The organism is Flavobacterium sp. MFBS3-15 (assembly GCF_026107645.2).
In the GTDB taxonomy this organism is placed as follows: Bacteria; Bacteroidota; Bacteroidia; order Flavobacteriales; family Flavobacteriaceae; genus Flavobacterium.
In genome coordinates this window covers 1-115,343 of sequence record NZ_JAPCHV010000013.1, presented here as the reverse complement: position 1 = coordinate 115,343, position 115,343 = coordinate 1, and the positions used below count along the sequence as shown (strand labels likewise).

The following is a 115,343-nucleotide window of genomic DNA, read 5'->3' as shown; positions in this document are numbered from 1 at the left end:
GGTCCTGCGCATTTAAGAGGCTAATAAGCGGATGTTGCGGTGCCGGCAGCCCGAGTGCCCTGTGAATGGCGGTAATCGATTCGAAATCTTCGCTGTTGCGGTCTTCTTTTTTCATAATAAGGGTAATTAAGAATACTGTATCCCCAGCATTAGAACAAAGATAAATACATAGCAATCAATGTCCTTAACCTAAATGAGCATTATGCTAACCTAAATAAAGAATACCCAACTTTAAAGTCGGTAATTGTACAGATAAATAATTGTGGCACAATCATGGCACAAAGGTTAATTAAAAATTTGAAGGCCTGTAAGTCAGTGAGATAAAATTTATGTTCGACTACCTTCCCCTCCCGAATTCTATCATTAGTGCAATATCATATAGCTACTTTTTCAATTAAATTTCAAATGTGTATAATATTTTTATACTTTTACCGAATGGGCAAAACGCGGCACATCCTGACCATGCTGTTCTCAGTATACTTACTGGGCCTTATGGTATTGCCATGCAGCGAATCCCACGCGCAGGAAACATCATTCCAAAGGACAGTCTCTCAGGAACATGATGAACATGATCACAGCATGGAGATCTGCACGCCGTTTTGCGTTTGCGGTAGTTGCGTAGCCGCAATTGTGCTCCATTCCCCAATTGATTATAATTTGCTTAATCTCGATAGTGAGATAAGCAGGAATATTTCAAACTTTTACCAATCGGTAAAATCAGACTTCCATGGCTCCATCTGGCAGCCACCCCAGTTAGCATAATGATTTGCCGGCGATGAGCCGGTCCATGCTGCACGCAAACGTGTGGCGAGTACTATATAAATCATTAGACTAATGCATCATCAATGTTAGATAAGATCATTCATTTTAGCATCAACAATAAATTTATTGTTGGCTTGTTCACTTTGGTATTGGTAGCGGTGGGGTCAATATCCCTTTATAACCTCCCTATCGATGCCCTGCCTGACATCACGAACAATCAGGTGCAAATTATTACCAGTTCACCCACTCTTGCGACCCAGGAGGTAGAACAGCTCATATCGTATCCAATCGAGCAGTCAGTAAAATCAATACCCAAAGTTGTAGAGCTTCGCTCTATAAGCCGTTTTGGGCTCAGCGTAGTGACAGTCGTTTTTGAGGACGATGTTGATGTTTATTGGGCACGGGCACAAATCTCAGAACGGATAAAAGAGGCTGAAGATGTCATTCCCAAAAGCCTCGGCACACCTGAAATGTCCCCTATAAGTACCGGTCTTGGGGAAATTTACCAATACGTGGTTTTCCCTGAAAAAGGATATGAAGATAAGTTCGACGCTACAGAACTGCGGACCATTCAGGACTGGATCATTAAGCCCCAATTGACAGGGACCAAAGGTGTTGCTGAAGTAAACACGCTTGGGGGCCTGCTAAAGCAATATGAGATTGCGGTGCAGCCCGACCGCCTGAGGAGCATGAACACAACAGTATCCGAAATTTTCGAGGCTCTGGAGGCCAATAATGAAAACACCGGCGGAGCCTATATTGATAAAAAGCCCTATGCGTATTTCATCAGGGGCATTGGTATGGTAAGCAGTATTGATGATATAAATAAAATCGTTATCAAGAATGTCAATGGCATCCCCATACTGGTCAGGGACGTTGCTAAGGTACAGATAGGGAGCAGCATCCGCTACGGGGCAGTAACCAAAGATGGCACAGGCGAAGAAGTAAGCGGATTCGTCATGATGCTCAAAGGTGAAAATAGCGGACAGGTTGTAGAGCGGGTAAAGGAAAAGATGGAGCAGATCAAAAAATCCCTTCCGGAGGGTGTTGCCATCGAGCCGTTCATCGACCGGACAAAAATGGTGGACAATGCAATAGGCACTGTACAGCGAAACCTTATTGAGGGTGCACTTATCGTAGTCTTTATACTGGTCTTACTGCTAGGCAACTGGCGTGCCGGTTTAGTAGTTGCCTCGGTAATCCCGCTCGCCCTGCTCTTCGCCATTTCGATGATGAAGCTTTTTGGTGTCAGCGGTAACCTGATGAGCCTTGGCGCTATTGATTTTGGGATTATTGTCGATGGTGCTGTTATTATCGTAGAGGCCATAATCCACCGGCTTGAGGTGAGTAAGAAACGGAAGCTCTCTGCCGCGGAGATGAATGAAGAAGTATATGGTGCAGCCTCAAAGATCAGGAGCAGTGCGGCGTTTGGCGAGATTATCATACTTATCGTGTACTTACCCATCCTGGCACTGGTAGGTGTGGAAGGGAAGATGTTCGGGCCTATGGCACAGACCGTATCCTTTGCGATACTGGGCGCATTCATTCTTTCCCTTACTTATGTACCGATGATGAGCGCTTGGGTGCTTAAGAAAGAGACAGGGCATACGCCGAATTATAGCGACAAGATCATATCTTCAATCTATAATCTCTACCGTCCGCTACTTGAAAGGGCACTCAAGGCAAAGAGTTTAATCATCGGCGCATCCCTGGCCTTGTTCGCGATGGCACTATTGGTCTTTAACTCGCTTGGAGGTGAATTCATTCCGACAATTGATGAGGGTGACGTGGCCACACACCTTATTATAGCTTCAGGAAGTTCGCTCTCCCAGGAAATTGAAGCTACTACCAAGGCAGAAAAGCTTTTGCGTGATAAGTTCCCTGAAATTAAGATGATTGTCACCAAGATTGGAAGCGCTGAAATACCGACGGACCCTATGCCTATAGAAGCGGGTGATATGATTATCATACTAAAAGATAAAGACGAGTGGACATCCGCGGAAACAAAGGAAGAGCTGATGGAGAAGATGGAGGAAGTGCTTGAGGAGATTCCCGGCGCAACGACTGAATTCTCACAGCCTGTACAGATGCGTATGAATGAGCTTATGACTGGGGTGCGCAGCGATGTTGCCATAAAGATTTTTGGTGAGGACATCGATATGCTGGTCAGCAAAGGTGAGGAAGTTACCCAGATGATAAAGGGTATATCAGGTGTTGCCGATGCCAAGGCAGAGCGCGTTACAGGCCTGCCACAAATAACTATACGCTATAACAAGGACAAACTCGCACTTTACGGCCTCAATGTGGGAGACCTTAACAGGGTAATCCGCATGGGCTTTGCGGGTGAAGCTGCGGGGGTTGTCTATGAAGGAGAAAAGCGTTTTGACATGGTGGTGCGTCTTGAAGAAGACAGCCGCCAGGACATCAGCAACCTTAAGTCGCTCTATGTTACGCTTCCTTCGGAGAGCCAAATCCCATTGGACCAGGTCGCCGATATTAAATATGAGGACGGCCCGATGCAGATCAGCAGGGAAGACGGGCGGAGGAGAATCGTAATCGGGTTCAACGTCCGCGGGGCGGATGTAGAATCGGTCGTCAACAAAATACAGGAAAAGCTCGATGAGAGCCTTAAGCTTCCCTCTGGCTATTATATCACCTACGGAGGCCAGTTTGAGAACCTTGTCGAAGCCAACAAGCGCCTTATGGTTGCTGTCCCAGTAGCACTGGCATTGATATTCGTACTGCTTTATTTCACATTCAAATCCATAAAGCAATCCCTGCTCATCTTTACCGCTATCCCGCTTTCCGCTATCGGGGGTGTTTTTGCCCTATGGCTGCGCGATATGCCTTTCAGCATCTCTGCCGGCGTGGGCTTCATAGCCTTATTCGGCGTGGCTGTGCTCAACGGTATCGTATTAATCGCTTATTTCAACCAGTTAAAATCCGAAGGTATGAATGATATTTACAAACGTATCCATGATGGGACAAAGGCGAGGCTAAGGCCGGTAATCCTGACTGCCGCAGTAGCTTCACTGGGATTCCTTCCGATGGCGTTGAGTTCCGGGGCGGGAGCCGAGGTGCAGAAGCCTTTGGCGACCGTAGTAATTGGCGGGCTAATTACAGCGACATTGCTGACACTGATCGTGCTTCCGATATTGTATTATTATTTTGAGAAAGGGTTCGGCCAAAACCCCAAAGTAAAAGGTATTGCCGTTATAGCTTTTTTCCTGTCAATAGGAAGTGCCAATGCCCAAACCCAAAAATCACTGGACGTGAATTCCGCCATATCCATGGCAGTTCAGAATAACAGGGGCGTGCAGGCATCGGTACTTGAAAGCCGTATGCAGTCGCAGCTCAAAGGCACAGTATTTGACTTGCCCAAGACCGAAGTAATGGGGACTTTCGGCCAGGTAAACACTGCCGCGCAGGATAAATACTTTAGCATTTCACAGACTTTTAACCCGTTCCAGTTCGGGGCGCGGAGAAAGTTGCTCAATGCAACGGCGACAGCGGCAGAATTGCGCCTGGAAGTTACCAAACAGGAACTGACCTATAGGGTACGCCAGTCATGGAACGCCATCCTGTTTTATAATGAACTCAATAAAATCCTCCAGGAACAGAATGGCTATATGCAGAAATTTGTCCGTGCGGCTGACCTGAAATTTAAAACCGGGGAAACCGGCTCCCTGGAAAATACGACCGCAATTGCCAAGCAGCAGGAACTCCTTCAGCAGATAAAGCAAAATGAAGCGATGATAAAAGTGGAGCGTTCCAAGATGCGGATACTGCTGAACCTTACAAATGACTTTACGGTGGCCGATACCACATTTATTGCGCTCCCTGCCATGGCGGTGAGAGACTCCGCAATGATAAAGCAAAATGCAAACGTGAAGCTTTCCCAGCAGGAACTTGAGGTTGCCAAGGCGGGAATAAAAGTGGAGCGGTCTGCCCTGATGCCGGATTTTACGGCAGGCTATTTCATACAGTCGATGCGCGGCATGCAGGATGTGAACGGTGCGCCTGTAAATTATGACAGTTCCTTACAGTTTCAGGGATTTTCCGTAGGGATCGGCATTCCGATTTTTGCCGGAAGCGGGTCGTCGAGGATAAAAGCTTCCAAAACCAATGTGGAAGCGCAACAAATGAGTGCTGACTATCTTCAGGCCCAATTGCAGGGGGAATTCCAGCAACAGCTGGAGCAGCTGAATACTTATGAGTCCCTGGTGAGTTACTACACTACAACAGCGCTGCCTAATGCCAAGATCATCGTCAATAATTCCACTAAGGCGTATATGAACGGCGATATATCCTACGTGGAATACATGCAAGGCCTTGAGACAGCCCTTGACATAAGGACCAATTACATTAATGCTGTAAACAACCATAACCAGGCTGTAATCAACCTGCAATTCCTGTTGAACCAATAATTCTAAATGATAATGAAAAATATAAAGCTAAAACATATAGTATATATAATCCTCGGGCTTGCTGCGGTTTTTGCGTTTGACTATTTCCTGTTGCGAAATACGGTGGAAAGCGACCCCCACAATCATGAACATGAGCAGGGAGAAAAAAAGGCGCAGGAGGCAGCAGGTGAAGCTCCAGCGATTAAGGAAGTGGAGCTCAACGAAGCGCAGTTCAAGGCATCTTCTATTGAGTTGGGAACTTTTAGTATGAAAAACCTGAGCGAGGTCGTGAATGCCAATGGCTACACCAAGCTTCCGCCCCAAAACCAGGCTGACGTTTCGGTCCATATGACCGGGATCGTAAAGTCCATCGATGTGATCGAGGGACAGTTCGTGAAGAAAGGGCAGGTACTGGCTACTTTGGAAAGCCCTGAATTTGCCCAATTGCAGGAAGCCTACCTGACCTCCAAAAGCAACCTTGAGTTCCTGAAACTTGAGTATGAAAGGCAAAAGATTCTAAGTGATGAGAATGTGAATTCCAAGAAGGTATTCCAGCGTACAAAATCCGATTATGATATTGAAAAATCGAGGCTCGCTTCCCTGGACAGGCAGCTGTCGGTGCTCAATCTTAGCAAGAAGTCAGCAACTTCTGTAATGGCGCTGACATCGCCGTTGACAGGCTATGTTACAGAGGTTAATGTAAAGCTTGCCAGCAATGCTGAAGTCGGCAAACCGCTGTTCACTGTTGTTGACAATTCTAAGCTCCACGTCGACCTGTTGGTCTACGAGAAAGACCTTCAAAAGGTAAAGGAGGGGCAGAATATCCGGTTTGTACTGACCAATCAGGACAATACCGAAATTACAGGCAAAGTATTCAACGTAAGCAAGTCTTTTGAAAATGACACCAAGTCGGTAGCAGTGCATGCAGAAATACTTAACCCTACCAAATCGCTGATACCCGGGATGTATGTCAATGCCCTGATTGATGTCGGCACCCGTCAGGTACAGGCATTGCCAGCTGATGCAGTAATAAGGGCAGATGGCAGGGAATATATCTTTGTGCTGGAGGAAGGGCATGACGAGCCTGCTCATCATGAGCAGGAAGGCCATGGCCACGAGGACGGGCATGACCATGAGCATGACCACGACGCTTCGGAGGGACATTCGCATGATGATGGCGATGTGCATACAGAGCCGGAAAGCGTTGCCTACCATTTCCAGCGTATTGAAGTGAAGACCGGGACAAGCCAGTTAGGCTATGTGCAGGTTACCTTATTACAGGAAATAGCCAAGGATGCGAAAATTGTACTGAAAGGAGCCTACTACATCCAAAGCCACCTGCTGAAAAGTGAAGGCGGAGGAGGCCACGAACATTAATCCACTAAACAATAATTATGGAAAACGATACAATGCACGCAAAGCCATCGGTCCCGGCAAAGGTTACTGATGAGGGCGAAAGCTGGTTCGCCCATTGGCCGCTGCTTCTGGCTATTGCAATGCTCTTCGCGATGCTTACCCTGGAATACGGATATGATTATATACCGGCGTTTCCCTACAGCTTAGCAGTCTATGCAATCGCTTATCTCCTGTCAGGGTATAATGTACTGTATATGGCATGGCAAAAAGCACTAAGGGTGGATTTCTTCAATGAATTTTTCCTGATGAGTGTAGCAACAATTGGCGCCTTTGCCATAGGGTCGTACAGCGAGGGTGTTGCAGTAATTGCCTTCTACTCAATTGGGGAATGGTTTCAGGACAGTGCTGTCAACCGTGCAAAAAGAAGCATCAAGGCACTGCTGGATGTGAGGCCGGAAGAGGTAACTGTCATTCGCAGCAGCAATACGGTCACAGTCCACCCTACTGAAGTAGGAATTGATGAAGTTATTCAGGTCAAGCCGGGTGAAAAAGTTGCACTCGACGGCGAATTGGTTTCTGGTAAAGCCTCCTTCAATACGGCAGCACTTACAGGCGAAAGCAAGCCTGATACCAAAGAAAAGGGCGAAAAGATTTACGCAGGAATGATAAACCTAAATACGGTGGCGGAAGTCAGGGTTACCTCGTTGTTTCAGGACAGCAAGCTTAGCAAGATACTGGAAATGGTACAGGATGCGACATCCCGAAAATCCCAGACGCAGCTTTTCATCAGCCGCTTTGCAAAGGTCTATACCCCAATTGTTTTTGCGTTAGCATTGGCAGTATGCCTCGTGCCTTCTCTTTTTGTCGAGGAGTATATCTTCAGGGTATGGTTTTACAGGGCGCTGGTATTCCTTGTGATAAGCTGTCCCTGCGCTCTTGTGGTTTCTATACCGTTAGGCTATTTTGGAGGCATTGGCCTTGCTTCCCGCAAAGGCATACTTTTCAAAGGGTCTAATTTTCTCGATGTGATGACAGCGGTAAATGTTGTTGTGATGGATAAGACCGGAACACTCACCGAAGGCATCTTCAAGGTGCAGGAAGTGGTGGCAGATGGACTGTCTGATGAAGAGCTGCTTACAACAACTGCAGCTCTGGAAAGCCACTCAACACATCCCATTGGGCTCGCTATTGTTGAGCATACAGGTAAAGAAAAACTGAACGGCTTTGCAATCTCTAATGTGGAAGAAATTTCAGGGCATGGGCTAAAAGGTACCATCAACGGGAAGCAAGTCCTGGCAGGAAATACAAAACTTATGAAGAAATTCAATATTGAGTATCCCCAAGCCATTGACGCAATCGTCTATACAATTGTCGTAGTTGCTGTAGAAAATAAATACAGCGGACATATTATGATCGCTGATAAAATCAAGGAAGATGCACCTCAAGCGATAAGAGAACTGAATAGTCTAGGAATCCAGACCGTGATGCTATCGGGAGATAAGCAGGCTGTAGTCGAGCAGGTCGCAAGGGAACTTGGAATTGATAATGCGTACGGTGACCTGCTACCTGAAGGTAAGGTCGAAAAAGTGCAGGCTCTCAAGGATCAGGGTAAACGTATAGCTTTTGTAGGCGATGGGGTTAATGATGCGCCGGTGGTTGCACTTGCCGACGCAGGTATTGCCATGGGTGGGCTTGGCAGCGATGCGACCATTGAGACCGCAGACATTGTCATACAAAACGACCAGCCGTCCAAGATCGTTACCGCCATCCGCGTTGGAAAGCTAACCAAGCGAATCGTCTGGCAGAATATTATTTTGGCGATGACTGTAAAGATTATAGTCCTTGCGCTGGGGGCTGGCGGTATAGCCAACCTGTGGGAGGCTGTTATTGCCGATGTAGGGGTTGCCCTTTTGGCAATTCTGAATGCAGTGCGCATCCAGAAGTCAAACATTTAAAACTAGTACTATATTTGCCGTAACAATTAAAAATTACAACATGAAATCAATCTTTAAAGTTTTATCCATAGCATTTTTTTATTAGCCTTGTCCAACACGGCATCAGCACAGGAGAAAAAGACGATCCTGACCGCAACTATAAAAACCGCAATCTATTGTGACCATTGCAAAGCTTGTGAAACATGTGGCCCGAAATTTAATCAGGCTTTATTAAAAGAAAAAGGTGTTCAGATGGTGGTCCTTGATGACAAGGCAATGACTATCAAAGTGACCTATAATTCTAAGAAAACTAGCCTTGATAAAATTAAAGCCGCAATTAGCAAACTAGGATACGATGCTGATGAGGTTAAAGCAGATCCTGTAGCCTATGAAGGTCTTGATGGCTGCTGCAAGAAAGCATAATTATCTGTAATATAATAATGAAAAACCCTCAATTGAGGGTTTTTCATTATTAAATCCTTTCCGCTCTAAAGCCTGCCGCGCTTACGGCAGCGATAATTTTGTCCTGGTCGACACCCTCGCCGGATACTGTCAGCACTTTATCGGGATTATCGGTATCCACTGGTTTTCGTGTGCACGCTAGCGCCCGCGCATCCAAAAATTATATACATCAAATCCAAAATTCTATAAGTCCCATGTGGATGCAAACCCTACCTTTGTATAAAATTGCAACCAGACCAGAAAAGGCAGAACGACATATAACATGATTTTAACAGTTGTGCCGTTCGCATAATGTATTTTTTTCTAAATTTGTAATTCAAATATTTTCATCTTGAGGAAGTTTCATTTCATACTGCTGATGACCCTGGGCCTGTTACTGAGCCCATCGCTGTCTTTTGCCTGCGGCAAGAAGGCGGACGGCCATCATAAGGAAACTTCCGCCAAGTCCTGCAAAAAGGAATGCTGCAAGGAAAAGAAACAATCTTCGCCCTGCGGCGAGAATCATAAGGATTGCGACGGAAAATGCGGCCATTCCTCATGCAACTGCCCTTCCTTTTCGGCGTATGCATTTGCAACCATCCCAATGATAGACTATAAACCCCGGTTTATAGAAAATGCGGGTGAAAATGTACCATTCGGGTATACCGAAGCATTTTTCCAATCCGCAATAGATTCGTTGCGGCTTCCTCCAAAGATAGGCTAGATCCCCAACGGTAACAGCCAGAAGTGCGTCCTGTCGGGACAGCTGAGTATTCCTTATTGCGGTCTGCCGCTATAACGGCGATGCTGCACATATTCCAATATCTATAACATATTTACGTCATGAGTTTACTTCAAAAGCTTATGGTGCCGGCACTTATCCTGGCATCATCATTCCCTGTGCATGCACAGATAAAAAATGCGCAAACTGTCTCTGCGAAGGTTTCCGGCAATTGCGGCATGTGCGAGACCACAATTGAGAAAGCCGGCAACATCAGAAAAGAGGCCCAGGTGGACTGGGATAAGGATAAGCAGGTTGCCACCATCACCTATGATTCCGAAAAAACCAGCCCTGACCAGATCCTTAAGCGTATCGCCCTTGCCGGATACGATAACGAAAAATACCTTGCCCCGCAAGAAGCCTATAACAATCTTCATGGCTGCTGCCAGTATGAGCGTACGGGCGTTACTGCCCAGGCGGGCAATGAAGGGAGCCACAGCGGACATGCTGCGGGTGCACCTGCAGGTGAAGGCCAAACCGGTACAGCTGCACACACCGCGCAGTCTGATGCGCTTGCCCCGGTATTCTCAGGTTACTTCATCCTCCAGGAGGCCTTAGTAAAATCAGACGGCAAGCAGGCCGCTGCCGCTGCGGGTGAACTCCAGAAAACTATCGGCACTGTGGCTATGGCCTCATTAAAAGAAAAAGAGCATACGGCGTGGATGCAGGTGACAGGCAAGCTGTCGGCTGCGATAAAAGGCATTGCCGGCACTTCCGACCTTAAGAAGCAAAGGGCACTCTTTGCAGACCTCTCTGAAAATATGCACACCCTGGCAAAAGCAGCCAGCCTTTCAAAGCCGGTCTATTACAACAACTGCCCGATGTTCAACGACGGCAAGGGAGCCAACTGGCTAAGCGCAGAGAAGGCGATTAAAAACCCATACTATGGCTCGCAGATGCTGAGTTGTGGGAAAACTGTGGAAACAATAGAGTAAAATGAAAAAGACTCTGATACTTGCAGTTTTAGTTTGCCTGCTTTCGCTTTCATTAACGGCGCAGATCAGGCCCGGCGATGCCCTGCCGAACCTGAATCTCAACAACAGCTCGGGACAGCCTCTCAACATGAGCTCTTTCAAGGGGAAAGTGGTCCTGGTCGATTTTTGGGCCTCATGGTGCGGGCCCTGCCGTCTCGCCAACAAAAAGCTGGTGAAGCTCTATGGCAAATACCGCCCTCAGGATTTTGAGATAGTCGGCATCTCGCTGGATAAGGACAAATCGAAATGGCTTGGTGCTGTTAAGAAGGATAAGGTCACCTATACCCAGGCCAATGACCCCGGTGGCTTTGAGGCGAAGTCGGCTCTCGCTTTCGGCGTTGAGGAAATGCCAGCGAGCTTCCTATTCGACACCTCGGGAAGGCTTGTTGCCGTCAACCCCACTGAGGAGCAGATCATAAATGAAATCAACAAAAAGAAGTAAGATGAAAATCCAGATAAATAAATTTTTAATTCTCAGCCTGCTTACCCTTATGTCAATAGCTACAGGGTACGGCCAGTTAAAAAAAGCCGAGATCCTGGCGACGGGGCTTACCTGCTCCATGTGTTCCAATGCCATTAATAAGCAGCTTAAAGCCCTTGATGGGGTGGAGAGCGTCGAGACCGACCTCAACACCAATACCTTTACGGTATCCTTCAGGGATGGCAACGCCATTACACCTGCAACGCTGAAAAGCAGTGTGGAGAAAGCCGGCTTTTTTGTCGGATCAATGGTAGTGACCCTTGAACTCAGCAATGTGCTGCCCAAGGATAATACTACGTTACAGGCCGGAGATGCGACCTTTGTTTTCATTGATTCAAAGGAAAAAGCCCTTAATGGGGAGACCAAGCTAAAGATTCAGGACAAAGGATACATCACCCAAAAAGAATATAAGAAACTGCAGAAATCGTATTCCAAATATCCGACCTACAGCGCGGAAAATGAAAATGATTTCCATGTCAAGGTGGTGATATGAGGAAGTTAACGGCAATAGTTTTCCTTACAGCGACCCTCAACGCAGGCGCCCAGGAATTGTTCGTGATGACAGAGCCTGCCAGTAACGTGCCGACAGGGTCGGTAAGCGCGCGGCTGGGGCAGTCCCTGATGAAAGAGGAGTATGATTCAGGGTACAACCACCATATGATGCCTGAGGTTACCTGGGGCATAAATAAGGACTGGATGGTGAGGGCAACAGCCTACATCAGCAACAGGAATACCGATCTTGTCACCGAAGGTGGTGGCTTTTACGCAAAATACAGGTTCCTTTCGGTGGACGACCTCCACAGCCACTTCAGGATGGCGGCATTCGGCAGGTACAGCTTTAACAATGCTGATATCCACCAGGAAGAGATCGAGACAATGGGGCACAATACAGGATTTGAGGCAGGGCTGGTGGCGACCAAGCTGGTCAATAAGACGGCCATCAGCTCTTCGGTAAGCTACGAGAAGGCAATGGATAACAAGCCGGACTATGATTTCCCGGAGGGACAGGCCAGCACTGCCATGAATTATACGCTGTCTTTGGGACGGCTTATGTATCCTAAGACTTATACCAGCTACAAGCAGACAAACATCAACCTGATGGTCGAGCTGCTTGGGCAGACCCTGGCCGAGAATGGCAAATCGTACCTGGATGTAGTGCCTTCGGTGCAGTTCATCATTAACAGCCAGGCGCGGATTGACCTGGCCTACCGGCAGGAACTCTACAGTTCGATGGTGCGCTCGGCGCCCAACGGCGTATACCTTAAACTGGAATACACATTTTTTAACCTAACAAATTAGGCTCGGGAGAGCCGATACAATTATGACAACAATGAAAAATTTAATGATTACCCTGTTGGCGGCAGCATCCCTTGCGGTTGCCTGCGGCAAGAAAGAAAGCAATACCGATCAAACCGGTACTGATACCGCCATAATGCCAAGCGACACTACCAGGCAAACCACCGCCGGTCAGGACGGCTCAGCTGCCGGGACTCAAGAAAACGCTACAGCGCAAACAGGCTTCTCAACCGAGGGGATTATCACGGCCTACCTGAAGCTTCAGGAAGCCCTTGCAAAGGACGATGCGAAAGCCGCTGCGCAGGCAGGAAAAGCGCTGCAGGGCGAATTTGAGAAGGTTGACGCCACTGCCATACCGAAGGAGAAGCGCGCCGATTACGCCGATATCGCGGCGGATGCAAAACAACACGCGGAGCATATCAGCCAAAATGGCTCTGATATTGCCCACCAGCGGGAGCACCTGTCAGTGCTTAGCCAGGATATGAACGACCTCATAGCCCGCTTCGGCACGGACAGGAAGCTTTACCTTGACCACTGCCCAATGTACAATGACGGCAAGGGGGCGACATGGATAAGCGCGACAAAGGAGATAAAGAATCCTTATTACGGAAAAGAGATGCTCTCCTGCGGCGCATTAAAGAAAGAGCTATAGTATGCGACGGGCGAGGGGGAGGTTAGCCATTGCCACCCTGCTGGTATTTGCCGCAATGCAGCTCTACCAGCCAAAGCAGGGTGACGCCTATCGGCCAAAGGACGAGGCACACCTCGAGAATGTAAGCACGATACCCGCGCCAGTGGCATTAGTGTTGCAGCGCGCCTGTTATGACTGCCACAGCAATGCAACGGATTATCCCTTGTACGCCTACGTGCAGCCTGTAGGCTGGTGGCTCGAAGGGCATATCACCCGCGGCAGGGAAGAACTGGATTTCAGGCCAGTAAGATGGGTGCCATCGCAGGGCAGGTAAAATCGGGGGCGATGCCTCCGGAGGCCTATAGCCTTCTGCATCGGGAGGCTAGGCTCACCCCAACAGAGGCGAAGGTATTGGCGGAATGGGCAGAGGCCTTGCAAGACAGTTTATCGAGATAAGTAGCAACAACCAAAATCAATTGTTATGAAGCACACGTATCAAATCCAGGGCATGAGCTGCGATGGCTGCCGCAAGGCGGTAGAGCAGGCGCTCAACAGCATTGAGGGAATTTCCGCGCAGGTAAGCCTTGACCCACCTGCTGCCGTCATCAGCATGACGGAGCACATACCCACAGCAACCCTGCAGGAAGCGGTAAGCCGTGCAGGCAACTATCAAATTACGATGCAGGGGCACGGAGAAACGCCTCACCATCACCATCCTGACCCGCACCCTATGCACACCCGTACGCCAAAACATGCTAAAGGCGACCAATATTACTGCCCGATGCATTGCGAAGGCGACAAGACCTACGACAAGCCGGGCAGCTGCCCCGTATGCGGCATGAACCTTGAAAAGGTACCGCAGCTCCAGGCAGCCGCTTCGCAGTATACCTGCCCGATGCACCCTGAGATCATAAAGGATGCGCCGGGCGCCTGCCCCATCTGCGGGATGGACCTTGTTCCGTTGGCGCCGGTGGACCAGGAAGACCAGACGTATAAGGCGCTGCGCCGGAAATTCTGGATAGCGGTAGGTTTTACCGTGCCCATATTTTTGCTGGCAATGGGCGAAATGATCCCGGGCAACCCTGTCGGCAGCGCCTTAGGGCAGGATACCTCCAACTGGCTGCAGTTCATTTTCTCCCTTCCCGTGGTCTTCTACTCGACATGGATGTTCTTCCAGAGGGCCTGGACATCGTTTACTACCTTCAGGCTGAACATGTTCAGCCTGATTGGGCTCGGGGGAGCTGCAGCATTCCTCTTCAGCATTGTCGGGCTGCTATTTCCCTCAGTATTCCCCCAGGAGTTCCGTGGGCACCATGGCAGCGTACACCTGTATTTTGAAGCCGTTACAGTCATACTTACCCTTGTACTGCTGGGGCAGCTGCTTGAGGCCAAAGCCCATAGCCGAACCAGCGGCGCGATAAGGGAACTGCTCAAGCTCTCGCCCACCGATGCGACACTGGTGAAAGACGGCAATGAAACGCAAATCCATATCAATGACATACAAAAAGGCGACATCCTGCGGGTAAAGCCCGGGGAAAAGATCCCTGTCGACGGCAGCATAACTGAAGGTTCCGCAAGCATCGATGAGTCCATGATCACCGGTGAGCCAATACCGGTTACAAAAGCAGCAGGCGATAAGGTAAGTGCCGGCACGATCAACGGGACAAAGACGTTCCTGATGTCAGCCGAAAAGGTTGGCGGGGAGACCCTGCTGGCCCAGATCATCGAGATGGTCAATACTGCCAGCCGCTCCCGGGCCCCAATCCAGAAGCTGGCTGATAAGGTTTCCAGGTACTTTGTGCCTGCCGTAATAGCGATAGCCCTGGTCACGTTCGTGGTATGGGCGGCTTACGGCCCCAGCCCGGCGTATGTCTTTGCCTTTGCCAATGCGCTGGCGGTGCTGATCATCGCCTGCCCGTGTGCCCTTGGATTGGCTACCCCGATGTCCATCATGGTCGGTGTGGGAAGCGGCGCGAGGCAAGGCGTGCTCATCAAGAACGCTGAAGCCCTGGAAAAGATGGCCGAGATGCAGGTCCTTATCATCGACAAGACCGGAACCATCACCGAGGGCAAGCCATCGGTAGAGCGTGTCGTGCCTATCGAGGGCGTGGCTGAAGATGAAATCCTGCGCCTCATCAGTTCGCTGAACCAGCACAGCGAACATCCCCTGGCAACCGCCGTAATGCAGTATGCCCGAAATAAAGGGATCACCCCGGAAAAGGCGGCGGACTTTGATGCGGTAACCGGCAAAGGCGTGACCGGAACGCTGGGGCAGCAGCGTGCAGGGGTGGGCAATCGCAGCCTGATGGAGGCCGTCGGGGCGCCAATCCCGGGCCAGCTGGCTGAAGAAGCGGCGCGCGAACAGGCGAAAGGCAAGACGGTATCCTATGTCAGCCTCGGCAGTTCCGTGAAAGGCCTTATCACCATTGCCGATGCGATCAAGCCGAGCAGCGCGGCAGCCATTAAATCCTTACGCCAAAAAGGCATCGATGTCATCATGCTGACCGGTGACAATGCGGCCACCGCCAAGGCGGTAGCCCAGCAGATGGGACTGGAGCATTTCAGGGCTGAGGCGCTCCCGCAGGACAAGCTTGAGGAGATCAGGAGGCTGCAGGGTGAGGGAAAAGTTGTGGCTATGGCAGGGGACGGCATTAACGATGCGCCCGCCCTGGCTCAGGCCGACATCGGCATCGCGATGGGCACCGGGACTGATGTCGCCATAGAAAGCGCCGGGGTAACCCTGCTCCGGGGAGACCTGCAGGGCATCGTAACGGCACAGGAGCTGAGCCATAAGGTGATGAAGAACATACGCCAGAACCTTTTCCTGGCCTTTGTCTACAATGTCATTGGAATTCCGGTCGCGGCAGGGGTGCTCTATCCTTCGCTGGGCATCCTGCTTTCACCCATGATAGCTGCTGCAGCGATGAGCCTGAGTTCGGTCTCTGTCATACTCAATTCGCTGCGGCTAAGGAAGTGATCCGTATAACTTAAAAAATATTCATCATGAAACACAGCAATCACAGACATGCAGGGGCGGAAGACAAGCCTATGCACCATTACAGGAAGCTTATGCTAATGACGGCACTCTCATTTATTGCCATGTATATACTTATGTATGCGATGGTAGATGTCTTTGCCAATGTCGTGCACAATGTCAACCAAATCTATATGGCCGGGCTGATGGCAACACCGATGGTAATCATCGAGCTCCTGGTGATGGGGGGCATGTACAACAATAAGAAGCGCAACGCCATCATCATCGCGGTGAGTGCCCTGGCACTGGCGGGTTTCTTCCTGCTCATACGCCAGCAGGGCGGGGTCTCAGACAGGCAATTCCTAAAGTCCATGATACCCCATCATGCCTCAGCGATATTGATGTCGGAAGAGGCAGACCTGAACGATCCGGAGGTGCGTGCGCTTGCCAGGCAGATCATCGAAAGCCAGCAGGAAGAAATAAGGCAGATGAAGGCCAAACTGGAAGCCATGGATGCAGACAGCAAAAAATAGAATCATAACAGCGCGTGGCCTATCGGTACCCGCTATAATTTAACACCACATGAAAAATATCCTCAGGCCATTTTACACCAGACCAGGATTTACATTGCTGGCCTTATTGCTCATGCTTGTAATGGCTGCTCCTGTACAGGCGCAAGCCGGTAAAGAGCAGGTGTCCTACACCTGCAGCATGCATCCCGAGGTACATTCGCCAAAGCCGGGCAAGTGCCCCAAATGCGGCATGGCGCTGGTAAAGGAGAAGCCCAAGGCAGCAGCCAGGGCGGAGCCGAAAAAGAAAGCGGTACAAGCCAAAGCGCCGACGACCAAGAAAGAGCATGCCGGCCATGATGGCCGCAGCACGAAAGCGCCTGAACAGGAACCAGTGCCGGCGGCACCGAAAAGGACAATTGCCGATGCACCGGCCAGGGTAGTCCGCTATGACCTGTATGTGAGGGATACGATAGTGAACTTTTCCGGCAAGCCCAAGCGGGCGATTGCCGTTAATGGGCAGATACCCATGCCGACACTGACCTTCACCGAAGGCGATACCGCCGAAATCTATGTCCACAACGAACTCGACGAGGAAACATCGCTTCACTGGCACGGGCTGTTTTTGCCCAATAAGGAAGATGGGGTCCCCAACCTGACACAGATGCCTATCAAGCCCCATACGACCTATAAGTACACTTTTCCAATCATCCAGCACGGAACGCATTGGTACCATAGCCATTCCGGGCTTCAGGAGCAGATTGGTATGTACGGTTCCTTTGTGATGAACAAACGGAATTCGGACCCGACTTTCAGGGAGGGCATTGATGACCTGCCTACCGTACCTGTCCTGCTGAGCGAATGGACCGACCTGAATCCTGAAAACGTGCACCGGATGCTTCATAATGCCTCGGATTGGTTCGCGATCAGGAAAGGAACCACCCAGAGCTACGGCGAGGCGATCAGGCAGGGATATTTCACCACCAAGCTCGCCAATGAATGGAAGCGCATGAATGCCATGGATGTGAGTGACGTCTATTATGAGAAGTTCCTGATCAACGGCAGCAATGAAAGCCAGCTCACGCAGTTCAAGGCAGGGCAGAAGGTGCGGCTGCGCGTTTCCAACGGCGGGGCTTCGAGCAATTTCTGGCTGACGTATGCGGGCGGGAAAATCACGGTAGTGGCAAGTGATGGCAACGATGTAGAGCCTGTAGTGGTGGACCGGCTGCTGATCGCCGTATCGGAGACCTATGACCTTGTGGTGACCATTCCCGGGGAAGGTATCGCCTATGAGTTCCTTGCCACCCCTGAAGACCGTACTAAATCCGCCTCGCTTTATCTAGGAGCGGGTGTCAGGCAGCTGATCACGCCGCTTCCAAAGCTGAAATACTTCGAAGGTATGAAGATGATGAACGATATGATGAAAATGAACGGTGACCTGGATGATATGGGGATGCAGATGTCCCTGAACCAAATGGACATGAACGCGGTCATGTATCCTGAAATCACGGGAATGCAGGAAGACCGGCCCATGGAAATGCCGACCGAGGGGGACAGTCACGAAACCGAAAACGCCCCTGACGGGCATGGAACGCACAGCATGGAGAACCGGTACAACCCTAATGCGCTTGCCGATATCGTGACCTTAAACTATGCGATGCTGAAATCCCCGACAAACACGGCATTATCTAAGGACGCCCCTGTAAGGGAACTTAAGTTCGAGCTTACCGGAAATATGAACCGTTACGTCTGGAGCCTGGACAACAAGGTCGTCTCGGAAACAGATAAGATACTCATCAGGAAAGGGGAGATACTGCGCATCGTCCTGCACAACAACTCCATGATGCGCCACCCCATGCATCTGCACGGCCACGATTTCAGGGTAATAAACGGGCATGGCGATTATGCACCGATGAAAAATATCATTGACATCATGCCTATGGAGACCGACACCATTGAGTTTGCCGCCAGCGAGGACGGCGGCGACTGGTTTTTCCACTGCCACATCCTCTACCACATGATGAGCGGCATGGGGCGGGTCTTCAGTTATGAGAATTCCCCGCCGAACCCCGAAATACCGGACCCCAAGCTTGCCCAAAGAAGGCTCTTTGCCGATGACAGGGAGTTCCATTTTATGGCGGAGAACGATTTCGCGACCAATGGCAACGACGGCGAGGCGATGCTTGCTAATACGCGCTGGAGCATTAATGCCGAGTGGAGGCTGGGGTATAATGACCACCATGGCTATGAGACAGAGCTCCACGTTGGGCGTTATGTGGATAAGATGCAATGGCTGTTCCCGTTCATAGGATTCGACTGGCGCTACAGGAAGCAGGACATGGGTGAGACGGAGGAAAACATTTTCGGCCAGGGGAATACTAAAGACAAAAGGGCGGTCTTAAGCGCCGGGGTCAGTTATATCCTGCCCATGCTGGTTACAGCACAGGCTGAGGTATTCAGCGACGGGAACCTCAGGCTGCAGCTCGAAAGGAAGGACATACCGCTGGGCAGGCGCCTTCGCATGAACCTGATGGTGAATACCGATAAGGAGTACATGGGCGGCCTGCGCTATATCATTACGCGCTGGGGCTCTCTATCGGCACACTACGACAGCGATATGGGAGCTGGCTTTGGTGTTATGCTGAATTATTAATTACAAACCAATAACTATTTTAAATTATGAAAAAAACAATCCTGATGGCAGTGCTTGCTGCCATGAACTTAATGGTCTCATGCTCGGATGATGACAGCGCAAAAAACGGCGTGCAGCTGCAGGCGCATGATGAGAACAAGATGATGAATAAAATGCATACCATGATGGATGCGATGGCAGCCATGGAAATGACCCATGACCCTGATGTCGATTTTGCCGCGATGATGGTCATGCACCACGAGGGCGCCATTGCCATGGCAGGCCTGGAGCTGCAGGAAGGCAGCGATACGGAGATGAAAGCTGTGGCGCAGGCCATAGTCACTGCACAGCAGCAGGAGATACAGGAATTGGAAACTATCCTCGCCGCTATCAATGCCGATGAGATGGACATGGATTTTATGGCAGAACAGATGACTGGGATGGACAAGATGGATGCGATGGCTGACCAGCAAATGATTACAGGCGATATTGACAACGACTTTGCCAGCCTGATGATAATCCATCACCAGGCCGCCATAGACAGCGCCTCCACTTACCTCCATCATGGCAGCAATCCCGAACTCATCGCGATGGCCAATATGATTATTGAGGCACAAAGCAACGAAATTATTGCACTTAGCAACTGGCTGGCTCAAAACCGCCGTTAACCGTACCAACATGAAAAGAACCACTACATTGCCGGGACTATTGGCGGCGTGCCTGCTGGCTGCCTATGGCTGCAGCGAAAATGACCCGGCTCAGGCAGGCGGGCATGAAGACCTTGCCGCAGTGCAGGGGATGGCCGGAGCCCTGCACCATATGGAACGTTACAATGATTCCATAGCCCATCACACAGGGGCGGCAGTCCACCATTACGACAGCCTGTACCATCATCACGATTCCCTTTTCGTGCACCATCACCAGGACTATCATCATGGCGATACGATCCATCATCACTCGGGAACGCACCACGATGCGGCCCAGCACCATGAATACGATTCGATAGCACAGGCGCACCACCATCTTGCGCATTAAGGACTGCCATTAGTAATTACCTGTTGATAATTCTGACAGCCGTTGCCTTTGGGTAGCGGCTGTCCTGTTAATGCCTATTTGCAGGAACTAATGGAGTACCATTTTCTTTGGCCTGCAGGCTAAGTTGTACTGGTCTTGGCAGTATTGATTTAATAACTCCTTAGTGCGCATTGCGGCAGTAGCGGAGATGCCTTTACTGATAAATAGAATTTCTGAATTGTCGTACCAAACTCCCATAGCACAGTATAATTTACTATATTTGCATAGAATCATATCGTTCTTTAAATCAAATAGTTAAACAGGTTAAAATTGTGGCAAAATCATGTCACAATGGTAAATTACAAATTTGAAGGCTTGTAAGCCAGCGAAATACAGTGTACTTTGGCATTGAAAGAAGCATTAAAAGAAATCTATAAGTTGTAACAGCCCATACGACCTCATTAATGGTAAAATCTTACACGACCACACTCAGCATTTGCCGGGTGTGGTCGTGTATTTTAGACTGTTTTTTTTTAGTTTTGCATATATAATTCATCTGACCGATTGATTAAGATTATCCAATATTTCTTCCCAGGTCAGATGCACATAAAAACGATGCAAGATTTTGAGTACATTAAATTTGTTCCTGACGAACGGCGCTCCGGTTTTGTGAAGAGTTTCCTGCTATGTGCCAATCATACCGATGAAGATAAAGAAGTCATTATTTTTCCCGATGGAAGAGTGGACATTATGTTTAGCTGTACAGATCAGGAACCATTGGTAGCCGAATTAATTAATCTGAATAAAAAAGCATGGCGGTATATTTTCAAAAAGCAAAAAAAGCTTTTTATGGTATGTCTTACCTTGCTCGGTGCCGAATACCTGCTCGGATACAACGGGACAGATTTTGGAAAAGATGAGATTCGGCTTCCCGCAGGTTTTTGGGATATTTCTAAAGAAGACCTTACAAGCTTAGATAGCTTTGCAGAAAAGGTTTCGGAAAAACTTTTGGAAATATTCCCGAAAATGATGGATGAAAGAAAGCAACAGCTTTTTGAGCTTATCTATTCGACAGGTGGTAAGGCGTTATCAAGTACCCTCCTTACAGCAAGAAAAAACTCAAATGGCTAAAATCGCTTTTGGAACGAATTTCTTATGACACAACCAAAGAACACTCCGTAAAAAATCAATTTAATTTTGACAATGGACATTACAAACCTTCCCGAAGATCTATGGGAACATAACGAAACTCATACTTCGGATTTGCAAATTTTCAATTACGAAGTGTATAAGAACGGTTCCAGAAACAAGATTGGCCTGAATAAAAATGTATTCAGTTTCTTATTGGATGGTCAAAAAAACATTCACTTTTCTAATGATATCATTTCAATCAATGAAACACAATCGCTACTTATCACATCTAATAATGTTTTGGTTACCGAACTGGTAGGTGTAAGTTCATACCGTTGTTTACTCTTCTTCTTTTCTCACAAAAACATCACCGATTTTTTATTGAAACATTCCCATTCTTTCAGTCAGAATGCCTCAGATAAAAAGATAACGGATATACCTTATTTCCTTTTAGAAAAAGACAATTTTATCATCCATTATATTCATTCGCTCCAACAGATTTTTGGTTTGCAACAATCTATCTCTCAAAAGATTTTGGAACTGAAATTTGAAGAAATAATGCTTTATCTGGCGGATAAATATGGGACGGTATTTTTAGATTACTTACATTATTTACTAATCAATGAAAGAGAATTATCATTTAAAATGGTAATTGAAAAGAACCTTTATACGAACTTGAATATTGACGAAATAGCCTTTCTGTGCAATATGAGTGCCTCTACTTTTAAGAGAAAATTTATAAGTATATACCAGAAATCTCCAGGGAAATGGTTTCAGCAAAAACGGCTTAACAAAGCCAAAGAATTGTTACATAATAACCAAGTTACACCTTCCGAAATTTTTATGGACTTTGGCTATGGCAGCTTGTCAAATTTTAGTGCAGCCTTTAAAAATGAATTTGGGTATAGCCCCAACCACATCCACTCAAATTGACCTCTTTTCATAACTTATTGAACCAAACTAAAAAACGAAGCAGCGCTGGTTTTTTCTAATTTTGTCTGATTGAAGAATAGTTTAACTAAAAAATAAAAACAATGAAAAAATTAGGATTGTTAGTTCGGTTGGAAGCAAAGGCCGGCCAAGAAAAAAACGTTGAAGATTTTATTACAGGAGCATTACCGCTTGCTCTTGAAGAAGCCGGTACCGTTACGTGGTATGCATTCCGTATTGATGCTTCTACCTTCGGTATTTACGATACTTTTTCAAACGAAGAAGGTAGAGAGGCACACCTTGGCGGTAAGATCGCAAAAGCATTAATGGAAAATGCACCAGACCTATTGGCAACACCTCCTTCTATTGAAAAATTGGATATTTTAGCTGCCAAATAGCCTAAGATAATACCATTATATTTAAGGGAGGATTTGCAAAAACTCAGCAAAATCCTCCCTTAATTGTTCAAAAAAATATCTTCTCTTCCTCATTTTTTTAGATATCTAAAAAATCAACCTAAAAAAGCTTACGTCCTTTGCATTATCAAATTTTAATGAGATGCAAAATGTAAAAGAAACCACGGATAAACACATTCTTTCTGACGAAGGCATTGCGATGGTAGGATACAAAGTAGGCGATATTATTCAATGGCCATCGAAAAAAGGCAATTTAAAACTCGAAATACTTAAGGTTGAAGAAGTGGAAGATGTAATGTAGCTTATTTTAAACAAAACATCCCTGATATTATTCCAGGGATGTTTTTTTATAAGCAGTTAGAGACGTATTAAAGTTATCAGTTACTTAACAGGTTGCTGCAGCATGACTGATTTTATATATAACTTTTTAAGCCCTCCGGGCAACAGCCATTCAACAGTCATCCCTTTACGATGCCCAATTAATGCGACGGCTAGAGGAGAAAAAACCGATATTTTTTTTTCCTTAAAGTTAGCAAGATGTGGCGGTGTAATAGAAAGGCTAAATATCTTCTTCGATTCCACGTCTTCCACGTCAAATTTGGAGAATAATTGTATAATATCTGCTTTAATATCCTCATCGGCCACAATATCAGCTTTTTTAAGTTCTTCTAATATAAGATCAACTTCTCTGGTTTTCTGATAATACGACAGGTTATTTATTAAATTAGTTATAATTGTATAATCAGTTTGTTTTAGAATAGGTGTCATAGTAATTTAGTTTAAATTATTAGTAGTATACAGAATATCATTTTGTGATTTCTGCTTAAAATAGATATCACGGAAACTTTCATTTTTATTATGCGAGGTACGCCTGTAAAATGATTCCGGAGCTATCTGCGCCAGATTCTCAACGCCACACGCTCCTATAAACTCTGCAAGTGCCTTGATTGTATTTCTATGGAAGCTTGCGACCCTATGGCTCTTATCCTGAACATCAATTCCCCTATATAGTGATTTTTCCTGCGTCGCAATTCCTACAGGGCATTTTCCGCTGTCGCATTGCAATGCCTGTATGCACCCCAGGGAGAACATCATCCCTCTAGCACTGTATATAAGGTCGGCGCCCAGCGCTATGTTTTTCGCCATATCAAATGCTGTGATGGCTTTACCCGAAGCGATAATCCTAATATGCCTGCGGATACCAAACTCTCGCAAAGTTATATTTGCAAATGCAAGCGCGTCGGCCAGAGCCATACCCATATAATCTATAAATTCCAGCGGGGCGGCGCCGGTACCCCCTTCGGCACCGTCAATGGTTATAAAATCAGGGTATATCTCCGTAAAAGCCATTTGCCTGACAATTTCCCTGAACTCTTCTTTCTGCCCAATGCACAATTTAAACCCTACAGGTTTTCCATTAGATAATTCACGCAAACGCTGCAGAAACAACAGCAGCTCATACTCATTTGTAAATGCTGTATGTGCAGATGGAGAGTGAACAGTAGTGTAAGGCTCTATGTTCCTGATGCGTGCAATTTCAGGAGTGTTTTTATGAGAGGGTAATAAACCGCCATGTCCTGGCTTAGCCCCTTGGGATAGCTTAACCTCTATCATCTTCACCTGCGCAATATTAGCTTTTTCGCTAAACAACTTAGCAGAAAAGTAACCATTATTATCCCTGCAGCCAAAGTAGCCGGTACCTATTTGCCAAATTAGGTCACCACCTTGCAGGTGGTAGTCGCTAATCCCGCCCTCGCCGGTGTTGTGGGCAAATTTTCCCAAATGAGCGCCCTTGTTTAATGCAGTAATGGCAGTTTTGCTCAATGCCCCATAGCTCATTGCCCCTATATTAAGGACGCTGGCACTATACGGCTGAAGGCAGGCCTCATTGCCTATCGCTATACGGAAATTGTCAGGATCGGCAGCCTTAGGGTAAATACTATGAGCCGCCCATTCATATCCAATTCTGTTCGGGTCATCCTGCATCCCGAATGAAATAGTCTGCTTTTGGTTTTTCGCCCGTTGATACACTATTGAACGCTGCCTTCTGCTGAAAGGCTTGCCATCAAGTTCACCTTCAAAAAAGTACTGCCTGAATTCCGGCCTAAGCGACTCAAAGAAATAGCGCAGTCGGCCTATAAGTGGATAGTTTCGCCTAATCGCATGCTTGTTCTGAAAAGTGTCGTAAGTTACAACTGCCAGGACAGCTATAGGTAAAAATAACCATGCGCGCGCCAATAAGTGTGAAATAACGAGAAGGCTTGCTACGGACAAAAGTCCGATACTAAAAAGCCACACGAGCAAAAATGGTGTGGACGGAAGATTAAATACGTTCTTCATCTCAATATTAAATAGTGATTATTGTTTCTTATGAATCAAACGAAAAGAGCCACCTCCATTTTCCGAAGCGGAAATGGAGGTTTAGGCAGAAAAGGCTTTGCCGGGATAAGTAAATAACAATTTTATCGGCAGTAGGGTTACGCCGGGTAGAAAATTAAAAGCTTTCAGACTATTGGTCACCATAAATATTTTAAGTTATAGTTGATTATGTACTTAGGTAGTTGATCTTATTATCGATTCGCTTGCATGTAACTAGTAGCCTGTTATATTTCCTTAAGAGGTTTCGGAAGCAGTGAATAATAGCCGGCTCAAGGCTTTTATAATGTGATTCGTGAGAGGAAGCCAGGTAATTTAGCTGCTTTACATCGGATGACATATCATAAATTAAAAGCATAATGGTGTTAAATTTTATAATTAGTTCACTATCTCCATAGGTAAATATGTCGTCTTCAATCTTTTTTGAAAATACAGCTATAATACTCAGCTTATGTTGGAATATTGAGATATTTATAGCGTCTTTTAATGCATTGGGTTTAGAATATTGTTTCTGCTGCTGAAGTAATTTTTCAGGAGGCATTGATTCTTCTACAAGTTTTATAAAATTTTTGAACTTTCTCCTGTTCCTCTCGTGTATAGCATTTGCGTATATACGCCGCGCCACAAAATTTCCGCTCAAGAAGTAAAGAATAAGTGTTACTATAGTCAAATGCTCTGTCATGTCATTTTATTTTATTCATTACGATTTGTCTACCTTTTCGTTAGTTTAGTGCGCGATTGTATTGCGCCCCATAGCTAAAATTATTGACTGTACCAGTGTTGCAACTATAGTCACTAACACTAATTCCATTTTCTTCTTTTTAATGAAAGCATCCAATTGGCCTATTGCCTGTTCAGATTTCTCACGAGCCTTAAAATTTTCCTTTTCGAAAAACGAAAGAAGATAAGCGTTGGCTTGCGAAGCGACAGCTTGCAGGCCCTGCATATCCTTCTTGCTTATACGCTCCTTAATCATTGTATTAAAATTGCGAAGCATCTGCAGATTATCACTTTTCTTTTCTGACTTTGTTACTGTTGACATTCTTTCGGTCGTTGCAATTAGCTGTCCCGCCAATTTATTCAGATGATATATGTTCTGCCGATGCTCGGTTAAAACATCGTTAGTATTTATACTAATATCGTTTAAGATCTGGCTATACCTGAATAAATTGGACTGCTGAGTGTAACTATAATGAAAGGCTTCAGTTACATATTGTTTTGTGGAGCTCGCGGTTTCTGTTTGTCTCAAATTATACCCTATCACTAAAGCAACAACAGCGCCATGCAGTAAGGTTGCGATTGCTTTAGCCTTTCTATTAATATTCATTATTATTACTTTACATTAACAACATTGATTTATCACATTTTACCTCATAGAGATTCAATCCAGATCGTAAGACTTTATGATTTGGATTGCTGTGAATATCTAAAAATTATTGCAAGGGTTAAGGCTCTCCAAGTTATTATTGCCAGGAGAGCTTAAGTAATAAAGGCCCTGTTCTGAACATGGCGAAGCATTTCAGGCGGCCCTGAATGCACGCTAATAAACATGATATGTCGGTCAGGGTAGTTCATCATTTTGAAAAAAGAAACAGCGCAAAACTTTAATCGATAAATAATTGAAATATTATTAATTGTGAAGGGTAGATAGTAATAAGCCGGGAACAGATATTAACCTTTAGGGCATAGTTCGCCTATCATTATTTTCTTCAACGACTGAACGTCTGCCAAATAGCTTTCCACCTTCTGTTTAAGCTCAATGTATTCTTCAAGAAAATGTGCTTCGCATTGAAGATCGTCACATTCCCTGATTCCTTCCCATTTATTATCTGATATTGTTACCAAACTGCTTAGGTTTTCATTAGTCTTCATGAGATCCTCTAATCTCTCGAATAGCTGATCGAAATTCACGTATTGACTCTTCGATCTCTCAGCCATTTGATTCGCAAGCAGCGCGGTGTAAATCTTAAATTCGTAGCTTAAAATCTTAAATTCCTCTTTCCAATATAATACCTCTGTAAACATTCTTTGGGGGTCGTCATATATTTTATACATCCTAAATAATTTATAAGCGCCAGAAGGCAAACAACATGCCATCAAATTGGATTTTTTTTAAGGTATTAACAGTCAGGCAATTATTGTCTTTAATATTAATTAAAAATCGAGTTGGAGCGTAAATAATAACCACGCCGGGTAATATTTACCCGCGTTATGTTCAAAATGACAACGTATATTGAGTTGTGCAGACTGCTTGAGTAATCCATGGTCGCATCTTATTAATCGTTGTTCATATTTAATAGTAACTTTGTAATATATGGATAAAATGCAGAAATCTTCAGTGGAGCATAAGCTAAGGGAAAGGGTGAAAGAGCTGACCTGCCTCTATGATGTAACAAGCGCCGTCCTCCAACACGACGGAACAATTGATGTAACGCTTGATCGTATTTGCAATATTGTAAAAGCTGCCTATCAATACCCTAATGATGCTGTAATAGAACTTTGGCTTGAATCACACTACATCTTGACAGCCGCGATTCCCCTTAGTTCGGTTACTCAGGTTAGTGCCATCAATGTATTTGATGAAGATCTTGGGTTTATAAAGGTGCATTACAATATGGAACTTTACAGTTCCGCCCACTTTCTTGATGAAGAACAGTTACTCCTTGACAAAGTAGCCCATGAAATTGGCAATTTTTTTGAGAAGTTGATTATCATGGAAAGGGAAAAGCTTTTCCAGAGTAATATTGCACAAGCGGATCGCCGGGCAGTATTGCATGAGATTACTGCCGGCATTGCACATGAGCTTAACACTCCTTTAGCAAATATATTAGGGTTTGCAGAATTAATTAAAGAGAATGATCTCAGCGTCCAAATCAATGAAGATGTTTCCAAAATCATAAAGTCCGCCATATATTCACGTGAGATAGTGAAGAAGTTACTGTTGTTTTCAGGTGAAATGCCGTCTAATCCGGAGGTTATTGATGTAAAGGAATCAATTTTGCAGTGCTTATCGATACTATCGCCTAATTTTCGAAAAAAAAACCTGGATTTTATATTCATATGCGATGATCAATCTTATATAATGTTTTTTGACAATATTCAGCTAACGCAGATAATTTTTAATCTCGCACTCAATGCAATTTATGCCTCTCCTGATGGGGGTATCATTAAAGTTAGATTATATAAGGAAAAGCGAGTGATGGTGATTGAAATGGAAGATGAAGGAGAAGGCGTCCCGGAAAAACTGATGAGTAAGGTATTTGAGCCTTTCTTTACTACCAAGCCAGTTGGCGTAGGTACAGGTTTAGGCCTGAGTGTGGTTCAGGGAATAGTTAAAACCAATGGGGGCACTATACAAATACTTGCCAACAAGCCATTGGGTGCAGTATTCAAAATACGATTACCAATAATAAAAAAATATGGAATTGAAGAAAGAAAATCTTTTGATAGTTGATGATAATTTTGATATGCTGGAAGTGTTGCATCGCAACTTGAAAGCAATGAATTTTCACGCATTTAAAGCTTCCACTGTTACTGAAGCCTTAAATATTTTACTTTATACTCCGATTGATCTTATCATCACCGATTTGCAGATGCCTGGTGGAAGCGGCTTAGAGCTGTTGGATTATGTCAATAAAAATAATCCTGGCCTGCCAAGCCTTATCATTACCGGCTTTCCTTCAATAGAGAGCGCGATGCAGGCGTCAAGGCTTGGAGCGCAGGATTATCTTACAAAGCCATTTACAAATCAAGAATTAAAAAAAGCGGTTTCCAATATATTAGCCAGACAACATAAAAGTCCTAAAGAAAAGGTGTCCAAGGTCTCAAAAGTTAATTCTTATGCGGGCATGGTGGGAAATTCTAAAGCTTTTGAAAATCTCATCGATATGATTGAGCGTGTTAAAAATAACCGGGCCACTGTTCTTATTACAGGTGAAAGCGGTACAGGCAAGGAACTTGTTGCCAGGGCTATTCATTATTCGGGTGCTTTTGCGGCCGATCCCTTCGTCGCTGTCAATTGTGCAGCAATACCCGAAAGCTTAATAGAATCTGAGCTCTTTGGGTATGTAAAGGGCGCTTTCTCAGGAGCTGACCAAACACGCAAAGGCTTATTTGAATCTGCCAATGGCGGCACAATCTTCCTTGATGAAATCGGTACGATGCCCCATAATGTGCAAAGCAGGCTATTGCGTGTCCTTCAGGAAAAAGAGATCAGAAAAATAGGAGCGCAAAACTCTGACAAAATTAACTTACGAATCATAGCCGCAACAAATGAAAATTTGCCGATGTTGATAACGCAACAAAAATTCAGGGAAGATCTTTACTACAGGCTTAATGTGGTTGCATTGCAAACAGTTCCGCTCAGGCATCGAAAAGTTGACATTCCCTTATTGGTAAATGCTTTTCTTAAGAAGTATGGAAAAGAATATGGCAAGCCACACATAGCCATTGGCGAGGAAGCTCTAGATTTGCTGGTAAGCTACTCGTGGCCGGGCAACGTTCGCGAACTTGAAAATGCCGTGCAGCGTATGATAATAATGGGCAACGATGCTATTGGAGTCAATGAAGTAAATTTCTTACAGGATAATATTAGACACGATAGTATTGAAAATGACCTTTTGCCCTTGCAGGATGTCGAAAGGGAATATATTTTGAAGGTCCTGGCTGCTGTGGGTAATAATAAAACAAAGGCTGCAGAAATCCTCCAGATCAACAGGAAGACTCTTGCAGCAAAGTTGGGGCAAAAGCTGTAAGGGGGTCTTTTCCACTTCACGCTACAACTTTAATAATCATGACGCGGTGCGGCAAAAACTACTATTATATTGGGTAATTTTTACCCAGTCTCACTTCTTAATTAGTAATGTTGCCTTTGTAATGTGTTGATTTTAAGCTGCATATTTGTTAGTAACTATACTTGGCACACACTTTGGTTAATAGTGTAATTCAAAACAAATTATACTATGAGTTTAGAAATGTTATATTCGGACACCCTTAACAAACGCAAGCTAGATCAGATACCAGTTATGCATAGGGACAGTCCCTTGTCGGAGAATACGCTTTGCGGATATTGCAACAATTTGCTGCAATGCACCTGGGCATCTACTCACAAACAATTTTGCGAACATTATGAATAAGCTCATTACTTCATCACCCCCTGCAACAAGTATGTATGATACGGTTGTTAATCAGTTAAGCCAGACGATGGAATCTCTCGGTATGGCTCCCGATATGCGTCGCATCCTTGCTGTGACAAATAATGAGATAATTGTACATTTCCCTGTCAAAATGGATGACGGAAGAATCGAGATTTTCAAAGGATATCGTGTGCAACACAATAATATTTTAGGCCCATATAAGGGTGGCTTAAGGTATCATCCTACACTGGAGATTAATGATGCGAAAGCCCTTGCAATGTGGATGACCTGGAAAACTTCTCTTGCCGGCTTGCCCTACGGTGGCGCAAAGGGTGGCATACAGATTGATCCTAGAAAATATTCAATCGGTGAACTTGAGCGGATAACAAGGCGGTACACATTTGCTTTAGGAGATAACATTGGGCCGGATCTCGACATTCCTGCGCCTGATGTTAATACCAATGAACAGACGATGGCATGGATAGCAGACACGTACATGTCAACTAAATCTCCGTTAGAGCGTTCTAATTTTAAGCATGTTGTAACAGGAAAGCCAGTGGGTTGCGGAGGCCTTGCAGGGAGGGACAGGGCGACTGGATTTGGTGTATACCTATGTCTTAAATTGCTGTTTAAAAGTTGGGGCGAAGAACTGGCAGGGAAGCGATTTATCGTACAGGGATTTGGTAATGTAGGTTATTGGGCGTCGCATTTTCTGATACGCGACGGAGCGCGGCTTGTAGGTGTGCAGGATGCGCACGCAACCTTAGTAAATGAGCAGGGAATCGAAGTTGAAGATTTACTTGAACATTCAAAGCCCAGGTTAAATTCAATTAAGGGATTTGAAGGCGCTCAGGAAATAGATTCTGAAAATTTCTTTTCCCTGGACTGTGACATATTGATTCCTGCAGCGCTTGGTAATCAAATAACGGCAGCAAATGCTTCTTCAATTAAGGCAAATATTATTGCCGAAGGAGCAAACGGGCCGACTGACAAGGAGGGTGAAAAGCTGTTATTGGCGCGCAATGCAGTCATTATACCAGATATATTATGCAATTCCGGCGGTGTGATCGGCAGCTATTTTGAATGGTTGCAAAACCGGAATGGGGAAATATGGTCAATAGATGAAGTAATGCAAAAAATAGAAAAGAAAATAAGCACGGCGTTTACTGATGTGCAAGGGGTTGCGAAGGAAAAAAACATAGATTACAGAACAGCAGCATACTTTTTGGCTTTAACTCGAATAGAAACTGCATATAAACATCGCGGTATATTCCCATAATTTATTTTATATGAAATACGGAAAATTACTAATATCAAAAAAAGAATTACCAATAATACGCGAACTGCTGGCAAAGCCTATCGCAATGCGAGACGTTCATTATGCCAAATCCCTGACGAAGCTTTCGCACGAACTGGAACAGGCCGATGCATTGGAGGAGGAAATGATGCCACTGAATATTATACGCCTAAACTCAATCGTTACCATCTCAACGTCACAGAGCGCAAACAAAACATTTCAGCTTGTCATGCCGGGTAAAAGTGATATTGGACAAAATATGCTTTCTATATTAACCCCTATGGGACTGGCATTGTATGGCTATGCAGAAGGGGATCAGGTTATATGGGAATTTCCCTCAGGTATAAATACTATTAAAATTATTAAGGTTGAGCAAGTTCAATTGGTAAATGAATTTATGGAGAATAGTAGTATATAGGTCGCTTAATCAGCATTGTTCTTGATGTTGAATTACTTAGAATATGAGATTGCCTGCTCTTAAATACCGGGGCAATGAGCTGGTTTGCCATGGAGTTACATATAATTATTTAGCTCTGCCGTATCCCCCAAAAGTGACACCGCCAGCTCAGCTCCGGATAGAGGAATATATACCTCACTTGTAAAGGAACGGTGAATTTTCTAGGCACCTCTTCCTTTTTAAACGCTCTTGTATCCTTAATTTGATGTCGTGCTTTTGGCAGAATTATGGACGGGTTTTGGAAAAAGCGGTATCATCCTGCTGCGTGATATGCTTGAATTGGTTCTATTTACTTTGGCATAGGCCGCAAAACCCGTGCTATTGTCAATTAAAACCTCTGGATCAACGAAGGATCAAAACTATTGGTGTTTATACTTCCTAAACGTCCGATCTAAAATCCAGATTAAAAATGCGAGATATTAAAGAGCCGAGCAGCAAAAGGATTTACAATTTAATTCTGTATGTTTGCGTTACATCTAATAGATATAATTGTGAAGACATTATTTAAAACTTTTTTGATATCTGCGTTTTTTTTACTGACTGCTAACTCTACTTTCGGACAGGAAAAGAAAACGATACAGACTGCTACAATTAAGACTGCAATATATTGTGACCATTGCAAAGTATGTGAAACCTGTGGGCCTAAATTTAATCAGGCACTGCTAAAGGAAAAAGGAGTGCAGATGGTTGTGCTTGATGATAAAGCGATGACTATTAAGGTTACATACAACTCAAAAAAAACCAATCTTGAGAAAATTAAGACGGCTATAAGCAAACTGGGCTATGATGCCGACGAAATAAAGGCAGATCTTGTCGCATACGAGGGCCTTGACGGGTGTTGTAAAAAAGCATAGCTTCTACATAGAAATTGTGAGTCTCCACCACCACCAACTAAACTTTTTTGTATCTTTGTGGGGAAATTATAACGCTCTTTAAATCAAGATAATAATAAAAAAAGATTTGTGGCAAATTCGTGGCAAATCAGTCCCACAATATTTGAAACCTAGCTTTTATGCGGGTTTTACGGATGGGGTTCGACTCCCATCTTCTCCACATAAAAAATAAATAAAGCTACCAGAAAATGGTGGCTTTATTTATTTTTCAGCATTTTCAGTACGATAATTATCAGTGTTATTTTACCTTTTTATTGTCATCGCTAATCTATATCTTGCAATTTTATGTTTCCAGATAATGAATAGGATTTTATATTATATTTTATTACTTGCGAGTACCCAATGTATTGCTCAGGCTAAATGTGATTGTTCCCGTATTATGAAAACTGTACAGGAAAACATCGAAAAAAACTCGGCATCATATCAGCATCAGGTAATTGAAAAAAAGAAACCAAACGAATATAACCTCTTTAAAGAAGAAATAAATCGTCTGTCCGAAATAGTAAAAACACAAAAAGAATGTATAGGATTAGTGTCATATTATTTATCATTCATAAAAGATTCGCATCAATGGATCGCTGTTACAGATGAATATTATCCATTCAGCACTTTTGCAGATTCGACGGCTGTTAAAAAATTCATTTTAGAAAATGTAGAAAATATTTCTCCGACCCGAGATATGCCTGCGCAAGATGAAATAGAAGGACAGTGGTATTATAAAGGCGGTATGCTTGAAATCCGCATTCAGAAGAATAATGATAAAGGCAGAAAATATGTTGGGCTTGTAACAAAGCCTATCCAATATTATGCTAAAAAAGGTGACCTTAAAATCGAATTTTATTTGCACGGAAATCAGTTATATGCTGTGTTTTGGAATTTTGGTCAAAGACCAAAAACATATCCGGTATATTTAAAAGATAATACACTAATGATCGGTCATGATTATGTTTTCATAAGACATAAAGACATTGTGGCTTCGAATGATTTTCAATTGAAAGACAGCACTTATTTTGAAGCATTAAATGACAGGACAGCTTATCTAAGAATATATTCGTTCAGTTATGATGAGCTTAATAATATCGATTCTATATTAGAGGCAAATCATAATATCATAATTTCCAAGAGAAACTTAATAATTGATATACGAAATAATTCCGGAGGCAGCGATTTAAGCTATCATCCAATTTTGCCGTATATTATGAAAAAGAGAAAATATACGATGCCTATTAAATCAGACATATGGATTAGTGAGGATAATTTACGGAATTTTGATTCTAAAAAGTACTTATATGGTGTTGTCAGCAAAAAAGATAGTATTAATGCTGAAAAACGAATAAGGATACTTGCAAAACATGTGGGAGAATTCAGCACCTCAAATTTTAATATTGTAAAATTACCAATTACATATAAGTACCCTGAAAACGTCTTTATCATTACGAATAAACAGGTTGCAAGTAGTGCCGAAGGATTTGTTTTGACTGCTAAACAGAGTAGTAAGGTTAAAGTCGTAGGTAAAAATACTGCAGGAGTTATTTCTTATGGAGATTGGAGAAAAGTTGAACTGCCTGATTTTCCTGCCTGGATTAGTATTACTCAAAAGAAAATGACCTTTCATAAGTATACTGATTTAGAAATGGAGGGAATACAACCCGATATAATTTTAAAGCGCAATGAGGCTTACTGGAAAGAAATAGCCTTAGATTTAATTGAAAAAATTAATTAAATCATTTAAATAGGTAAATCTACTGTCAGGTGTTCTGTTCAATAAAAGTACAGGCACTCCGAAGATAAATTTACCTTATCTTGGATTGTTAGATGTTTACAGTAAAATATGTTTGGATTATAGGCTATCAATTCTTCAGAGCCAATAAACTTTGTGTAGTTTCAGAATAAATTTCTCCTGAATAAATTCACTTGCGAATTAAACTGATGCATTAACATCTGCATAATACGTATTTCGCTTTATAAATTTGTTAACGAAAACGTTTCCTTTCGACTTAACATTACCACATCAAAACCGCTTTTCTTATAGTGAGCCTATAGACAAACAAATACCAATAGGCTGATATTCAGGTTTAAATTAAAAATGTATAGTTTTTATAATTTAAAAGTTAAATATTTGTAAAAAAGGAGGGTTATTTTTATAATCCGCTAATTGCATTATTATGAAAAGAAGATTACACCTTATTTTAACTAAAGCCTGCCTGCTTGCCACTTTGATTTTAGGCAGCAGTGAACTGAATGCCCAAATATTAACCAATGGCGACTTTGAAAGCGGTGGGAGTGGCAACGGCTTTTTCGTGCACGATTATACGCTCATAAACCCGGTAAACGGTACGAGCAATCCCGGCTTTTATGCCAGGACGACCAATCCGCAACTAATGAATTCCAATTATATTCCGGGAGGAGACCATACCACGGGTACAGGCAATATGCTCGTTTTTGACGGCTCTACGCTTGCCAACCGTTTTTTTTGGACTACGGGCAGTACCGGGGGAGCCATAAACGGGTTCACTGCCGGGACTACATATACATTCAGCTTTTGGATAAAGTCGGTTTCCAATGAAGTCACTGCCGACGAATCCACCAGGGCCAGCATTGGCGTTTTCTTTGTCAATGCCAGCAATGTCAACCCTGCTAACCTCAACTTCCTGGCCCCGCTTCCGTCTGAAGGATGGGTAAAAGTGGAGTACTCCTTTGTGGCTACCGCCAACAATGCCATGGTGCGCCTCAAGACCAATAATGCCGGGCCAATAGGGAATGACTTTGCTGTAGACGATTTTTCGATTGTGGAGGGCGGCCTTCCGTTTGTGGCCGATTATGCGTTTACTAACCCGACCTGTCCCGACAGTAATGATGGCACCATAACCGTTGGTGTCACAGGTGGGACATTGCCTTACACGGCTTATGTATTATCCGGAAGTGCCAGCCAAAGCAACAGCACCGGGATATTTACCGGGCTTGATGAGGGAACATATAATGTAACCGTTTCCGATTCTGATGGCGAGACATTCACCCAGACCGGAATTGTCCTGGAAGCACCCAACCAGCTTGTGGTGAGTGCACCGGTGTCTATATGCCCCGGAGAGCCTGCACAGCTCTCGGCTACAGGAGGCATTGGTACATATAACTGGACTGCAAGCCCCGCCGACCCGTCGTTAACCGATCCGGACAGCGCTACGCCAACCGTAAGTCCGGCAGTGACTACAACCTATACGGTTACTTCAGGGTCCGTTTCTAACCCGGCAAACCTTATTGAGAATGGCGATTTCTCACAGGGAAATACCTTATTTACTACAGGATATACACAGGTTGCAAATCCAAACCCGTTTGGGGTACAGTCATCGTATGACATAGTTACCAACCCGAATGCATGGTTTACGGCTTTCTCTTCCTGTGGCGACAATACGACAGGAAGCGGCAATCTTATGGTTTTTGACGGGGCTACCGACCCATCGGGCAATGTTATTGTGTGGAGCAACCAAAACCCTGTAACCGTATTGCCGAATACCGATTATACTTTTTCCTATTATGTAGCGTCTGTGTCTCCGGATAGCCCGGCAAGGCTTGAGGTAACCATCAACGGCGTTTCCCAGGGGCTTCCGGTTACTGCTCCGGGCGCTACCTGCCTTTGGACGCAGGTTTCCTATAACTGGAATTCAGGTGCCAATACAACGGCAAATTTTGTTATTTATGACAGGAATATAAACAGTGGGGGCAATGACTTTGCCCTGGACGACATCAGCTTTAAGGAAATGATTACGTGCTTCTACCAGGAGACGGTAACAGTGACCGTAACACCGGGTACGGTGCCTGCATTTAATCCGGTAGCGTCAATATGCGCAGGTGACGCCCTTACGGCTTTGCCAACCACTTCAACCAATGGCATTACCGGAACATGGTCGCCGGCATTGGACAATACTGCCACTACGGTATATACTTTTACACCTGACGCAGGCCAGTGCGCCTCGGACACCACACTTACCATTATTGTAAACCAGGCAGTTACTACACCAACATTTGCTGCGGTTGCGCCTATATGTTCAGGAGATGCTTTGGCGGCGTTGCCAACGACATCGATAGAAGGTATTGTAGGTTCATGGTCGCCGGCACTTAATAATACCTCCACGACTACCTACACATTTACGCCATCGGGCGGACAGTGTGCTTCACCTGCAACACTCACCATTACTGTAAATTCATCTGTAACGCCAACCTTTGCACCGGTTGATCCCATATGTTTCGGTGATGTGCTGGACCCATTGCCTGTTTCTTCAAATGAGGGAATTGCCGGCACATGGTCGCCCGCACTCGATAACACGGAAACTAAAACATATACCTTCACGCCTGCCGCAGGGCAATGCGCAATGCAGGCTACAATGACCATAACGGTAAACCAGCCTGTAACGCCGGTTTTTGCACAGGTGGATCCTATATGTTCTGGAGAGGCAATCAATGCCCTGCCGTCAGTCTCCAATGAGGGGATTTCAGGTACGTGGTCACCGGCGTTGGACAATACGGCCACTACTACATATACCTTTACACCTTCAGCAGGGCAGTGTGCAACCACAGCTACTATGACCATTACGGTAAATGAACTTCCTGATTTTACTATCTCGGAAGGGTGTGTCGGGGGCGATTATACACTGACAGCAGTACAGGCAGATGGTTCCAATTCCCTCTATGCATGGTTTAGCCCGGCAGGCACACAGATAGGCTCAGGGGATAGCGTGGTAATTACGGCTCCGGGAACCTATGAATTGGTAACTACACAGGGCGGCTGCAGCAATACCGAACCCATTACGGTGGTTTCTGCCTCATGCGGGGGATTGATACAACGAGGTATTTCGCCGAACAACGACGGCAAAAATGACTTTTTTGATCTTGAGGGTTATAATGTAGCCCAACTTGAAATATTCAACCGCTACGGTATGAGCGTTTATAAAAAGGCCAATTACCAAAACGAATGGTACGGCCAGAGTGACAAAGGCGACGACCTGCCTGACGGAACGTATTTCTATGTTATCAATTTTGACGACGCGCAAACCAAAACAGGCTGGATATACAGTATAAGGGAACGATAGTAGTTTTTTATTTTTTAGCATGTAGCAGGACCGCGGCAGAAATGTCGCGGTTTTTTCATGTTTTTGTAACCGACCTTAAATCTCTACGTGAAAATTACATTGTTTTTGCGGGCCCTCTTTTTCTTTAAAAGCTCTTCCGAAAAAAGAAGCTTGCTGTCATAAAAAGTTACATCTCCAAAAGCCCAAATCTTTTGAAGATGTATGCCTTGCTGCCTCACGGAAAATTACCCCGGAAACAAAAACGGATGTATATCTGGCGAACAGGCTTGCTGAAGCTGCCATTACCCGTCCATCGGGAGGATTTAGTCGTATTGTTAAATGGAAGGAACCCTGTTTTACCTCAATACAAAATATGGTAAATAATATAGAAATGAAAAAACCGCAACATTACATTGCGGTTCTTTTGATCTAAAGCAGGTTTTTATTTTTTCTCGTGAAGGTCTATGATGTCCTGCGTATCATTGTTCAGTACCTTAGCGCTATACGTAGACTGGATTACGGCACCAAAACTATTAGTGCCTTTTGCTGTAAGGTGCGCCCTGTAATAGGCTACGGCATTATCATCAGTCCCCGCTTTTACAAAGTCATATTCTTTTTGGAACATTGCCTTTTCTTCGCCTTCCGAAACGTCTATTACGGCCTGGGTTACCGGAAGGCCTTCCTTAGCTTCTTTAAATGTTACCTCTTTTGTCTCGAAGCTTACAAATTCATAGCTGTCCGGATTTTTCATTCGGCTCTTGATCTCTTTTTCCATTTTGTCCTGGATTGCTGCGTCTTTTCCGCAGGACATAAGCATTGTTGTGGCTGCGAATAATAATAAAATTTTTTTCATGGTTTGTAAATATTTAATTAATATATTTTCAAATATAAAAATTTTTGCAAATCAAATATCGAAATGTAAAAAAATTGCGATAAAAAATTTGCGCAACCAAATAATTGCGTATATATTTGCAACTGAATGATTGCATAACATATGAGAAGAGATATTTTCCAGGCGATTGCCGATCCCACCCGCAGGGCGATATTAACCCTGATTGCCGCACAGGCCATGACACCCAATGCGCTGGCCGAACATTTTGACACCTCCCGGCAGGCAGTATCAAAACACCTGAAGATATTGGATGAATGCGGCCTGCTACAACAGGAGCAGCGCGGCCGGGAAATTTACTACCAACTCGAAATTGACAAAATGAAGGAAATTGACAAATGGCTGGAGCAGTTCCGTAAGATTTGGGAGGCCAGGTTCAGCCAGCTTGATGATTTATTAGACAAACTAAAAAACAATAAGCCATGAAAAATTTGAATTTTGAATTTACCGTAAACAAGGAGACGAATACGGTTCATGTGACAAGAGATTTTAACGCCGATGCTGCTTTGGTGTGGGATGTTTTTACCAGGCCGGAACTGCTCGACCAGTGGTGGGCACCGCAGCCCTGGAAGTCGGAAACCAAATCGATGGACTTTACCGAGGGTGGACGCAGGCTGTATGCCATGGTGGGCCCGGAAGGGGAGAGGCACTGGGCCATTGCCGATTTCACCTCGATCACTCTAAAGACCAACTTCAAATACCTCGATGCCTTTACTGATGAGGAGGGCAACCTGAAAGATGAAATGCCGCGCTCCGACTGGAACCTGGATTTCATTGATAAAGGCGATACTACTACGGTTGACATCAGTATTAAGCACAAAACACTGGCTGATCTCGAAATGATCATACAAATGGGCTTTAAGGAAGGATTCAGCATGACGCTCAACAGTCTTGATGAACTGTTTGAAAAAATTAAAAAATAACCGGCCATGACAAATTTGAATTTTGATTTTACCGTAAATAAGGAGGCAAATACGGTACATATAACAAGGGATTTTAACGCTGATGCGGCTTTGGTATGGGATGTATTCACCAAACCGGAACTGCTGGACATTTGGTGGGCGCCGCAACCGTATAAATCGGAAACGAAATCGATGGACTTTAAAGTGGGGGGAAGAAGGCTGTATGCGATGGTAAGCCCCGAGGGGCAGAAGCATTGGGGCGTGCAGGATTATACCTCCATTACGCCGAAAACCAACTTTAAGCAGGTGAATGCCTTTAGCGATGAAGAAGGCAATGTGGGTGAGGATATGCCAAAGTCGGATTGGAACCTGGATTTCATTGAAAAAGGTGAAATGACCACGGTTGACATCCGGATCAGTCATGAAACCCTGGCCAATCTGGAAATGATGCTCCAGATGGGCTTTAAGGAAGGCTTTACCATGACCCTCAACAGCCTTGATGATTTGTTCAATAAGCTAAAAAAGTAACAATTGGCTAAAAATCCCCCTCGGGTTGGCTTTAGCCCACCCTCTTGCTTTATAATGTTTGACCGAAATTTGTACCATCAACAACTAGAAACAATAAACTATGGGAAAGATAACCGTACAGGCCACTGTGGCCGCTGACAGGGAAAAAGTTTGGGACTTTTACACCAATCCTGAGCATATCGTTAACTGGAACTTCGCATCGCCCGACTGGCATTGCCCAAGCGCTGTGAACGACATGCGCGTAGGCGGCACCTACAACGCACGAATGGAGGCGAAGGATGGCAGCTTTGGCTTTGATTTTGAGGCCGTGTATGATGAAGTGGTTCCGAATGAGAAATTTACGTATTCATTCGGAGGCAGGTCATGCACTGTAACTTTTGAGGATGCCAGTGACAAAACATTGATAACTGTTGTTTTTGATGCTGAAAATGAACATCCGGAGGAATTTCAGAAACAGGGGTGGCAGGCCATATTGGATAATTTTAAAAATTATACCGAAAGCCATTGATACTGTCGGCAAAAAACAAAAACCGCAACTGATTCAGCTGCGGTTTTTTTATTTATGGTTGGTTGGTATTGTTTATCGCTTAATGACTTTCACTTTTTTAAAACCTTTATCGGTACCGATTTTCACAATGTAATTTCCGGCAGGGAAGGTACCCATATCTATTTGGCCCTTATCGCTGTTGATGGTTTTGGAAAGTACAAGCTGCCCGAGCATATTATGCACTTCAACAGATTTTATGATGTCGCCCCCGCTGATGTTCAGCATGTCAGTTACAGGGTTAGGATAGGCATTTAGGTTAGAGATGGCAAAGCTGCCTGTGCCCAGGTTGCCCGTAATGGTTATCGTGATCTCATCGAAAATGGTTGGGTCGCTTACAGATGTTGCGCGCACCACTACTGTGCCATCACCGGTTGCGGTTACCAGTCCGTCAGGCCCCAGGGTAGCAAAATCAGACCCGCTCACGATTGTCCATACTACCTCCTGGTCGGCACCGGAAGGATTCACAACAGCCTCAAGCTGTAATGTTCCGCCTTCAGTAGTAATGGCCGCCGGTACACCGCCTTCGGTAGTTACATCGACGCTTTCCGCCGGAATTATAAAATCAATCAATACATCAATGATGTCGGTTTTCGTAGGGTCGGCTACTGATGCGGCCTGAATGGTCACGATTCCGTTAGCTGTGGCTGTAACCACGCCTGTAGCGCTTACCGATGCAAATGCCGAACCGGCAACAACAGACCATGTAACTTCCTGGCTCGCTCCCGAAGGGTTTACTGTAGCTACCAGCTGCAGTGTGCCGCCCTGTGTGGTAATCTCGGCAGGAACATTGCCCTGTGTGGAGATCACTACATCAGTAACAGGTATTACGATGGCAATCGTAATCACGATCTCATCAAATTTTGTAGGGTCGGACACAGAAGTAGCCCTTATGGTAACGGTACCGTTACTGGTTGCTGTAACCACGCCGGAAGCGCTTACGGTTGCAGGCCCGCTCACTACCGACCATATTACGGCCTGGTTGGCGCCTGCCGGGTTTACTGTAGCTGTCAGTGGCAGTGTGCCGCCTTCGGTTGTTATGGTTGCGGGTACGCCGCCCTGTGTAGCAACATCTACACTTACAACAGCCACCGGTACATTAACCACTATGTCTAAGATGTCAAATTTCGTAGGATCTGCTACCGAAGTGGCCTGCACGGTAAGGATGCCGTTTGCGGTGGCAGTTACCACCCCTGTTGCGCTTACCGAACCGAAATTGCTGCCGGCAACTACCGACCATGTAACGGCCTGGTTGGCTCCTGCCGGATTTACTGTTGCTACCAGTGGCAATGTGCCGCCTGCTGTAGTGATTTCCGCTGGCACGTTGCCCTGGGTAGTAATCACCACATCGGTTACAGCCACTGCTGCATTAACGGTAATTACTATGTCGTCAAATTTAGTCGGGTCTTCTACAGAGGTTGCCCTTACGGTAACGGTGCCGTTCCCTGTGGCTGTCACCACACCCGAAGCGCTTACGGTGGCCGGGCCGCTTACAACAGACCATGTAACGGACTGGTTTGCGCCTGCCGGGTTTACCGTTGCTACCAGCGGCAGTGTGCCGCCCGCAGTCGTAATTTCGGCAGGAACGCCGCCCTGTGTGGCCACATCTACGCTGGCAACGGTAACGGCTCCCGGTGTGCCGTTTATTACAACCTGGTCAACAAGGGTAGAGTAGCCGTAGTCGGTTTTACATTCAATGGCTATTTGGTACGTAGCCGTTGGGTTGGGCAGAGTGATGTTGCCCGACGGCGTCCATGTGGTGATGTTGGAGTGGTATTCCTGTAGCTGCACCCATGGATCTGTAGCCGATATGCGGTAATAAATGGTCAGCCAGTTTTGGTCGGGGCTCCAAAATGGGTTAACGTACACAAAGTTGAGGGTTACATTGCTCATTCCTGCCAGGTTGAGTAGCGGGCTCACAAGCTTGGTCGTGTCAAATTCATGCGAAGTTGCCGGGTAATTGGCAAAGTTGCCGTCATAAGGGTCAAGGTCATAGCTCCCGGTAGAGGCGTCGTCGGTAAATGTCCAGGACATGTTGTTGATCTCATACACCTGCGTCCAGTATTGCAGGGTAGGTGAGTTGGAATTGAAAGTTTCCGTAAACGGGAAACTATTGATTATTTGCGCCCTAAGACCTGTGCCTGAAAACAGCAGCAGCATCACAATGGCAATACTTTTCGCTAAAGCCGATGCAGGGCTGAATTGTAAAGGTTTTTTCATTTAAGTAATGTGTTTTAGTGGTTGGATAAAATGTTTTTAACAAAATGAATTAAATATCGATTGATATTTAACAAAAGGATATAACAGGTTAAAAAATCAATACCCTACCTCATAAACAATCTTTTTGCAGGGCAATTCTGTTAAAATTTCATATAACTATCCTGTGTTTCAAATTCTCGCCCAAAACATTCAAATTCTAAATAGAAAATCCCATCTGCCCATATTTCCTGTTTCAATGTAAACTGTTAAATATTTTTGTCTCAGAATTATCATCCGAAAACCAAAATGAGCAAGAAGGGAATACTGATAATAGTTGGCATCCTGGTTTTGGCCGGAGCCGTGTTTTATAAAGGCTACCTGTACAGGCCTGTAAGGGATATAGGGGCCGAAACCGCCGCGCTTACGGTCAGCTCTTCAGAGCTGGCTGCCGACTATGAGAAGGATGCTACAGCGGCCGATGCAAAATACCTCAATAAGACCATTGAGGTTACAGGTGCAGTAACACAGGCTGCCGATTCGCTCATTACAGTCGATTCGCTGGTGGTATGCAGTTTCGACAAGTTGCCTCCAAACAAGGCAAGAGGCAATGTAGCCATAAAAGGCAGGTGCATAGGGTATGACGAAATTTTTGGCGAGGTGAAGCTGGATCAATGCACAATAAAGGAATAACACACTCAAAACGATAAATGAAGAGATTTTTACTTGCTGCAAGCTTGTTTTGCCTGATGGGGGCCAATGCCCAGGACGACCTGCTTACCGAACTGGATTCGACAGTAGTAGAGGACAATTATGCTACCGCAGTTTTCAAAGGCCTGCAGGTGGTGACGCTGCAAACCACCAAGATGCCTGCCAAAAAGGAGTTCTACTTTGTAGTGTCGCACCGGTTTGGGTCGGTGAAAGACGGGATATCCGAATTTTTCGGGTTCGACATGGCAACGACGAAGATTGGCGGAATTTATGGCGTGACCGACTGGCTTGCCGTAAGCGCATCGAGGCATACAATGCTGAAGGTGTACGAAACAAGCCTCAAGTACAGGCTGGCAAGGCAGGGAGATGCCTTTCCGGTAGATGTGGTTGGGTACAACACGGTAGACATCAACACCTTCCTTGACGATAAGGATTACCCGAAGCTGGAATTTGCCGACAGGTTATCCTATATCAGCCAGCTGATCGTTTCGAGGAAATTTTCCGACAGGTTTTCTATGGAATTGGTGCCGTCGTTCATTCACAGAAACCTGTATGACCCGGTTGCTGAGAATGATAACCAGTTTTCGATCGGTTCGGGGGGAAGGATGAAGCTGACCAAAAGGTTGGCGCTTAACCTGGAATATGCCTACAATTTCGATAAGCCGGATTTTTATAAGAACCCGCTGTCAGTGGGGCTTGATGTGGAGACCGGCGGACATATCTTCCAGCTGTTGTTCACCAACTCGCAGTCCATGACCGAGGCCGGTTATCTTACCCATGCATCGGGTGACTGGGGCGATGGCGATTTCTTTTTCGGGTTTAACTTATACAGGGTTTTTTAAATATGAGAGCGATACGATACATATTCCCGATAATGGCAGTAACATTGTTTAGCTGCGAATCGAATACTTATGAAGACCTGGAAGAGGATATTTTGTTCGAAGGGCCGATAACGTATAATGGACAAATAAAATCCATCATCAGCGCCAATTGCCTCAGTTGCCATGGCAGCGATGGTATATCGTCATTCAGGCCGTTGGGAACCTATGCCGAACTGAAGGATGCAGTGCAAAATACCGACCTCCTGGACCGCATACAGCGCCGGGACGGGGAGCAGGGCATCATGCCGCAAACAGGAAGGATGCCGCAGGGCAGCATCGACCTGATACTGCAATGGAATACAGATGGATTACAAGAGAATTGAAACATATAAGCTGGATGCTAACCTGTGGGGTTTTTGATAACCCTGCAGGTTTAAACAAAAAACAGATGGATAAACTGAAATACATAGCCGTTCTTCTATTGCTGGCGCCAACACTTTTTTACGGGCAAAAATACAGCACGCGTGCCGGATTGGTAAAGTTCGAAGCATCGGTGCAGTCGTACGAGGAAGTGGCGGCAGAGAATAAAACGGCTTCGGCGAAACTGGATGCCGCTACAGGTGAAATTGCTGTATTGGTGCCTATGAAAGCTTTCAGGTTCAAAGTTGCGCTCATGGAAGAACACTTCAATGAGAGCTATGCCGAAACCGGTAAGTACCCTAAGGCTACCTTTACAGGAAAGATAGATGGCTTTGATGCAGGTAAGCTTACAGCAACCCCGCAGGCATTTACCATATCCGGCGACCTGACCATACACGGTAAAACTAAGAAGATAAACGACACAGCCAAAATATCGAAGTCGGGCGACAAAATTATTGTAACCGGCGATTTTGTTATAAAACCCGGCGACTTTGACATAGAAATACCCAAGGTAATAAGCAAAAAGATTGCCGATACAGTATCGATTGCATACAGCCTTTCACTAAATAAATGATGATATGAAAAAATTGCTGCTCCTTTTGACCGTACTCGCTCCGCTATTCTGCAATGCGCAGGCCAAAGATGTTTTTGATACCGCGCGCCGCGGTACCGTAGACGAGATGAAGGCGCTCATGGCAATCAATAAAGACACTATAAATGCGGTGAACAGCATGGGTTTTACCCCGCTCATACTGGCCTGCTACCGTGGCAATAACGAGGTGGCGGAATTCCTCATTAAAAATGTAAAGAATGTGGATTATGACAGTTCGAGCGGCACGGCACTGGCATCGGTGGCGGTAAAGGGCAACAACAGGCTGGCAAAGGCCCTGCTGGAAAAAGGAGCCAACCCCAACATTGCCGATGCTACGGGCATTACCCCGCTCATTTATGCCACACAGTTTGAGAATATCGAGCTCATGAAATTGCTCATTAGCTACAAAGCCAATAAAAAACAGACGGACAAAGAGGGCAAGACCCCTTATGATTATGCAGTTTTTACCAGGAACCAGGACGTAATAAACCTCTTAAAAAATTGATATGAAAAAACTATTACTCATTGCTTCATTACTACTTTCTGTAGCCGGACTGCATGCACAGAGCAAGACTACCGGAGTGGTAAACCTTATGTCGGGCATGACAGCCAAGCTCGACCTTGACAACGCAAATAGTACAGCCACGCTTACGCTCACAGGCCCCTCAGACAGGTGGTTTGCATTGCAATTCGGCTCTTTTGCCAGTGGCGGCGGCATGGGTGACGGCCAGGACCTGGTATACTATAACGGTACTACGCTTGTTGATGCGGTGCACAATGGCATTGGCGTTACGCCATCAGCAGACGGTACTAACAACTGGACAGTTACGTCCAATACTGTTTCGGGCACTACCCGTACCATTGTGGCCACAAGGCCTTTTAATACGGGATCAGCCGGGGACTATACCTTTGTGTACAGCAACGCCGATATTGATTTTGCCTACGCAAAAGGCGCTTCGGCATCATTTACCCTCGCCAACCATGGCGGTTCCAACAGGGGTTACGCTTTGAACAGGACATTTACTTGTATTCCGCCATCCAATCCAACTGCTTCGGCTCAGGGCTTTTGCGCCGGGGCAACAATTGCCAATCTTACTGCAACCGGTGCGGGAGGTGCTACTTTTAACTGGTATGCAAACTCAACCGGGGGTTCTGCCCTTGCAGGCACAACGGTGCTCAACAATGCTACCTATTACGTTTCGCAAACCGTTGGGGGGTGCGAGAGTGCCCGGGTACCGGTTGCCGTAACTATAACTACCGTAGCCCAGCCAACAGCAAATGCCACACAGCAATTCTGCTCAGAAGCTACTGTGGCCAACCTTACGGCTACAGGTGCCGGAACCATCAACTGGTATAATGTCGCTGCGGGAGGTTCGCCACTGGCAGGCAACACCGTATTGGTTGCAGGCAATTATTACGTTTCGCAGACTGTAGGCACTTGTGAAAGCACAAGGTTTACGGTAGCTGTAAGCTATACAACATTGGCGACGCCAACGACAGCTGACAACACGCAGGACTTTTGTTCGGGGGCTACGGTAGCAGATATCCAGGCTACCGCAATGGCCGGAGCACAGCTGCATTGGTATGCTGTTGCCGCAGGCGGCACTGAGCTTTCTTTGACAGACGGCCTGGCTTCAACAACTTACTATGTAAGCCAGACTTTAGGGAGCTGCGTGAGCGAAAGGCTTGCAATTACGGTAACTGTAACACCCGTTGCGGGGCCTACGACAAATAATGAAACACAGGCTTTCTGCGATGGGGCAACCGTTTCGGAACTTAGTGTTAACAGCACGCCGGGAGCTATGCTAAAATATTATGTGGCCAACGATGCTACAGCATTGCCGGGCACGACAGTGATGGCCGACGGGACTACGTATGCCGTTACGCAAACTATTGGCAGCTGCGAAAGCCCTGCACAAAACATAATGGTCATAGTAAACCCAATCCCTGCCATGCCGGGTGGGGGCGATACGCAGCAGTTTACTGCGGGAGAAACCATAGCCGACCTTGAGATTACAATACTTATCGGAGCCACGATTACATGGTATGTGGATGATAATGGAAACATGGCCGAAGTGCCTGTGACCACAGCCCTTGCAGACGGCATGACCTACTATGTGACCCAAACGCTTAACGGATGCGAGAGCGCTGCGAAGGCCATCTTAGTGGATGAAGCATTGAGTACTGAAGGGTTTGAGCTGAAAAGCCTGATGGCATTCCCTAATCCGGTGAGTGATGTGCTTACCATAAGCAACAACACAGCGCTGGATAACATTGCAATATACAACCTGCTCGGCCAGAAAGTCCTTTCGCAAAAAGCAGGAGCAAACACTACAGAAATAAACGTATCCGGGCTTCCTGCAGGAAGCTATACGGTAAAAGCAATTACTACGAGTGGCGCATCAGCCTCGCTGAAGGTCATGAAGCAGTAATTTAGATAACTAGTTGGTTTTTTTAGGAAAGGGGTTAGCTTCGCCGTGAAGCGCCCCTTTCTGCTTTTATTCTGTGCAGTATTTCTGAATCGCAGTAAGGCTTTTAGTGTCGCCCAATGCATAGGCTTTTTGGAGGTCTTCACAACCTTCTTTCCTGCGTTTCAATAGTATTTTGCTTGCACCGCGATTATTGTATGCTTCGGCATTTTCGGGATTGATTTTTATCGCTTTATTGTAATCCTCTATTGACGCTTTATATCTTTTTTGCATGTATTTGCAAATTCCCCTATTGTTGTATGCATAGTCGTGTCCAGGATCTAATTCAATGGCCTTCGTAAAATCCTTTATCGCATCATGCAGCCAATTAAGGTCCATCTTTGCAAGGCCACGGTTATAATAGGCCTTGAAATTATCGGGGTTAAAGGAAATATGCTTGTCGTAGTCTGAAATCGCACCCTCAAAATCCAGGTAATCCTGCCTGATGCCACCCCGCTTATAGTAAAATTCAGCAACTGCAGAGTCATTAGCTTTGTTGAATTCTTCAATAGCTACTTTATATTTTTCAGCAATATTTTTATCCGGCTGCAGTTGGCAATATGCATTTTTCGCAAACAGCAGAAGGACAAGGAAACAGAAAGTTTTTTTCATATTGATATTGGTTTGGCTTAAAAATAATGATTTTGAGCATATGTTTTAACCTGCTCTTTAACAATTGTTCATGCTGTATATTTTATTATTAAACTGTAGGTTTGCATTTTAAACCCTTGCAGATGAAGTTTTTGTCGTATTTGATTGTGCTGTTTTTTGCCAACCCCAAATCTGAGCTCATTTCTGTCCGCCAGCAGTATATCGATGCTGCCACGTCAGAAAGCAGTGCCAACGAGTTTCATGACGGGCTTAAAGACCTCAAAGCCAATGGCAACAACCATACCCTTATGGCCTATAAAGCGGCTTCGATAGTCCTCCTTGCCAAATACGAAAGCGGGCTCATCACCAAGACAAAGCTCTTTAACCGCGGAACTGATCTTTTGGAAGAAATTATTGAAAAGGATCCCAATAATTATGAGGCCCGCCTGATACGCCTCAACATCCAGGACAACGTGCCGTGGATAACCGGCTATACTTCCGAACTTAAAAAAGACAAGGCTTTCCTGATAAAGAACTACGCGAAACAGGACGCTTCCCTGCGTGATTTTGCTAAAAAATACGCACTGCAATCCGATGCTTTTTCAAAAAAAGAAAAAGCGATGTTTGAGTAACGTGAACATGATTCAATAACGTTGTCACTTAGAGCGCAGTCGAGAAGCAAAAATGCCGCATCTCGACTGCGCTCGATATGACATTTTTGCTTTAAGTATCAAAAATAAGCCCTCAGCTGCACATTCCCCGTATGTATCGCCTTGCTGGTCTCGCTTTTGCGTCCCTGGTAGTTGACGTTGATGTCGAGAAACTGGGTGAGGTTCTTTTGCAGGAGCAGGCGCCAGGTTAGGTTTTGTCCCGGCAATAAGCCTTCGAGCATATTGTAGGCGGCAGGGGAGAGCTGGTTGCCCGTAAAGTCGTTTTTGTACAGCGAGAACTCACCGCTGGCTGTAAACTGCTTATCGGAAGCATAGTTGAAAGAGGTGCCCAAACGCTGCTGGTACAATGTTTCAAGGTCACCTATTTGGTTCTCTTTACTCCGGTACTCATAAAAAAGATCCCAGCTGGCATTGCGCGAAAAAATGTACGACACTTTCGGCCCTGCCAGATAGCCTTCGATCTCAAAATTCTTGCTGCCGTAATTTTCTGAATAGGTATTGCTCTTTATGGTTTGCCCGTTAAAGTTGAGCAGCCATGTTTTTTGTATGAGGTGCGCATATTGCAGCTGGTGGGAGTTGTTGCTGTTTTCCTGCGAGCCTACCGTGAGCAGTGTTTTCGCACGGTTGCTGATGTAGGTGTACGTAACCGAATGGTCCTGCTTGCCGCGGTTGTAGAAGAGGCTGTTCCTGATGCTTGATGACAGTCCCAGCAAATTCTGTTCGCTTGAAGAGAACGGGTTGAGGTCGAAGTTATCGGTATTGCGCTCTATCTTCCTGTCGATGAGGTAAGAAGTTTGATTATAGAAGTAAGAAAGCAGTTTCCGGAAGCCTTTTTCGTTTTGCCACTGTATCGGGTTCAGTGTAACCGACTGCGAAAATTTGTTTTGGTGGGTGCGCACGAATACCTGGTTGGGCAGGAACACCCGTACAAATGTCGCCTGGTCGGGGAAGGGCGCAACTTCAAACTCCTGCAATTCCTGTATGCCATTGCCGTTGTAGTCGTTCCACGTATACACCCCCTGCCCGGGTTCGACTTCCAGATAGGTAAATTCCTGCTGGGCAATGGTGCCCGACGTGGTTTCGTAGGCGGTGGTTACCTGCACCAGCTGGTCCCAGTAGCGGTCGTTGTACAGCAGGCGCGAGTTGAGCGACGGCTCATCCTTAAACGCCGGGTCTTCAAAAGTCAGGCGGCGGTAGTTGGCAAACAGGGTAAGGTCGCTTTTTTCGGTTTGCAGCAGCCGCGATTTCAGGTAGTAGGAGTTAGAAGTGTTTACCTTTTGCAGCACGCCGTTCACAAGGCTGTCATTCACGCGGCGCAGGTAGCCCAGTTCCACATACACTTTGGTGCTGTCGCCACGTCCCACAAAGGCCCCCACCTCGCTGAACCTTTGGCTGAGCGCCGTATACTGCCCTGTCGCTTTTATCTTCTCCCGGTTGTCTTCAAGGCGTACGCTCCCGCCAACCCAGTTTTTCGAAAAATGGTATTTGGCCAAAGCCTCATTGCGGATGAACGTTGAGGTAGCGTAATCACTGTCGCTGTCAAGGATGCTACCGCGGTTCAGCACCATAAGCTTGTTGAATTTGAACTGCCCGTCGACCACATGGCGCGTACCGGTAAAAAGCCCGGAAAAATCGAGCTTTTCCAGCTGGTAATTCACCTGCCCTTTTTGCGGGATGCGGAACGTAGTGCCGGTAACCAGGTAGCTTTGGTTGGAGTTGGTGGTAATAATGTTGGCAAGGTTCCAGTCGCGCCCAAACTCGATATTGAACAGGCGTTCTATCGTCCTGAAATCTTTTTGTATGAACTGGTAATTGGCAAAGGCGTCCACTTCAAATTTGCCTGTGTACAGCCGCTGCTTTGCATCGATCTTTCCGGCAAGCCCCTGGTTGTTGCCATCGTCTATGGGAGAGTAGAGGTTGAGGTCGTTGTTGCTGATGCCCGCCTCAAAATCGACCACTGTTTTTTCGGACGGATTGTATTTCCCCAGCACTGTGGCGATCTGTATCTTGCTCGGCGGTGTTATGCGGATGATGGGTTCGTAATTCCCCTGCGGGATGCCGTTTACCGGGGCAACATATTCGTAAATGCGGCCCACTGCGGCGGCATTAGCCAAAATGTAATTGCCCAGGTTGTTGCCCAGCAGGCTGAAGCGTACGTTGTATAATGTCTCCTCAGGGTTGTTGGAATATTCGAATACCTCCACGCCGTTGACCATCGTTTTGCGATACAATATCTTGTTCTCCGAATAGGTATCCACATAGGCTGAAGGTGCGGTCATGAGGTTGGTGTTGTCCCCGGCCTGTTGCAGGGTAGCCACCTGCTCTTCGGTAAGGTTTTGCTGCAGCGGCTGGTTCTTTACGTCATTTTCCGAATATACATATCCGCCAATGCTCCAGTCCTCCTGTTCGTGGGTCACGCCGCCATAGGTCACAAAGCGGGTATAGCTGCGCTCGGAATACTGGTACTCCACGTTGATGCGCATCTCCGAAGTGATGGGAAACAAAGAGGTAAAAATGATTTCTCCCGCATTATAGTCGATGATGTAGTCGTTGTTCTCGCCGCGCTCCATCAGGATGCCGTTCACGAATACCCGTTCCGAACCTGAGATGACAAGCACGTAAAGCTCATCGTTCGGGCCGCGCAGCTTGTAGGGACCCTGGTTGCCTTCCTGCCCCGTGAAGGTGCTGCGTGCATACTGGCCGCGAACCAATGCCGCCGCTGTGAATATCGAGGTTTTTGCACCTTCCTTGCCAAACGTGAATGCTGTGGAAAGCCCCTGTACCTTCTTGCTGAAATTAAGGAAGCGCGACTGCCGGTTTTCAAGGAACAGGTCGCCTGCGCGGATGTTCCAGGTATCGCTGAACATTTCGATGAATATCTGGTCGAACTCATCCAGCTTTTGCGAATAACCACCCTCCTGCAACGGGATGTTGGTGTCCTGTATCGAGGCGCGTAGGCTCACTTTGTCGGATAATTTACCCGTAATCTGCAAATCGAGGTTGGAGTTCACCACCGCGCTCTGGTTGTTCCCCACGGTAATGCCCCGCGTTATGCTCCCCGATGTGTTTAGCCCTTCAAACGGCTTAAAGGTATTGAGCGGGTCGCGGGTCACTTTGTAACGGTTTTCGGTGCCGGCATCGTTGGCTACCACACGGCTCTCGTCGTAAATGCTGTATTTTTTGGTCAGGTAGTCCGGGTAGCTGAGGTAGCGCAGGGTGAGGGTGTCGGCCGTGCGGAAGCCGTTTTTGAAAACCAGCCGTGCGGTGCGGAAATCCACACTGTAGTTGCTGGTATCGACGTCTTTCCCGGCGGCATCCTGCAACTTAAAAAACGCCTTGTTGATGCTTACGCTGTCGATGGCAATGGTATCCCGGTCGGCAGTTATCCTGCGGTTTTTATAAGGCGTAGTTGTTTCCTGCCCGTAAAGCGCGGAAACACAACATAACAATACCAGTAAAAACCTCTTTTTCAGCATCACTACAGTATAACTCCAAAATGGCAAAAGTAGTGTATTCCTTTTTAAAAGTTGATTAGTCCGGGGTTTAGGATTTAGGGTTGCCTGTGGGACGTGTTACTGTTTGATCGCTTACTGCATCGTCATCGCGAGGAGGAACGACGAAGCGATCTTTCAGAGGATATATACTAACTATAAAAAACCTTTTAGGGCTATGTCTAACAAATTTTCCTTTTCAGCTCCTCGTGCTGCTTTTACCTTATTCAGTTTGTAGGCCGCATTTCGTTCATAGTACGCAAAGCCCAGTCCGGGTATGAAGCAAAGGCTTTCGTTCTTGCCGTTGTCTATCCAGTCCAGCTCTATCGCATCAGATATTTTCGATTTAAACTCGTAATCGCCATTGGGAGTGAATGTTATCCAATTGTTTTTTAGCGGTACAACATGGATTATCAGGTTGCCCGAAGCAATATCAAAGAAGCTGATGCCTGCATTGGAAGTAACACACAGCAGTTTTTCATTTATTTGCTTAAATGCTCCAATATGCCCGGCATAAACAGAGAAGTTCTTAATAAGGTTGCCTGTCGCCCTGTCCCACAGCTTAAGGGTTTTATTCTTGTAGGCATTGCTGAAAAGCAGCTTGTCATCGTCACTGAAGGCCATCATTACAACCTGCCCCGCACCGCTGATAACGGTTTCCGGGTCTTTTTTCCATAATGCATCAATCACGGCCTGATTGGCAGTGTCCACTTCTTTTGCGCTGAATATCTTCAGCTGTTTTTTATCTGTCCAATGGGCCACGGCCATCCATTTGCCACTGCCGGATACCTTATGGCTTATCTTGATGAAGGGCGGGTATTCAGGGCTCACTTTTGTTTTTTGTTCGGCCTGGTGCAGGGTGAGGTCATTCAGGTCGATGGCCAAAGGATAATAATCTGTTGTGGTGCGGCTAAAATAAAGGATATTGCCTTTTTGCTGTATAGAATTATACAAAGCCTCCATATTGCTGGTGAGTCCTCGTACCCTGAAGCTCTCAAATGCCGGGTCGTCTATGAAAAGACCCGATTGCATGTCTTTGGCCCTGCTTCCGGTATGGTCGGCAATTTGCTGTACATAGTTGTAATACACATCCGGATCACCTTTTTTGAGATAGTCATACGGGATATGGAAACTGATATGGTTTACCTGGCCTTTCGTTTCACCGCGTTCGTATTCTTCATTTTCATTTACGAATTCAAGGTCGATCTCCATATAGTGCGTAGTGCCCTTTACCATCCTGAGGTCAGGTTGCATATCGGGAAGTTCCTGTATGAAGTTTTTCAGCTGAGAGTGATCTGCAGGCTTTATCGAAATGGAAAGGTCGTAGCTCATGTGGGTTGGTTAATGGGCTACTAATATATAAATTTAAGAATGTCTTACAGGAATTAGGTTAAAATATTTCCTACATTAGCTTATGCACCACTTCTCTGCCAAAATATACAAAACCGGCATCAACGCCGCTGTAGATGTCCCGAAGGAAATTACCGATGCCCTGCAGCCGGTAAAAGGCTACATCCGCATTTCAGGCACCATCAACGGTCACACCTTCCGGCAGACGCTTGTCCCGGTAAAGGGCGCTCCCTACCGCCTGTTCGTCAACATCCCGATGCTCAAAGGAGCGGGGGCAGACTTAGGCGATACCGCAAAATTTACTATTGAGCAGGATTTTACGCCGGTTGAAAATGATTATGAAATGAATGATGTGCTTTTGGCAGCATTGAAAAAGCACAAACTGGAAGCTGCCTTTGAAGCCCTTACGCCTTCACGCCGCAAAGACATCCTTAAATACCTCGCCTACCTGAAGACGGAGGAGACGGTAAGGAAGAATGTGGAGAAGGTAATCGGGCAGTTGAAAGAGAAAATTACAGATACACGGATACCCTAAAAACTATGAAAAAAACAGAATTGACGTTATGCATCCTCAGTGCCATTGGCATAATCCTTTACCTTTTACCTGTCCCGGGCGGCAGTATGCTAACAGTGCTGGCATTGACCCTTTTATCGCTGCTGTATTTCTTCTTTGGTTTTGCGCTGTTCAATGGAATCCGGGGGAGAGACCTTTTTAAAGGTACAGCTTATACAGGCATTTCCGCACTGAAAATAGTTGGGGGAGTAGGAGTTGGTATGTCACTATCTACCGTTATAATAGGCATATTGTTCAGGGTGATGATGTGGCCGGGCGGGTCATTTATGATTCTTATCGGATGTGCTCCTGTCATTATTGTCTGCATCATAGCCTGGGTGAGAGCGTCATCTTCAAATTCGCCTTTTGCAAAAAGGGTGCTTGCCAGGGCTGCAGTTTTTGGTGGCCTTGGTGTTTTATGCTTTATGGTTTCTTCGATAACTATAATCAAAGTGAAATACAGGGACTATCCTGAATACGTCAGGGCTGTTGAACAGGTTGATGCCGATCCCGAAAATGAAGCTTTGCAGCAAAAGGCACAGGAAGAATACGATAAGATGCAAGCCGCTGAAGAATAGTATCTAAACAAAAAAGCCAAAGCTTTTAAGAGGCTTTGGATTTTTTGTTTACCCCGCAAGAGTATAGCTGCCCCCTCTCCTTTGGAGAGGGCCGGGGGTGAGGACTTTAAAATTACTTCTTCTCCAGTACGGCCTTCACCATGTTATCTTCTTTCAGCAGTAGCGAATAGTAATCCTTATCGCCCGACAGCTGCCGTGCAAACTCTGCGGCGAGGTAACGTTTTACCCTGTCCTTTTGCTTTGACAAATTAAAGACCAGCCCATTTTTCCTCAGATAAGCATCATAAGCGTTGAAATATTTATCTGTAGCATTAACTTTCGCGGTAATTTCATTAGTAGTAAGGCCTTTATACTGTGTCCTTTCCTTATCCAGTTGCTCAAAGACAAAGTAGCCCACAATGCCGCTCTGCATCAGCAGGGCCAGCTGCTCGTCGCCATGCCTGCCCTCCTGTGCCACGAAAAGGTCGGGGATGATGCCGCCACCGCCATATACAATGCGCCCCTTAAGGGTTTTGAACTTTAGCGTGTCGGCCACCTTGATGCTGTCGGCGCTGTAGAGCTCGCCGCTTTCAAAGCGTTTTTCAAAATCGCTGAAGTACTTCTCACCGCCTTCGGCATAGCTGCGCTGTATGGAGCGGCCCGACGGGGTATAGTATCGCGCCACTGTAAGGCGTACGGCACTGCCATCGCCTAAAGGCATTTCGCGCTGCACGAGGCCTTTCCCAAAAGAACGCCTGCCCACAATGGTGCCACGGTCGTTATCCTGTATGGCGCCTGCCAAAATTTCGCTGGCGGAAGCGCTGTTCTCGTTGATGAGTATGTAGAGCGGGCCGTTCTCAAACAATCCGCCCGATGTTGCTTTAGTGATGTCTTCGCGGTTCTTTTTGTTCCGGGTCTTTACGATGACACGCCCGTCCGGCAGGAGGTCGTCGGCAATTTCCACGGCTTTCTCAAGGTAGCCGCCGCCGTTGTCGCGCAGGTCGATGATCAGCGATTTGGCGCCCTGTTTTTTCAGGGTGGCCAGGCCTGCCTTAAATTCGTCATAGGTTGTCTCCGCGAAGCGGTTGATCTTGATATATCCCGCAGTCGGGCTTACCATCACGGCGGCATCCACACTTTTTATGGGTACTACATCGCGGGTCACGCTCACGTTGAACTTCTTATTCTCACTCTTCCTGAAAATGGTGAGGTCTACTGTCGAGCCTTCCTTTCCTTTCAGCTTGGAGAATAGCGTGTCATTTTGCAGCTTGCGCCCAAACAGCTTGTCTTTGCCGGCAAAAAGGATACGGTCGCCCGCCAGGATGCCTGCCTTTTCTGACGGGCCGCCCGGTATGGGCTTTATTACGGCTACCGAATCTTTATACATGTAAAAATTCACGCCTATGCCCACAAAGTCGCCCTTCATGCTTTCGGCCACCTGCTCCATTTCGTTTTTGGCGATGTACACCGAATGCGGGTCGAGCTTTTCGAGTATGCTGTTTACCGTCAGGTCGACAATCGAATCGGTATCTACCGGATCAACATATTCACCCTCGATGAAGTCGATGAGCTTGTTGAGCTTGCTTTTGTTGGAACCGGAGATCATCCCGCGCTTTTCGGCCGGGAAATTAAGGAAACTGCCCAGCAGCAGCCCAATGGCCAGCGTGAGCGACAGGAGTATGGGGAGGTATATTTTCTTTACGTTCATGGTATGTGCTCAAGGTCTGCAAGGTGTGCCACCTCTACGCCCGCCTTTTCAAGGAATTCGATGCCCGAATTGTCCTTGTAGGCCTCCTGGTACACCACGCGCTTTATGCCCGACTGGTGTATCAGCTTGCTGCAGTCTTTGCAGGGCGACATAGTGATGTAGAGTGTTGCGCCTTCGCAGGATTGTGTTGAACGGGCCACTTTCAGTATCGCATTGGCTTCGGCGTGCAGCACGTACCATTTGGTAAGTCCCGCATCGTCTTCGCAGCAATTCTCAAACCCCGATGGTGTCCCGTTATAGCCGTCGGAGATGATCATCCTGTCTTTTACAATAATTGCGCCAACTTTCCTTCGCTGGCAGTAAGAGAGCTGCCCCCACTCGCGGGCTATCCGCAAATAGGCCCTGTCGTATTTGTTTTGTTTCTTTTCTTTCATCTGTAACTTCCGCCTAAAACAAAAAGCGTGTCATGTCTAACATTAAATTTCTACCATATTTCGCTGCCTGCAATCATCGGCACCACCACCCCGGCCACAAAGGCTGAAATGATGAGGATCCAGTCGCGTTTGGCAAACCTCAGGAATTCCTGCACTACAAATGCCAGCACCAGCATGGCAATGACCACGATGAGCTGCGCGGCCTCAATGCCCAATGCAAATTCCAGCACCGGCAGCAGCTTATCATCTGCTGTGGGCGGCAATACCACCTTGAAGTAGTTGGAAAAGCCAAGCCCGTGGATGATGCCGAAAAACAGCGTTGTCACCGAAATGAAGGTAAGGCTGTCATTTTTTCCGCCCGACTTGCGTGCCCATTTAAAAATGTTGTACAGCGCGGTTATGAGTATCGTTATGGGAATCAGGAATTCGATCACCACGCTATCCACTTTTACTACACCGAATACCGAGAGTATGAGTGACAGCGTGTGCCCGATGGTAAAGAGGGTAACCAGCACAAGCACCTTTTTCCAGTCCCTGAACGTATAGGGAAGGGAAAGCGCCATGAGGAACAGCACATGGTCGTAGGCGTTGATGTCGAGCACGTGTTTCAGGCCTATGTTGAAGTACAGCCAAAAATCAGACATGGTTATAATTTTCGTTTAAAATGTAAACTTACGTCATTTTTATGAACTATCTTTAGGGTAATCTTTCTATAACGCGGGATGCGTCAAAAATCTTATAAAAAATTATATCAGGCTGAAATATAGAAGTATATTTGCACAAAATTTTAACAGATACTATATGTCAATTTCAGATCTATTTGATAGCGGCTTTAAAGACAGGAACAAAGGGCACTTTTCTGCTATCGTAAGGGTTGCCATGGAGAACGGGCACCTTAGCACTGAAGAAAGGCTGTTCCTTGACAAGCTTGCCAAACAGCTGGAAATTACGCCTGATGAATATGCGGAAATACTGGAAAACCCGATGAGGTACCCCATCAACCCGCCACACCTTCACGTGCAGAGGCTGGAGCGCCTGTACGACCTTTCGAGGATGGTATATGCCGACCACGTACTTGGGCCAAAACAAAAAGAGATCCTTACACGCTTTGCCCTTGCCCTTGGCTTTACGCCGGGCAACGTAAACTATATCGTTGACAAGGCGCTGTCACTGCTTGTAATGAATGTTGACGGCGATACTTTCGTGTACGAGATGCAGCACATGAACAAGTAATACGATACTTTTACAAATACGAAAGTCCCATGTTCGCGCATGGGACTTTTTTATTCAGACCTCACCCCCAACCCCTCTCCAAAGGAGAAGGGAGCAGGAACGGTGACTTTAAAATTCATTGATTTTATATCGTAGCTAAAATCCGGCAACTGAAGCCGTATGAGTGAAGCTCCTCCCTCTCCCTTGGAGAGGGCTGGGGTGAGGCCTTTCAGCCCCGAGCCCCAAACACGGAACTCTGATCCCGAAACCTATCTCGGGTATTTACTCATGAACTCCTCCGCTTTTTCCACCATGTTGTAGCTTCCGCAGAAGAACGGCACGCGCTGGTGCAGCTCGGTAGGCTGTATCTCCATGATGCGCCCGAAACCGTCCGATGCCTTTCCGCCTGCCTGTTCGGCAAGGAACGCCATAGGGTTGCATTCGTACAGCAGCCTCAGCTTACCATTGGGCGCTTTGGAGCTGGTTGGGTAAATATAGATGCCGCCCTTGATCATGTTGCGGTGGATGTCGCTTACAAGGCTGCCGATGTAGCGTGAGGTGTAGGGCCTGTCGCCTTCCTCAAGCTGGCAGTATTTGATATAGTCCTTAACGCCCTGCGGGAAATGCACGTAGTTGCCCTCGTTAATGGAGTAGATATTGCCGTCTTTCGGGAAGGTAAGGTTAGGGTGCGAAAGGTAGAACGTGCCTATGGCGGGGTTCAGCGTAAAGCCGTTCACGCCATTGCCTGTGGTATACACGATCATGGTCGATGTGCCGTAGATAACATATCCGGCAGCGACCTGGTTGACGCCCGGCTGCAGGAAATCTTCGAGCGTCACGGGTGTTCCCACCGGCGTTACCCTGCGGTAAATGGAGAAGATAGTACCTACGGAAACATTCACATCAATGTTGGAAGAACCGTCAAGCGGGTCTATGAGCACCACATATTTGTTGTTATGGCAGCCGTCCTGTCCCTGTATGGTGATGAAATCGTCGTTCTCTTCAGAAGCGATGCCGCATACGATCTCGCGGTTGATGAGCGTTTGCATGAAGATCTCGTTGGCATATACATCAAGCTTCTGCTGGTCCTCTCCCTGTACGTTCTGCTCGCCGAACTTGCCTATGATGTCTACCAGGCCGGCTTTGTTCACTTTGTAGTTAACCACTTTGGCGGCAAGCCTTATGGAGTTGATGAGCCTTGAGAGTTCGCCCGATGAATATTTGAAGTCTTCCTGCTTCTCGATGATGAACTCACCGAGCGTTTTATTTCTTTCTTCCATTCCGAAAACGTTATAGTTGTGTTGAGGGCACAAATATCGAAATTTTTGTGATATGAACCCGAAACTTATCATTAAACATTTTTTAAGCGTATTTTTGGCCTTGTTTTACACGAGTTTACAATGATTATCCGCGAAGGAAAGAAGGAAGACATGCCTGCTGTACTGGGGCTTATAAAAGAGCTTGCCAAATTTGAAAAAGAACCCGATGCCGTAGTGGTAACGGCAGACGAACTGTTGCGCGACGGCTTCGGCCAAAACCCGCTTTTCCATATATTTGTGGCAGAGGCCGGCGGCGAGGTGATTGCTATGGCGCTGTTTTACTACCGCTATTCGACATGGAAGGGGAAAACCATCCATCTTGAAGACCTGATCGTAAAAGAAGAAAAACGCGGCACCGGCGCGGGAAGTGCGCTCTATAAGGAAGTGATAAAGTTTGCCAAGGCACAGGGCGTGCGCAGGGTAGAATGGGTGGTGCTCAACTGGAACACGCATGCCATTGAATTCTATGAACGCTCGGGCGCGGCAATATTGCAGGACTGGCTGACAGTGCAGATGAATGAAGAAGGGATTACAAAGTTTACTTTAGATTTATAATAGGATTTTACCACAAAGTGCACAAAGGTTTTCACGGAGAGCACAAGGCTTCATGAATAATATTTCCGCTGTAAGCGGGAGGTCACAAAGCAGCCTGCCTTGTGAACTTTGACCACTGATTTGGCCACCGGCTTTGTGTCCCTTGTAAAAAAATCCTTGTGCCCTTTGTGGTAAAAAAAATAGATAATTTTCGGTAAAAAAACAGATAATAATTATTTTGGTTTTATGAAAGTATTCAAATTCGGTGGCGCATCGGTAAAGGATGCCGACGGTATCAAAAATGTGTATGAAGTATTGCAGCAGGTAGGGTATGATGACGTACTGCTTGTCATTTCGGCCATGGGCAAAACGACCAATGCGCTGGAGGTGGTGATCAAGGACTACGTGTCCAAATCGCCGGAGCTGCAATCGGCCCTACAGGAGGTGAAAAAGTACCACAACCAGATACTGATGGATCTTTTTGAGGATGAGAAGCACGCTGTATTTGCAGCCGTGAATGCCATTTTTACCGACCTCGAAAGCTTCCTGAAGAACAATAAATCGCCCAACTACAACTTTGTGTACGACCAGATCGTGAGCCAGGGCGAGATCATATCGACTACCATAGTAAGCCATTACTTCAATTACCGAGGACTGAAGAACCAGTGGCTCGACGTGCGTGAGCTCATCAAGACCGACAACACCTACCGTGATGCGATAGTGGACTGGGACCAGACCCAGGAACTCATCTCTAAAAATGTAAAGAAAAAGAACCTCAATATCACGCAGGGCTTTTTGGGTTCGGACGAGAATAACTTTACGACCACCCTTGGCCGGGAAGGATCCGATTATACCGCGGCCATATTTGCCTACTGCATGAATGCCGAAAGCGTTACCATTTGGAAAGATGTGCCGGGCGTACTCAATGCCGACCCAAGGTATTTTGAAAATGCGGTGCTGCTCAACCAGATCTCTTACCGCGAGGCGATTGAGCTGGCATTTTACGGGGCGACGGTTATCCACCCGAAGACTTTGCAGCCGTTGCAGAAAAAGGAGATCCCGCTGTATGTAAAATCATTCGTAAACCCACTGCTGCCGGGAACATCGGTAAGCAAGGGTGCCGACCTCGAGCCGCACGCGCCGTGCTTCATCGTAAAGAAGGACCAGCTGCTCATCTCGCTGTCATCGCTGGATTTCTCGTTCATCATGGAAGAGAACATCAGTGAGATATTCGCGCTGCTCCACAAGTACAAAATGAAGGTGCACCTTATCCAGAACTCGGCCATCAGTTTCTCGGTATGCGTAGATGATAAGTTCGGCAACTTCCAGGAGCTTAAGGGCGTGCTTTCCAAAAAGTTCAAGGTGACCTATAACGACAATGTTTCGCTTTATACCATCAGGCATTTCAATGACAAGTCGGCCGACACTGTAGCCAAAGGCAAAGAGGTGCTGGTGCGCCAGGTGAGCCGGGAGACGATGCAGGTGATAACGGCTCCCCAACCCCCGAAGGGAGCGTAAGGTCCACTCATGCGGGATAGTCCTCATTCATACCTTTTTCCGAAGGAGAGGGGGAAGTTTCATAGCTAATATTACGTTTTGCAAAGTCATTGCGAGGAGGTACGACAAAGCAATCTTTCATTGCAAAGCCATATGCTTACAAACTCTTCACCACATAGGTAACAATTCCCCAAATGGTCAGGTTGTTGTCTTCCGTTACTTTTAGGGGCTTATAAGCGGGGTTCTCGGGCATGAGGTATATGCAGTCGGGTTCCACCCTCAGGCGCTTTACGGTAAAATCCCCGTCGATGAGGCAGATGGCTATTTTGCCGTCGGCGGGCTCAAGGCTGCGGTCTACTACCAGCAGGTCGCCGTCGGCAATCCCGGCATTGATCATCGAGTTGCCCGCCACCCTGATGTAAAAGGTGGTGAGCGGGTTTTTGACCAGCATTTTGTTGAGGTCGATGCGGTCCTGTAAAAAGTCCTGCGCGGGAGAGGCAAACCCTGCCGAAACGCGGTGGCTTACCAGTGGCAGCGATGTACCGGCTTCCATGTCGGGACGGAAAAAGGTGAGGGGTGGCAGCTTTTTCATTCGTTGCAGTTAACGGTTAGGATGTGCCTGGGGTTGGTTGTATAGCGGTTGGAAAGCATGTTCTGCTTCATGTCCCAGGTCTTTTTGGCCTGGGCCCCCAGGCGGATTACGCGGTCGCCCATCTTGCTGTTTACGCGGTCCATTGCCTTCATTAATGCGAGGTGCCTTGGGTTTTCGTCCATGAACAGGTTAAACTGCCGGTTCCCTTCGGGAATGAGTTCGGTAACGATCACGCCTGCTTTTTTGAAGCGTTTGGTGTCGGTGCCCTCCATGAGCGATTTTAGCAGCTGTATGGCCGCGTTGCTGATGGTCAGTGCCGAGTTGGTGGCAAAAGGAAGTGTCATGGCAGTGCTGTAATGATACTTAGGGTTGTCTATGCTGTATTTGTCGGCTACAAGCATCACGATAATGGTCTGGCAGCACGAACCCTGCCGGCGCAGTTTTTCGGCGCATACTGTAGCAAAGGTGGAAACACGCTCGCGTATCAGGTCGTAGTCGGTAAGCTGTTTTGGGAAGCTGCGGGTGGTGGCAATGCTCTTTTTGTCCACGTCAATCCTGTCCGGGCCAAGTACTGATTTGCCCTCCAGCTCGCTTTTCAGGCGCAGGCCCACGACGCCCATCTCCTTTTTTATCCATGCTTCCATACTGGGGGCTATAAAATCATATGCGGTATACCCTTTTTTCGCCCTGATTTTCCTCTCAAATCGCCATCCTATACCCCAAATATCACCTACTTTGAGCCATTTTAACCCTTTTATCCTCTTTTCTTCGGTATCGATGACATATACCCCGCCGGTTTTTTCCTGGTATTTTTTGGCAATGCGGTTGGCGGCTTTGGCAAGCACCCGGGTAGGGGCAATTCCCACACATATCGGGAGGCTCAACCAGTTCCAAGCCCTTGAGCGCATCTGCATTCCATAGGCATAAAAAAGCGCATTACCCGAAGATAATGCGCTTTATATTTTGTATAAATTTGGTCTTATTTTACCAACATTGTCACCATTGACGGGTTCAAACCTATAGCAATGCTTATGAGCAATGAAACAAGCGCTACGGCACCGTACATGAACGGAAGCGGCTCCCTTTTCTCGGTTTCCTCCTTGGTATACATGGCCAGTATCAGCTTAAAGTAGTAGCCAACACTGATGATGGAGTTGATTACCGCAATGATCACTATTGCCAGGTGCCCGGTTTTAAGCACTTGCGTAAACAGGAACATTTTGGCAAAGAAGCCCGAGAATATCGGTATGCCGGCCATCGAAAGCAAAGCGCAGGTAAGCACTGCTGCCATCATGGGGCTGGATTTGCCAAGGCCGTTAAAGTTGTAAATGTGCTCGTTGTCTTTGCCACGGCACACAAACAGCACCACTGCAAAGGCAGCGATACCCGTTAGCGAATAGGCAGTGGCATAGTAGAACAAGGTACCCGAGGTCATGGCAGGGTTGTAAAGCACCATTAGCATGAAGCCTGCGTGCGATATACCCGAAAAGGCGAGCATACGCTTAACGTTTTCCTGTTTCAGCGCCATAAGGTTACCCACGGTCATTGAGAGTACGATCACGATGCTTATTATGGTTACATATTGGCCCGGAAGCTGGTTGGTCATGGTTAGCAGCAGCTTGAAGAAAGCAGCTATCGCAGCTACTTTGGCTAATGTGCTCATGGTAGCGGTCGAAAGGGCAGGGGAGCCTTCGTATACGTCCGGAGACCAGAAGTGGAATGGCACGATAGCCATTTTGAACAGAAGGCCTATAGTTAGCATTACGAGGCCGATAAGGAACAGGTCGGAAATGTTTTCCATTTTGATGTCGCCCAGGTTGCCGTCAACTACGGTTTTGTAGATCTCGGCAGTATCAAACGACCCTGTAGCGCCGTAGATCAATGCAATCCCGAAAAGGATGATGCCCGAGGCAAATGCCCCCATCAGGAAATACTTCATGCCTGCTTCGTTGCTCTTCAGGTTTTTCGGTTCGCTGGCAGCGAGCACATAAAGCGAAATGGAAAGAATTTCAATGCCCAGGAAGAACATCGAAAGGTTGCCGAACGATACCATGGCAATGGCACCCAAAAGCAGGAACAGTTTTATCGCAACGAAGTCGGAGATCTTTGCTTTGTGCTCTTTGTGGAATTCAGGCGTCATGGCAACCAAAAAGATAGCCAAAAGTATGAACAGCCCGGAAAAGCCCAGGGAAAACCGGTTGACCACGATCATGTTATTGTAAAAGCCTACGGAATCAGAGTGCTGAATATCCTTCATCAACTCCATGTAATCATATGCAGTGAGGCCCAGCGCCCCCAGCAGCCCGATGATGGCTACCGGCACAATGGCTTTCCTCAAGTTGAAAATTTCAGCTATAAGGCATAAAATCCCTAATCCTGCAATAGCTATAAGTGTATTCATTCTCTCAGGCTTAATTAAATCTGTTTATGTTTAGCAGCGCTTTCTGTATGTCCGTCGTCATGAAATCTACGATCGGTTTCGGGTACAGTCCGAAGAACAAAAGTACCCCAATGATAAGCACCATTACAATCCCTTCACTGATAGTAATGTCAGTGAATACCTTTTTGTTTTGATTTTGTTCACCGAGCATTACCTGCTGGAACATGCGCAGCATATAGAAAGCCCCCAAAATAATGGTAGTTCCGCCAATTACGGCCATCCAGATATTGGTTTGTGCAAGGCTGTACAATACTTCAAATTCTCCCACAAAGTTGAACGTTCCCGGAAGCGCCACCGAAGCCAGCACCAATATCAGGAACATCGAGGCAAACTTAGGCGCCTGGACCCTGATACCGCCCATTTCGGCGATTTCGTCGGTGCCCCACCTGCGCGAAATGACCTCTGCCGCAAAGAAAAGCCCCACAACTACAAAGCCGTGCGCTATCATTTGAAGAAATGCCCCGCGAACGCCGTCAAGCGTAAGGGTATATACGCCCGCAGCGATAAGGCCAACGTGCGCCAGTGATGAGTAGGCCAACAGTTTTTTAAGGCTTGTTTGCTTCAGTGCAAGGATCGATCCGTAGATAACACCTGCTATACAAAGCCCAACGATGATATACTGGTATTTTTGTGCAGCAAGCGGCGCAATGGGCAGCTGCCACCTTACAATACTGAATATCGCCATTTTCAGCATGATGCCCGAAAGCAGCATGGTACCTGCGGCAGGCGCTTTTTGGTACACATTTGCCTGCCATGTATGGAACGGTATGATCGGAATTTTGATGGCATAGGCCAGGAAGAACGCAAAGAATATCCAGGTTTGTTCCATTTCCGAAAGTGCAAGGTTTTTCAATGCCCCATGCAGGAACATATTACGCTTTTGGTACAGGTAAACAAAAGCCACAAGCATGAAAAGCGACCCTGCAAAAGTGTAGATGAAAAACTTCACCACGGCTTTTTTACGCTCTTCGGCATCGCCGCTGCCCCATACCAATGCTATGAAATAGATAGGGATAAGGGCAAGTTCCCAGAAAATATAATATAAAAGCCCGTCGTTGCTGATGAAAGTACCCACCATGGCAAAGGCCATGAAAAGGATAAGTGCATAAAATGTCCTTGTTTTTGGGAACAGGTTGCCAAACGAGGTAAGCACGATAATTGGGGTAAGGGCTGTGGTTAGCAGTACCATTGGCAGCGATATGCCGTCACCCACAAAGAACAGCGAGATGTTAGGCGACTTTATCCAGCCATGCGCAAAATTTACGCTGTCGCCCATTGCGTAACGGTACGTAACGTAAATGGAAGCTGCAAGTGCTGCAAGGCTAAAAATGAGCGCTGCCTTAGAGGCAAACTTATCGCCTGTAAAGTATGTGGCTGCTGCCCCGAATAATAAGATAATGAGTATAAAGGATACGTCCATCAGTATGAATTATTTTGCCAGAAAAATATAACCTATTATTGAGCAAATGCCCGCAACAAATACGAAAAGGTAAAACCCTACGCTGCCGTTCTGTATTGTCTTTCCTTCGGCGCCAAGCATGTTGGCTGCCCATCCGAGACCGAATACCAAGCCCGAAATGGCCGCTTCGGTAACATTTTTAAAGAAAGAGCCAATGGCGTAAATCGGCTTTACGATTACCGCCATGTATATCTCATCAACATAGTATTTGTTGTACAGCACTTTTACAATGCCGGTTTGCTTGCCGTCCGGTGCAGGTACAGCGCCGTTTTTGATGTATTTGAAGTATGCAATGCCGATTCCGATAAACGCTCCCACAACGGCAATGCCCATAAGCATGTAGGTTGTGCTGTCCAGCTCATGGTGGTGTGCCGGTGCAGCCATTACAGGTGCCAGATAGTGGTTCAGCCAACTGTTGCCCGGCAGGCTTATTGCACCGCCCACAAGGGCCAGTATGGCCAAAACGATAAGCGGTATCGTGATAAGCGATGGCGATTCGTGCAGGTGGTGCTTCTGCTCTTCCGTACCCCTGAAATCCTTGTAGAAGGTAAGGTACAGCAGGCGGAACATATAGAATGCCGTCATGATCGAGGCTACCGAACCGATAACCCATAGTACCGGGTTATGGTGGTAGGCGGTCATTAATATTTCGTCTTTCGAGAAGAAGCCGGAGAATGGCGGAAGGCCGGAAATTGCAAGCGTAGAGATAAGGAACGTAGCGAACGTTATCTTCATAACCTTGCGAAGTCCGCCCATGTTGCGCATGTCCTGCTCGCCGTGCAGCGCGTGGATTACCGAACCCGAACCAAGGAATAAACAGGCTTTAAAGAAGGCGTGCGTAATCACATGGAATACGGCTATTTCATAAGCGCCAAGCCCAAGGGCAAGGAACATGAGGCCCAGCTGGGATACGGTAGAGTAGGCCAGTACTTTTTTAATGTCATTTTGTACAAGACCGATGGATGCCGCAACAAGTGAGGTAACAGCCCCCACAATCGCAATGATGCTTTGTACATCCGGTGTAAGGTTGAAAAGGAAATTCATCCTCGTGATCATGAAGATGCCCGCCGTTACCATCGTTGCCGCGTGGATAAGCGCCGACACCGGGGTTGGTCCGGCCATCGCATCCGGAAGCCAGGTATATAGCGGTATTTGGGCACTTTTACCACACGCGCCTATAAAGAGGCAGAGTGCGGCAATACCCAGCAGGGAGGCATTCACATCCCATCCGTTGTCAATCATGCTTTTTATCTGTACATAGTCCAATGAATGGAAAAGGTAGCCAATGATGAAGATACCGATGAGGAAACCAAGGTCGCCAATACGGTTCATGATGAAAGCCTTTTTGGCTGCATCGTTATATTCCTGGTTTTTGTACCAGAAACCGATAAGAAGGTAGGAGCAAAGCCCAACGCCTTCCCAGCCTATGAACATGATAAGCAGGTTGCTGCCCATTACCAGCGTGATCATGAAGAACACGAACAGGTTCAGGTAGGCAAAGAATTTGTGGATGTTCTCATCATCGTGCATGTAGCTGATGGAGTACATGTGGATGAGCGTACCGATACCGGTTACAAACATCAGCCATAGCAATGAAAGCTGGTCCAACTGGAAGCCGAAGTCAACCGAGAAGTTGGCCAGGCGCATCCATTCGAAAAGGTTCACCATGATGGGTTCGCCGGTATTTACTACCTGCAAAAAGAACGAAAGTGTTACGCCAAACGACACGGCAACTGCCACTGTTCCCAGGGTGCCGGCTGCATTCCTGCTAAGCTTTTTCCCAAAGAAAACGTTGAACAGGAACCCTGCAAACGGCGCGAATAATAATAGTAAAGCCAAATTTGTATCCATCAGGCGCTATCCTTTTAAATTTTTCAAATTATCAATGTCAATGTTGGTCAAGTTCCTGTACACGGCCACCAGTATGGCAAGCCCTACGGCAACCTCGGCAGCCGCAACCGCCATCGAGAAGAACACGAATACCTGCCCCTGCGCATCCTGGTGGTAGGTAGAGAACGCTACCAGCAACAGGTTAACCGCGTTGAGCATAATCTCAATCGACATGAACATGACAATGGCATTCCTCCTGTATAGTACCCCGAATGCTCCCACGCAAAACAATAGCGCAGAAAGGTAGATGTAGTTTTCGAGGCCTATTTCCTGTAATATATTTTCCATACTAACCGTTAATATGTTCTTTTTTAGATAGCAATACCGCACCGATCATCGAAACAAGTAGGAGTATCGAAGCCGTTTCAAAGGGCACCATGTATTCGTTGAGCAACACTTTTCCAAGCACTTTGATCGACTGGAAGTCTTCTGTAGCTGTTTTGTATTCCAGCTGTGGCTGTGCTTTTACGAAAGTGGCCAATAGTACGAACGCCACAAGCCCAAATGCTACTACTGCGGCAATCCGCGTGAGTACCGACTTGTTTTTCTCGTCTTCCTTATTGAGGTTCATGAGCATTATCGTAAAGAGCATCAGGATCATGATCGCGCCCGAATATACGATGATGTGCACAATGGCAAGGAACTGCGCATTAAACATCAGGTAATGCCCCGCAATCGAGAAAAAGCAAAGTACAAGGTATATAGCGCTGTGTATCGGGTTTTTGCTGAAAATTGTCAAAAACGCCGTGGCAAGTGTAATGGCCGATAAGATGTAGAATAAAGTTGTCATCATACTATTTTGCCATTTGTGGTTTTTTAGTGTTGCTGATAGCCATGTCAAGCGGCATTACCAGTTTGTCCTTCCCGAAGATGAAATCTTCCCTGTCGTTGTTGGCACGTACCATTGTCCTTGACTTGGTAAGGTAAATGGCCTGCTTAGGGCATGCCTCCTCGCACAATCCGCAGAAAATGCAGCGCAGCATATTGATTTCGTATATCGAAGCATACTTCTCTTCCCTGTACAGGTGCATTTCATCCGGCTTGCGCTCTTCGGCTTTCATCGTGATGGCCTCGGCAGGGCAGGAGAGGGCGCACAACCCGCAGGCAGTACAGCGCTCGCGGCCTTCGTCGTCGCGCATCAGCATGTGCTGGCCGCGGTATACAGGGCTCATTTCGCGGGTTTCGTCCGGATATTTTATGGTTACTTTACGGGTAAATAAGTGCCTGATGGTGATCATTAGGCCCTTAAAAATTGCCACAAGGTAAAGGCTTTCCCAAAAAGTCATCTTTTTGTTGGAAACCTCCTTCTTGCGTCCCGATAATGACATGGTTTCTATTGACATAATATTTCTTTTAACCTGGGTAGTTTAGAATTTTAAGTTACCGTCACTTAACAATATTACAAGCCCGGTAATGATGATGTTGGCAATAGCCAATGGTATCAGCATCTGCCATCCAAGGCGCATCAGCTGGTCATAACGGAACCTCGGTATCGTCCAGCGAACCCACATGTAGAAGAAGATGAAGAAACACAACTTGGCAAACAGCGCCCCCATGCCAATGATGTTGGCAAGGTTTACGCCCCAGTTGTCCTCCACCCACTGCATGCCCGGGTAGTTGTACGCGCCAAAGTAAAGCACGGCCAGTATGGTTGATGAAATGAACATGCTCGCGTATTCAGCGAACAGGTAAAAGCCCATTTTCATTGACGAATATTCGGTGTGGTATCCCCCGATAAGCTCGGCCTCACACTCGGCAAGGTCAAACGGCGTACGGTTGGTCTCAGCGAATGAGCATACCAGGAAAATAAGGAAGCCCACCGGCTGGTAGAATACGTTCCAGTTCATGCCTTCCTGCCCGGCAGCGATTTCTTTAAGGCTCAGAGTCCCCGTCATCATTACCAGAGCAATGATCGAAAGGCCCATAGCTACTTCATAGGATATCATTTGCGATGAGGCACGCATGGCGCTCATCAGCGAGAATTTGTTGTTGGATGCCCATCCGCCAATCATAATGCCGTAGACACCCACCGACAGTACGCCAAAGATGTACAGCATGGCCACGTCGATATCCGTAGCCTGCAGGATGATCTCGCGGTCAAACAGAACCAGCTTGTCGCCCCACGGGATAACGGCGCTGGTCATTAGCGCGGTGCTCATTGAGATGAACGGCCCCGCGATGAACAGGAACCTGTTTGGCGTGTTCGGGAAGAATTCTTCTTTAGAGAAAAGTTTCAAACCGTCGGCAAGGGGTTGGAATAAACCGCCCGGCCCTGCACGGTTAGGCCCTATACGGTCCTGCAGCCACGCGGCAATTTTCCTTTCGGCCAATGTGGAGTACATCGCCATAAGCATCGTCAGCGCGAAAACCGCAATGATGACAACGCTCTTTTCTATGATAATAGCCTGATCCATTATATATTCCCTTCTTTAAATGGCTTTAATTCGTCTGTTTTCAGCGGAATGGCCGTCATACTTATCTTCTTGCGATCCTGCTCGCGGCCAAGGAGTATGTGCTTCTCGGTCTCGATGGTAACGGTTTCCAGCTTCCTGGTGTAGTTATTCTGGTTGATAACCGAATCTTTCTCGAATTTACGTGGCCCTTCGATAACCCAGTCCTTAGTTTCTTTATGCTCAAAACGGCACTCGTTGCAGATGAATTCCTCCACCTCATGGTACTCGTCTTTACGGGCAGTAACCCTTTGTATCTCGTCACCAAACATCCACAGTGTAGTCTTGCCGCAGCATTTGTCGCAATCCCTGTGGGCATTGTACGGCTTGTTGAACCATACCCTCTGCTTAAAGCGGAAAGTCTTGTCAGTCAGCGCGCCTACCGGGCATACGTCGATTACGTTGCCGGAGAATTCGTTATCAATGGCTTTGGAAATGCAGGTAGATATCTGCGAGTGGTCGCCGCGGTTCACCACGCCGTGTACACGGTTGTCGGTAAGCTGGTCGGCAGTCATTACACAGCGGTAGCAAAGGATGCAGCGGTTCATGTGCAGCTGGATGTACGGCCCGATGTTTTCCGGTTCGAACGTCCTTTTTTCCTCAATGAAACGCGTTTTGGAGGAACCGTTCTTAAAGCTCAGGTTCTGCAGGTCGCATTCACCGGCCTGGTCGCACACAGGGCAGTCAAGCGGGTGGTTGATGAGCAGGAACTCGGTTACCGACTTCCTTGCGTCAATTACCCTTTCCGAAGTGATGCTCTTTACCTCCATGCCGTCCATACAGCCCGTTACGCACGATGCCATAAGCTTCGGCATAGGGCGCGGGTCGGCCTCGCTTCCTTTGGAAACCTCCACAAGGCAGCAGCGGCATTTGCCCCCGCTTCCTTTCAGTTTGGAATAGTAGCACATGGCAGGCGGGACTGATTCGCCGCCTATCTTACGCGCAGCCTGCAGGATGGTGGTCCCCGGTTCTACGTCTATTTCCTGTCCGTCTATTGTTACTTTCATTTTCTTTATGTTGGAAAGTTGAATGTTATAATGTTTTTAAAGTTTTTGGATGTCCTTCATTTGGATCTGCCAACTTTATAACTTTCAACATTTAAACTTTAAACTCTACACTACTTCTTTTGTCACCAAATGCCTCACCTTCTCAAAAGGCTCTGCTACAAAGTGGTCACGGTTCCTGATTTTCTCAGGGAAGCGAACGTGGTATTCAAACTCGTCCCTGAAATGGCGTATCGCCGCTGCCACCGGCCATGCTGCCGCATCGCCAAGAGGGCATATGGTATTGCCTTCTATCTTTCTCTGTATGTCCCAAAGCAGCTCGATATCCTCCTCACGGCCGTGGCCGTTTTCGATTCGGTGAAGCACTTTCTCCATCCAGCCGGTACCTTCACGGCATGGCGAGCACTGCCCGCAGCTTTCGTGATGGTAAAAGCGTGAGAAGTTCCACGTATTGCGCACGATGCAGGTAGTATCGTTGTACACGATGAATCCGCCCGAGCCGAGCATGGAACCTGTAGCAAAACCGCCTTCGCTAAGCGACTCATAGCTCATCAGCCTGTCGCCGCCTTCGGCATTCTTGAATATCAGGTGCGCAGGAAGGATCGGCACCGAAGAACCTCCGGGAACCAGCGCCTTCAGCGGCCTGTCGTCCATCATTCCACCCAGGTATTCGTCGGAGTTCATGAACTCGTCAACGCTCAGTCCTAAGTCTATTTCATATACGCCCGGGTTCTTGCAATGCCCCGAAGCCGATATCAGTTTTGTTCCTGTAGAGCGCCCGATGCCTATTTTTGCATACTCCGCACCGGTGTTGTTCACGATCCATGGCACTGCCGCGATCGATTCCACGTTATTCACCACCGTTGGATTGGCCCAAAGCCCGCTTACCGCAGGGAATGGCGGCTTGATCCTCGGGTTGCCCCTTTTGCCCTCCAGCGACTCAATAAGTGCGGTTTCCTCGCCACATATGTAGGCACCGGCGCCGCAGTGTACGTGAAGGTCAAGATCAAAGCCCGAACCCAGTATGTTTTTGCCCAGCCATCCTGCAGCATAGGCTTCTTTAATTGCTGTTTCCAGTATGCGGAACACCCACATGTATTCGCCGCGGATGTAGATATAGGAGAGGTTGCAGCCCAGGGCGTAGCTCGATGTAATCATCCCCTCGATCAAAAGGTGCGGGATGTATTCCATCAGGTAGCGGTCCTTGAAAGTGCCCGGCTCCGATTCGTCGGCGTTGCACACCAAATGCCTTGGCTTACCCGATTTTTTGTCAATAAAGCTCCATTTCATCCCGGTAGGGAAACCTGCGCCCCCGCGCCCGCGAAGGCCCGATGTCTTTACTTCCTCCACCACTTCGTCAGGGGTCATGCTTTTCAGCGCTTTTTCCACAGAGCGGTAGCCGCCTACTTTGCGGTATATTTCGTAGGTCTTGATCCCCGGCACCTGTGCGTGCTCTAATAATATCTTTTGTCCCATACCTATTCTGTAATGGTCAGTTTATGTAAATCTACTTTGCCAGCCCTGCAATCTTCGATCAATGCGTCGATCTTCTGCTTGTCAAGGTGCTCTTTGTAATAGTCGCCCAGCTGCATCATCGGTGCATAGCCGCAGGCGCCAAGGCACTCTACGCCAACTACCTGGAACATGCCGTCCGGTGTTACCTCGCCTTCCTTTACGCCCAGTTTTTCGCAGGTATAGTCCATCAGGTTTTCCGCACCACGAACAGCACAGCATGAGGTCCTGCAAAATTCGAACATGAATTTCCCGATAGGCTTTTGGTTGTACATGGTGTAGAATGATACCACTTCGTATACCTCGATCGGCTTGATGCCAATGATTTCGGCCACCTTGTCCTGAAGTTCAATGCTCAGCCAGTTGTCGTGTGCGTCCTGCACTTCGTGGAGAATGGGCAGCAGTGCCGATTTCCTTTTATCGCCCGGGTAGTGGCTTAACAGTTCATCAATCCTGGCCTGAAGCTCAGGGGTGATATTTATATTCTGATGTACGTGACTAATCTCCATACGTTTCTATTTTTTCTATTTTAAATTTTGAATTATAAATTTTAAATGTTTTGCCAATTCATAATTTAAAATTCATCATTTATAATAATCTGTTTATGCGTCAAGCTCCCCTGCAATAACATTGAGGCTTGATAATGTTGCAATGGCATCAGAAAGCATCTGCCCCCTTACCATATCGTTGAATGCCTGGTAATAAATAAAGCAAGGCCTGCGGAAGTGCAGCCTGTATGGCGTACGGCTTCCGTCGGTTATAAGGTAAAAGCCCAACTCCCCGTTGCCGCCTTCCACTGCGTGGTACACTTCGGTCTTTGGCACAGGTATCTCGCCCATCACGATCTTAAAGTGGTAGATGAGGGCTTCCATGTTGTTGTAAACGTCTTCTTTTGGCGGAAGGTAATAATCCGGTACATTGGCGTGGAAAGGGCCTTCCGGCATCTTGGCCAATGCCTGTTTGATGATTTTTAAACTCTCCCACACTTCAGCGTTGCGCACGCAGAAACGGTCGTAGGTATCGCCCGATTTTCCTACCGGCACGTCAAATTCAAAGTCTTCATACGAGCTGTACGGTGTCATAACACGCACATCATAATCGATGCCTGCCGCACGGAGGTTAGGGCCGGTAAACCCATAGCTCATTGCTTTCTCTGCGGATATTGGGCCTACGTCTATCGTACGGTCCATGAATATCCTGTTGCGGGTAAGCAGGTTCTCGAAGTCCGCCCATATAGCCGGGAACTCTTCGAGGAATTTGTCTATTTTTTTGAAGGCTTCCGGGCTCCAGTCCCTTTCAAAGCCACCAATGCGGCCCATGTTGGTCGTAAGGCGGGCGCCGCATATCTCTTCGTATATTTCGTAAATTTTCTCCCTGTACTGGAATACGTAAAGGAAGCCTGTCAGTGCGCCGGTGTCCACACCCAGTACCGAGTTGCAGATGATGTGGTCGGCAATGCGCGCCAGCTCCATGATGATCACCCTCATGTACTGCACCCTTTTCGGCACCTCGATGTCAAGGGCTTTCTCCAGGGTCATCCACCAGCCCATGTTGTTGATGGGCGATGAGCAGTAGTTCATCCTGTCGGTAAGCGGGGTTATCTGGTAAAACGGCCTGTTTTCGGCTATTTTCTCAAAAGCGCGGTGAATGTAACCCACGGTGCCTTCGCCGTCCATGATCCTTTCGCCATCCATAAGCAGGATGTTCTGGAAAATACCGTGCGTGGCCGGGTGCGTTGGCCCAAGGTTCAGTATGGAAAGCTCGCTGCCGTCTTCATTCTTCCTCTGCTCGATCAGCTTGGCATAGCGGTGTTCCGGTGGTAATAACAGGTCTGACATTATAAATGAATTATTCCTTGTTAATTGTGTGCATTATCAGTTATCCTTCCGAAGAAACGGTCGTCCTTATCGGTACGGCCGCCGTCCTCAAGAGGAAACTCCTTCCGCATCGGGAACGAGGTCATCTCGTCCATGTTCAGAATCCTCTTCAGCTGCGGATGCCCTTTGAAGATGATGCCGTAAAAGTCGTAGGTTTCGCGCTCCTGCCAATTGGCGCCCAGGAACATCCCGGTAGCGGTCTCTATCTCAGGATTATCCCCGTTAAGGAAACACTTGAAGCGTATGCGCACGTTGTCCATCCAGTTGTGCATGTGGTAAGCCACTGCAAACTGCCTTTCAATGTCGTTATCAGGGTAATGGATGCCGCACACGTCGGTAAGGAAGTTGAAGCGCAATACAGGGTCGTCCTTCAGGAAGCCCATCACTTCGGCCATTGAAGCGGATTCTACTTCGAATGACAATATATCGTTTTGCAGGATAAAGCCGGTTACTTTGTCGCCGAATTTACCGGTAAGCTTGTCTTGTATTACAGATGTTTCTAAAGCCATTTGTACCTTATGTAATGTTATAAGAAGCCATTAGTTCCTGGTATTCCGGTGAGCTCCTCCTGCGTACGGATTCCGATTTCACGATCTCCTGCAGCCTCATCACGCCGTCCAGTATCTGCTCCGGCCTTGGCGGGCATCCGGGAACGTAAACGTCTACCGGGATTACCTTGTCAATGCCCTGGAGCACTGAATAGGTGTCGAATACACCACCTGAAGAGGCGCATGCCCCTACGGCAATAACCCAGCGTGGCTCACTCATCTGTTCGTATACCTGGCGGAGGATAGGTGCCATCTTTTTGGCAATGGTACCCATAACCAGCAGCATGTCGGCCTGGCGCGGCGAGAAGCTCATACGCTCCGAACCGAAACGTGCAACGTCGTAGTGCGATGCCATTGTGGCCATGAATTCGATGCCGCAGCACGAGGTGGCAAACGGCAAAGGCCAAAGCGAGTTGGCACGTGCCAAACCTACGACGGTGTCCAGCTTGGTAGCAAAAAAGCCCTGTCCTTCCACTCCCTCGGGAGCGTCAACCAATTTTATATCTTTTGAATTGCTCATTGTAATTTAAATTTTGATTATCAGGCATTGGTTCAAAAACCCTGCCCAATATCCTTTTATTCCCACTCCAGGCCTTTTTTCTTGATCACATAGAAGAAGCCTACCACAAGCAACAGCATGAAGATGCCCATTTTCAGGAAGCCTTCAAGGCCCATTTCGCGGAAGTTCACAGCCCACGGGTACATGAAGATCACCTCCACGTCGAACAGTACGAACAATATGGCTACAAGGAAATATTTTACGGAGAAAGGGATGCGCGCGTTACCGATTGATTCGATACCGCACTCGAAGTTCTTGTCTTTGTTTACCGAATTCCTCTTCGGGCCCAGCAGGTTCGATATAAAAATGGTGCCTGCAACAAAGCCCGTGGCCAGCAAAAGCTGCATGAAAATCGGGAAATAACTCATCTGGGTTGTGTCCATAACTACTTGCAATTTATAAACAATCCACAAATATACATTCCCTGCCTGAACTACCTAAACGTTTTTGGGAGAGAGAAAGATTTAAAGCTTAATTTTTACTCGTTCTAAATAAAATGCAATTTACGGTTATTTTAACGGTTTTCAATAAATCTTCAGGCAAAGATTTGTTAGTTGTTTAATTGTTAAAACAATAGCTAAAAAAATGTAATTAAGAGATTTCTCTTCATAAAAAAACCGCCCTTTTAAAGGGCGGTTCATTGGTGGGTTTGAGGTAATCGGGTAATATAAATATATTAGTCGATAGCCGTTACCTGAGCGGCTACTTTACCTTTTTTTCCGTCTTCTTCCACGTAGCTCACTTTGTCGCCTTCACGTAGACCTTCTGCCCTAAGACCTGTAGCATGTACAAAGATATCTTTGCCTGTTTCGTCGTCTGTTATGAAGCCAAAACCTTTAGCTTCAATAAAAAATTTTACTTTGCCTGTACGCATTCTGTAATAAAAAAATAATTAATAATGCGTCAAAGGTAAACTTATTTGTGACACTGCAAAGAGAAATGTTAAAAAAGTTTTATAAAAATAATTGATTTATAATCAAGGGGTTATTGTACTCAAAAAAGTTACAGTTTTATTTTTACAGCCCAAACTGCCAGCTCACAATCAGATTGACAGAGTTTGTCTTAACCGTGCCATCATCCATTACCGGTACATCGCTTATGTTTACCAGCCCGAGGTTGTCGCGCAGCTCGATATTCAGGTCGTTCTTGTTGTCAAGGGGGATGCGCATGCCCAACCCCAGATTCAGGCCAAAGTCAAGCGTTTTGAAAATGCCGTCGCCGCTTTCGTCTTCCACTTTATCACCATCTACTTTAAGAGTGTTGTCGAGGAAGAAGCCTGCAAACAAACCTCCGTTCACATAGAACTTTTTGGCAGGATCAAGATAATACTTGAGGTTGAGCGGTACTAAAATGTAGTGCAGCGTAGCGCGGACATCCAGGTTTACCGGCTGGAAGATAGGGTCGAAAGGGTCTTCCTCTATTTGTATTTCCCTACTAAAACTTTTTCGCTCGTAGTTCAGGTTGCCGATGAAAGATAGCCTTTCACTGATAGGTACTTCAATAGATAACCCTAACAGGTAATCTACAGCATAGTCGTTTTCCTCAGCACCCGGGTTGCCGCGTAAGCCGGAATACGTAGCCCCCGCCTGTACGCCGAATTTAATAGGTTTTGGAGTAGTTTCTTCCTGCGCAAAGGCCATGGCTGGCAGCAGCGCAATAAGCAGAATGTTTAATTTTTTCATGTGTAGTTGGTTATGGATTAAAAAATAGCCGCCCGTTGGAATGAGGCGGCTATTGTATAACGTAAGGAAATTCCAAATTATTTTAATTTGATGTGCAGCTCATCCAGCTGTGCATTGTCAATGAGTGAAGGTGCGTCGATCATCACGTCCCGGCCTGAGTTGTTCTTAGGGAATGCAATGAAGTCGCGGATGGTTTCCTGCCCGCCCAGTATTGCTACCAGCCTGTCGAAACCGAATGCAAGCCCTCCGTGCGGCGGCGCGCCAAACTGGAACGCATCCATCAGGAAGCCGAACTGTGCTTTGGCCTGCTCTTCGGTAAAGCCAAGATATTTAAACATAAGCGACTGTGTGGCCTTGTCATGTATCCTGATCGAACCACCACCTATTTCGTTACCGTTAAGCACAAGGTCGTAGGCATTGGCGCGTACGGCTGCCGGGTTGGTTTCCAACAGAGGCATGTCCTCCGGTTTTGGAGAGGTGAACGGGTGGTGCATGGCATGGAAGCGCGAAGTGTCCTCGTCCCACTCCAGCAGCGGGAAGTCTACCACCCACAGTGGTGCAAATTCTTCAGGGTTGCGCAGGCCAAGGCGTGTGGCCAGTTCCATGCGCAGGGCGCTCATGCGGGTACGCGTTTTGTGCGCGTCCCCCGAAAGCACAAGTATAAGGTCGCCTGGTTTGGCACCCGTTATCTCAGCCCATTTCTGCAAATCGGCCTGGTCGTAGAATTTGTCTACTGATGATTTGATGGAGCCGTCGGCTTCATATTTGGCATATACCATACCGCTTGCGCCTACCTGCGGGCGCTTTACCCACTCGATAAGCTCATCGATCTGCTTCCTGGTATAGGTCCCGGCACCCGGAACAGCAATGCCTACTACAAGCTCCGAGGTATTGAATACCGCGAAATCTTTGTGTTGTGTTACTTCGTTCAGTTCGCCAAATTCCATCCCGAAACGGATGTCCGGCTTGTCGTTGCCGTATTTTTTCATGGCTTCGTCGTAGGTCATTCGCGGGAACGGACCGGTTTCGATGCCTTTTACTTCTTTCAATAAATGACTTGCCAGGCCTTCAAATGTCCGGATGATGTCTTCCTGCTCCACGAATGCCATTTCGCAGTCAATCTGCGTGAATTCCGGCTGGCGGTCGGCACGAAGGTCTTCATCGCGGAAGCACTTCACGATCTGGAAATACTTGTCCATACCGCCCACCATAAGCAATTGCTTAAATGTTTGCGGCGATTGCGGAAGGGCGTAGAACTGCCCTTCGTTCATGCGGGATGGTACCACGAAGTCGCGTGCACCTTCCGGTGTCGATTTTATCAGCACGGGTGTTTCAACCTCGATGAATCCTTGCTTGGATAGATAATTGCGTACCTCAATGCCCACTTTGTGACGGAAGATGAGGCTGTTTTTTACAGGGTTCCTGCGGATGTCCAGGTAGCGGTATTTCATGCGGAGCTCCTCGCCGCCGTCTGTTTCGTCTTCAATAGAGAAAGGAGGGAGGATGGATGCATTGAGTATGGTAAGTTCGCTTACAAGTATCTCTATGTCGCCGGTAGCCATGTTCGGGTTTTTGGCCTCACGCTCAATCACGGTGCCTTTCACCTGGATAACAAACTCGCGGCCCAGGGATGCGGCAAGGTCGAACACAGCCTTATCGGTACGGCTTTCGTCAAATATTAGCTGCGTGATGCCGTAGCGGTCACGAAGATCGACCCATATAAGAAATCCCTTGTTGCGGGCTTTTTGTACCCATCCGGCTAACGTTACTTCCTGGTTTATGTTTGAGGCGTTGAGTTCGCCGCAATTATGGCTTCTGTACATTGCATGAAAATTTTGAAGTGCAAATTTAGCATATCAGGGAGATATTTTAGCCACGAATGATACTAATTCCATTATTTTTTATCAAAGGGAATGCCGGTTCCCTACTCAGGAGCTCTGAGGGGGTAACACGTATGTGCTCAATAAAACCCTGTGATTTGACTACTTAATATTTACTCTTGCTGGTTTCCTTAAAAGAAATAACCATATCGTCAATTGTTTTTGCCAGGGCTTTCTTCCTGTCAGCGTTGGTCCAGGCCATAATTTGGTAGTAATGTTTTTTGCCTTCCACGAAAGCAAGTTTACAGTAAATCCTATCGCCTTCCACATTACCATCTAGCTCAACAACCTTTGCAGGAAGCCCGTTTATTTTGGTGTTTGTAGGGGCAGGTAATTTTTCAAGGGAAAAAGAAGATTTAAAGTTGGTTATTATCAAATCATAATAGCCCTGCAGGTCATTGGTGTATTGATCATACAGTTCATTGTCATTCAATGCCGACTCAAGTTGCGATTTAGGCTCATCTATTACTATGACGAATAGTTCTTTCATCATGTCCTGGTATTGCAGGGAGGCCTCATCATTCAGTGAGGTTGTCCTGGTCATTGATTCGGGTATTTTAAGGCTAAATCCCGGCCCTTTAGCGGTAAATGTGGATTCTGGTCCGCTCCGGCAGGAGATTAATAGAATAAACGCGACAGCGGTTAGTAAGGTACTGCTTTTCATGGGGTGGCTATTTTATTGCAAATTAAAAATAAATGTTACAGGTCAGGTTATTTTGATCTTGTTTTTTTATTGACGACATGGATTAATAATCAGTAATTTAATTATTTTAGTGACCTGTTAACTATCCTCTATCCTGATGCTGCGATATGAAAAATATTTTATTTATCCTTCTTTTCGTATTTAATGGCGCTTTAGCCCAGACAAACGTCAGATTTATTGCCAAAATTGAAAATCGCAACAGCGATACTTTGGTACTGCAAAGGGTTGAGGTAGATGGATTGCAGTACAAAATATTCAGGGTTGGGATGGTTTCAGATGCCGATGGGAATTTTCAGGGCACTTTTTTGATGGAACCTGCGCTCTACAGATTGTTTGATGGAAAAGAGCAGGCTACTATTTACCTTGAGGAGGGGTATGACCTTAAAATGGAAATGGACGCTAAAATGTTTGACGAAACGATTTCTTTTAAAGGTAGAGGGGCTGAAGAAAATAACTATCTGGCAAAAAAATTCCTCTTGTTCGAGGAAGCGCGGAAAAATGTGGCACAAACTACCGACAAAGCCGTTTTTAAAACAATCGTGCGCCAGGTTATGGATAGGCTTTGGGCTGATCTGGATAATGAAAGGCTGAGTAAAAAATTCAGAAAAATAATGAATAGTGAACTCTTTAGTGAAAAAACAGAGTTGGAAAAGATATTTAACCATACTGTGTCTATGTGGTCCAGAAGAGGTAAGCCTTCTCCGGATTTTAATTGCGAGAATCATAAAGGGGGCACGACCAGCCTGAAGGACCTTAAGGGAAAATATGTCTATATAGATGTTTGGGCTACCTGGTGCGGCCCATGTCTTCAGGAAATACCTAGCCTGCAAAAACTGGAGCAGGTATATCGCGATAGAAATATAGAATTTGTGAGCCTTTCTGTTGATGCCAAAAAAGACTACGATAAGTGGAGGAAAATGGTGACAGATAAATCGCTTATGGGAATCCAGTTATTTTCAGGAAAAGGCTTTGAATTATCATTTATTAGAAAGTATTTGATAACGTCGATACCAAGATTTATACTCATAGACCCTTCCGGCAATATAGTAGACGCTGATGCTAAGAAACCAAGCGACCCGGCACTGGCAGAGCAACTTAATAATCTTCTTGATTAAATCACACTATAAATTCATTAACTTCGTTTTCCATTGCATAACCAACAAATAATTGACATGAAAAAATTACTGCTTATAACCCTGTTTGCCTTTACCGGCGCTTTTGCACAGGACAAAATGAAATTCTCGGCCAAAGTCCAGAACCGCAACAGCGATTCGCTCACCATCCGTTCGCGCAAGTTTACTAAAGTGATGGTTTCGGATGCCAAAGGCAATTTTAAGGATGAATTTGCCGTGGAGCCGGGCCTGTACCAGCTTTTTGATGGTGCCGAGGTGGCAACAGTTTACCTGAAGAATGGTTTTGACCTTGCCATGAGCCTGGATGCAAAAATGTTTGATGAATCCATCTCGTATAAAGGCAAGGGAGAAAAGGAAAACAACTTCATTGCAAAAAAATATCTTATGGAAGAGGAAATGCAGGATGAGTTTATGGCTGCCCCCGATCCTGAAGCCCTGATTAAGGTTGCCGATGATGTTGCGAAAAAACTTGAACCGATGCTTGCGGATAAGGGTCTTGATGAAAACTTCAGGGTACTGATGCGCGAACAGATGGCGGCAGAGAAGGCCGAAATAAAAGAATATGCCGAACATGTGGCCAAGTTAAAAGAGCTGCAGGGCAAGCCATCTCCGTCTTTTGCCTACGAAAACCATAAAGGCGGAATAACCAAACTCGAAGACCTGAAAGGCAAATATGTGTACATTGATGTATGGGCTACCTGGTGCGGCCCGTGCCGACAGGAAATACCGCATCTCCAAAAGGTAGAAAAGGATTACCACGGCAGGAAGATCGAGTTTGTGAGCCTTTCGATCGACGAGAAGAAAGACTATGAGAAATGGAGAAAAATGGTAACGGATAAGTCGCTGGGCGGAATCCAGCTCATTGCTGATAAGAACTGGAGCTCTGATTTTACAATGGCTTACTCTGTTAACAGTATCCCGAGATTTATCCTCATAGACCCTAAAGGAAACATTGTTGACGCAGACGCTCCGCGACCTTCGGATCCCGCACTGAGGGCAAAGCTGGACGAACTTCTCAAATAAATAACCCAAGCCTTCCCTTAGCGGAGGCTTTGTTTTTTTGCTATCTTTAGCATCCAAAATAAATATGATGAAAAAGAATATCCTGATACTTTTCCTTTTGGCTTCCGCATCGCTTTTTGCACAGGCTGAAATGAAATTTACTGCAAAAGTGAATAACCGCAAGAATGACTCCCTTATCATAAAGTCACAAGCGGGCGTGATAAAAGTGCTGAAGTCTGACGCCAAAGGAAATTTTAAAACCGTTTCTTTTCCTGTAAAGCCTGATTTTTACCAAGTAACCGACGGGACAGGCGTGGCAGTACTCTATCTGAAAGAAGGGAATGACCTGACTATGACTTATGATGCCAATGATTTGTTGGAGACGGCTGTGTTTAAAGGAAAAGGTGAAAAAGAAAATAATCTTCTTGCCGGCTTTAATAAAAATAACAAGGCACTCGGGCTTAAGCTTGCTGCCGTAACCGATGCCTCCATGCGCAACAAGATGATTGACGAACTGTTGGCCGGTATGCAAAAACAGTTGGAGGATGTAACGCTGGATAGTAATTTCCGAAGTATAATTAATGGACAGGTAACACAACAGCGCCAACAGCTGGCACAGCAGATGGAAAAAGGGGAGCGTCTTGCCAAGATTATTGGCCAGCCTTCACCAACCTTTAACTTTGAGAATTTCAAAGGAGGCACAACCAGCCTGGAAAGCCTTAAGGGCAAATATGTCTATATTGATGTTTGGGCACAATGGTGCGGTCCTTGCCGTCAGGAAATACCCCACCTGCAAAAGCTGGAGCAGGATTACCATGGTAAAAAGATTGAGTTTGTGAGCATCTCCATTGATGAGAAAAAGAACTATGATAAATGGCGCAAGATGGTGGAAGATAAACAAATGAGTGGCATACAGCTTATCGCTGATAATGCATGGCAGTCGGAATTTGTGCAGGCTTTTGGCATCAATTCCATTCCGCGCTTTTTGCTTATCGGACCTGACGGGAAAGTTGTGGAAGCCGATGCGGCAAGGCCAAGTAACCCTGCACTGCGCACACAGCTTGATAAGCTGCTAAAATGAGAAATCTCTGAAACCTCAATAAAATCGGCATATAACGCCGATTTTTTTATTTTCCAATGTTAAGTTTTCACTCAATGTTACCAAATTGTTAAGTGAATGTATCTTTTGTGTAAAATAATTTATATATTTGTGATAGATAATGTACAATTAAACACAAAGAACTGATATGAGAAAGATTATGATCGCTGCGGTACTGCTTTCAGCAGGTGTGTTATCAGCCCAGGAAGCCAAGCCAAAACATGAGATACAGGATCAGATGGTAAAATCTACGTATTATTATGAAAGTGGCCAGGTAAAGCAGCAGGGCTTTTATAAAGACGGAAGACTGCACGGCACATGGGTGGCTTATAACGAAGACGGAACAAAACAATCGATGGGAGAATATAACAATGGCGTGAAGACCGGTAAATGGTTCTTCTGGACCGGATCCGAATTAAACGAAGTGGATTATGCGGACAGCAGAATCGCAGAAGTTAAGAAATGGTCTCACAATGCCGTAGTTTCAAATAAATAAGCTCGATTTATTTATTTGAGAAAAAGGCTGTGATTTAGTTCACAGCCTTTTTTATTTTCACGTGTTTCGGCTTTTTATTCCGGCGGCCCCACCATATCACAATACCTGTTACAGGGAGTGCGGCAGCGATAAGGCTGGCTATGAAAACAATTATTTTTCCGGTAAGGCCAAAGTATTGTCCTGTATGCAGTCCATAATTCATTTCCTGCAGCTTCATACCGGCACTTTTGTCATCATACATCAGCTCTTTAACCAGTTCGCCCGTTACGGGATGGAATTGCAGGTTTGACTGATGGTGGTATTCTAAAGCGTTGGGGTACGATCCGGCAATAATGGCATTCTTAGGCCCTTGATCCCATACAAAGTACATTCCCCTTGTGGGTGCGAGCTTAAGTGTTTGTGCAAATGCCTTGTCCATAACATTCTGTGCATCTTTTTGCGTAAGCGTGGTATCAATTACAGGTTCGGCGCGCTCTTCGGGATAGTTCCTGCCCAGATTACCACCGTAATACATGGCGTCACCCATCCATTCGTAGGTAAAGGTCAATCCTGTAGCAGCTATCACCAATGCCACTATCGAAATGTAAAAGCCCGAGACATTGTGCCAATCGTAGTTCACGCGGCGCCATTTGGCACTCCACTTTACCTGAAGCCTGTCTTTAAGCTGTTTCTTCTTTTTGGGCCACCACTGTATGATGCCCGTTATCAAAAGGAATATGAAAATAATAGTCGCTACACCCACTATGTGCTTGCCAATCTCCGGCGGTAGCAACAAGTAAAGGTGTATGTGCTCCACAATGTGGAAAAAATCTTCTTCAAGATTCTCGGCATGCATGAACTTGCCCGAGTACGGATTGAAATAGATGAAGTAGCCATCTTCCCCTTTTACGCCATATACAAAAGCCGGTCTTGCTTCACCCCCATAGATAACCATCGACTGGATAACATCAGGGTACAGCTCCTTCGCCTTTTTTTGCAGTACAGATGGCGCAATATAGGGTTTTGCTTCTGCCTCAACCGTGCGCCACTCGCGGGTCATGTCCTTTATCTCATCATGGAAACAATAGATGCACCCCGTAATGCTCACTATAAACACAATGAGCCCGGAGGTAAGTCCGAGCCATTTGTGTATAAATCTTATTTTCTTTTTAAAACCCATTAAAACTTATACGTTAAGCTACCCATAAAGTTGCGTGGAGCCTGCACGTTGATTGTAGTGTACCCGTTAAAGTACAGCTCATCGGTAAAATTGTTTGCCTTAAGCGCAATCCTGTATTTTGGCTTGTCATAGAATAATGAAGCATTAAGCACCGTGTATGACGGAAGCACGAATTTCTCCGAACCGTTCACATCGCCATTAGCATCAAATGTATTGCTGTTGTAGATGGCGCTTTCGCTGGCATAGTTTCCGCCGAAGCCAATACCCAGGCCATCGATGGCAGTAGAAGGCAGCCTATAGCTGATCCAAAAGTTGGCAAGGTTTTGCGGACCTGCAGTTGTAGGGCGAAGGCCATTCACCCCGGCATCTGACTTTGTGTATTTGCTATCATTGTACGCATAGCCTACCAAAAGATTTAGCCCTTTGATCGGAGAAGCCGTTATCTCAGCTTCGAAACCAGTGCTCTTTTGCGAGCCATCCTGTATGGAAGAGTTTGGAACCGATGGATCGGCCCTTACGATATCATCAACCTTGATGTTGTAATAGCTGAGGTTGGCACCCAGCCTGTTGTTAAAGGCATCTAGCTTAATACCTGCCTCAAACTGGTTGGCCTGCTCGGGCCTGAATGTTTCGGTGTTCACGCCCGGTGCGCTGCTGCCTGCGTTGGCATTAAGCACATTTTTAAAGCTGTTCTGGTAATTGGCGAATACCGATACCTGATCCTGGATAACCTGGTATACCACGCCAAATTTAGGTGACCATGCATTTTGCGAGAAACCGCCGGAAGTAGTATTGGAAGCCGCATCGTAGCTGCCCCTGTTTTCGAAGTTATCAAAACGAACACCGGCAGATACTAATAATTTTGGTGTTATGTTCAGCACATCATTGATATAAAGGCTGTGTGTGCTCAGATTGGTGCTGCTGTGGAATACCGCAGTGGAGCTGTCAAGTTGGTTTTGGATATTCCTTGGGTTAAAAGCGTAGTAATCGGCAATTGCCCCGGAGTAATCAATCTCGTCAAACTCCCAGCCACCACTTGGCAGGTAGGTAATATCAGTATAGCCCTTGGTGTGGTAGATGTCTCCACCTATCACCATGCGGTTTCTCATACTGCTGATGTTGAAGTCCCCTGTAAAGTTTTGCTGGAACTCTATAGCATTTGACGAACCTCCAAAACCCCACGCATTTCGCGACATTTTATTGTCAGGGCGCAGGTAGAACCAAAAGCCCGGGCCGTTGGCCTCGTTGCTTGCCGATGTGATCACAGACTGTGATGTCCATGCATCTGAGATCTTATAGTTTACCGTTCCAAAAATGTTGCGGCTCCTTGTTTTAGTGATAAAATTACCGCCTACCATAGAACGCTTAAAATCAAGGTCAAGATCGGCGGCGCTGTTTATGCCAAGGCTGGAAGGCGTATGCATGTAATCGAGGTAAATGAGGTGCAGGCCGGTAGCATCCTGATCGAAAAACTCTCCCTCGATTGTGGCTGTCAGCCTGTCGCTGAATTTATATGTGAATGACGGAGCTACAAAGATACTTTTACTCATCCCAAAATCCTGGAAAGTCTCTGTAGAAGTTGTAGCGGCGTTTAGCCTGAAAAGTGCCGTCTTATCAGCATTTACAGGAGTATTTACATCTACCGTTCCGCGGTTGAAGCCAAAGCTTCCGGTTTGGTAGGTCACTTCGCCCCCAAATGTTTCGTAGGGTTTTTTGGTCACACGGTGTACCAATCCTCCATATGAGGTAAGTATGCTTCCAAAAAGGGTTGCTGACGGGCCTTTGATGGCCTCAAGCGTTTCCATGTTGGCCGCATCGTTGTTGGCGATAACAGTACCGGCAACACCGTTCCGCAACTGTGCCTGTGTTACAAACCCGCGCGATGCAAAGTACGAACCTCCGTCGCCGGCACGCCCGGTAGAGCCCCAAAGCTGATAAAGCCCTGTTACATTTTTAAGGGCATCATCCTGATTGGTAACCAATTGGTCAGCCATAAGCTCTTTCGTAACTATATTGGATACCTGAGCATTTTCAAGCGCTTTCAAAGGCATCCTTGCTGATGAGGTGCTTTCCTGTTTTTTGTAGCGGTTTAAATTCCTTTCGATTATTACTTCATCAAGCTGTTCACGGCTTTCAGTGAGTACAATGTTCTTAATCACTGCTTCACCGTTACCAACTGTAACCTGCTCTTCTACCGTAGCGATGCCAATAGCTGATATACGAAGCGTGTACGTCCCCGGCTTTATGTTTTTTATTTCGTAAAGGCCTTCAGAATTGGTAGTAGTGCCATGCGAAGTGCCTTTTAATGCTACCGAAATATTTTCGGCAACCGAATTGTCGCTAAGGGTTATTTTACCGCTTATCCTTGCTTTGTCCTGTGCACTTATTGCAAGAGTAAATAGGAGTACAAGGCAAAAAAATAGCTTTTTGAATATGAATTTGTGCATTGTAATAGGTGTTTTTTTCGGGTGCAAAAGTAAGTGTCAAAACGATAATAGCCAAACTATTTTTAATTATTCTAAATAAACAGAGGTTGTGATAAAAGTAAAACTCTGGTTAGCAGAATGTTGCTTTTTCTGAAAAGAATAAAAACATAATGTCCGATAATATAAACACAAACAGTTATTTCATTATCTTTAGGTCTCACTACTAAAAAGCCCTTGACAACCAATGAAGATTGCCCTCTTTACCAATGAGTTCCCACCCAACATTTATGGTGGCGCCGGTGTACATATCGATTTTTTGAGCTACGAGCTGGCAAAGCTGGCTGAAGTGGAGGTGCGATGCTATGGGGATCAGGAAGCAGAGCAGCCGGGGATGAATGTACTGGGTATACAGCCTTCGCTAAATGAAATGAATGAACCGGCCAACCAACACATTAAAATGTTCCAAAACCTGAGCCGGAATGTAGAGATATCGCTGCACACGCCGGTTGCTGATGTAATCCATTGCCATACGTGGTATACACACCTGGCGGGCATATATTCAAGGGAACTGCTGCAGGTGCCGCTCATCCTGACCACGCACAGCCTGGAAACCCACCGCCCTTGGAAGATCGAGCAGCTCGGCAACGGGTATTTCCTGTCGCGGTGGATAGAGCGCTCGGCCTATAACCTGGCCGATGGCGTGATTGCCGTCAGTGAGCAGATGAAGGAGGACGTTGTAGAGGCGTATGATATTGACCCTGCAAAAGTCACTGTAATACACAATGGCATCGACCCGGAATTTTACAAGCCTGTTTTTGATGTAAATATACTTGAGGAATATGGCATCGACCCGCAAATTCCCTTTGTCCTTTTTGTAGGAAGGATAACACGTCAAAAAGGAATTTCGCAACTGATAGCGGCAGCACATTATTTTACACCCAATTGCCAGATTGTTCTTTGCGCCGGGGCGCCGGATACGCCCGAAATAGCAAAAGAGACTGAAGACTTAATAAACAGGCTTAAAGCCACCCGCGGCGGAGTTATCCTGATATCGGAAATGTTACCTAGAGACAAAGTGCGTGTACTTTACAGCCATGCGCGTGTATTTGCGTGTCCTTCGCTGTATGAACCCTTCGGCATCATTAACCTGGAAGCATTGTCGTGCGAAACTCCTGTGGTTGCCAGTGCGGTGGGAGGCATTCCCGAAATCCTTACCGAAGGCGAAACAGGCTTCCTTATTCGGTTGGAAAGCATTTCCCGAGGCAATCTTAATCCTAAAGACCCGGAAAAATTCCAACGGGCTTTCGCCGAACGGGTGAACCTTTTATTAGAAGATGAAAACAGGGCGTTACAAATGGGTAAAGCTGGAAGGCAGCGTGTACTTGACAAATTCAGTTGGGAGTCGATTGCAAAAAAGACTTATACGTATTATGAAGAAGTCATAGCACGGTTTGAAATAGAGAAGGCATAACGAATAAAATTGGTATACGATGAGTAAAAGTACATTAGCCATCATACTTGGTGGCGGGCAGGGTTCAAGGTTGTTTCCGTTAACGCAGCGTCGCTCCAAGCCGGCAGTACCAATAGGTGGTAAATACCGCCTGGTTGATATTCCAATTTCCAACTGCATTAACTCCAATATCCACAGGATGTTCGTGCTCACGCAGTTTAACTCGGCTTCGCTCAACCAGCATATCAAAAACACGTTCCAGTTTGGCCATTTCAGCACCGCATTTGTCGACATACTGGCGGCCGAACAGACACCGGACAACCCAACCTGGTTCCAGGGCACTGCCGATGCAGTACGGCAGTGTATGCAGTATTTCCTTAATCACGAGTTTGATTATGCCTTAATCCTGTCGGGTGACCAGCTGTACCAGATGGATTTCAACGATATGATCGCGGCACATGAGTCTAGCGGTGCAGGCATTACAATAGCTACGCTTCCTGTTAATGCTAAGGATGCTCCTGAATTTGGAATCTTAAAAACTAATGAAGAAAGCCTGATAACATCTTTCATTGAGAAACCCCACCGAGACCTTTTGCCCGAATGGTCTTCTGAAGTCAGTGAGGAATCAAAGGCAGAAGGCAAGCATTACCTTGCGTCAATGGGTATTTACATCTTTAACCGTCAACTGCTAATTGACCTTATGTCAACCACTGAAGCAAAAGATTTTGGGAAGGAGATAATACCGCAGGCAATTGGCAACCATAAAATATTGAGTTACCAGTATGAAGGCTATTGGACCGATATTGGAAATATCGATTCTTTTTTTGAAGCAAACCTAAGGCTTACAGATGAGATACCAAAATTCAACCTGTTTGACAACCTTAGCAAGATATTCACTCGTGCCAGGGTGCTGCCGCCCTCAAAAATTACCAATGCATCAACAATAGACAGGTCAATTATTGCCGAGGGAAGCATTATCGATGGTACGTCCATCGAGCATTCTGTAATAGGTATCAGGAACAGGATCGGGAAGGGGTCGAAAATCTCCAATTCCTACCTTATGGGTAATGATTATTACCAAAACCTTGATGAAATGACTTATAATTACGAAAATAATATCGTCAATCTGGGCATTGGTGAACGCTGTACCATCAATAATGCCATTATAGACAAGAACTGCCGTATCGGGAAGGATGTGACACTTAACGGCGGATCACATTTGGAGGATGTGGACACAGAGCTCTACACGGTAAAGGGAGGTATTATTGTGATCAAAAAAGGAGCTTTGCTGCCGGATGGTTTTACTATTTAAGTGCATGAAACCAAAGCATTTTTTTAAAATCCTGTTTTGTTTATTGACGGTGTGGTTTTTGTTACATTCTGCCTATATTATATACGACGGGTTACAATGTTCCGAAAAGACCGCGGATGCGGCAGTTATTCTGGGCACAACGGTAAATGGAGACGGTACGCTATCTGAACGTCTCAAACAACGCGTAGACTGCGGACTGAATTTATATAAAGACCAAAGGGTAAGGCTGCTAATAGTAAGCGGAGGCTTGGGTAAAGAAGGTCATTATGAAGGCGATAAAATGGCTGAGTACCTTGTACGGAACGGGGTGCCGATAAAAAATATTGTCATTGATAACCGTGGCAACAATACCCGCGCCACTGCTGACAATATTCTTAAACTACAAGACAGCCTGCAAATTAAAAGTATTATCGTAGTGTCACAATACTTCCATATAACGCGTACAAAAATGCTGCTCAGGAAGCGTGGTTTTGAGAAGGTAGCGGGTGCGAGCCCACGATATTTTGAGTTTCGTGATTTGTTCTCGGTAGTTCGGGAGTTCCCGGCCTATTATACGCAATAACCATAATAGCACCATATAGCAAAAACTCCCGGCACCTTTCGGCAACCGGGAGTTTCCTATATACAGATATGGATTCTTAATGTTTTACCGTAAATCCGTCATCGCTAAGCTCACGGTGCTCATAATCGGCTACCATTTCCTTCTCATAGTCGGTTGGCTCGCCTTTAGAGAACCTCCTGATGAGGCTGTCGAATATGGAGTATACAACCGGCACGATAACCAGCGTAAGGAAGAGCGAGGAAATAAGCCCCCCTATAACTACCCATGCAAGGCCGTTGTTCATCTGTGCCGCGCCACCTTTGGCCAAAGCGATCGGGATCATACCAATCACCATCGCAATGGTCGTCATGAGGATTGGCCTCAAACGTGCGTGGTTGGCCTGTATAAGTGCATTTAGGGTCGTTTCACCTTCGGCTTTTCTGTGATTGGTAAAGTCAACGAGAAGGATCGCATTCTTACACACCAACCCGATAAGCATGATGATCCCCAGGATCGTGAATATGTTGAGCGAGTTGTTGGTCAGTGCTAATGCCAGCAATGCCCCAATAAAGGATAGCGGTACCGAGAACAATACCACAAACGGGTATACAAAGCTGTTATACAATGCAACCATCACAAGATATACTAACAGGATAGCTGCTAGCAGGGCGATACCCAACGTACCGAAACCTTCTCCCTGCATCTCCATGTCACCTCCCCATACATAGCTTACGCCTGCAGGTGTTTCTTTATTCAGGAAGGCAGTTTGCCAGTCGGCAATTACCGACCCTACAGGACGTCCTACCGACTGTCCCTGCACGGTAACCGAGGCACTCTTGTCACGCCTTTCCAGCAAAGAGGGGCCGGAGCCTTCGGTAATAGCTGCGAACTGGGATAGCTTTACTTCCTGTCCCATGTTGTTTACAAAGGTAAGGTTGCGGACATCGTTAATGTTCATACGGTCATGTTCGCCAAAGCGTATGTTGATGTCATATTCGTACTGCCCTGCGCGGAACTTGCCATCGGTATTACCGTTAAAGGCAGTCTGCATGGTCAGGCCGACAGTTTGCAGGTCAAGGCCAAGTGTAGCCATTTTGTCGCGGTCAACCTGTACATTCACCTCAGGTGAACCTGACTCTGATGTAAGTTTTATCTCGGTCGCACCTTCTATCTTCGCCAGTTCCGCCGCGGCCTGGTTTGCGTAAGCCATGGCGCTTTCAAGGTCGTTCGCAGTTACGGTAAGAGCGATAGGCGCATCATCGGCCCCTCCCATTATACTCACCGGTACGGTCTTTATCTTTGTGCCTACCAATACTTTTTCAAGCTCACGTTTGGTTTTTGCAGCATATACGAATGAGTTGTCCGCACGGTGTTCCTCATCAACTAATGTCACTGTGATTTCAGCTTTGTATGCCGTACCCTGCACGCCTCCGGAGAAGCCTTCGCTCGTTTGTCCTACGGTGGTAATGATACTTTTCACTTCAGGCTTGCTCATCAGGAATTCCTCTGCTTTTTGTGTCATGAAATTCGTTTGTTCCAATGAAGCATCTTTAGGTTGTTCCATCTGTACAATGAACTGGCCCCTGTCAAGTTTGGCAAAAAATTCCCCACCTACAAATGTGCCCGCGATGAAAAGCGAACCGAAGAACAGGAACACTGCCACACCAAGGCTTACCAGCTTTGTCGTACGGCTTTTAAGCGACCATTTAAGGATGCCTGTAACCCAGTCGGTAAAACGGTCAAGGCCTTTTTCAAATCCGAGTATTATCCGTCCAAAGAAAGATTTATTGGTAAGGTGTTCCAGTTTTCCAAATCGGGAAGAAAGCCATGGGATCAACGTAAATGATGATAATAGTGAAAGTAGCGTGGCTATAACCACAACGACACAGAACTGGGTAATGATATTACTTACAAGTCCGCTACTCAGGGCAATTGGAAGGAATACCACCACTATAACCAGAGTAATGGCCGATACGGTAAACCCAATTTCCGCAGTACCGTCATACGCTGCACGCACGCGGTTCTTGCCCATTTCCATGTGGCGGTAAATATTCTCGAGCACCACAATAGCGTCATCCACAAGTATACCCACCACGAGCGACAGGCCAAGCAGGCTCATCAGGTTCAGGGTATAGCCCATCAGGTAAATACCGATGAATGTGGCTATGAGCGATGCCGGGATTGATACCATTACGATAAGCGCGTTCCTCAAACTATGGAGGAAGAATAACATTACGAATGCCACAAGGAATATGGCGATGAACAAGTCATGGATAACGGCGTCTGCAGCAACCAATGTGAATTCGGAAGTGTCGTTAGCCACCTCCAGCTTCAGCCCTTCCTTTTTGTAATCATTCTGTATCTTAGCGATTGCTGCGTGTACATCTTCACTCACCTGTACCGCATTGGCCTCGGTTTGTTTTGTTATCTGTATCGCAATAGCGCTCGCACGGTTCACACGTGCTATCTTGTCGGCCTCTTTCTGGCTGTCCTGTACATCGGCTATCTGGCCAAGGCGCACCTGTATGCCGTCTTTGGACGACACCACCAGGTTACGCATCTCTTCAACAGAGCGGTATTTGCCCGCAAGGCGCACGAGCATGCTGCTTTCACGCGTTTTCACGCTACCTGTCGGGAAGTCGAGGTTACTGCCCAGCACTGCCTGCTGTACCGCAGGGATAGAAAGGCCATAGCCTTTCAGCTTTTCCTCATCAAGGTTCACCTGGATTTCACGTTCCTGGCCACCCACCAGCGTTACCTGCGCTACACCCGGTACACGGGCCAGTATCGGCTCGATCTTTTTATCCAAAAGGTCGTAAAATTCTACTTCATCCATTTTGGATGTCGCCCCCAGCGTAATTACCGGAAGGTCGCTCAATGAGAACTTTACAAGTGCGGGTGGATCGGCATCTTCAGGCAGATCCTTTTCGATGGCGTTGATCTTGCGCTGCGCATCGTTTAGCGAGTAGTCGGCATCCGCTTCGGCTTCAAGTGTAACCATTACGACCGAAAGGCTTTCGTACGATTTGGATTCCACCTTCTTTACAAGCTCCAGGGAGGATACAGCATCTTCTATTTTCTTGGTAACCGTGTTCTCTATTTCACCGGGCGAAGCACCAGGGTACACCGTAGAGATGGTTACCACGTTCATCTCGAATTTAGGGATAAGCTCATAGCTCAGGCTGCTGTAGCTGAAGAGCCCTCCCAGGGTAAGTATAATGAACAACACTATGATGAGTGTTGGCCGTTTTATGGATATTTCTGCTAATTTCATTTCTTTTAGTTTAAAGTTTAAGGTTTAAAAGTTTAAAGTCCTTTGCGAACTTTACCATCTCAAACTTTTATTTTACCGGGCTTACTTTCGTACCATCCTGCAGGTTAATCTGTCCACTTGTAACTACTACATCGCCTTCTTTAAGGCCGTCAAGCACCTCTACTACCTCACCGTAAATGCGGCCAGAAGTTACTTTAACAAGTTTGGCAACGCTGTCGTTCACTACAAATACCTGGTTGTTGCCCACACCGCCTACGAATGCATTACGCGGTATTGTAGTGATTGCCTGCTGCGACTTGCCTTCTCCAAATACAACCGAACCGTACATGCCTGCCTTCACCTCATTGCCCGGGTTGCCGGCAATCTCTATTTCTACAGGGAAGTTAAGCGATGCGTCAGCTTTAGGTGCAATAAAGGTAACTTTACCTTTCAGTTCCTTATCAGGGAAAACACTGGCCTTAACCGGCACTATGGCCCCCTCTTTCAGGGTCGCCACCTGTTGCTCGTTCACGGTTACTTTCAATTTTAGCTTCGACACATCCACAAGCTCAAACAATACCGTACCCGGAGACACTACAGTTCCCGGTTCTACACTGCGCTTGTTCACAATCCCGTTGATGCTCGACTTAATGCTTGCATCTCCCAATGTTATTTTTGCCTGGTCCAATGCTGCTTTGGCATTTACGAGGTTTAGTTTTGCCTGGTCCAGTTGCTGCTTGGTAACGCCGCCTGTTTTAAATGCGTTCTCGTAGCGCTGGCTGTCGGTTAAAGCATTTTGGTAGGCTGCCTGTGCGTTTTGCAATTGGATGTTCAGCTGGTCGCCTTTGATTACCGCCAACACCTGGCCTTTGCGAACCACATCGCCCTCATCTACAAGCACACGCACCACACGGCCGTTGTTCTCGGCAGGAAACTCCAGTTGCTGGAATGGCTCAAAAGTACCGTTAGCTACATAATCCGTATTGGGTACTTCCTTTTTAACTACAGCGGTCCTTACTGATACCGCGGTATTCCTTTGCGAAACCACTGCAGTTTCGGCTTCGTTCTTCTCTTTGTTCTTATTCAGTATATACCAGCCAAGGCCCAACACCGCAACACCGATTATTATATATATTACCTTTTTCATTGTGATTAGTTTGTTAATGTTCTTAATTCTCCTTTTGCTTTTATCAGCTGTACTTCTGCCAGTTTAAAATCAAGCAGGGCAGAGGTGTAATTGTTTTGTGCCTCGATGTAAGATGTTTCCGCGTCCAGCAGGTCCGTAAGGGTAGCCAGGCCGTTTTGGTAATTATTTTCAGTGTTGTCCAGCACTTCCCGCGCCAGCTTCACATTTTCCTTTTGGTTGTTGATAGTTACAATGCTGTTGTTGATCTGTGTTTTGGCATTTTCAAAAGCCAGGTCGAGCGACAGCTTTGTATCCTTCAGGTCTTCCTCAATGTTTTTAAGTTCTATGGTTGCCTGCCTTACTTTTGCACGCGTACCGAAACCGTTGAAAATCGGGATGCTGATATTAGCAGCTATGGTAGAGAAATCCGACCAGTAGACGCCGTCAGATGGTTTTGCAAACCATGGCAATTCCGGCCCCTGGCCAATGTAATTGTACCCCGCCGTCAATGATAATTTAGGATAATACTCTGCCTGAATCGACTTTTTATTATAGTACAGCAACTCCTCCTGCTTTTTCAGCACCTGGTACTCTGAACGGTTGGTTGTATTTGGTACTTCGCTCATATTAATCGGGGTAACGCTAAATTCTGTTTCGGGAAGTACTATCTGCGTTGCAATTGGCATACCCATATAGAACTTTAATGCATTTTCCTGTAATTCGAGTGCATTTTTAAGCTGTACCCGCTGCGTATTGATGTTGGAAAGATTTACACTCATTCTGTCAAGGTCAATCTTCTTTGCAAGTCCATTATCATACTGCCCTTTAATAATGTCACGAACCTTGGCTGTATTTGCATAAGTGCTGTCTATTACAGCAAGTTGCTGGCGCTGCACATACACTTGGTAATAGTTGCTTGCAACGCGCTCAATCACCTGTTCTTCGGTAAGCTGTGCGTTTACCTGATAAAATTCACGGGTGCTTCGTGCCGCTTTAAGGCCAGTAAAGACCGACATATCAAATATTGCCTGGTTGAGGTTAACCCCAGCGGTAGAAACCCATTCCTGTCCCAACGGAGCGAGTATGGTAGTGCCGGGCGCGCCAAAGAAATCGCCCGGCAGCGCGTTAAGCTGCAATATTGGGTTATACGTCAGGTTCCCGTTTGCCGTTATTGATGGCAACGCACGCGATCGTACTTCCTGTATTTGATACTCGCTGTTCTCTATAGAGAGTTTGGCTTTTTTGGCATCAGCCTTGTTCTCAAGAGCATAATTGATAGCGTCCTTTAGCGAGAGCTCCATTGGGGCCGTTTGTGCGCCCGCCGAGCCAACAGCCAGAAGCGCTATTAGAAAAGCCCATTCTTTACGAAGGTAACTTTTCAGGTCATTGATGATCTTCATGTGTTAACTGTTATTTAATTGATTGAATGATTATTGTTTAAAAAGGGTTTTCATTATTATCTCCTTACGTTCAGAAAGCAGTGTGTCATACTCTTCGTTGCTAAAGCCCATCGTGTCCTGTAGTAGGGGCCTCATTGAGATAGGGAACGACATTAGGGATATGAAGTTGAGAGCAAATTGCTCAGGCTTCATTTTTTCAATTGTGCCTTTTTCCATCTCAGCTGCTATTTCCTTATAAAAATCCTTGAGCAGCTCCTCCATGTTTTCATGGTCCTTCAGGTTACAGCCCTGGTTTACCTGCGTAACCATGTATATTTCAAGGTAAGGGTATTTTTGCGACTGCTCAAAGGCAACATCCAGGTGGCGTGCAATCTTTTGTTTGAAAGGAAGGTCTGAGTAAAATATCTTTTCCATCAGTTCATGCTCCTGTTTGTGGGCCTCCTCAAAAACCTGCTCAAAAAGTTTGTCCCGCGACCTGAAGTAGTAATTTATCAATGTCCTGTTCACTCCGGCAGCATCGGCTATCTCTTGGGTAGTGGCATTAAAGCGCCCTTCGGCAAAGAATACCTGCATTGCTGTCTCCTTTATCAATTTCTCTGTGTCCTGATCTGTTGCTTTAGCTGACATTTTAGTTTAACTTTTTTGTTTGACATTTTTGTCAATGCAAAATTAATCTCTTTTCTGAGTTAACAAGTGTTAAATCTTAGTTAATATTTTTCATTAAACCTTTCAAGTATTTGGAGGCCTTTTTGTGTGACTATTGCTCTTAAATGATATTCTAAAAACTGTTTTGTGGTTGAATGGACATCAAACATATTATGAGGAAATATGTCGCTATCCTTGATTCCGGTCAGTCCGGTAAAATAAATTCGTGATACAAAATCGATATTGATGTCCTTCCTGAATATGTCGGAGTCAACACCTCTTTTAAGATTATCAACCATGCAGCCGTTCATTTTGGCAAACTGCTTTTCGCGCAGGCATGAAAATATCTTCGGGAAAAATTTCTGTAATTGGTAAAATGGTGATGCCGACTCGTTGTGCAGGTGTTGCATCATAAAGTTGCGAACAATAAATATTTCCTCGATGGAGTCTTTTCCCTGCTCCCTGATATTGTCTATCCCGGCCGATATGGTTCCAAAAAGATGCATGGTACAGGCTTCTACCAGGTCGGTTTTATTTGCATAATGCTGGTAGATGGTTTTTTTTGATATGCCCAGTTCAGCCGCAATATCATCCATAGTGACACTTTTAAAACCCAGTGTCAGGAACATTTCATTTGCTTTATTTAATATTGTCTCTTTCATTTTGTCCTTTAAATTCATCGCAAATGTAGGTCAGGAAACTTTTGAAACCTAAAAAGTTTCTAAAGTTTTATGATAAATTTACGATGTAGATTTTTTGCTTCGATTACACGAATTGTATGTGTACGTCAATTGGTTGGCTCCCACAAATCATAGCACTTGTGATTAGTGAAATTCCTGGCTAAAACTTTTATCAATAAGCATTATCTTAGCAAAAAATATCATCTATGCAGTCCATTGGGCATTACCAGCAGATCGTAGCCGACTATTTTGCCGGCCATTCCTTCGAAAAAGAACCGCAAAACCTTTACGCTCCCATACAATATATCTTATCACTTGGTGGCAAGCGGATGCGTCCTGTACTTACGCTTATGTCGGCTGAGGTTTTTGGAGCCGATTGCCGCAAAGCCCTGCCTGCAGCCGTTGCAGTAGAAGTGTTTCATAACTTCTCGCTGGTGCATGATGACATCATGGACGAAGCTCCACTGCGCCGTGGTCATGAGACTGTGCATGAAAAATGGGACCTGAATACCGGTATTCTTTCCGGTGATGCCATGCTGATACTGGCATATCGCTATTTTGAGGAATATGAGCCGGCAGTGTTCCGCTCACTGGCAAAGCTGTTCAGCAAAACTGCGCTTGAGGTATGTGAAGGCCAGCAATGGGATGTGGATTTTGAGCAGCGCGACGATGTCACGCAACCCGAATACCTCAAAATGATAGAGTACAAAACAGCCGTGTTGGTTGCCGCCGCCATGAAAATGGGCGCTATAGTTGCCCAAACAACCCAGGAAAATTGCGACCTTATATACGATTTTGGCCTCAATCTGGGCATTGCATTCCAGTTGCAGGACGACTATCTGGATGCTTTTGGCGACCCCGCAACATTCGGTAAGCAGGTGGGGGGAGATATCATAGAGAATAAAAAGACTTTCCTGTACCTGAAAGCCTCTGCCCAGGGTAACTCCTACGAAAAGGAAAATCTTCTGCAGTGGTTTGCTGTAAAACCCGAAGATCCGTCAGACAAGATTGTGGCGGTAAAAAATATTTTTACCCATACTGGCGCCGATGCCGCAACCCGGCAGGCCATAGAGCAATATACACTGAAAGCCTTTGCTACACTGGATAAAATGGATATTCATGCCGATAAGAAACAATTGCTCAGGCAGTTTGGTGAAAATCTGATGAAACGGAATGTTTAAAGGTCTGCCGGCAATAGTACTCACGGGACCGGTCGAAGAAAGCTCCGGGCGTAAGGCGGTACAGCTTTGGCTTTCGCTTTTTTTTCTTGTGCTTATTGTCGTTGGGCTTGGTGTAGATTCTGTGCAATTCAGGGATGCCTGGTTTGATGGCCGGCAAATGGCTAATGTCCTTTTTGTTGCTTACTTCATGCTAATGTTCTATGCCATGGGGCGCAAGTTACAGCGACTTATGTTTGTAATGACTTTTCTGTCCTATCTTGGAGAATTATTGTGCTCTGAGGCATTGGGCATGTATGATTATAAGGGTAATGCCATTCCGCTATACGTTCCTTTTGGACATGCCATGGTATATGCAACAGGGCTTATATTGTCCCAAACACCCGCGGTGCAAAACAACAAGAGGTATTTAAAGCAGGTGTTCGCTGTAATTTTTGTGGCACTCTTTGCCGGGGCTTTCGTGTTTGCCGCCGATGTGTTTACCCTTGTTTTTGCAATGCTTTTCTTTTGGGTTTTGCGCCGCAAGAAATGGGATAGCAAGTATTACTGCATTGCCCTGTGTGCGGTTCTTGTTGAGTTTGCAGGGACGGGTTATGGGTGCTGGTCCTGGAAACCTGTGCTGCTGGGCTTTCTGCCTGCTGCCAACCCACCCCTTGGCGCTGTATTTATTTACGCCGGGGGTGATGTGATTCTTGAAAAAATTCTTTTCCTTTGGGATAAAAGGAAACGGTCCAATAAACTAACCTTATGACATTTACCGCCCCACAAAACACTGACCTGCTGTTGAGCGAGGCTCAAAAGGAAATGCTGTATGCCAAGCTGGTAGAACAGCTCAATAAGGATTTTACCTTGGCTAATGAGTCAATTGATCTTGATGCAGAGGCCTCTCCCATACAGCTGAAGATAGCAGTGCAGGATAAGATATACGGGCTTATACAGCACAAATTTGCCGAATACCTGAACCTGCTGTATATCATTGATGTGCCGGAGAAAGAAATTAAATCACTGGATGGCTCCGATGTTGGGGAGCTGTCGGAACAGGTGGCTTTTTTGGTGCTGAAAAGGGAATGGCAAAAGGTGTGGTTTAGGAATAGGTATTGATTATTAAAAGTTTGGTGTCCTGATTTTTGTAAAATAATTTTTTATAGTTTTATAAAAAATTAACAATCTATAGTAATGGGCAAATTTGGTATGACTGAACTTATTCTGATTTTTATAATCCTGTTGCTTTATTTTCTTCCGGCATATATTGCTTCAAATCGTCGTGCGGTAGACAGGACACTTATTTTCGTACTGAATTTGTTGGTCGGTTGGACTTTTATAGGGTGGATTGCGATGTTGATATGGGCATGTGTAGGTCGCACTGAAGGAGAGCCTGTAGTGCTTAATATTACAAATAGCTATCCCGAATATAATACTACCCCTCGGTATTCAAGAGAAGATGATTTTGGTAAAAAAATGGAAAATATTCAGAAGCTCAAAGAGTTGTTTGATTCAGGTGCGATTACAAAAGAAGAGTTTGATAATCAAAAAAGTAGAATACTTTCATAATCTACAATTAACTTTTCATATGTTATCATGCCTATTGAGACCATGTAAGTTTGTTTAAATTGAAAGAGTTATCCCTCTTATTTCTCGTAATGTTTTTTGCTTGTGCTTGCGAAGGAATTACTGTAATTAAAACCGATCTTGATTTTTTGCGAAAAACCTACGCCGGGCTGTCCGAGAAGGAGCTTGATTCTGTTTATGAGGCCAACCCCGAAATGAACGACAGAATGTTGGAAAAAGCAGGCCTGGTAAAAAACGGGCGCTTGCTCGTTGAAAAAATCAATCACAATAGCTGATTTTGAGCTTAAGAATAAAAGCGAAATAATAAAAGCGAAATGCAGTTTTCCTGAGGAAGTTTTAAAGATTACATTAACAAAGGATGGAATTTCAGAAGACATCGTAATGGACACCCTATACAAAGTTTTGTATTGCTGATGTGGTTCCCGGCGGCTATCCTGAAATTGTTACTTTGGAAGTTAACTATATCGTAAATGCCACAACTACGAGGTGGCGATTTATGAGATTGAATAGAATCCGTAAAATTCTACCCTTTTTACAGCCTGTCCGCGAGAGGCGGGATCATTCGCGTTCCTTTTTCGCGTTCCGCCTGTTGTAGAATGTAAATTTGTGTTCTCATTGGTTTCGTGTATAATTAGTATACATAAATATATCAAAAACACTGAAAGATTTATTGCAAATATTGTACTTTTGCAATTGATTTTTTAAAACCACGCAGTAAACACATTTTTATGGACAGGTTTTCATTTTTAAATGCGGCACACACCGCTTTTTTTGCAGATTTATACGATCAATATATAGAAAATCCCGACAGCGTTGAACCAAGCTGGAGAAGTTTCTTCCAGGGGTTTGATTTCGGGATGCAGGGTAACGGTTACGAAACGCTTGATGTAGAGCAACCAAAACCCGCCGCGCAGCCGGTATCGGACTATTCAGGCATTCCTGAAAAACTACAAAAAGAATTTAAGGTCCTTAACCTTATCGAAGGCTACCGTACTCGTGGCCACCTTTTTACAAAAACCAACCCGGTAAGGGACAGGAGGATTTTTACTCCCAACCTTTCACTGGAAACGTTCGGCCTGAGCGATGCCGATCTTGATACTACCTTTGATGCTGCAAAAGAGGTGGGCCTCCAGCCGGCACCCCTAAGGCAGATAGTAGACCACCTGCGCAAGGTGTACTGCCAGCACATTGGTATCGAGTACATGTACATTCGTGATCCTGAGGTTAGGAAATGGATACAGAACAGGCTTTCGAATAACAATAACCAGCCTGATTTTTCTCCCGAACAAAAAAAGAACATACTTTCAAAACTGAATGAGGCCGTTTCTTTCGAGAACTTCCTTCATACAAAATATGTCGGCCAAAAACGCTTCTCCCTTGAAGGTGGAGAGTCACTTATCCCCGCCCTTGATGCGCTTATCGAAGCTGCTGCCGAAAAAGGCGTGGAGCAGTTCGTTATGGGTATGGCACACAGGGGCCGCCTTAACGTGCTGGCTAATGTGTTCGGCAAATCGACATCGGACATCTTCAGTGAGTTCGACGGCAAGGATTATGACGACGATGCCCTTTTTGACGGTGACGTAAAATACCACCTTGGCCTTACTGCCGACAAGAAAACCAGGAACGGCAAACAGATTAATATTAACCTTGCACCAAACCCATCGCACCTTGAAACTGTGGGTGCGGTGATCGAAGGCATTGCACGTGCCAAGCAGGACAGGTACTTTCCTGAGGATTTCTCAAAAGTACTTCCTATAGCGCTTCACGGTGATGCTGCTGTAGCGGGGCAGGGCATTGTTTACGAAATCGTGCAGATGGCCAAGCTTGACGGTTACCGTACCGGTGGCACCATCCACATGGTAGTGAATAACCAGGTGGGCTTTACTACCAACTACCTTGATGCGCGTTCGTCTACATACTGTACCGATGTTGCAAAGGTAACGCTGTCGCCTGTTCTTCATGTGAATGCCGACGATGCAGAAGCTGTAGTGCATGCAGTACTTTTTGCGCTGGATTACAGGATGGAATTTGGAAGCGACGTATTCATCGACCTTTTGGGTTACCGTAAATATGGCCACAACGAAGGTGATGAGCCAAGCTTCACACAGCCGAAACTCTACAAGATCATTGCAAAACACAGGAACCCGCGCGACATTTATGCTGAGAAGCTTATTGCGTCAGGGGTTATCGACGATAAATTCACAGGTAAGCTTGAGGCAGACTACAAGGCAATCCTTGAGGAAAGCCTTGAGGCATCCAGGAAAAAAGAGCTTACAATCATTAGCCCGTTTATGCAGAACGAGTGGGAAGGATTTGCCCAGGCTGACGAAGATGAAATGCTGAAGAAAGTAAATACAGCCTTCTCTAAGGAAATACTGGATGACATAGCCAGTAAGATTACTGAGCTTCCGGCAGACAAAAAGTTCATTAAAAAAATACAGAAGCTTATCAATGACAGGAAAGCAATGTATTTTGAAACCGACAAGCTGGACTGGGCCATGGCCGAGCTGTTGGCTTACGGTTCGCTTTTGACCGAAGGCTATGATGTTCGCATCTCCGGCCAGGATGTGGAGAGAGGGACATTTTCACACCGACACGCAGTGATTAAGGTTGAAGATTCTGAAGAGGAAGTAGTACTTCTTAATACCCTGAAAGACCAAAAAGGTAAATTCCATATATACAACTCACTACTGTCCGAATACGGTGTAGTAGGCTTTGATTACGGTTATGCCCTTGCCAGTCCTAAAACTCTTACGATATGGGAAGCACAGTTCGGGGATTTCTCCAACGGTGCCCAGATCATGATTGACCAGTACATTTCGGCCGCTGAAGATAAGTGGAACAACCAAAACGGGCTTGTGTTCCTGCTGCCGCATGGCTATGAAGGCCAGGGAGCAGAGCACTCATCTGCCCGCATGGAGCGTTACCTGCAGCTTTGCGCCAACCACAATATGTATGTGGCCGACTGTACAACACCTGCCAACTTCTTTCACCTGCTTAGGAGACAGATGAAGACCACATTCCGTAAGCCACTTATCGTATTTACACCGAAGAGTTTGCTGCGCCATCCGTTGGTAGTTTCTACAGCCGAAGAGTTTGCTAATGGCACCTTCCAGGAAGTGCTTGACGACCCTGCGGCAGACGCGACTAAAGTTAAAACACTGGTTTTCTGTACCGGTAAGTTTTACTACGACCTTATCGCTGAAAGGGAAAACCTGAATCGCGATGATGTGGCCGTGGTCAGGATTGAACAGTTATTCCCGCTTCCTGTAGAGCAGCTTAAAGAAATTATTGCAAAATACCCTAACGCCGATGACTATGTTTGGGCACAGGAGGAGCCGCGCAACATGGGTGCTTACGGTTATATGTTGATGAACTTTAGCGAAGTGAAGCTGAGGGTGGCATCGCTTAAAGCATACAGTGCGCCTGCAGCGGGTAGCTACACCCGTTCTAAAAAACGCCATGCTGCCGCCATTGCCATGGTTTTTGATAAGAATTTATTTAATTAATCGTACTTTTGATTTTCAATATTAAGGAACACAAATAAAGCATACTGATATGGTTTTAGAAATGAAAGTCCCTTCACCGGGAGAATCGATCACAGAGGTTGAAATTGCAACATGGCTGGTAAAAGATGGAGACTATGTGGAAAAGGACCAGGCTATTGCCGAAGTGGATTCAGATAAAGCAACCCTTGAGCTTCCTGCCGAAGCCAGCGGTATCATTACCCTAAAGGCAGAAGAAGGCGACGCTGTAAAGGTGGGCCAGGTGGTATGCCTTATCGATACAGGCGCTGCCAAACCCGATGGAGCTGCTGCACCGGCTAAAGAAGAAAAAGCAGCAGAAGCCCCTAAGGCAGAAGAGAAAAAGGAAGAACCAAAGAAAGAAGAGCCAAAAGCGGCACCGGCAGAAGAGAAGACCTACGCTACAGGCACACCGTCTCCGGCTGCAAGGAAGATACTTGACGAGAAAAACATTGATGCTTCAACCGTTACCGGTACAGGCAAGGGAGGAAGGATAACCAAGGACGACGCCGTAAACCATGTGCCGTCTATGGGTACGCCTACAGGCGGCAACCGTGGGTCTGAGAAGACAAAGCTTTCCATGCTTCGCCGGAAAGTGGCTGAACGCCTGGTATCTGCTAAGAATGAAACGGCCATGCTTACTACATTCAATGAGGTAAACATGACTCCTATAAACAATATCAGGAACGAGTACAAAGATGCGTTCAAAGCTAAGCACGGCGGTGTAAGCCTTGGCTATATGTCATTCTTCACCAAAGCAGTGGTAAGGGCATTGCAGCTGTTCCCGGATGTGAATTCAATGATGGATGGCGACTACAAAATATCCTATGACTTTGTAGATGTATCAATCGCAGTATCAGGGCCTAAAGGGCTTATGGTACCGGTAGTAAGGAATGCCGAAGCGCTTTCTTTCCGTGGTATCGAGGCTGAAATCAAGCGCCTTGCTCTACGTGCACGCGATGGCCAGATCACTGTAGACGACATGACCGGAGGTACCTTTACCATCACCAATGGTGGCGTATTTGGGTCGATGCTGTCTACTCCTATCATCAACCCTCCGCAGTCGGGTATCCTTGGAATGCACAACATTATCGAGCGCCCTATCGCGGTGAACGGCAAGGTTGAGATCCACCCAATGATGTATGTGGCGCTGTCTTACGACCACAGGATCATCGACGGACGCGAGTCGGTTGGGTTCTTAGTGGCTGTAAAAGAAGGACTTGAGAATCCGGTTGAGTTGCTTATGGACAACAATCCTAAGAAGGCGCTTGAGCTATAATTGAGATTTCTCCTATCGTCGAAATGACAAGGAAATACATAAAGTAAAAAAGTCCCGCCAAAAGCGGGACTTTTTCTATATAGGGATGCCGCTAAGCGACAGACTATCATATAGATGCATCGAATCTTCAAAAGGTTGCGTCGCTCTTTCATAATTTTTATGGTTTTTTATCTTTAGCCCAAAACCAATTTTGCAAAACACATCCCAAAGCGGATCCTGACAGGTCAGTTTTGGATGATTTTAGGTCCTTTTGATATGATTTTAAGGTCCGGTCATGATGATTTTTGAGGGTGTCCGGGATGATATTTGAGGCCTCTGTGGGGTATAAAAAGTCCCTTGCCGGATTATTGGAGGAAAACACTCCTGAAAAATCACTCGCCCTGTTATCTATCGTAAGAAAAATCTTTAAATTTTTAATTGTCGATTTTGGACGCGTCGATGATTTGGGATCGCATAATAGATAATGCCATTTTCCAAAATTGTGTCAGCGGTAGGTTACGATGCAGTCGCCAGGTTGGTATATAAAAAAACCGCTTACAATGAAGCGGTTATGTTTTTGTTCCGTGTGGTTTTACGGCAGTGCGTTGATAAGCGCGATCAGCTCAGCCGTTGTAACCTCCTCAATCTCATCGGATGTAAAGCTGTAGGAAGCATCGGCGGTTAGCGTCACAGTCTTTATAGCATAAGCAAAACCGCCGTCTGCATTGGCGGTAACAAATATCAGGTAGCATTCCAGCCCTACCGGGAACTGCCCTGATAGGTAGCCAAGTGTGTTGGGCTCTCCGGGGATAGCGATGAAAATGTTGCTGTTCGCTTCGGTATATCCTTCCGGTACAAATACCTGGATGTCGGTCATCGGGCCATCGAAACTGGCAAACTTGTCGCAGTTGAACCACCCGAAATCCTGCAGGAACGCATTATAAAAAGGCTCTTGGTTGTTCTCGCCGCCAGCCCAGAATTCGGTTTGTGAAGAGTTCCAGACCATATTTCCCGCAGCATCGATAGTGCCGGAAAAAGAGGTCATGTCAGTGTCAAGCCCACCGCTCAATGATGCAGGCACTGTCAGTTGGAAACCGCATGGCAGTTCCAACTGCTCACCATTCTGGGTAACGTTGATGTAAAATTCACCACCCGATATAAGCAGGCGCTGCTCACCTCCGGGCAGTACCCCCATAGTTGCCTTATTGGTAACCAGCATATTTCCCCTGTCAAATAATTCTATGAACTCCAAATCGACATTTCCTGTAACAGGGATGCCATTCTTTGTAAAGCAGCCGCCATAGATGCTCACAACCACCCCTTTGGCAGAGGTATAATTGGTAATTGGGGCATTAGCATCAAATGTAAACTCCTGTGTAATGTTTTCCAGTGCCTGGTTTTGCAGCGCCGCGAATTGCTGGGCCGTAGGCGGCGCAGGATTGTTCGTTTCGTCCGGGGACCAGGTGGTTTCGGTAGTTTCGCAGGAGCTGAATAGTCCTAAAAGAACAAGCGCAGCTAAGCATGTTTTTTTCATGGTATTGATTTGTTTAGTTAGGTATGTGGCGCTATCGCCGTCTTGTAAACAAACAATATGTCGAAAACCCTACTTTTCCCCGCGTATTTAATAAACAAAGGCTTCCGTTTCGGGAAGCCTTTGTTGTATGTAATGAAATGAGTGTTTTACTCCTTAATGATCCTGATGGTCTTTTCTGCGCCATTGCTCCGCAGGGTAACGAAGTACATTCCTTTGGCAAGGCCGGACAGGTCCAGATGAGCCGACGCAGTGTTGATCTCCGCACTCATTACCTGTTGCCCCATCAGGTTATGGATGGTGGCCGACTCCAGGCTGGTGGCATTGGTTATGTGGAGCACATCGGTAACCGGGTTCGGGAAGGATGTAAAGCCGCTGAACGTACTTTCATCTGTACCCAAGGTAACATGAGCCGTTACAGCAAGGCGCTGCACGCTCTCGATTCCATAAACGGTTTGCGAAGCATAATAGGTGGTGCCGTCAACGAGCACAGTGCTAAGGGGCAGGGGAGTGTCGGTATCGGTGGTGTTGGGTGGGCCCGCCTGTCCGGCATTATCATACCATTGCACCTCTTCGCCCTCCACTTCAAGGTCGGCCAGGGTATCGCCATTTTCAAATTGCTGTTCTTCGTCACCATCCGGCGCAGGTGTTTCATAGTCGGATGGGAGCACTATCACTTCTATTTCGCCAATCGTATGGCAGCCGCCGCCGATGTGTTCCAGCCTGAAGTACAGCGTTGCAGAAGCTGTAAAATAGGCTTCGGGCGCGGATATCGAAGGAGCTCCGGACGCTGCATTGATTTCGGAAGTATAATAGGTGATTTCAAAAGATTCCGGATCCTGGCCGTCCAGGATAACCGCTTCCTGGGTTGTCAGGTTAACAAAAGCCGTAGCGCCCGGTATATTACCCAGCACAATAATGGGCTCCGTTTCTCCTGCAAATGGCTGCGGAACGGCTGTAATTTGGAAAGAAACCACAGCATGCGACTCGTACAGGTTGCTGGAAAGCCTGGCATAGATGGTTTGCGTATACAACTCGATATTGTCGTAGCTTTCAGGGTCATTTATCGCATTTGCGTTATTTTCGGCATCCAGCATGGTTTCAAAATAGGCAACGGTAAAGTCGTCAGGATTTTGGCCATCCAGGACTTCACTGTCATTTTCGGCCAGGTTGAATGTTGCGAAACCAAGGCCGCTGTTGTCGCATGCATATTGCGTATCGGGCGTTCCCGCATAGGTTACATAGTTTTCTCCCGACACATTGATGCTTTCGATAAATAAAGCCGAGTCAAATACGGTGTCATTCCTGTCGGCAATGGCAAATTTCAGGTGGTAGCTGTTTCCGGGCACCAGGTTGGCGTAGGCCGTCATCTGTACGGTACGGCCGTTAAAATTGGTTGCCGTAGGAGCACTGCCCTGGTCAGAATATTCACCAAAATATTGCGGGTTCATCGATGGGCATTGGTTATTATAAGCGTTGTTGCGGACAGTGATTACGTTTACCGGAAGTACTGTCCCCGGGATCACAGCTATATTTTCCGATGCGCCTGTTGAAATATCGGTAAGCAGCATGGTAAAGGCATCCGAATAACCGCATTGGTACAGCCCATATTCCTCTGCCGCGAAAACATAATTAATTTCAATCTGTCCGGAAACCGCTGTAAAATCAAATTCGAGTTTTGTAGCATTCATGGCAGTTATCGTTCCCGTGCCTACCTGCTGCATTACGGCAAGCACATCGGCATCGCCCTGCCAGTTGCCCGCGCCGGCACTTTGTACGGAGGCATTGGGGCCGGGTGCAAGGGAAATATCACCTGTAGACAGTATTATGCCGTTTTCTAAAGGGAAACTGTCACCTGTAGCGGCAAAATAGCCCAACCCGTTAACGCTTCCAAAATTAGTTCCTGTAGAGGACGTGATGTTCGTAGCCGTAATGCCCGTACCTTCAAGCAATACATCGGTTACGAGCTGTTGCGGGGTATACTGCGTGCCCGATGTCGTGATGGGCGTTTGCGCTATGGCAAGCAAGGGCAGCAGGGTAACGAAGAAAGGTAATTTTATTTTCATAAGAGGTTGGTTTTTAGTCAAAAGTAAGAAATAAACTTACGCTTTCTTAATTATTTAAGATAAAAACAGCTGTTGTAATAATCGATGATCGCCTTTCCTTTCATCAGTATGTCGGCTCCGATGATCCCGTGCACCGGCTTGGCATTATACTGGCGTAATGCTTCGTTGACGTGCGACATGTCGAATATCACCAGGCCGAAGCTTTTGGTCGACCAGCGGCCCAGCTTCAGCTTGTTCTTTACAGAGGTTTGCGTAAGCATCCCGATGCCACCCGCACCCGCAGCTTTCGTGTCGGAATCATTGGCCGAAAGGTTGAAGTGCGCAATCCCCTGGAAATCGACACAGCTGTTGGAGGCCCCGGTGTCGAGTATGAATTTGCCCTCAACGCCATTCACCTTTGCCCTGATGAGCAGGTGCTGGGTTTTCGAAATTTTAAACTTGACGCGTTTGTACCCGGCTTTTTTGAGGGTGTCGTATAAATTATCCATAAGCCAAAAATAGTAAAAGTTAAAGTAAGGGCTGTATTTTTTTACCACAAGGGGCACAACGATTTTTCACAAAGGACACAAGCCAGGCCTGTTAGTGCGGAAGGACACAAGGCTAACGCTTCGCTTTGTGCGCTTCTGCACACAGCTTTGTGAACCCCGTGTAATACATGGTGGACTTTGTGGTAAAAATTAAAACCACTTGTGGTTCCGCAATAGGTTCGTAATTTAGCGCCTCAACATTTGACAATGATACTTACCGATACCCACACCCATTTATACAGCGAAGAATTTGGACAGGATCGCGATGCCATGATACATCGGGCCATCGATGCCGGGGTGACGCGCTTCTTTGTGCCCTCCATCGACAGCAGCTATACGCAGCAGATGTACGATTTGGAAAAGCAGTACCCGGACAACATCTTCCTGATGATGGGGCTGCACCCCACCTATGTAAAGGACAATTACCGGGAGGAACTGGCCCATGTCGAAGAGCAATTGGCCACACATAAATTTTATGCCGTGGGCGAGATAGGCATCGATCTCTATTGGGACAAGACCCGCCTTGCCGAACAGCAGCATGCCTTTAAGCACCAGATCCGGCTGGCCAAAAAATACGGCCTGCCCATCAACATCCACTGCCGTGATGCCTTCGACGAGGTGTTTGAAGTGCTGGAGTCGGAAAAAGGGGAGGGGCTGTATGGCATCTTCCATTGCTTTACGGGCGATTTCGAACAGGCGCAGAAAGCCATCGGCTACAACATGAAGCTGGGCATAGGTGGTGTGGCTACATTTAAAAATGGCAGGATCGACCAGTTCCTGAAAGATATTCCCCTGAAGCACATCGTGCTCGAAACGGATGCGCCCTACCTTGCGCCGGTACCCTTTCGCGGGAAGCGCAATGAAAGTGCCTATGTGAAATTGGTAGCCGAAAAGCTGGCCTCCATTTATGGCGTTACCGTGCAAGAAATTGCCACGGCGACTACACAAAATTCTGCAGAAGTATATGGTATTTAACAAAGAATTTCGGTTTAATTCCCAATTTTTTTGTTCATTTGTGAATTGTTTTAACCCTTAAGAAGTACATGTCGAAATTTGACCATATAAGGCCTTATTATGATACTGAGGTTAACGAGGCCATACGCAGCGTAGCTAACCACCCTATGATGAAGGCGCTCATGAGCTTCACCTTTCCCGATACGGAAGAGGCTGTTTGGATGGAGCAGCTGAAAAAAACCCATTCAAAAAGGGATTTCCAGATCAATTTCATTTACCAGGCCATACAGATGGTGCTCAAAAAAAGCTCCGAAGGGCTTACTACTTCGGGCTTTGAAAAATTGGACAAGCACACGCCATACCTTTTCATATCCAACCACAGGGACATCATACTCGATACCTCGCTCATCAATGTCAGCCTGTACGACCACGGCCTTATCATGACCGCGTCGGCCATTGGCGACAACCTGGTGCAAAAGTCGTTCCTGCATGCGCTCTCGAGGCTCAACCGTAATTTCCTGGTGCAGCGCAACCTGCCGCCGCGCGAGCTGCTGCAAAGCTCCAAGCTGATGTCGGAGTACATAGGCCAGATGCTGTTCCGCGAAAACCGCTCGGTATGGATCGCCCAGCGCGAAGGCCGCACCAAGGACGGTAACGACGTTACCCAGCAGGGCGTACTCAAGATGCTGGCCATGGCATCGGACGAAGAGAACCTGATGGAGTACTTCAAAAAGGCGAAGATCGTACCGGTTTCCATTTCCTACGAATACGACCCTACTGACATGCTGAAAATGCCGAGGCTCATGGCCGAAGCGAACGATGAAGTGTACATCAAGGAAAAGAATGAGGACTTCATGACGCTCATCAGCGGCATCATGGGGCAGAAGAAGCGCATCCACCTGCACATGGGCGAAATACTGGATGCCAAGCTGGATGCCATTGCCCGCGAGCACGACAACCAGAACAGGCAGATACAGGCCCTGGCCCAGGTGATAGACGACTCGATACAAAACAGCTACAAGCTGTGGCCTACCAACTACATAGCCTACGACCTGCTGCACAACACTTCGCAGTTTGCCGGGCAGTACACCGAAAAAGAAAAGCAGCTGTTTGAAAGGCGGCTTGAAATGCGCATAGACATTGAGAACAAGATAGTACGCGAAGGCTTCCTGGCGCTGTATGCTAACCCGGTAGTCAATAAAATGAAGTACCAGAATGTCTAAACCGTCCATACTGCTCATATATACAGGCGGGACCATAGGCATGGTAAAGGACTTTGAAACCGGGGCCCTCAGGGTTTTCGATTTCAACAACCTGCTGGAGCGCATACCCGAGCTCAAGCTGCTGGACTGCGACATACAGGCTGTTTCGTTCGACAAACCCATCGATTCCTCCAACATGAATACCCATAAGTGGGCCAGGCTGGCATCGCTTATCGAAGAACATTATAATGATTTTGACGGTTTCGTGATCCTTCATGGGTCAGACACCATGAGCTACTCGGCGTCGGCGCTGAGCTTCATGCTCGAAAATGTGGCCAAGCCGGTAGTATTTACAGGGTCTCAGCTCCCTATCGGCGACCTGCGCACCGATGCCAAGGAGAACCTGATCACCGCCATACAGATAGCCTCGCTGAAGAGCAACGGCGAACCGGTGATCCGTGAGGTATGCCTGTATTTTGAATACAAGCTCTACCGCGGCAACCGCACCACCAAGATCAGCGCAGAGCATTTCAATGCCTTCATGTCGCCCAATTACCCTGCACTGGCGGAGTCGGGCGTACACCTCAAAGTGACCAGGGAACTGCTGTGGCCCAATGCGCCTGAAAAACAACTGCAGGTGCACAAGGATTTTGACGACAATGTAGTCATCATAAAAATGTTCCCGGGCATCAACGAGCAGGTGCTCTCCTCCATACTCAACACTCCGGGGCTAAAGGGGGTGGTGCTCGAAACCTATGGTTCCGGCAACGCGCCAACGGACATATATTTCATCTCCATACTGCAAAAAGCCATACAGAATGGCGTGCAGATTGTAAACGTAACCCAGTGCAGCGGTGGCAGCGTAAACATGGGCCACTATGAGACCAGCACCATGCTCAAGGAGATTGGCGTCATATCGGGAGCCGACATCACCACCGAGGCGGCCATCACCAAAATGATGTACCTGCTGGGCCAGGAGGTAACGGCATCGGAATTCAAAAGGCAGTTCGAATCGTCGCTGCGCGGAGAATTATCGTAATAATTTTTTAATATTGGTTTTAAATCCTATTTTTGCACCCGCAATAACTTAGAGAGGTGGCCGAGTGGTCGAAGGCGCACGCCTGGAAAGTGTGTATGCTCCAAAAGGGCATCGAGGGTTCGAATCCCTTCCTCTCTGCAAGAAAAGCCCAAATCCCAAGGGCTTTTTTTTATTCCTGCACGCCAAGTTTCCCTATTTCCTTTTGCAGGGTTTCCTTTTCGGCCTTAGACCGTGTAAGGTTCAGCGCTGCTTTATAGTGCCAAACTGCTTTGGCAGCATCATTTTCGCTGTATAGGTGCCCAAGCAGCGAATGGTAACTGCTGCTGTCTTTGAGGTGAAGCTTTTCCGTTTCGTGGATGCCCTTGTGGTACCCGTGTACTTTCGCATAGGCAAAAACGCGGTTCAGCGCAGCCACAGGCGAATAGTCGACCAGCAGTAACTGGTCGTACAGGCCAAGGATATGTTCCCACTTATTAGTAGTGCCCTTAACGGTATGCCAGTAGGCAATGCAGGCTTCGAGATGGTATTTAGACACTTCATTTCCAACACAGGCATTTACAAGATAGTAGTTGCCCTGTTTTATGAGTTCCTTATTCCAAAGCTCCATGTCCTGCTCCTCAAAGAGTACCATTCCACCTTTGCCATCTGTCCTTGCCTCAAAGCGGGAGCTCTGGAAACAAAGCAGCGCCAATAATGCATTGGCCTGCGGGCGGTTGGTAAGCGGGTTTTCTGTCAACAGCAGGGCCAGGCGCAAGGCTTCGGTACATAGCTCTTTGCGGATAGCCTGGTCGTTGGAACGCGAAAAATAACCTTCGTTGAATAACAGGTAAATGGTTTTTAAAACGCTTTCCATCCTGCTGTCCACCTCCTCAGGGCTCAGGCCTGTTAGCCTGAAATTCTCGTTACGCAGCTTTTCCCTTCCGCGGAGGAGGCGCTTTTTAATGGTTTCGGCCTTAGCAAGGAAGGCATCGGCTATTTCCCCGACGCTGAAACCGCATAATATTTGCAAGGCAAGGGCAATCTGGCTACCGGGTGGGTTTTCGGGGCTGCATACGGCAAAAATCATTGCCAACTGGCTGTCGGAGATACTTTTGCTGCTGAATTCGAAAGCATCCTCCTGCTGTATGCTTTCTCGCCCTGCTTCCTTGCTGATTTTATCCGAATAATTTTTCCGGCGTTTCAGGTAGTCCTTCGCTTTATTTTTTGCAACCGCATACAACCACCCTTGAGGATTATCCGGTATTCCATGAACGGCCCAATATTCCGATGCTTTCAAAAAGGTATCGCTTGCTATGTCTTCGGCGGCTTCCAAATGCAAAAGGCCAAAATGACGGCAAAAGACAGCCGTCATTTTGGCAAACTCCTGCCGGAACAGGTGTGGTAAAAGCTGGTTGTGCTTAGCTGTTGTCATCAGGTGTCACTACGGCACGTACCTCTACCTTGCCGCCCATTTGCAATATCGGGCAGCCTTTGGCCAGTTCAACGGCTTCATCTATCGTTTCAGTCTTTACGATGATATAACCGTTTATGAATTCTTTAAGCTCGGTATATGGGCCGTCGGTCACCACATTGTCAGCGCCAACGGTCTTTCCTTCCGACATCGACAGGCGGTTGCCTCTGTCGGTCATTTTGTTCTGTGCGGCAATGCCCGCCATCCAGTCCATCCACTTAGTCAGCACCTGTTGCATTTGCTCCGGCGATGGCTTTGCATCAGTATTGGCACTGTTCCTGAAAATTAAAACGAAATCTTTCATGATGATATATTTTTAAGTTATGCCTTATTGACGAACGGAATTTGAAAACGGGGACATGCCCTGGCAAATTTATTTTATTTTTTGGCCTTTAATTGCAACTGAGGAAAAAATAATCCAAAGGTTGTTTTACTTGAAAGGCCGGCAGGATGTTTCCGGGGTGCTAAACTTGCATAAAAAAAGGGCCGCCTCATTTTGAGACAGCCCTTTTTTTATGCATTCATTTTTCTTATCGTTTGAGCGCGAAGTGTCCTTTGAACTCCCGTTTCTGTTCGCCTACCATATACTCTATGGTAAACCAGTAGTCGTCTCCCGGCATCGGGTTGCCGTTGTAGGTGCCGTCCCATCCGTTGGACTCGCTGCTGGTGCTGATCTGCTTGAGCAGCTTGCCGTAGCGGTCGAAGATATACACCACCGCAGGCTGGTTGCTCAGCCCGAAGGGCTGCCAGTAATCGTGGTAACCGTCGCCGTTAGGTGTAAAGAAGTTCGGGTAATCGATCGGGCTCACCCCTTCAAGGTCCAGTATCAGCTCAAGGTCGTCACAAGGGT

General features: G+C 46.4%; 108 protein-coding genes, 1 tRNA gene and 1 pseudogene (1 of these 110 running past the window's edge). 62 read left to right on the top strand and 48 right to left on the bottom strand.

Going from position 1 to position 115,343, the window contains the following annotated elements; translation table 11 throughout:
- Positions 1 to 115 carry the 5' portion of a helix-turn-helix domain-containing protein gene (locus tag OGH69_RS12590; protein ID WP_265174835.1) on the bottom strand. The gene continues 806 nt to the left of window position 1, outside the view, so the window shows 115 of its 921 coding nt (coding positions 1–115); its start codon is at positions 113 to 115; the stop codon falls past the left edge of the window.
- 320 nt (positions 116 to 435) lie between these two features.
- Here OGH69_RS12590 and OGH69_RS12585 point away from each other — a divergent pair, with 320 nt between their 5' ends.
- From OGH69_RS12585 to OGH69_RS12485, 21 genes and pseudogenes are all read left to right on the top strand, one after another.
- Complete coding sequence (locus tag OGH69_RS12585; RefSeq protein ID WP_265174834.1) at positions 436 to 762, top strand: DUF6660 family protein; 327 nt, start codon at positions 436 to 438, stop codon at positions 760 to 762.
- An 83-nt stretch (positions 763 to 845) separates the two neighbouring features.
- Positions 846 to 5,189 carry a CusA/CzcA family heavy metal efflux RND transporter gene (locus OGH69_RS12580; RefSeq protein ID WP_265174833.1) on the top strand — a complete coding sequence of 1,448 codons (4,344 nt, stop codon included), beginning with the start codon at positions 846 to 848 and terminating at the stop codon, positions 5,187 to 5,189.
- 12 nt (positions 5,190 to 5,201) lie between these two features.
- Positions 5,202 to 6,545, top strand: coding sequence for an efflux RND transporter periplasmic adaptor subunit (locus tag OGH69_RS12575; RefSeq protein ID WP_265174832.1), 1,344 nt, complete (start codon positions 5,202 to 5,204; stop codon positions 6,543 to 6,545).
- A 17-nt stretch (positions 6,546 to 6,562) separates the two neighbouring features.
- Positions 6,563 to 8,479 (top strand): heavy metal translocating P-type ATPase, encoded by a 1,917-nt coding sequence (locus tag OGH69_RS12570; protein ID WP_265174831.1) that lies wholly within the window; start codon positions 6,563 to 6,565, stop codon positions 8,477 to 8,479.
- Between the two features lie 87 nt (positions 8,480 to 8,566).
- Positions 8,567 to 8,881, top strand: coding sequence for a heavy-metal-associated domain-containing protein (locus tag OGH69_RS12565; RefSeq protein WP_265174830.1), 315 nt, complete (start codon positions 8,567 to 8,569; stop codon positions 8,879 to 8,881).
- A gap of 370 nt (positions 8,882 to 9,251) precedes the next feature.
- Positions 9,252 to 9,623 (top strand): hypothetical protein, encoded by a 372-nt coding sequence (locus OGH69_RS12560; RefSeq protein ID WP_265174829.1) that lies wholly within the window; start codon positions 9,252 to 9,254, stop codon positions 9,621 to 9,623.
- Positions 9,624 to 9,742: 119 nt separating this feature from the next.
- The gene (locus OGH69_RS12555; RefSeq protein WP_265174828.1) at positions 9,743 to 10,615 is read left to right on the top strand and encodes a DUF3347 domain-containing protein; all 873 of its coding nucleotides are present in this window, start codon (positions 9,743 to 9,745) and stop codon (positions 10,613 to 10,615) included.
- A gap of 1 nt (position 10,616) precedes the next feature.
- Complete coding sequence (locus OGH69_RS12550; RefSeq protein ID WP_265174827.1) at positions 10,617 to 11,096, top strand: TlpA family protein disulfide reductase; 480 nt, start codon at positions 10,617 to 10,619, stop codon at positions 11,094 to 11,096.
- 1 nt (position 11,097) lies between these two features.
- Complete coding sequence (locus OGH69_RS12545) at positions 11,098 to 11,628, top strand: heavy-metal-associated domain-containing protein (RefSeq protein WP_265174826.1); 531 nt, start codon at positions 11,098 to 11,100, stop codon at positions 11,626 to 11,628.
- Positions 11,625 to 12,434 (top strand): hypothetical protein, encoded by an 810-nt coding sequence (locus OGH69_RS12540; protein ID WP_265174825.1) that lies wholly within the window; start codon positions 11,625 to 11,627, stop codon positions 12,432 to 12,434. The genes OGH69_RS12545 and OGH69_RS12540 overlap by 4 nt, the downstream gene beginning before the upstream one ends.
- 31 nt (positions 12,435 to 12,465) lie before the next feature.
- The gene (locus OGH69_RS12535; RefSeq protein ID WP_265174824.1) at positions 12,466 to 13,083 is read left to right on the top strand and encodes a DUF3347 domain-containing protein; all 618 of its coding nucleotides are present in this window, start codon (positions 12,466 to 12,468) and stop codon (positions 13,081 to 13,083) included.
- 1 nt (position 13,084) lies between these two features.
- Positions 13,085 to 13,518: pseudogene (locus OGH69_RS12530) on the top strand (heme-binding domain-containing protein).
- Positions 13,519 to 13,543: 25 nt separating this feature from the next.
- The gene (locus OGH69_RS12525; RefSeq protein ID WP_265174822.1) at positions 13,544 to 16,039 is read left to right on the top strand and encodes a heavy metal translocating P-type ATPase; all 2,496 of its coding nucleotides are present in this window, start codon (positions 13,544 to 13,546) and stop codon (positions 16,037 to 16,039) included.
- Between the two features lie 26 nt (positions 16,040 to 16,065).
- Positions 16,066 to 16,569 (top strand): DUF305 domain-containing protein, encoded by a 504-nt coding sequence (locus OGH69_RS12520; RefSeq protein ID WP_265174821.1) that lies wholly within the window; start codon positions 16,066 to 16,068, stop codon positions 16,567 to 16,569.
- 112 nt (positions 16,570 to 16,681) lie between these two features.
- On the top strand, positions 16,682 to 19,198 hold the full coding sequence (locus tag OGH69_RS12515) for a multicopper oxidase domain-containing protein (protein WP_372339339.1): 2,517 nt from the start codon (positions 16,682 to 16,684) through the stop codon (positions 19,196 to 19,198).
- 26 nt (positions 19,199 to 19,224) lie between these two features.
- Positions 19,225 to 19,845 carry a DUF305 domain-containing protein gene (locus OGH69_RS12510; protein ID WP_265174819.1) on the top strand — a complete coding sequence of 207 codons (621 nt, stop codon included), beginning with the start codon at positions 19,225 to 19,227 and terminating at the stop codon, positions 19,843 to 19,845.
- Between the two features lie 10 nt (positions 19,846 to 19,855).
- Positions 19,856 to 20,212, top strand: a complete 357-nt coding sequence (locus tag OGH69_RS12505) for a hypothetical protein (RefSeq protein WP_265174818.1) — start codon at positions 19,856 to 19,858, stop codon at positions 20,210 to 20,212.
- A gap of 543 nt (positions 20,213 to 20,755) precedes the next feature.
- On the top strand, positions 20,756 to 21,322 hold the full coding sequence (locus tag OGH69_RS12500; RefSeq protein ID WP_265174817.1) for a hypothetical protein: 567 nt from the start codon (positions 20,756 to 20,758) through the stop codon (positions 21,320 to 21,322).
- A 72-nt stretch (positions 21,323 to 21,394) separates the two neighbouring features.
- Positions 21,395 to 22,255 carry a helix-turn-helix domain-containing protein gene (locus OGH69_RS12495; RefSeq protein ID WP_073411757.1) on the top strand — a complete coding sequence of 287 codons (861 nt, stop codon included), beginning with the start codon at positions 21,395 to 21,397 and terminating at the stop codon, positions 22,253 to 22,255.
- A gap of 101 nt (positions 22,256 to 22,356) precedes the next feature.
- Entirely contained in the window at positions 22,357 to 22,650 is a 294-nt protein-coding gene (locus OGH69_RS12490; protein WP_047096321.1) for a putative quinol monooxygenase, read from the top strand.
- 160 nt (positions 22,651 to 22,810) lie between these two features.
- Positions 22,811 to 22,969 carry a hypothetical protein gene (locus tag OGH69_RS12485; protein ID WP_265174816.1) on the top strand — a complete coding sequence of 53 codons (159 nt, stop codon included), beginning with the start codon at positions 22,811 to 22,813 and terminating at the stop codon, positions 22,967 to 22,969.
- Between the two features lie 80 nt (positions 22,970 to 23,049).
- Here the strand turns inward: OGH69_RS12485 and OGH69_RS12480 are convergent, their stop codons facing one another.
- From OGH69_RS12480 to OGH69_RS12460, 5 genes are all read right to left on the bottom strand, one after another.
- Positions 23,050 to 23,436, bottom strand: coding sequence for a GreA/GreB family elongation factor (locus OGH69_RS12480; RefSeq protein ID WP_265174815.1), 387 nt, complete (start codon positions 23,434 to 23,436; stop codon positions 23,050 to 23,052).
- A 6-nt stretch (positions 23,437 to 23,442) separates the two neighbouring features.
- The gene (locus tag OGH69_RS12475) at positions 23,443 to 25,008 is read right to left on the bottom strand and encodes an FMN-binding glutamate synthase family protein (protein ID WP_265174814.1); all 1,566 of its coding nucleotides are present in this window, start codon (positions 25,006 to 25,008) and stop codon (positions 23,443 to 23,445) included.
- 205 nt (positions 25,009 to 25,213) lie between these two features.
- Positions 25,214 to 25,726, bottom strand: coding sequence for a hypothetical protein (locus OGH69_RS12470; RefSeq protein ID WP_265174813.1), 513 nt, complete (start codon positions 25,724 to 25,726; stop codon positions 25,214 to 25,216).
- 45 nt (positions 25,727 to 25,771) lie between these two features.
- Positions 25,772 to 26,371: a hypothetical protein gene (locus OGH69_RS12465; protein WP_265174812.1), complete on the bottom strand. Its 600-nt coding sequence runs from the start codon at positions 26,369 to 26,371 to the stop codon at positions 25,772 to 25,774.
- A 344-nt stretch (positions 26,372 to 26,715) separates the two neighbouring features.
- Complete coding sequence (locus OGH69_RS12460) at positions 26,716 to 27,099, bottom strand: hypothetical protein (protein ID WP_265174811.1); 384 nt, start codon at positions 27,097 to 27,099, stop codon at positions 26,716 to 26,718.
- A 259-nt stretch (positions 27,100 to 27,358) separates the two neighbouring features.
- On the opposite strand from OGH69_RS12460, the gene OGH69_RS12455 reads away from it, so the two are divergent.
- The 7 genes from OGH69_RS12455 to OGH69_RS12425 all read left to right on the top strand — a co-directional run bounded on the left by OGH69_RS12455 (position 27,359) and on the right by OGH69_RS12425 (position 37,910).
- Positions 27,359 to 28,498, top strand: coding sequence for a sensor histidine kinase (locus tag OGH69_RS12455; RefSeq protein WP_265174810.1), 1,140 nt, complete (start codon positions 27,359 to 27,361; stop codon positions 28,496 to 28,498).
- Positions 28,464 to 29,798 carry a sigma-54-dependent transcriptional regulator gene (locus OGH69_RS12450; protein WP_265174809.1) on the top strand — a complete coding sequence of 445 codons (1,335 nt, stop codon included), beginning with the start codon at positions 28,464 to 28,466 and terminating at the stop codon, positions 29,796 to 29,798. The genes OGH69_RS12455 and OGH69_RS12450 overlap by 35 nt, the downstream gene beginning before the upstream one ends.
- 373 nt (positions 29,799 to 30,171) lie before the next feature.
- A complete protein-coding gene (locus tag OGH69_RS12445; protein ID WP_265174808.1) occupies positions 30,172 to 31,458 on the top strand; it encodes a Glu/Leu/Phe/Val family dehydrogenase in 1,287 nt (428 codons plus the stop codon).
- A gap of 10 nt (positions 31,459 to 31,468) precedes the next feature.
- Positions 31,469 to 31,894, top strand: a complete 426-nt coding sequence (locus tag OGH69_RS12440) for a GreA/GreB family elongation factor (RefSeq protein WP_265174807.1) — start codon at positions 31,469 to 31,471, stop codon at positions 31,892 to 31,894.
- Between the two features lie 554 nt (positions 31,895 to 32,448).
- Positions 32,449 to 32,787, top strand: coding sequence for a heavy-metal-associated domain-containing protein (locus OGH69_RS12435; RefSeq protein WP_265174806.1), 339 nt, complete (start codon positions 32,449 to 32,451; stop codon positions 32,785 to 32,787).
- Between the two features lie 418 nt (positions 32,788 to 33,205).
- Positions 33,206 to 34,549: a S41 family peptidase gene (locus OGH69_RS12430; RefSeq protein WP_265174805.1), complete on the top strand. Its 1,344-nt coding sequence runs from the start codon at positions 33,206 to 33,208 to the stop codon at positions 34,547 to 34,549.
- A 442-nt stretch (positions 34,550 to 34,991) separates the two neighbouring features.
- On the top strand, positions 34,992 to 37,910 hold the full coding sequence (locus OGH69_RS12425) for a T9SS type B sorting domain-containing protein (protein ID WP_265174804.1): 2,919 nt from the start codon (positions 34,992 to 34,994) through the stop codon (positions 37,908 to 37,910).
- Between the two features lie 421 nt (positions 37,911 to 38,331).
- On the opposite strand, the gene OGH69_RS12420 is transcribed toward OGH69_RS12425, so the two are convergent.
- Positions 38,332 to 38,742 (bottom strand): hypothetical protein, encoded by a 411-nt coding sequence (locus OGH69_RS12420; RefSeq protein WP_265174803.1) that lies wholly within the window; start codon positions 38,740 to 38,742, stop codon positions 38,332 to 38,334.
- 141 nt (positions 38,743 to 38,883) lie between these two features.
- On the opposite strand from OGH69_RS12420, the gene OGH69_RS12415 reads away from it, so the two are divergent.
- The 4 genes from OGH69_RS12415 (at position 38,884) to OGH69_RS12400 (ending at position 40,716) form a co-directional block, all read left to right on the top strand.
- Positions 38,884 to 39,204 carry an ArsR/SmtB family transcription factor gene (locus tag OGH69_RS12415; protein WP_265174802.1) on the top strand — a complete coding sequence of 107 codons (321 nt, stop codon included), beginning with the start codon at positions 38,884 to 38,886 and terminating at the stop codon, positions 39,202 to 39,204.
- Complete coding sequence (locus tag OGH69_RS12410) at positions 39,201 to 39,701, top strand: SRPBCC family protein (RefSeq protein WP_265174801.1); 501 nt, start codon at positions 39,201 to 39,203, stop codon at positions 39,699 to 39,701. Before OGH69_RS12415 ends, OGH69_RS12410 begins: the two co-directional genes overlap by 4 nt.
- A gap of 6 nt (positions 39,702 to 39,707) precedes the next feature.
- Entirely contained in the window at positions 39,708 to 40,208 is a 501-nt protein-coding gene (locus OGH69_RS12405) for an SRPBCC family protein (RefSeq protein ID WP_265174800.1), read from the top strand.
- A 100-nt stretch (positions 40,209 to 40,308) separates the two neighbouring features.
- The gene (locus OGH69_RS12400; protein WP_265174799.1) at positions 40,309 to 40,716 is read left to right on the top strand and encodes an SRPBCC family protein; all 408 of its coding nucleotides are present in this window, start codon (positions 40,309 to 40,311) and stop codon (positions 40,714 to 40,716) included.
- Between the two features lie 72 nt (positions 40,717 to 40,788).
- On the opposite strand, the gene OGH69_RS12395 is transcribed toward OGH69_RS12400, so the two are convergent.
- Complete coding sequence (locus tag OGH69_RS12395) at positions 40,789 to 42,972, bottom strand: Ig-like domain-containing protein (protein WP_265174798.1); 2,184 nt, start codon at positions 42,970 to 42,972, stop codon at positions 40,789 to 40,791.
- A gap of 285 nt (positions 42,973 to 43,257) precedes the next feature.
- Here OGH69_RS12395 and OGH69_RS12390 point away from each other — a divergent pair, with 285 nt between their 5' ends.
- From OGH69_RS12390 to OGH69_RS12365, 6 genes are all read left to right on the top strand, one after another.
- Complete coding sequence (locus tag OGH69_RS12390) at positions 43,258 to 43,641, top strand: OB-fold protein (RefSeq protein ID WP_265174797.1); 384 nt, start codon at positions 43,258 to 43,260, stop codon at positions 43,639 to 43,641.
- A 17-nt stretch (positions 43,642 to 43,658) separates the two neighbouring features.
- Positions 43,659 to 44,501, top strand: coding sequence for a DUF5777 family beta-barrel protein (locus OGH69_RS12385; protein WP_265174796.1), 843 nt, complete (start codon positions 43,659 to 43,661; stop codon positions 44,499 to 44,501).
- 2 nt (positions 44,502 to 44,503) lie between these two features.
- Positions 44,504 to 44,863, top strand: coding sequence for a cytochrome c (locus OGH69_RS12380; RefSeq protein ID WP_265174795.1), 360 nt, complete (start codon positions 44,504 to 44,506; stop codon positions 44,861 to 44,863).
- A gap of 65 nt (positions 44,864 to 44,928) precedes the next feature.
- Positions 44,929 to 45,474, top strand: coding sequence for a YceI family protein (locus OGH69_RS12375; protein WP_265174794.1), 546 nt, complete (start codon positions 44,929 to 44,931; stop codon positions 45,472 to 45,474).
- Between the two features lie 4 nt (positions 45,475 to 45,478).
- Positions 45,479 to 45,997 carry an ankyrin repeat domain-containing protein gene (locus OGH69_RS12370; RefSeq protein ID WP_265174793.1) on the top strand — a complete coding sequence of 173 codons (519 nt, stop codon included), beginning with the start codon at positions 45,479 to 45,481 and terminating at the stop codon, positions 45,995 to 45,997.
- Position 45,998: 1 nt separating this feature from the next.
- Positions 45,999 to 47,924, top strand: a complete 1,926-nt coding sequence (locus OGH69_RS12365) for an Ig-like domain-containing protein (RefSeq protein ID WP_265174792.1) — start codon at positions 45,999 to 46,001, stop codon at positions 47,922 to 47,924.
- 66 nt (positions 47,925 to 47,990) lie between these two features.
- Here OGH69_RS12365 and OGH69_RS12360 read toward each other — a convergent pair whose 3' ends face one another.
- Positions 47,991 to 48,572, bottom strand: a complete 582-nt coding sequence (locus tag OGH69_RS12360; RefSeq protein ID WP_265174791.1) for a tetratricopeptide repeat protein — start codon at positions 48,570 to 48,572, stop codon at positions 47,991 to 47,993.
- Positions 48,573 to 48,694: 122 nt separating this feature from the next.
- On the opposite strand from OGH69_RS12360, the gene OGH69_RS12355 reads away from it, so the two are divergent.
- Entirely contained in the window at positions 48,695 to 49,183 is a 489-nt protein-coding gene (locus OGH69_RS12355) for a hypothetical protein (protein ID WP_265174790.1), read from the top strand.
- A gap of 98 nt (positions 49,184 to 49,281) precedes the next feature.
- On the opposite strand, the gene OGH69_RS12350 is transcribed toward OGH69_RS12355, so the two are convergent.
- Both OGH69_RS12350 and OGH69_RS12345 read right to left on the bottom strand, forming a co-directional pair.
- On the bottom strand, positions 49,282 to 52,698 hold the full coding sequence (locus OGH69_RS12350; RefSeq protein ID WP_265174789.1) for a hypothetical protein: 3,417 nt from the start codon (positions 52,696 to 52,698) through the stop codon (positions 49,282 to 49,284).
- A 171-nt stretch (positions 52,699 to 52,869) separates the two neighbouring features.
- Positions 52,870 to 54,045, bottom strand: coding sequence for a WD40 repeat domain-containing protein (locus OGH69_RS12345; RefSeq protein WP_265174788.1), 1,176 nt, complete (start codon positions 54,043 to 54,045; stop codon positions 52,870 to 52,872).
- Positions 54,046 to 54,127: 82 nt separating this feature from the next.
- On the opposite strand from OGH69_RS12345, the gene OGH69_RS12340 reads away from it, so the two are divergent.
- Both OGH69_RS12340 and OGH69_RS12335 read left to right on the top strand, forming a co-directional pair.
- On the top strand, positions 54,128 to 54,598 hold the full coding sequence (locus OGH69_RS12340) for a YdeI/OmpD-associated family protein (protein ID WP_265174787.1): 471 nt from the start codon (positions 54,128 to 54,130) through the stop codon (positions 54,596 to 54,598).
- Between the two features lie 5 nt (positions 54,599 to 54,603).
- Entirely contained in the window at positions 54,604 to 55,194 is a 591-nt protein-coding gene (locus OGH69_RS12335; RefSeq protein ID WP_265174786.1) for a hypothetical protein, read from the top strand.
- 112 nt (positions 55,195 to 55,306) lie between these two features.
- On the opposite strand, the gene OGH69_RS12330 is transcribed toward OGH69_RS12335, so the two are convergent.
- The 3 genes from OGH69_RS12330 to OGH69_RS12320 are packed head-to-tail and all read right to left on the bottom strand — an operon-like array spanning position 55,307 to position 57,959.
- The gene (locus OGH69_RS12330) at positions 55,307 to 56,881 is read right to left on the bottom strand and encodes a S41 family peptidase (RefSeq protein ID WP_265174785.1); all 1,575 of its coding nucleotides are present in this window, start codon (positions 56,879 to 56,881) and stop codon (positions 55,307 to 55,309) included.
- Positions 56,878 to 57,315, bottom strand: a complete 438-nt coding sequence (locus tag OGH69_RS12325; protein ID WP_265174784.1) for a deoxycytidylate deaminase — start codon at positions 57,313 to 57,315, stop codon at positions 56,878 to 56,880. The genes OGH69_RS12330 and OGH69_RS12325 overlap by 4 nt, the downstream gene beginning before the upstream one ends.
- 50 nt (positions 57,316 to 57,365) lie before the next feature.
- On the bottom strand, positions 57,366 to 57,959 hold the full coding sequence (locus OGH69_RS12320; RefSeq protein ID WP_265174783.1) for a HupE/UreJ family protein: 594 nt from the start codon (positions 57,957 to 57,959) through the stop codon (positions 57,366 to 57,368).
- 157 nt (positions 57,960 to 58,116) lie between these two features.
- On the opposite strand from OGH69_RS12320, the gene OGH69_RS12315 reads away from it, so the two are divergent.
- Positions 58,117 to 58,548, top strand: coding sequence for a tellurite resistance TerB family protein (locus OGH69_RS12315; protein ID WP_265174782.1), 432 nt, complete (start codon positions 58,117 to 58,119; stop codon positions 58,546 to 58,548).
- A 248-nt stretch (positions 58,549 to 58,796) separates the two neighbouring features.
- On the opposite strand, the gene fbp is transcribed toward OGH69_RS12315, so the two are convergent.
- Positions 58,797 to 59,807 carry a class 1 fructose-bisphosphatase gene (gene fbp, locus OGH69_RS12310; protein ID WP_265174781.1) on the bottom strand — a complete coding sequence of 337 codons (1,011 nt, stop codon included), beginning with the start codon at positions 59,805 to 59,807 and terminating at the stop codon, positions 58,797 to 58,799.
- Between the two features lie 120 nt (positions 59,808 to 59,927).
- Here fbp and OGH69_RS12305 point away from each other — a divergent pair, with 120 nt between their 5' ends.
- Both OGH69_RS12305 and OGH69_RS12300 read left to right on the top strand, forming a co-directional pair.
- Positions 59,928 to 60,401: a GNAT family N-acetyltransferase gene (locus tag OGH69_RS12305; RefSeq protein WP_265174780.1), complete on the top strand. Its 474-nt coding sequence runs from the start codon at positions 59,928 to 59,930 to the stop codon at positions 60,399 to 60,401.
- 225 nt (positions 60,402 to 60,626) lie between these two features.
- Positions 60,627 to 61,898 (top strand): aspartate kinase, encoded by a 1,272-nt coding sequence (locus OGH69_RS12300; RefSeq protein ID WP_265174779.1) that lies wholly within the window; start codon positions 60,627 to 60,629, stop codon positions 61,896 to 61,898.
- Between the two features lie 136 nt (positions 61,899 to 62,034).
- Here OGH69_RS12300 and OGH69_RS12295 read toward each other — a convergent pair whose 3' ends face one another.
- The 20 genes from OGH69_RS12295 to OGH69_RS12200 form a co-directional block, all read right to left on the bottom strand.
- Positions 62,035 to 62,469, bottom strand: a complete 435-nt coding sequence (locus tag OGH69_RS12295) for a LexA family protein (RefSeq protein ID WP_265174778.1) — start codon at positions 62,467 to 62,469, stop codon at positions 62,035 to 62,037.
- A complete protein-coding gene (locus OGH69_RS12290) occupies positions 62,466 to 63,383 on the bottom strand; it encodes a DinB/UmuC family translesion DNA polymerase (RefSeq protein ID WP_265174777.1) in 918 nt (305 codons plus the stop codon). The genes OGH69_RS12295 and OGH69_RS12290 overlap by 4 nt, the downstream gene beginning before the upstream one ends.
- Before the next feature lie 65 nt (positions 63,384 to 63,448).
- Positions 63,449 to 64,870: an NADH-quinone oxidoreductase subunit N gene (locus OGH69_RS12285; protein WP_265174776.1), complete on the bottom strand. Its 1,422-nt coding sequence runs from the start codon at positions 64,868 to 64,870 to the stop codon at positions 63,449 to 63,451.
- A 10-nt stretch (positions 64,871 to 64,880) separates the two neighbouring features.
- Positions 64,881 to 66,329, bottom strand: coding sequence for a complex I subunit 4 family protein (locus OGH69_RS12280; protein ID WP_265174775.1), 1,449 nt, complete (start codon positions 66,327 to 66,329; stop codon positions 64,881 to 64,883).
- A gap of 9 nt (positions 66,330 to 66,338) precedes the next feature.
- The gene (nuoL, locus tag OGH69_RS12275) at positions 66,339 to 68,219 is read right to left on the bottom strand and encodes an NADH-quinone oxidoreductase subunit L (RefSeq protein WP_265174774.1); all 1,881 of its coding nucleotides are present in this window, start codon (positions 68,217 to 68,219) and stop codon (positions 66,339 to 66,341) included.
- Between the two features lie 6 nt (positions 68,220 to 68,225).
- Entirely contained in the window at positions 68,226 to 68,546 is a 321-nt protein-coding gene (nuoK, locus tag OGH69_RS12270; protein WP_265174773.1) for an NADH-quinone oxidoreductase subunit NuoK, read from the bottom strand.
- A gap of 1 nt (position 68,547) precedes the next feature.
- Complete coding sequence (locus OGH69_RS12265; protein WP_265174772.1) at positions 68,548 to 69,051, bottom strand: NADH-quinone oxidoreductase subunit J family protein; 504 nt, start codon at positions 69,049 to 69,051, stop codon at positions 68,548 to 68,550.
- Position 69,052: 1 nt separating this feature from the next.
- The gene (gene nuoI / locus OGH69_RS12260) at positions 69,053 to 69,601 is read right to left on the bottom strand and encodes an NADH-quinone oxidoreductase subunit NuoI (protein ID WP_265174771.1); all 549 of its coding nucleotides are present in this window, start codon (positions 69,599 to 69,601) and stop codon (positions 69,053 to 69,055) included.
- A 24-nt stretch (positions 69,602 to 69,625) separates the two neighbouring features.
- Positions 69,626 to 70,672 carry an NADH-quinone oxidoreductase subunit NuoH gene (gene nuoH / locus OGH69_RS12255; RefSeq protein WP_265174770.1) on the bottom strand — a complete coding sequence of 349 codons (1,047 nt, stop codon included), beginning with the start codon at positions 70,670 to 70,672 and terminating at the stop codon, positions 69,626 to 69,628.
- Complete coding sequence (locus OGH69_RS12250; protein ID WP_265174769.1) at positions 70,672 to 71,715, bottom strand: NADH-quinone oxidoreductase subunit G; 1,044 nt, start codon at positions 71,713 to 71,715, stop codon at positions 70,672 to 70,674. Before OGH69_RS12250 ends, nuoH begins: the two co-directional genes overlap by 1 nt.
- Positions 71,716 to 71,820: 105 nt before the next feature.
- Positions 71,821 to 73,188 (bottom strand): NADH-quinone oxidoreductase subunit NuoF, encoded by a 1,368-nt coding sequence (gene nuoF, locus OGH69_RS12245; RefSeq protein WP_265174768.1) that lies wholly within the window; start codon positions 73,186 to 73,188, stop codon positions 71,821 to 71,823.
- A gap of 2 nt (positions 73,189 to 73,190) precedes the next feature.
- On the bottom strand, positions 73,191 to 73,733 hold the full coding sequence (gene nuoE / locus OGH69_RS12240; protein ID WP_265174767.1) for an NADH-quinone oxidoreductase subunit NuoE family protein: 543 nt from the start codon (positions 73,731 to 73,733) through the stop codon (positions 73,191 to 73,193).
- A 93-nt stretch (positions 73,734 to 73,826) separates the two neighbouring features.
- Complete coding sequence (locus tag OGH69_RS12235) at positions 73,827 to 75,062, bottom strand: NADH-quinone oxidoreductase subunit D (protein WP_265174766.1); 1,236 nt, start codon at positions 75,060 to 75,062, stop codon at positions 73,827 to 73,829.
- A 20-nt stretch (positions 75,063 to 75,082) separates the two neighbouring features.
- Positions 75,083 to 75,610, bottom strand: a complete 528-nt coding sequence (locus OGH69_RS12230) for an NADH-quinone oxidoreductase subunit C (RefSeq protein ID WP_265174765.1) — start codon at positions 75,608 to 75,610, stop codon at positions 75,083 to 75,085.
- Positions 75,611 to 75,617: 7 nt separating this feature from the next.
- Positions 75,618 to 76,169 (bottom strand): NADH-quinone oxidoreductase subunit B, encoded by a 552-nt coding sequence (locus tag OGH69_RS12225; RefSeq protein WP_265174764.1) that lies wholly within the window; start codon positions 76,167 to 76,169, stop codon positions 75,618 to 75,620.
- Between the two features lie 56 nt (positions 76,170 to 76,225).
- Positions 76,226 to 76,591: an NADH-quinone oxidoreductase subunit A gene (locus OGH69_RS12220; RefSeq protein ID WP_265174763.1), complete on the bottom strand. Its 366-nt coding sequence runs from the start codon at positions 76,589 to 76,591 to the stop codon at positions 76,226 to 76,228.
- A gap of 293 nt (positions 76,592 to 76,884) precedes the next feature.
- Positions 76,885 to 77,082 (bottom strand): cold-shock protein, encoded by a 198-nt coding sequence (locus OGH69_RS12215; RefSeq protein WP_265174762.1) that lies wholly within the window; start codon positions 77,080 to 77,082, stop codon positions 76,885 to 76,887.
- A gap of 142 nt (positions 77,083 to 77,224) precedes the next feature.
- Positions 77,225 to 77,890: a porin family protein gene (locus OGH69_RS12210; RefSeq protein WP_265174761.1), complete on the bottom strand. Its 666-nt coding sequence runs from the start codon at positions 77,888 to 77,890 to the stop codon at positions 77,225 to 77,227.
- 77 nt (positions 77,891 to 77,967) lie between these two features.
- Complete coding sequence (gene aspS, locus OGH69_RS12205) at positions 77,968 to 79,713, bottom strand: aspartate--tRNA ligase (RefSeq protein ID WP_265174760.1); 1,746 nt, start codon at positions 79,711 to 79,713, stop codon at positions 77,968 to 77,970.
- Between the two features lie 163 nt (positions 79,714 to 79,876).
- Positions 79,877 to 80,314, bottom strand: coding sequence for a hypothetical protein (locus OGH69_RS12200; RefSeq protein WP_265174759.1), 438 nt, complete (start codon positions 80,312 to 80,314; stop codon positions 79,877 to 79,879).
- Positions 80,315 to 80,580: 266 nt separating this feature from the next.
- On the opposite strand from OGH69_RS12200, the gene OGH69_RS12195 reads away from it, so the two are divergent.
- The 4 genes from OGH69_RS12195 to OGH69_RS12180 all read left to right on the top strand — a co-directional run bounded on the left by OGH69_RS12195 (position 80,581) and on the right by OGH69_RS12180 (position 84,203).
- On the top strand, positions 80,581 to 81,588 hold the full coding sequence (locus OGH69_RS12195; RefSeq protein WP_265174758.1) for a TlpA family protein disulfide reductase: 1,008 nt from the start codon (positions 80,581 to 80,583) through the stop codon (positions 81,586 to 81,588).
- Between the two features lie 57 nt (positions 81,589 to 81,645).
- A complete protein-coding gene (locus OGH69_RS12190) occupies positions 81,646 to 82,629 on the top strand; it encodes a TlpA family protein disulfide reductase (protein WP_265174757.1) in 984 nt (327 codons plus the stop codon).
- Between the two features lie 67 nt (positions 82,630 to 82,696).
- Positions 82,697 to 83,689, top strand: a complete 993-nt coding sequence (locus tag OGH69_RS12185; protein WP_265174756.1) for a TlpA family protein disulfide reductase — start codon at positions 82,697 to 82,699, stop codon at positions 83,687 to 83,689.
- A gap of 166 nt (positions 83,690 to 83,855) precedes the next feature.
- Positions 83,856 to 84,203 (top strand): toxin-antitoxin system YwqK family antitoxin, encoded by a 348-nt coding sequence (locus OGH69_RS12180; protein WP_265174755.1) that lies wholly within the window; start codon positions 83,856 to 83,858, stop codon positions 84,201 to 84,203.
- Between the two features lie 34 nt (positions 84,204 to 84,237).
- Here OGH69_RS12180 and OGH69_RS12175 read toward each other — a convergent pair whose 3' ends face one another.
- Both OGH69_RS12175 and OGH69_RS12170 read right to left on the bottom strand, forming a co-directional pair.
- Entirely contained in the window at positions 84,238 to 85,362 is a 1,125-nt protein-coding gene (locus OGH69_RS12175) for a PepSY-associated TM helix domain-containing protein (protein ID WP_265174754.1), read from the bottom strand.
- Positions 85,362 to 87,809, bottom strand: coding sequence for a TonB-dependent receptor (locus OGH69_RS12170; RefSeq protein WP_265174753.1), 2,448 nt, complete (start codon positions 87,807 to 87,809; stop codon positions 85,362 to 85,364). The genes OGH69_RS12175 and OGH69_RS12170 overlap by 1 nt, the downstream gene beginning before the upstream one ends.
- 223 nt (positions 87,810 to 88,032) lie before the next feature.
- On the opposite strand from OGH69_RS12170, the gene glgA reads away from it, so the two are divergent.
- From glgA to OGH69_RS12155, 3 genes are read left to right on the top strand one after another with little or no spacing between them, the layout of a single operon-like run.
- The gene (gene glgA / locus OGH69_RS12165; RefSeq protein WP_265174752.1) at positions 88,033 to 89,259 is read left to right on the top strand and encodes a glycogen synthase; all 1,227 of its coding nucleotides are present in this window, start codon (positions 88,033 to 88,035) and stop codon (positions 89,257 to 89,259) included.
- Between the two features lie 19 nt (positions 89,260 to 89,278).
- Positions 89,279 to 90,550 (top strand): glucose-1-phosphate adenylyltransferase, encoded by a 1,272-nt coding sequence (locus OGH69_RS12160; protein ID WP_265174751.1) that lies wholly within the window; start codon positions 89,279 to 89,281, stop codon positions 90,548 to 90,550.
- 49 nt (positions 90,551 to 90,599) lie between these two features.
- A complete protein-coding gene (locus tag OGH69_RS12155; protein WP_265174859.1) occupies positions 90,600 to 91,112 on the top strand; it encodes a YdcF family protein in 513 nt (170 codons plus the stop codon).
- 76 nt (positions 91,113 to 91,188) lie between these two features.
- Here OGH69_RS12155 and OGH69_RS12150 read toward each other — a convergent pair whose 3' ends face one another.
- The 5 genes from OGH69_RS12150 to OGH69_RS12130 all read right to left on the bottom strand — a co-directional run bounded on the left by OGH69_RS12150 (position 91,189) and on the right by OGH69_RS12130 (position 98,177).
- Positions 91,189 to 94,365: an efflux RND transporter permease subunit gene (locus OGH69_RS12150; protein WP_265174750.1), complete on the bottom strand. Its 3,177-nt coding sequence runs from the start codon at positions 94,363 to 94,365 to the stop codon at positions 91,189 to 91,191.
- Positions 94,366 to 94,432: 67 nt separating this feature from the next.
- Complete coding sequence (locus tag OGH69_RS12145; RefSeq protein ID WP_265174749.1) at positions 94,433 to 95,491, bottom strand: efflux RND transporter periplasmic adaptor subunit; 1,059 nt, start codon at positions 95,489 to 95,491, stop codon at positions 94,433 to 94,435.
- Between the two features lie 5 nt (positions 95,492 to 95,496).
- Complete coding sequence (locus OGH69_RS12140; protein WP_265174748.1) at positions 95,497 to 96,870, bottom strand: TolC family protein; 1,374 nt, start codon at positions 96,868 to 96,870, stop codon at positions 95,497 to 95,499.
- 30 nt (positions 96,871 to 96,900) lie between these two features.
- Complete coding sequence (locus OGH69_RS12135; RefSeq protein ID WP_265174747.1) at positions 96,901 to 97,497, bottom strand: TetR/AcrR family transcriptional regulator; 597 nt, start codon at positions 97,495 to 97,497, stop codon at positions 96,901 to 96,903.
- 80 nt (positions 97,498 to 97,577) lie between these two features.
- Positions 97,578 to 98,177, bottom strand: coding sequence for a TetR/AcrR family transcriptional regulator (locus OGH69_RS12130; protein WP_265174746.1), 600 nt, complete (start codon positions 98,175 to 98,177; stop codon positions 97,578 to 97,580).
- 224 nt (positions 98,178 to 98,401) lie between these two features.
- Between OGH69_RS12130 and OGH69_RS12125 the strand changes: the two genes are divergently transcribed.
- The 7 genes from OGH69_RS12125 (at position 98,402) to odhB (ending at position 105,745) form a co-directional block, all read left to right on the top strand.
- Positions 98,402 to 99,376, top strand: coding sequence for a polyprenyl synthetase family protein (locus OGH69_RS12125; RefSeq protein WP_265174745.1), 975 nt, complete (start codon positions 98,402 to 98,404; stop codon positions 99,374 to 99,376).
- A complete protein-coding gene (locus tag OGH69_RS12120) occupies positions 99,369 to 100,124 on the top strand; it encodes a hypothetical protein (protein ID WP_265174744.1) in 756 nt (251 codons plus the stop codon). Before OGH69_RS12125 ends, OGH69_RS12120 begins: the two co-directional genes overlap by 8 nt.
- Entirely contained in the window at positions 100,121 to 100,474 is a 354-nt protein-coding gene (locus tag OGH69_RS12115) for a hypothetical protein (protein WP_265174743.1), read from the top strand. Before OGH69_RS12120 ends, OGH69_RS12115 begins: the two co-directional genes overlap by 4 nt.
- Before the next feature lie 75 nt (positions 100,475 to 100,549).
- Positions 100,550 to 100,924, top strand: a complete 375-nt coding sequence (locus tag OGH69_RS12110) for a superinfection immunity protein (protein WP_265174742.1) — start codon at positions 100,550 to 100,552, stop codon at positions 100,922 to 100,924.
- A 59-nt stretch (positions 100,925 to 100,983) separates the two neighbouring features.
- Positions 100,984 to 101,217 carry a hypothetical protein gene (locus OGH69_RS12105; RefSeq protein WP_265174741.1) on the top strand — a complete coding sequence of 78 codons (234 nt, stop codon included), beginning with the start codon at positions 100,984 to 100,986 and terminating at the stop codon, positions 101,215 to 101,217.
- 453 nt (positions 101,218 to 101,670) lie between these two features.
- Positions 101,671 to 104,451 (top strand): 2-oxoglutarate dehydrogenase E1 component, encoded by a 2,781-nt coding sequence (locus OGH69_RS12100; protein WP_265174740.1) that lies wholly within the window; start codon positions 101,671 to 101,673, stop codon positions 104,449 to 104,451.
- A gap of 49 nt (positions 104,452 to 104,500) precedes the next feature.
- Positions 104,501 to 105,745 carry a 2-oxoglutarate dehydrogenase complex dihydrolipoyllysine-residue succinyltransferase gene (gene odhB, locus OGH69_RS12095; RefSeq protein WP_265174739.1) on the top strand — a complete coding sequence of 415 codons (1,245 nt, stop codon included), beginning with the start codon at positions 104,501 to 104,503 and terminating at the stop codon, positions 105,743 to 105,745.
- A 571-nt stretch (positions 105,746 to 106,316) separates the two neighbouring features.
- On the opposite strand, the gene OGH69_RS12090 is transcribed toward odhB, so the two are convergent.
- The 3 genes from OGH69_RS12090 to OGH69_RS12080 all read right to left on the bottom strand — a co-directional run bounded on the left by OGH69_RS12090 (position 106,317) and on the right by OGH69_RS12080 (position 109,809).
- Positions 106,317 to 107,258 (bottom strand): hypothetical protein, encoded by a 942-nt coding sequence (locus tag OGH69_RS12090; protein ID WP_265174738.1) that lies wholly within the window; start codon positions 107,256 to 107,258, stop codon positions 106,317 to 106,319.
- Positions 107,259 to 107,404: 146 nt separating this feature from the next.
- Positions 107,405 to 109,321 (bottom strand): T9SS type A sorting domain-containing protein, encoded by a 1,917-nt coding sequence (locus tag OGH69_RS12085; RefSeq protein WP_265174737.1) that lies wholly within the window; start codon positions 109,319 to 109,321, stop codon positions 107,405 to 107,407.
- Between the two features lie 50 nt (positions 109,322 to 109,371).
- Entirely contained in the window at positions 109,372 to 109,809 is a 438-nt protein-coding gene (locus tag OGH69_RS12080) for a retropepsin-like aspartic protease (protein WP_265174736.1), read from the bottom strand.
- A gap of 246 nt (positions 109,810 to 110,055) precedes the next feature.
- On the opposite strand from OGH69_RS12080, the gene OGH69_RS12075 reads away from it, so the two are divergent.
- The 4 genes from OGH69_RS12075 (at position 110,056) to OGH69_RS12060 (ending at position 113,181) form a co-directional block, all read left to right on the top strand.
- A complete protein-coding gene (locus OGH69_RS12075; protein ID WP_265174735.1) occupies positions 110,056 to 110,823 on the top strand; it encodes a TatD family hydrolase in 768 nt (255 codons plus the stop codon).
- 68 nt (positions 110,824 to 110,891) lie between these two features.
- Complete coding sequence (locus OGH69_RS12070; protein WP_265174734.1) at positions 110,892 to 112,025, top strand: 1-acyl-sn-glycerol-3-phosphate acyltransferase; 1,134 nt, start codon at positions 110,892 to 110,894, stop codon at positions 112,023 to 112,025.
- Positions 112,018 to 113,043 carry an asparaginase gene (locus OGH69_RS12065; RefSeq protein ID WP_265174733.1) on the top strand — a complete coding sequence of 342 codons (1,026 nt, stop codon included), beginning with the start codon at positions 112,018 to 112,020 and terminating at the stop codon, positions 113,041 to 113,043. Before OGH69_RS12070 ends, OGH69_RS12065 begins: the two co-directional genes overlap by 8 nt.
- A gap of 50 nt (positions 113,044 to 113,093) precedes the next feature.
- A tRNA-Ser gene (locus tag OGH69_RS12060) sits at positions 113,094 to 113,181 on the top strand.
- A 31-nt stretch (positions 113,182 to 113,212) separates the two neighbouring features.
- Here OGH69_RS12060 and OGH69_RS12055 read toward each other — a convergent pair.
- The 3 genes from OGH69_RS12055 to OGH69_RS12045 all read right to left on the bottom strand — a co-directional run.
- Positions 113,213 to 114,454 (bottom strand): RNA polymerase sigma factor, encoded by a 1,242-nt coding sequence (locus OGH69_RS12055; protein WP_265174732.1) that lies wholly within the window; start codon positions 114,452 to 114,454, stop codon positions 113,213 to 113,215.
- Positions 114,441 to 114,797, bottom strand: a complete 357-nt coding sequence (locus tag OGH69_RS12050) for a YciI family protein (protein WP_265174731.1) — start codon at positions 114,795 to 114,797, stop codon at positions 114,441 to 114,443. Before OGH69_RS12050 ends, OGH69_RS12055 begins: the two co-directional genes overlap by 14 nt.
- 226 nt (positions 114,798 to 115,023) lie before the next feature.
- The coding region (locus OGH69_RS12045; protein ID WP_265174730.1) for a T9SS type B sorting domain-containing protein at positions 115,024 to 115,343 on the bottom strand (320 nt) is incomplete at its 5' end.

Coding starts and splice junctions, on each gene's coding strand:
- OGH69_RS12585 (WP_265174834.1), top strand. CDS start 436: ATGGGCAAAACGCGGCACATCCTGACCATGCTGTTCTCAGTATACTTA.
- OGH69_RS12580 (WP_265174833.1), top strand. CDS start 846: ATGTTAGATAAGATCATTCATTTTAGCATCAACAATAAATTTATTGTT.
- OGH69_RS12575 (WP_265174832.1), top strand. CDS start 5,202: ATGAAAAATATAAAGCTAAAACATATAGTATATATAATCCTCGGGCTT.
- OGH69_RS12570 (WP_265174831.1), top strand. CDS start 6,563: ATGGAAAACGATACAATGCACGCAAAGCCATCGGTCCCGGCAAAGGTT.
- OGH69_RS12555 (WP_265174828.1), top strand. CDS start 9,743: ATGAGTTTACTTCAAAAGCTTATGGTGCCGGCACTTATCCTGGCATCA.
- OGH69_RS12550 (WP_265174827.1), top strand. CDS start 10,617: ATGAAAAAGACTCTGATACTTGCAGTTTTAGTTTGCCTGCTTTCGCTT.
- OGH69_RS12545 (WP_265174826.1), top strand. CDS start 11,098: ATGAAAATCCAGATAAATAAATTTTTAATTCTCAGCCTGCTTACCCTT.
- OGH69_RS12540 (WP_265174825.1), top strand. CDS start 11,625: ATGAGGAAGTTAACGGCAATAGTTTTCCTTACAGCGACCCTCAACGCA.
- OGH69_RS12535 (WP_265174824.1), top strand. CDS start 12,466: ATGAAAAATTTAATGATTACCCTGTTGGCGGCAGCATCCCTTGCGGTT.
- OGH69_RS12525 (WP_265174822.1), top strand. CDS start 13,544: ATGAAGCACACGTATCAAATCCAGGGCATGAGCTGCGATGGCTGCCGC.
- OGH69_RS12520 (WP_265174821.1), top strand. CDS start 16,066: ATGAAACACAGCAATCACAGACATGCAGGGGCGGAAGACAAGCCTATG.
- OGH69_RS12515 (WP_372339339.1), top strand. CDS start 16,682: ATGCTTGTAATGGCTGCTCCTGTACAGGCGCAAGCCGGTAAAGAGCAG.
- OGH69_RS12510 (WP_265174819.1), top strand. CDS start 19,225: ATGAAAAAAACAATCCTGATGGCAGTGCTTGCTGCCATGAACTTAATG.
- OGH69_RS12505 (WP_265174818.1), top strand. CDS start 19,856: ATGAAAAGAACCACTACATTGCCGGGACTATTGGCGGCGTGCCTGCTG.
- OGH69_RS12495 (WP_073411757.1), top strand. CDS start 21,395: ATGGACATTACAAACCTTCCCGAAGATCTATGGGAACATAACGAAACT.
- OGH69_RS12490 (WP_047096321.1), top strand. CDS start 22,357: ATGAAAAAATTAGGATTGTTAGTTCGGTTGGAAGCAAAGGCCGGCCAA.
- OGH69_RS12485 (WP_265174816.1), top strand. CDS start 22,811: ATGCAAAATGTAAAAGAAACCACGGATAAACACATTCTTTCTGACGAA.
- OGH69_RS12480 (WP_265174815.1), bottom strand. CDS start 23,436: ATGACACCTATTCTAAAACAAACTGATTATACAATTATAACTAATTTA.
- OGH69_RS12475 (WP_265174814.1), bottom strand. CDS start 25,008: ATGAAGAACGTATTTAATCTTCCGTCCACACCATTTTTGCTCGTGTGG.
- OGH69_RS12470 (WP_265174813.1), bottom strand. CDS start 25,726: ATGACAGAGCATTTGACTATAGTAACACTTATTCTTTACTTCTTGAGC.
- OGH69_RS12465 (WP_265174812.1), bottom strand. CDS start 26,371: ATGAATATTAATAGAAAGGCTAAAGCAATCGCAACCTTACTGCATGGC.
- OGH69_RS12460 (WP_265174811.1), bottom strand. CDS start 27,099: ATGTATAAAATATATGACGACCCCCAAAGAATGTTTACAGAGGTATTA.
- OGH69_RS12455 (WP_265174810.1), top strand. CDS start 27,359: ATGGATAAAATGCAGAAATCTTCAGTGGAGCATAAGCTAAGGGAAAGG.
- OGH69_RS12450 (WP_265174809.1), top strand. CDS start 28,464: ATGGAATTGAAGAAAGAAAATCTTTTGATAGTTGATGATAATTTTGAT.
- OGH69_RS12445 (WP_265174808.1), top strand. CDS start 30,172: ATGAATAAGCTCATTACTTCATCACCCCCTGCAACAAGTATGTATGAT.
- OGH69_RS12440 (WP_265174807.1), top strand. CDS start 31,469: ATGAAATACGGAAAATTACTAATATCAAAAAAAGAATTACCAATAATA.
- OGH69_RS12430 (WP_265174805.1), top strand. CDS start 33,206: ATGAAAACTGTACAGGAAAACATCGAAAAAAACTCGGCATCATATCAG.
- OGH69_RS12425 (WP_265174804.1), top strand. CDS start 34,992: ATGAAAAGAAGATTACACCTTATTTTAACTAAAGCCTGCCTGCTTGCC.
- OGH69_RS12420 (WP_265174803.1), bottom strand. CDS start 38,742: ATGAAAAAAATTTTATTATTATTCGCAGCCACAACAATGCTTATGTCC.
- OGH69_RS12415 (WP_265174802.1), top strand. CDS start 38,884: ATGAGAAGAGATATTTTCCAGGCGATTGCCGATCCCACCCGCAGGGCG.
- OGH69_RS12410 (WP_265174801.1), top strand. CDS start 39,201: ATGAAAAATTTGAATTTTGAATTTACCGTAAACAAGGAGACGAATACG.
- OGH69_RS12405 (WP_265174800.1), top strand. CDS start 39,708: ATGACAAATTTGAATTTTGATTTTACCGTAAATAAGGAGGCAAATACG.
- OGH69_RS12400 (WP_265174799.1), top strand. CDS start 40,309: ATGGGAAAGATAACCGTACAGGCCACTGTGGCCGCTGACAGGGAAAAA.
- OGH69_RS12395 (WP_265174798.1), bottom strand. CDS start 42,972: ATGAAAAAACCTTTACAATTCAGCCCTGCATCGGCTTTAGCGAAAAGT.
- OGH69_RS12390 (WP_265174797.1), top strand. CDS start 43,258: ATGAGCAAGAAGGGAATACTGATAATAGTTGGCATCCTGGTTTTGGCC.
- OGH69_RS12385 (WP_265174796.1), top strand. CDS start 43,659: ATGAAGAGATTTTTACTTGCTGCAAGCTTGTTTTGCCTGATGGGGGCC.
- OGH69_RS12380 (WP_265174795.1), top strand. CDS start 44,504: ATGAGAGCGATACGATACATATTCCCGATAATGGCAGTAACATTGTTT.
- OGH69_RS12375 (WP_265174794.1), top strand. CDS start 44,929: ATGGATAAACTGAAATACATAGCCGTTCTTCTATTGCTGGCGCCAACA.
- OGH69_RS12370 (WP_265174793.1), top strand. CDS start 45,479: ATGAAAAAATTGCTGCTCCTTTTGACCGTACTCGCTCCGCTATTCTGC.
- OGH69_RS12365 (WP_265174792.1), top strand. CDS start 45,999: ATGAAAAAACTATTACTCATTGCTTCATTACTACTTTCTGTAGCCGGA.
- OGH69_RS12360 (WP_265174791.1), bottom strand. CDS start 48,572: ATGAAAAAAACTTTCTGTTTCCTTGTCCTTCTGCTGTTTGCGAAAAAT.
- OGH69_RS12355 (WP_265174790.1), top strand. CDS start 48,695: ATGAAGTTTTTGTCGTATTTGATTGTGCTGTTTTTTGCCAACCCCAAA.
- OGH69_RS12350 (WP_265174789.1), bottom strand. CDS start 52,698: ATGCTGAAAAAGAGGTTTTTACTGGTATTGTTATGTTGTGTTTCCGCG.
- OGH69_RS12345 (WP_265174788.1), bottom strand. CDS start 54,045: ATGAGCTACGACCTTTCCATTTCGATAAAGCCTGCAGATCACTCTCAG.
- OGH69_RS12340 (WP_265174787.1), top strand. CDS start 54,128: ATGCACCACTTCTCTGCCAAAATATACAAAACCGGCATCAACGCCGCT.
- OGH69_RS12335 (WP_265174786.1), top strand. CDS start 54,604: ATGAAAAAAACAGAATTGACGTTATGCATCCTCAGTGCCATTGGCATA.
- OGH69_RS12330 (WP_265174785.1), bottom strand. CDS start 56,881: ATGAACGTAAAGAAAATATACCTCCCCATACTCCTGTCGCTCACGCTG.
- OGH69_RS12325 (WP_265174784.1), bottom strand. CDS start 57,315: ATGAAAGAAAAGAAACAAAACAAATACGACAGGGCCTATTTGCGGATA.
- OGH69_RS12320 (WP_265174783.1), bottom strand. CDS start 57,959: ATGTCTGATTTTTGGCTGTACTTCAACATAGGCCTGAAACACGTGCTC.
- OGH69_RS12315 (WP_265174782.1), top strand. CDS start 58,117: ATGTCAATTTCAGATCTATTTGATAGCGGCTTTAAAGACAGGAACAAA.
- fbp (WP_265174781.1), bottom strand. CDS start 59,807: ATGGAAGAAAGAAATAAAACGCTCGGTGAGTTCATCATCGAGAAGCAG.
- OGH69_RS12305 (WP_265174780.1), top strand. CDS start 59,928: ATGATTATCCGCGAAGGAAAGAAGGAAGACATGCCTGCTGTACTGGGG.
- OGH69_RS12300 (WP_265174779.1), top strand. CDS start 60,627: ATGAAAGTATTCAAATTCGGTGGCGCATCGGTAAAGGATGCCGACGGT.
- OGH69_RS12295 (WP_265174778.1), bottom strand. CDS start 62,469: ATGAAAAAGCTGCCACCCCTCACCTTTTTCCGTCCCGACATGGAAGCC.
- OGH69_RS12290 (WP_265174777.1), bottom strand. CDS start 63,383: ATGCAGATGCGCTCAAGGGCTTGGAACTGGTTGAGCCTCCCGATATGT.
- OGH69_RS12285 (WP_265174776.1), bottom strand. CDS start 64,870: ATGAATACACTTATAGCTATTGCAGGATTAGGGATTTTATGCCTTATA.
- OGH69_RS12280 (WP_265174775.1), bottom strand. CDS start 66,329: ATGGACGTATCCTTTATACTCATTATCTTATTATTCGGGGCAGCAGCC.
- nuoL (WP_265174774.1), bottom strand. CDS start 68,219: ATGGATACAAATTTGGCTTTACTATTATTATTCGCGCCGTTTGCAGGG.
- nuoK (WP_265174773.1), bottom strand. CDS start 68,546: ATGGAAAATATATTACAGGAAATAGGCCTCGAAAACTACATCTACCTT.
- OGH69_RS12265 (WP_265174772.1), bottom strand. CDS start 69,051: ATGATGACAACTTTATTCTACATCTTATCGGCCATTACACTTGCCACG.
- nuoI (WP_265174771.1), bottom strand. CDS start 69,601: ATGTCAATAGAAACCATGTCATTATCGGGACGCAAGAAGGAGGTTTCC.
- nuoH (WP_265174770.1), bottom strand. CDS start 70,672: ATGGATCAGGCTATTATCATAGAAAAGAGCGTTGTCATCATTGCGGTT.
- OGH69_RS12250 (WP_265174769.1), bottom strand. CDS start 71,715: ATGAAAGTAACAATAGACGGACAGGAAATAGACGTAGAACCGGGGACC.
- nuoF (WP_265174768.1), bottom strand. CDS start 73,188: ATGGGACAAAAGATATTATTAGAGCACGCACAGGTGCCGGGGATCAAG.
- nuoE (WP_265174767.1), bottom strand. CDS start 73,733: ATGGAGATTAGTCACGTACATCAGAATATAAATATCACCCCTGAGCTT.
- OGH69_RS12235 (WP_265174766.1), bottom strand. CDS start 75,062: ATGTCAGACCTGTTATTACCACCGGAACACCGCTATGCCAAGCTGATC.
- OGH69_RS12230 (WP_265174765.1), bottom strand. CDS start 75,610: ATGGCTTTAGAAACATCTGTAATACAAGACAAGCTTACCGGTAAATTC.
- OGH69_RS12225 (WP_265174764.1), bottom strand. CDS start 76,169: ATGAGCAATTCAAAAGATATAAAATTGGTTGACGCTCCCGAGGGAGTG.
- OGH69_RS12220 (WP_265174763.1), bottom strand. CDS start 76,591: ATGGACACAACCCAGATGAGTTATTTCCCGATTTTCATGCAGCTTTTG.
- OGH69_RS12215 (WP_265174762.1), bottom strand. CDS start 77,082: ATGCGTACAGGCAAAGTAAAATTTTTTATTGAAGCTAAAGGTTTTGGC.
- OGH69_RS12210 (WP_265174761.1), bottom strand. CDS start 77,890: ATGAAAAAATTAAACATTCTGCTTATTGCGCTGCTGCCAGCCATGGCC.
- aspS (WP_265174760.1), bottom strand. CDS start 79,713: ATGTACAGAAGCCATAATTGCGGCGAACTCAACGCCTCAAACATAAAC.
- OGH69_RS12200 (WP_265174759.1), bottom strand. CDS start 80,314: ATGACCAGGACAACCTCACTGAATGATGAGGCCTCCCTGCAATACCAG.
- OGH69_RS12195 (WP_265174758.1), top strand. CDS start 80,581: ATGAAAAATATTTTATTTATCCTTCTTTTCGTATTTAATGGCGCTTTA.
- OGH69_RS12190 (WP_265174757.1), top strand. CDS start 81,646: ATGAAAAAATTACTGCTTATAACCCTGTTTGCCTTTACCGGCGCTTTT.
- OGH69_RS12185 (WP_265174756.1), top strand. CDS start 82,697: ATGAAAAAGAATATCCTGATACTTTTCCTTTTGGCTTCCGCATCGCTT.
- OGH69_RS12180 (WP_265174755.1), top strand. CDS start 83,856: ATGAGAAAGATTATGATCGCTGCGGTACTGCTTTCAGCAGGTGTGTTA.
- OGH69_RS12175 (WP_265174754.1), bottom strand. CDS start 85,362: ATGGGTTTTAAAAAGAAAATAAGATTTATACACAAATGGCTCGGACTT.
- OGH69_RS12170 (WP_265174753.1), bottom strand. CDS start 87,809: ATGCACAAATTCATATTCAAAAAGCTATTTTTTTGCCTTGTACTCCTA.
- glgA (WP_265174752.1), top strand. CDS start 88,033: ATGAAGATTGCCCTCTTTACCAATGAGTTCCCACCCAACATTTATGGT.
- OGH69_RS12160 (WP_265174751.1), top strand. CDS start 89,279: ATGAGTAAAAGTACATTAGCCATCATACTTGGTGGCGGGCAGGGTTCA.
- OGH69_RS12150 (WP_265174750.1), bottom strand. CDS start 94,365: ATGAAATTAGCAGAAATATCCATAAAACGGCCAACACTCATCATAGTG.
- OGH69_RS12145 (WP_265174749.1), bottom strand. CDS start 95,491: ATGAAAAAGGTAATATATATAATAATCGGTGTTGCGGTGTTGGGCCTT.
- OGH69_RS12140 (WP_265174748.1), bottom strand. CDS start 96,870: ATGAAGATCATCAATGACCTGAAAAGTTACCTTCGTAAAGAATGGGCT.
- OGH69_RS12135 (WP_265174747.1), bottom strand. CDS start 97,497: ATGTCAGCTAAAGCAACAGATCAGGACACAGAGAAATTGATAAAGGAG.
- OGH69_RS12130 (WP_265174746.1), bottom strand. CDS start 98,177: ATGAAAGAGACAATATTAAATAAAGCAAATGAAATGTTCCTGACACTG.
- OGH69_RS12125 (WP_265174745.1), top strand. CDS start 98,402: ATGCAGTCCATTGGGCATTACCAGCAGATCGTAGCCGACTATTTTGCC.
- OGH69_RS12120 (WP_265174744.1), top strand. CDS start 99,369: ATGTTTAAAGGTCTGCCGGCAATAGTACTCACGGGACCGGTCGAAGAA.
- OGH69_RS12115 (WP_265174743.1), top strand. CDS start 100,121: ATGACATTTACCGCCCCACAAAACACTGACCTGCTGTTGAGCGAGGCT.
- OGH69_RS12110 (WP_265174742.1), top strand. CDS start 100,550: ATGGGCAAATTTGGTATGACTGAACTTATTCTGATTTTTATAATCCTG.
- OGH69_RS12100 (WP_265174740.1), top strand. CDS start 101,671: ATGGACAGGTTTTCATTTTTAAATGCGGCACACACCGCTTTTTTTGCA.
- odhB (WP_265174739.1), top strand. CDS start 104,501: ATGGTTTTAGAAATGAAAGTCCCTTCACCGGGAGAATCGATCACAGAG.
- OGH69_RS12090 (WP_265174738.1), bottom strand. CDS start 107,258: ATGAAAAAAACATGCTTAGCTGCGCTTGTTCTTTTAGGACTATTCAGC.
- OGH69_RS12085 (WP_265174737.1), bottom strand. CDS start 109,321: ATGAAAATAAAATTACCTTTCTTCGTTACCCTGCTGCCCTTGCTTGCC.
- OGH69_RS12080 (WP_265174736.1), bottom strand. CDS start 109,809: ATGGATAATTTATACGACACCCTCAAAAAAGCCGGGTACAAACGCGTC.
- OGH69_RS12075 (WP_265174735.1), top strand. CDS start 110,056: ATGATACTTACCGATACCCACACCCATTTATACAGCGAAGAATTTGGA.
- OGH69_RS12070 (WP_265174734.1), top strand. CDS start 110,892: ATGTCGAAATTTGACCATATAAGGCCTTATTATGATACTGAGGTTAAC.
- OGH69_RS12065 (WP_265174733.1), top strand. CDS start 112,018: ATGTCTAAACCGTCCATACTGCTCATATATACAGGCGGGACCATAGGC.
- OGH69_RS12055 (WP_265174732.1), bottom strand. CDS start 114,454: ATGACAACAGCTAAGCACAACCAGCTTTTACCACACCTGTTCCGGCAG.
- OGH69_RS12050 (WP_265174731.1), bottom strand. CDS start 114,797: ATGAAAGATTTCGTTTTAATTTTCAGGAACAGTGCCAATACTGATGCA.